The 81280-nt window shown below is 76.1% G+C and carries 7 protein-coding genes (1 of these 7 running past the window's edge); all 7 read right to left on the bottom strand.

The annotated features are described in order from the left end of the window. A protein-coding gene (locus tag ACGFZ2_RS28175; protein WP_393458655.1) for a type I polyketide synthase crosses the window boundary here: on the bottom strand, positions 1-1258 show its beginning. 9941 nt of this gene lie to the left of the window's left edge; 1258 of the gene's 11199 nt are visible here — the first part of the coding sequence; its start codon is at positions 1256-1258; its stop codon lies off the left edge, out of view. A gap of 39 nt (positions 1259-1297) precedes the next feature. Beyond that, complete coding sequence (locus ACGFZ2_RS28180) at positions 1298-16162, bottom strand: type I polyketide synthase (RefSeq protein WP_393458658.1); 14865 nt, start codon at positions 16160-16162, stop codon at positions 1298-1300. Positions 16163-16205: 43 nt separating this feature from the next. Beyond that, positions 16206-26234: a type I polyketide synthase gene (locus tag ACGFZ2_RS28185; RefSeq protein WP_393458661.1), complete on the bottom strand. Its 10029-nt coding sequence runs from the start codon at positions 26232-26234 to the stop codon at positions 16206-16208. Between the two features lie 349 nt (positions 26235-26583). Beyond that, positions 26584-56433, bottom strand: coding sequence for a type I polyketide synthase (locus ACGFZ2_RS28190; RefSeq protein ID WP_393458664.1), 29850 nt, complete (start codon positions 56431-56433; stop codon positions 26584-26586). Positions 56434-56459: 26 nt separating this feature from the next. Then, a complete protein-coding gene (locus tag ACGFZ2_RS28195; RefSeq protein ID WP_393458667.1) occupies positions 56460-79064 on the bottom strand; it encodes a type I polyketide synthase in 22605 nt (7534 codons plus the stop codon). Between the two features lie 323 nt (positions 79065-79387). Continuing rightward, positions 79388-80248 carry a metallophosphoesterase family protein gene (locus ACGFZ2_RS28200; protein WP_393458670.1) on the bottom strand — a complete coding sequence of 287 codons (861 nt, stop codon included), beginning with the start codon at positions 80246-80248 and terminating at the stop codon, positions 79388-79390. Between the two features lie 269 nt (positions 80249-80517). Then, positions 80518-81280: phosphopantetheine-binding protein (locus ACGFZ2_RS28205; protein ID WP_393458673.1), on the bottom strand; the 763-nt coding region annotated here is incomplete at its 5' end.

Consider the following 81280-nt stretch of genomic DNA (forward strand, 5'->3'; position numbering starts at 1 on the left):
CGGCGGCCCAGTCCACGTGCGGGGTGGGCTCGTCGACGTGCAGGGTGGCCGGCACGACGCCGTGCCGCATCGCCATGACCATCTTGATCACCCCGGCGATGCCGGCGGCGGCCTGGGTGTGGCCGATGTTCGACTTGATCGAGCCGAGCAGCAGCGGCGCGGCGTCGCCCCGCTCCTGGCCGTAGGTGGCGAGGAGCGCCTGGGCCTCGATCGGGTCGCCGAGGGTGGTGCCGGTGCCGTGCGCCTCCACCACGTCGACCAGGTCGGGGGTGAGCTTCGCGCCGGCCAGGGCCTGCCGGATCACCCGCTGCTGGGACGGGCCGTTGGGGGCGGTGAGGCCGTTCGACGCGCCGTCCTGGTTGACGGCGGAGCTGCGGATGATCCCGAGCACGGGGTGGCCGTTGCGGCGGGCGTCGCTGAGCCGTTCGAGCAGCAGCATGCCGACGCCCTCGGACCAGCCGGTGCCGTCGGCGGACGCGGCGAACGACTTGCACCGGCCGTCGGCGGCGAGGCCGCGCTGCCGGGAGAACTCCACGAACGGGCCGGGGGTGGCCAGCACGGTCGCGCCGCCGGCCAGGGCGAGGCCGCACTCCCGCTGGCGCAGCGCCTGGCAGGCGAGGTGGATGGCGACCGACGCCGACGAGCAGGCGGTGTCCACCGTGACCGTGGGGCCCTCCAGCCCGAACGTGTACGCCAGCCGGCCGGAGACGACGCTGGCGGCGGTGCCGGTCAGCACGTACCCCTCGACGCCGGGCGCCCGGTGCAGCACGGCGGCGTAGTCCTGACCGGAGGTGCCGACGAAGACGCCGGAGCGGCTGCCGCGCAGCGACAGCGGGGCGATGCCGGCCCGCTCGAACAGCTCCCAGGTGACCTCCAGCAGCAGCCGCTGCTGCGGGTCCATGGCGACGGCCTCGCGCGGCGAGATGCCGAACAGCGCGGCGTCGAACTGCCCCGCGTCGGGCAGGAACCCGCCGGCGGTGGTGTACGAGGTGCCGGGGTTGTCGGGATCGGCGTGGTAGAGCCGCTCCAGGTCCCAGCCCCGGTCGGTGGGGAAGTCGCCGATGGCGTCCCCGCCGGACGAGACGAACTGCCAGAGGTCCTCGGGCGAGTTGATGCCGCCCGGGTAGCGGCAGCCCATCGCCACGATCGCCACCGGCTCGGACTCCTCGGCGGTGACCTCGCGGAGCCGTTGGCGGGTCTGGTGCAGCTCGGCGACGACCCGCGTCAGGTATTCGCGCAGCCGCTCTTCGTCCGCCATGACATCTCGCTTTCTCGTGACACCACAGGTCCTGCGGGCTCAGGAAAGCCCGAGGTCCTGGTCGATGAGGTCGAACAGCTCCTGGTTGCTGGCCACCCGCAGCCGGTCCGCCACCTCGGCGGTCTCCTCTCGGCGTTCCTCGGCGGCGCCGAGTCGTTCGAGCAGGCTGTGCAACCGCATCGTGATCCGCACCCGGCCGATGTCGTCCGGGTCGCGCAGCGCGAGGGCGCTCTCCAACTGGTCCAGCTCCGCCAGGGTCGGCAGCGCCTCCACCGACGCCTCGCTGAGCAGCTCGGCCCGGAGGTGCTCGGCGAGCGCCTGCGGGGTCGGGTAGTCGAAGACCACCGAGCTGGGCAGGCTCAGGCCGGTCGACCGGGCGAGCCGGCCGCGCAGCTCCACCGCGGTCAGCGAGTCGAACCCGAGGTCCCGGAAGGGCCGGCCGGCCTCCACGGCGTACGGGCTGTCGTGCCCGATGACCTCGCCGGCCGCGGTGCGGATCAGGTCCACCAGCACCCGGGCCTGTTCGGCCGGCGTCAGCTCGCCGAGCCGCTTGCGCAGGTCGGCGGCGACCAGGTCGCCGTCCTCGGCGTCCGCCCGCTCCGCGGCGGCCTGGGCGGCCACCTCGGCGATCTCGCTGATCAACGGCCGGGGCCGGGCGGAGGCGAACACCGGGGCGAAGCGGTCCCAGTCGACGTCGGCGACGGTGAGGGCGGTGTCGTCGCCGGCGAGGCCGGCGCGCAGGGCGGCCATCGCGGGTTCCCGGTCGAGCAGGGACACCCCACGCCGGCTCATCGCCGCCGCGTGCGCGTCGGTCACCATGCCGCCGCCGGCCCACGGTCCCCAGTTGACCGAGAGGACCCGGGTCCGACCCGCCGGCCGCGACTGCGCCCAGGCGTCCAGGAAGGCGTTGCCGGCGGCGTACGCCCCGTGGTCGCCGACGCCCCAGACGGCGGCGATGGAGGAGAAGTGGACGACCAGCTCGAGCGGCTCGGGGTCGAGGAACTCGGCCAGGTGCCGGGCGCCGGCGATCTTGCCGGACACCACGTCGGCGAGTTCCGCCTCGGTCACCGCGGCGACCGGGTTGAGCCGCCCCACGCCGGCGGCGTGCACCACGGCGTGCACGGTCTCGCCGTCGGCGCGCAGCCCTTCGACGAGGTCGGCGACCGCGTCCCGGTCGGCCAGGTCGCAGGCCAGCACCCGGGCCTGGGCGCCGAGGGCGGCCAGTTCCGCCACCGCCTCGTCGGCGCCGGGGGCCGCCGCGCCGCGCCGGCTGACCAGCAGCAGCCGCCGCGCGCCGTGCCGGGCGAACCAGGCGGCGGCGTACCGGCCGACGGCGCCGGTGCCGCCGGTGACCAGGACGGTGCCCGGCGGCTGCCAGTCGCCCGGGGCCTCGGCCCGGGGCGCGCGGGCCAGCCGCCGCAGGTACGTCCCGGAGTCCCGCACCGCGAGCTGGTCCTCGTGTCCGGCGGCGGTCAGCGCCGCCAGGACGCGCTCGGCGGCGGCGGTGTCCACGGTGGCGGGCAGGTCCAGCAGGCCGCCCCAGTGCCGGGGGTGCTCCAGCGCGGTCACCAGGCCGAGGCCCCACGTGGTGGCCTGCGCGGGGTGCACGACCGGGTCGTCGGCCGCGGTGCTGACGGCCTGCCGGGTGAGCAGCCACAGCGGCACCGGCGGCAGGGTGTCCGTGACCGCCTGCACCAGGGCCAGGTTCGCGGTCAGGCCCACGGGCACGGCGGGCCGGTCGGGGTGCGCCCGCTCGTCGAGCGCGAGCAGCGACACGATCCGGGTCGGCGGGACGCCGGCCAACTGCTCGGCGAGCGCCGCCCGGTCGGTGGTCGCCGGGTCGACGGTGAGCAGCCGCACGGTGCCGCCGCGCGCGGCGACCAGCTCGGCGAGCCGGTCGACGACCGGCTGGTCCGTCCCGGTGTGGACGATGGTCCACCCGCCGTCGGCGACGCCCGCCGCGGGGGTCTCGGGGCGCCAGGTGATCCGGTACCGCCAGCCGCCGGCGAGGGTGTCCTCCTGCTGCTGGCGTCGCCACTGCGCCAGCTCCGGCAGCAGGTCCCGCAGCGGCCGGTCGGGGTCGACGCCGAGCCGGCCGGCGAGCGCGTCGCCGTCGCCGGCCGTCACGGCCTGCCAGAACGCCGCGTCGACGTCGTCCTGCGGGGCGGCGGGGGTGTCGGCCGCCGCCGCGTCGAGGGTCGGCCAGAAGCGCTGGTGGGCGAACGCGTACGTGGGCAGGTCCACCGGGCCGGCGCCGGGCAGCAGCCGCGACCAGCGGACGGCCACGCCCTGGCAGTGCAGCCGGGCGACCGCGCCGAGCAGGGTGGCCACCTCGTCCTGGCCGGGCCGCTGCACGCCGGTCACGGTGACCGGGGCGTCGGCCGGCAGCGCGTCGGCGGTCAGGGCGGTCAGCACCGTGTCCGGCCCGATCTCCAGGAACCGGGTCACCCCGTTGGCGTGCAGGTGGGTGATGGTGTCGGCGAAGCGGACCGCCTCGCGGACGTGCCGGACCCAGTAGTCGGGGGTGCACAGCGTGTCGGCGTCGACGACCGTGCCGGTCAGGTTCGACACCAGCGGCACCGTCGGCGGGGCGTACGACAGGGTCGCCGCCACGGCGGCGAAGTCGGCGAGCATCGGCTCCATCAGCGGACTGTGGAAGGCGTGGCTGACCCGCAGCCGCTTGGTCCGCACGCCGAGGCCGGCGAAGTGGTCCGCCAGCCCGGTCAGCGCGTCCTCCGCCCCGGCGACGACGACGGCCGCCGGCCCGTTCACCGCGGCGACGTCGACCCGCCCCTCCGTGCCGGTCAGCGCCCGCCGCACGTCGACCTCGGGCGCGGCGACGGCGAGCATCCCGCCGCCGGCGGGCAGGGCCTGCATCAGCCGGCCCCGGTTGCCGACGAGCGTGCACGCGTCGGGCAGGGAGAGCACCCCGGCCACGTGGGCGGCGACGATCTCCCCCACCGAGTGGCCGGCCACGAGGTCGGGCCGGATCCCCCAGTCCGCGAGCAGCCGGAACAGCGCCACCTCGACCGCGAAGAGTCCCGCCTGGGTGAAGAGCGTCTGGTCGAGCAGGTCGGCCTCGGCAGAGCCGGGCTCGGCGAACAGCACCTCGCGCAGCGGTCGCGGCAGGTGCCCGTCGAGGTGCTGGCACGCCTCGTCGAGGGCCTCGGCGAAGACTCCGAACGCCTCGTACAGCTGGCGCCCCATTCCGGCGTGCTGGGCGCCCTGGCCGGAGAAGAGCACCGCCAGCGCGCCGCCGGGCTCGGCGACGCCCCGGGTGAGGCCCGGGTGGTCCTGCCCGGCGGCGAGGGCCCGCAGCCCGGCGAGGGCGGCGTCCGCGTCGGCGGCGAGCAGCACCGCGCGGTGCCGCAGCGGGGACCGACTGGTGGCCAGGCCCCGGGCGACGTCGGCGGCGGGGGTGGCGCTCCGCGGCAGCCAGTCGGCCAGCCGGGCCGCCTGGGCCGGCAGGCTGTCCGCGGTGTCGGCCGAGACGACCCAGGGCAGCACCGGCAGCCGGGCGGGTGACGCGTCGGCCGGGCGGGACGCCCCGGTGTCGGTCGGCGCCTGTTCGAGGATGACGTGCACGTTGGTGCCGCTGACCCCGAACGACGACACGCCGGCCCGGCGCGGCCGGTCCACCTGCGGCCAGGGCCGCGGGTCGGTCAGCAGCGCGACCGCGCCCGCCGACCAGTCGACGTGCGGCGACGGCTCGTCCACGTGCAGGGTGGGCGGCAGCAGGTCGTGCTGGAGCGCCATCACCATCTTGATCACGCCGGACACGCCCGCGGCGGCCTGGGTGTGGCCGATGTTCGACTTGACGGAGCCGAGCAGCAGCGGCCGGTCGGCGGGCCGGTCCTGCCCGTACGTGGCGAGCAGCGCCTGCGCCTCGATGGGGTCGCCGAGGCGGGTGCCGGTGCCGTGCCCGTCGACCGCGTCCACGTCGGCGGCGGACAGCCGCGCGTTGGCCAGCGCCTGGCGGATCACCCGTTCCTGGGCGGGCCCGTTGGGCGCGGTCAGTCCGTTGCTGGCGCCGTCCTGGTTCATCGCCGAGCCGCGCACGACGGCCAGGATCCGCCGGCCCTCGCGCTGGGCGTCGGAGAGCCGCTGCAACAGCACCAGGCCGACGCCCTCGCCCCAGCCGGTGCCGTCGGCGGCCCCGGCGAACGACTTGCACCGGCCGTCGAGGGCGAGCCCCCGCTGCCGGGCGAACTCCAGGAACGGCCCGGGGGTGGCCATCACCGTCACCCCGCCGGCGACCGCGAGGTCGCACTCGCCCTGCCGCAGCGACTGGCACGCCAGGTGCAGCGCCACCAGCGAGGACGAGCAGGCGGTGTCGACGCTGACGGCGGGGCCCTGCAACCCGAAGTGGTACGCCAGCCGCCCGCTGATGACGGCGGCGACGTTGCCGGTGGCCTGGAAGCCCTCGGTCTCGGCGCGCGCCGCCAGCAGCAGCGTCGCGTAGTCCTGGCCGTTGGTGCCGACGAACACCCCGGTGTTGGTCTCCCGCATGTCGGCGGGCGCGGTGCCGGTCCGCTCGAACAGCTCCCAGGCGCTCTCCAGCAGCAGCCGCTGCTGGGGGTCCATCACCAGCGCCTCGCGCGGGGAGATGCCGAACAGGGCGGCGTCGAAGCCGGCGGCGTCGGCGAGGAAGCCGCCCTCCCGGACGTACGAGGTGCCGGGCCGGTCGGGATCCGGGTGGTAGATGGCCTCCAGGTCCCAGCCCCGGTCGGCCGGAAACTCCGCGATCCCGTCGCGCCCCTCGCTGACGAGTCGCCACAGGTCCTCCGGGCCGGCGACGCCGCCCGGGTACCGGCAGCTCATCGAGACGACGGCGATCGGCTCGTCGAGCGCTGCGGCGGCCTGCACGGCCGGGGTCGCCGCGGCCTCGTCGCCGGTGATCCGGGTGACCAGGTGGTCGGCGAGGGCCGTGGGCGTCGGCCGGTCGAACACCAGCGTCGCGGGCAGGGTCAGGCCCACCGCCTCGGCGAGCCGGTTGCGCATCTCGACGGCGCTCAGCGAGTCGAAGCCGATCTCCCGGAACGACCGGTCCGCCGCCAGCGCCTGCGGCGAGGGCAGTCGCAGCACCGCCGCCGCGTGGACGCGCACCAGGTCCAGCAGGAGCCGGCGCCGCTCCGGGGCGGCGAGGCCGGCGAGCCGGCCGCGCAGCGGGGACGCCTCCCGCGTCTCGTCGTCGTCCCCGGAGCGGGCTGCGGCGAGGACGCGGGCCACCTCGGGGATGTCGCCGATCAGGGGCCGGGGCCGGGCCAGCGCGAAGGTCTGGAGGAACCGGTCCCAGGCGATGTCGGCGACGGTGAGGGCGGACTCGTCCCGTTCCAGCGCCCCGGCCAGCACCGAGACCGCCAGGTCCGGGTGCATCGGCCGGACGCCGGAGCGGAACATCTGGTCGGCGGCGCCCTCGGTCTCCACCATGCCGCCGCCGTCCCAGGCGCCCCACGCCAGTGCGGTGCCGGGCAACCCGCGCCGGCGCCGGTCCTCGGCGAGCGCGTCGAGGAAGGCGTTGCCGGCGGCGTACGCGCCCTGGTGGCCGCCGCCCCAGACGCCGGCGCCGGAGGAGAAGAGCACGAACGCGGTCAGGTCCGGGCCGAGGACCTCGTCGAGGTTGACCGCCCCGGCGACCTTGGCGGGCAGGGCGGCGGCCAGCTCGGCGAGGTCGGTGTCGGCCAGCGCGCCGGCGTGCGGCACACCCGCGGCGTGGAACACCGCGTCGATCCGGATGTCGCGCTCGGCCAGCCGGTCCACGAGGGCGCGCAGCGACTCCCGGTCCGCCACGTCGCAGGCCGCCACGGTGACCGTGGCGCCGTGGCCGGTCAGCTCGGCCTCCAGTTCGGCGGCGCCGGGCGCGGCGGGTCCCTGCCGGCTGGTCAGCACGAGGTGCGCGGCGCCCGCACGGGCCAGCCAGCGGGCCACGTGGGCGCCGAGCGAGCCCAGGCCGCCGGTCACCAGGACGGTGCCGGCGGGACGCCAGCCGTCGCCGGCCGGGCGGTCGGCGGCGGCGGCCCGGACCAGCCGCCGGGCGAACAGCCCGGAGGAGCGGACGGCGAGCTGGTCCTCGTGCCCGATGCCGGCGAGCGCGGCGGCCAGCCGGGCGCGGGCCCGCTGGTCCGGGTCGGCGGGCAGGTCGACCAGGCCGCCCCAGCGGTCCGGGTGTTCGAGGGCGGCGACCCGCCCGAGCCCCCAGACCAGGGCCTGGTCGGGCCGGTCCACGGGGTCGGCCCGGCCGGTGCTGACGGCGCCGCCGCTGACGCACCAGAGCGGGGCGGTCATCCCGGCGTCGCCGAGCGCCTGCACCAGGGCGAGCGTGCCGGCGAGCCCGGCCGGCACCACGGGGTGCGCCGGGTGCGGCGCGCCGTCGAGGGCGAGCAGCGAGCACACCCCGGCGACGGACTCCGGGGCGAAGGCGCGCAGCAGGTCGGCCAGCACGGCCCGGTCGGGGTCGGCGACGGTGAGCAGGGTGGGCTCCGCGCCCGCCTCGGCGAGCGCCCGGACGACCGCGCCGGTCAGCGGGCTGTCGGCGTACGCGGCGGGCACCGGCACCAGCCAGGTGCCGGTCAGCGCGGCGGTCGCCGGCGTGGTGACCGGCTTCCAGGCGACCCGGTAGCGCCAGGAGTCCACAGTGGACTCGTCGCGGCGACGCCGCCGCCAGGCGGCGAGCACCGGCAGCGCGTCGTCCAGGCGGCGGGCCTCGGTGTCGTCGAGCCGCATCGCCTCGGCGAGCGCCCCGGCGTCGGCCCGCTCGACGGCGTCCCAGAACCGCCGGTCGGCCGGCTCCTCGGTGCTCGCCGCGGCGCCGGGCAGCGCCGGTGCCTCCGGCCAGTACCGCTGACGGTGGAAGGCGTACGTGGGCAGCGGCACGGCCGGGCCGGTGCGCGGCCCGTGGACGGCGGTCCAGTCCACCTCGACGCCGTGGGCGTGCAGCGTGGCCAGGGCGGTGAGCACCCGCGGCCAGCCTCCGGCGTTGCGTCGCAGGGTGTTGACCACGACCGCCTCGTGTTCGGCGGCGTCGATGGTCTCCTGGATCCCGAAGCTGACCACCGGGTGCGGGCCGACCTCCAGGAAGACCTGGTGGCCCTCGTCGAGCAGGCCGCGCACGACGCGTTCCACGTCCACCGTCTCGCGCAGGTTGCGGTACCAGTAGCCGGCGTCGAGTTCGGTGGTGTCGAGGGGGCGGCCGGTCAGGGCGGACCAGAACGGCGTCTCGGCGGGGCGGCCGGAGATCCCGGCGAGGCTGTCGGTCAGCCGGGCGGCGACGGCCTCGACTTGCGGCGAGTGGGAGGCGTAGTCGACGTCGATGCGCTGGGCGCGCACGTCGTCGGCCTGGCAGGCGGCGAGCAGCTCGGCCAGGGCGTCCTGGTCACCGGCGACCACCACGGAGCCGGGACCGTTGACGACGGCGACCGACAGCCGGCCGGCCCACGGGGTGAGCAGGTCGCGGACCCGGTCGGCGGGCAGCGCGACGGAGGCCATCCCGCCCCGTCCGGCGATGTCGGCCAGCACCTGGCTGCGCAGTGCGACGACCTTCGCGCCGTCGGCCAGGGACAGCGCCCCGGCCACGCAGGCCGCCGCGATCTCGCCCTGGGAGTGGCCGACCACGCCCGCCGGCCGTACGCCGAGCGAGCCCCACAGCCGGGCGAGCGAGACCATGACCGCCCACAGCGCGGGCTGCACCACGCCCGAGGCGACCAGGGGCGGCGCGTCCGGGGCGGCGCGCAGCACGTCGGTGAGCGACCAGTCCACCCAGGGCGCGAGCGCCTCCTCGCACTCGGCGATGGCGGCGGCGAAGACCGGGGACGTGTCGAGCAGGTCGACGGCCATCCCGGGCCACTGCGAGCCGTGCCCGGAGAAGACGAAGATCGGGGCGGCGTTGCGCAGGGCGGCGCCGGTGACCACGTCGGCGGCGGTGTCGCCGGCGGCGAAGGCGTCGAGGCCCCGGGCGAGTTCGTCGCGGTTGCGGCCGAGGACCACCGCCCGGTACGGGAACGACACGCGGCTGGCGGTCAGCGCGTACGCCACGTCGGCCGGCTCCAGCTCGGGGTGCGCGGCCAGGTGGGACCGCAGCCGGCTCGCCTGGCCGCGCAGGGCGACGGGGTCCGCCGCGGAGAGCGCGAACGGCACGGCGACGGGTTCCGACCCGGGGAGCGCGAACGGCACGGCGACGGCGGTGCCGGGCGGGGTCGCGGCGGCGGGCTCCGGCGCGGCGGCCGGTTCGGGGGCCTGTTCGATGACGACGTGCGCGTTGGTGCCGGAGATGCCGAACGAGGAGACCGCCGCCCGGCGGGGGCGGTCCACGGCCGGCCACTGGGTGGGTTCGGTCGCGAGGGCCACCGCCCCGGCGGTCCAGTCGATGTGCGGGGACGGCTCGTCGACGTGCAGGGTCGCCGGCACGAGGCCGTGCCGCATCGCCAGGACCATCTTGATGATCCCGGCGACGCCGGCGGCGGCCTGGGTGTGGCCGAGGTTCGACTTGACGGAACCGAGCAGCAGCGGCCGGTCGGCGGGCCGGTCCTGCCCGTAGGTGGCCAGCAGGGCCTGCGCCTCGATCGGGTCACCGAGGGTGGTGCCCGTACCGTGCGCCTCGACGGCGTCCACGTCGGCCGGCGTCAGGCGGGCGCTGGCGAGGGCCTGCCGGATGACCCGCTGCTGGGACGGGCCGTTGGGCGCGGTGAGTCCGTTGGACGCGCCGTCGGAGTTGACGGCGCTGGCCCGGATGACGGCGAGGATGCGCCGGCCCGCGCGCCGGGCGTCGGAGAGCCGCTGCACGAGCAGCATGCCGACGCCCTCGCTCCAGCCGGTGCCGTCGGCGGCGGCGGCGAACGACTTGCACCGGCCGTCGGGAGACAGGCCGCGCTGCCGGGAGAACTCGATGAACGTGCCGGGGGTGGCCATCACGGTGACGCCGCCGGCCAGGGCGTACTCGCACTCCCCCGCCCGCAGCGCCTGCACCGCCAGGTGCAGCGCGACCAGCGAGGACGAGCAGGCCGTGTCGACGGTGACCGCCGGCCCTTCCAGGCCGAACGTGTACGCCACCCGCCCCGACAGGACGCTGCCGGAGGTGCCGGTGCCGATGTAGCCCTCCACCTCGCCCGGCTGGTCCATGAGCCGCGAGGCGTAGTCGTGGTACATGACCCCGGCGAACACGCCCGTCCGGCTGCCCCGCAGCCGCCGCGCGTCCAGGCCGGCGGACTCGAACGCCTCCCACGACGTCTCCAGCAGCAGCCGCTGCTGCGGGTCCATGGCCAGGGCCTCGCGCGGCGAGATGCCGAAGAACGCGGGGTCGAACTCGGCCGCGCCGTACAGGAAGCCGCCGTGCCGGGTGTACGAGGTGCCGCTGCGGTCCGGGTCCGGGTCGAACAGCGACTCCAGGTCCCAGCCACGGTCGGCGGGGAACTCCGAGATGCCGTCGCCACCGGTGGCCAGCAGCTCCCACAGCTGGTCCGGGTCGTCGACGCCGCCCGGGTAGCGGCAGGCCATGCCGACGATCGCGATCGGCTCGTCGGTGCCGGTGCCGGTGAGGGTGCCGCCGGTCGCGTCCCCGCCGGACCGGCGTACGCCCGCCAGCTCGGACCACACGTGGTCGGCGAGCACGGTCGGGGTCGGGTAGTCGAACACCAGCGTCGACGGCAGCCGCAGCCCGGTGGCCGCGTTCACCCGGTTGCGCAGGTCCACGGCTGTCAGGGAGTCGAAGCCCAGTTCCCGGAACGCCCGGTCCGCCGGCACCGCCTCCGCGCCACCGTGCCCGAGCACCTGCGCGACCAGGCCCCGGACCAGCACGCCGACCTGGGCGCGGGCTTCGTCGGGCGCCAGGCCGGTGATGCGGGTCGCCCAGGTGGCGCCCTGTCCCGCCTGGCGGCGAGTCGTGGTGGTGCCGAGCAGCGCCCGCAGCATCGGCGGCACCAGGCCGGCGCCGGCCGCGGCGCGGAGGGCGGCCAGGTCGATCACGGCCGGCACCAGGGCCGGCCGGTCGGCGCCCAGGGCGGCGTCGAGCAGGCGCAGCCCGGTTTCGGCGCTCATCGCGGTGACGCCGCCCCGGGTCGACCGTGCCCGGTCCGCCTCGTCGAGGGACGCGGCCATGCCGGCGGTGTCCCACATGCCCCACGCCAGGCTCACCGCCGGCAACCCGAGCTGCCGCCGCCACACCGCCAACCCGTCCAGGAACGCGTTACCCGCCGCATACGCCGACTGACCCGGCGAACCCAACACCCCCGCCACCGACGAGAACACCACGAACAAATCCAGACCCAGCGACGCGGTCGCCTCGTGCAGCCACCAACCCGCCGACACCTTCGGCGCCAACACCCCGGCCAGCCGCTCGACGGTCAACCCCTCGACCACACCGTCGTCCAACACACCCGCGGTGTGGACCACACCCGCCAACCGGCCCTCGGCAGTGACCTCACCGACAAGCCCGAACACCTGGTCCCGGTCCGTCACGTCACACGCCACCACCCGCACGGCAGCACCCAACGCGGTCAACCGCGCCGACAACTCCCCAGCGCCCGCAGCCTCCGGGCCCCGCCGCGACACCAGCACCAGCGACCGCACACCCCACGACGACACCAGATGCTCCGCCACCAACGCACCCAACGCACCGGTACCGCCCGTCACCAGCACCGCGCCGTCGCCGAGGTTCGGCGTCTCCGCCGCCGCGCCGACGCCCGCCCGCACCAGACGCGGCACGAACACCGCGTCGGAGCGCACGGCGACCTGGCCGCCCGTCGCCGCCGGGTCGTCCGCCACCCCGGCCAGGACGCCCAGCAGCCCGGCGTGCAGCTCGCCGTCCACGTCCGCGAGGACGATGCGGCCGGGATGTTCCGACTGCGCCGACCGCAGCAGACCCCACACCGCCGCACCCGCCAGGTCCGTGACCCGGTCCTCGGCACCGACCGAGACCGCACCCCGGGTCACCACCACCAGCCGCGAATCCGCCAACACGTCCGCCGCCAGCCACGACTGGACGGTCGCCAGCACGGCCGACGCCGCCGCGCGTACCGCGTCGGGACCGTTGTCGGCGTCCTCGGGGCGTGCCGCGTCCCCGTCCACTCCGCCGGCCGACCCGACCGGCAGCAGCAGGCGGGGCGGCACGCCCGACGGCTCGGCGACGGCCGCGGCCAGCGCCTCGACGTCCGGGAACGCCGGCAGGTCCACGGAGACCGGCGAGCCCACCAGCGCCCACCCGGAGACGTCCCCGGCGGCGGCGACCTCCTCGGCCTGCCAGGCGACCTCGAACATCGAGCGGGCCGCCGAACCCGCCGACGACACCGCGGTCAGCTCCCGCAACGCCAGCGAGTCCACCGACACCACGGCGGCGCCCGACTCGTCAGACGCGACCAGTCGCACCGCCGCGCCCGCGCGCGTCAGGCGTACCCGCAGCACCCGCGCACCCGAGGCGTGCACCTGCACACCCTCGAACGCGAACGGCACCCGCGGCCCACCCGACTCCGCGCCCAGCAGCAGCCCGATCGGGTGCAGGGCCGCGTCCAGCAGCGCCGGGTGCACCCCGAAGCCCGCCGCGTCGCCGGCCACCTCGTCGGGCAACGCGACCTCGGCGAACACCTCACCACCGCTGGTCCAGGCCCGCCGCAGCCCCTGGAACACCGGCCCGTACGCCAGACCGTGTTCCGCCAGCGTCGGATACCAACCCGCCAGGTCCACCTCGACGCCGCCGACGGGGGGCCACTCCCCCACGCCCGGCTCGTCGACGGACGCCGGCTCCAGCACACCCTCCGCGTGCCGGACCCACTCCGGGTCGGCGGCCTCCTCCGGCTGGGAGTGCACGGTCACCGACCGGGTGCCCGTCTCGTCGGCCGCGCCGACGCGCACCTGCACCCGCACGCCGCCGGAATCGGGCAGCACCAGCGGCGCGGCGACGGTCAGCTCCCGCACCCGGGACGCGCCCACCTCGTCGCCGGCCCGCACCGCCAACTCCACCAGCGCCGCGCCCGGCACCACCACGACGCTGGAGACGGCGTGGTCGGCCAGCCAGCCGTGGGTCGCCGTGGACAGCCGGCCGGTCAGCACGACCATGTCCTCGCCGGCCACCGACACCGCCGCGCCGAGCAGCGGGTGCCCGGCCGCCCCGAGCCCGGCCCCGGACACGTCGGTCCACCGGCCCGCCGGCTCCAGCCAGAAACGCTGGTGCTGGAAGGCGTACGTCGGCAGGTCCACGTGCCGGCCGCCGCCGAGGTGGTCGGCCCAGCCGACGGTCAGGCCGTGCGCGTGCAGCCGGGCGAGGGCCTCGAGGAGAGCCTGCGGCTCGGGCCGGTCGTGGCGCGAGGCCGGGACCAGCAGGGGCGCGGGCCCGTCCTCCGCCCGCTCGGCGAGGCAGCCCTGCGCCATGGCGGTCAGCACGCCGTTCGGTCCCACCTCCAGGAAGGTGTCGACCTCCTCGGCGCGCAGGCAGTCGACGGCGTCGGCGAAGCGCACCGTGCCGCGGACGTGCCGCACCCAGTAGCCGGGGTCGCAGAGCTGCTCCGCGTCGGCGATCCGGCCGGTCAGGTTCGACACCACCGGGATCGCCGGCGGCCGGAAGGTCAGCCCGTCGGCGACCGCCGCGAACTCCGCGAGCATCGGGTCCATCCGGCCGCTGTGGAAGGCGTGGCTGACCCGCAGCCGGCGGGTCTGCACGCCCCGCTCGGACCACTCGCGCTGCACGTGGTCGAGCGCCTCGTCGTCGCCGGCGACCACGACGGCGGCGGGGCCGTTCACGGCGGCCACGTCCAGCCGGTCGGTCAGCCCGGCGAGGGACGCGGCCACCGCCGCCTCGTCCGCCGCCACGGCGAGCATTCCGCCGCCGGCGGGCAGGGCCTGCATGAGCCGGCCGCGCGCCGCGACCAGCGCGCACGCGTCCTCGACGGAGAGCACCCCGGCGACGTGCGCCGCCGCGATCTCGCCGATGGAGTGCCCGGCCACCAGGTCCGGCACCACCCCGAACGACTCGACCAACCGGAACAGCGCCACCTCGACCGCGAACAACCCGGCCTGCGTGAACACCGTCTGGTCCAGCAGTTCCGCCTCGGCCGTACCCGCCTCGGCGAACAACACCTCCCGCAACGGACGCGGCAGCAACGGATCAAGATGCCCACACACCTCGCCCAGCGCGGCGGCGAAGACCGGGAACGCGCCGGACAACTCACGACCCATCCCGGCACGCTGTGCGCCCTGACCGGAGAAGAGGAACGCCACCCGGCCGCGCGGGGCGGCCACCCCGGTGGTGACCGTGCCGTGCGGCTCGCCGTCGGCGAGGGCCCGCAGCCCGGCGAGCAGGTCGTCGGCGTCGCCGGCCAGCACCACCGCGCGGTGGTCGAGCCCGGCCCGGCTGACCGAGGAGGCCGCGACGTCCGCCGGCTGGAGGGAGTCGGCGCGGCCGAGGTGGGCGGCCCACCGCTCGGCCTGCCCGGCCAGTGCCTCCGGGGTGCGGGCGGAGAGGAACACCGGGGCGAGCGGCAGCGCCACGGACGGGTCGGCGTCGGGCGCGGCGTCGTCCGCGGGCGGGGCGTCCTCGGCCGGCGCTTCCTCAAGGATGACGTGGGCGTTCGTACCGCTGATGCCGAACGACGACACGGCGGCCCGGCGCGGCCGGTCGGCGGCCGGCCACGCCCGGGCCTCGGTCAGCAGCGACACCTGGCCGGCGGACCAGTCGATGTGCGGGGACGGCGCGTCGACGTGCAGGGTGGCGGGCATGGTGCGGTGCCGGATCGCCTCGATCATCTTGATCAGGCCGGCGGCGCCCGCCGCGGCCTGGGTGTGACCCAGGTTCGACTTGACCGAGCCCAGCCAGAGCGGCCCGCCATCGCCCCGGTCCTGGCCGTAGGTGGCCAGCAGCGCCTGCGCCTCGATCGGGTCGCCGAGGGTGGTGCCGGTGCCGTGCGCCTCGACCACGTCGACGTCGGCCGGGGAGAGCCGGGCGTTCGCGAGGGCCTGCCGGATCACCCGCTCCTGGGACGGGCCGTTCGGCGCGGTCAGCCCGCTGCTCGCGCCGTCCTGGTTGACGGCGCTGCCCCGGACGACGGCGAGGACCCGCCGGCCGTCCCGGCGGGCGTCCGACAGCCGCTGCAACAGCAGCACGCCGACGCCCTCCGACCAGCCGGTGCCGTCGGCGGCGGCGGCGAACGACTTGCAGCGGCCGTCCGAGGCCAGGCCCCGCTGGCGGGAGAAGTCGGCGAAGGTGCCCGGCGTGGACATCACCGTCACGCCGCCGGCGAGCGCGAAGTCGCAGTCCCGCTGGCGCAGCGCCTGCGTCGCGAGGTGCACGGCGACCAGCGACGACGAGCACGCGGTGTCCACCGTGACCGCCGGCCCCTCGAGCCCGAAGGTGTACGCCACCCGCCCGGACACGACGCTGCCGGAGTTGCCGGTGCCGATGTAGCCCTCCACGCCGTCGGGCAGGTCCAGCACCCGGGACGCGTAGTCGTGGTACATCACCCCGGCGAACACGCCGGTCCGGCTGCCACGCAGCCGCTGCGGGTCGAGGCCGGCGTGCTCGAACGCCTCCCACGAGGTCTCCAGGAGCAGCCGCTGGTGGGGGTCCATCGCCAGGGCCTCGCGGGGGCTGATGCCGAAGAAGCCCGGGTCGAACTGCGGCGCGTCGTAGAGGAAGCCGCCCTGGTTGCTGTACGACGTGCCCGGGTTGTCCGGGTCGGCGTGGAACAGCCGCTCCAGGTCCCAGCCCCGGTCGGTCGGGAAGTCGCCCACCCCGTCGCCGCCCCGGTCGACGAGGTCCCACAGCTCCGCCGGGCTGGACACGCCGCCCGGGAACCGGCACGCCATGCCGATGACGGCCATCGGCTCGCGGTCCTTGGCCTCCACCTCGCGCACCCGCCGGCGCGCGTCGCGCAGGTCGGCAGTCGCACGCCGGAGGTAGTCGAGGAACTCTGCCTCAGTGGGCATCGGGCCACTCCGTATCAGAAATCGAGGTGTGCGACATGCCGGATCAGGCCGAGCCGAGCTCTTCGTCCAGCAGGCTGAAGATCTCCTCGGCGGAGGCCGACTCGAGGCTGGCGCCGTCGGCGGCGGCGGAGTCCGCGTCGGACTCGGTGTAGGTCCACAGGGAGAGCAGTTCGCGCAGCCGGGCACCGACCGCGGACCGGTCGGTGTCGCCGGCGGCCACCGCGCGCATGGCGTGCTCCAGCTTGTTCAGCTCGCCGAGCACCGTCAGCGCGGACGTGCTCCGCTCCGCCAGCAGCGCGCCCCGCAGGTACTCGACCAGCGCGGCCGTGGTCGGCCGGTCGTAGATCAGCGTGGACGGCAGCCGCAGCCCGGTGGCCGCGTTGAGCCGGTTGCGGAACTCGACCGCGGTCAGCGAGTCGAAGCCCAGCTCGACGAAGCCGCGTTCGGCGTCGATCGACCGGATCGACGCGTAGCCGAGGACCGCGGCGGCGTGGGTGCGGACCAGGTCGGAGAGGACCTGGTCGCGGTCCGCCTCCGCGGTGGCGGCCAGGGTCTCCCGCAGCGCCTCCGCCGGGTCGCGCTCGGCGGCCCGGGCCGCGCCGGTCGACGCCGGCCGGACCAGCGACCGCAGCACCGGTGGCACCGCCGCCGGCCCGTGCCGGCCGATCAGCGCGAGGTCCAGGTTGACCGGTACGACCACCGGCTCGGCGAAGCGCAGCGCCTCGCTGAACAGGTCCATCCCCTCGTCGGCGCCGAGCGGGACGAAGCCGCCCCGGTTCATCCGGGCCTCGTCGACGTGCCCGGTCTGGCCGTCGCCGGTGTCGTTGACCCACGGCCCCCATGCCAGGGAGAGCGCCGGGAGTCCCCGGTCCCGTCGGTGCTGGGCGAGGGCGTCGAGGAAGCAGTTCGCCGCCGCGTGGTTGGCCTGCCCGGGGCCGCCGAAGAGGCCGGCCGCCGAGGAGAAGAGCACGAACGCGGCCAGGTCGAGCTTCTCGGTCAGCTCGTGCAGGTGCCAGGCCGCGTCGACCTTGGGACGGAGCACGGTGTCGAAGCGGTCGGGGGTGAGCGCGGGCAGGACGCCGTCGTCGAGCACCCCGGCCGCGTGCACCACGCCGGTCAGCGGCCGGTCGGCGGGGATCTGGTCGACCAGCAGGGCCAGCGCGTCGCGGTCGGTGACGTCGCAGGCGACCACCCGGGCGGTGGCGCCCAGGCCGGTGAGCTCGTCGACCAGCCCGGCGACGCCCGGGGCGTCCGCCCCGCTGCGGCTGACCAGCAGCAGGTGGCGTACGTCGTGCCGGGTCACCAGCCGTCGTGCCACCAGTCGCCCGAGCAGGCCGGTCGCCCCGGTCACCAGGACGGTGCCGGCGGCCAGGTCGGGGCCGGGCCCCTCGGCCGGGGGCGGACCGAGCCGGGTCAGCCGGGGCGCCCGGAGCTGGCCGCCGCGTACGGCGAGCTGGGGTTCGCCCGTGGCCAGGGCGGCCGGCAGCAGGGCGGCGGCCGTCGCGTCGTCGTCGACGTCGAGGAGCACGATCCGGTCCGGGTTCTCCGACTGGGCGGAGCGCAGCAGGCCCCAGGCGGTGGCGGCCGGCACGTCGGCGATCCGCTCGTCCGGGTCGACCCGGACCGCGCCGCGGGTGACCACCACCAGCCGGGCGGCCGCGAGGGACTCCTCCGCCAGCCACTGCTGGGCCAGCGCGAGCGTGCGGTGGGCGACGCGGTGCGCCTGGCGGGCCGGGTGCGGCTCGTCGGCGACCGGCCCGACGCAGGTCACCACCACCGCGTCGGGCCCGGGACCGCCCGCGCGCACCTCGGTGACCAGCGCGGACAGGTCCGGACGCCGGTCGGCGCCGGGCCAGTCGTCGCCGAGGACGACGAGCCGGGGCGTGCCGTCGGCGCGGCCGGTGGCGGGGGCGACCCAGTCGAGGCGGTGCAGGGACCGGCTGGCCGACCGGCGGGCGGCGCTGAGCTGCTCGCCGGAGATGGGCCGCAGCACCAGACCGTCGACGGAGGCGACCGGCGTCGCGCCGGTGTCGGTGACCGTCAACGACACGGACCCGGCGTCGGTGGCGCGCAGCCGGATCCGCAGCTCGCGGGCGCGGGTGGGCCGGATGGTCACGCCCGACCAGGTGAACGGCAGTCCCGGGCGGATGTCGGAGCCGCCGTCGGAGGCCGGTGCGCCGCCGGCGGCGGGGTCGCTGGCCGTGGCGCTGGCGCCGATGGCGTGCAGCGCCGCGTCCATCAGGGCCGGGTGCACCGAAAAGGCCGTGGTGTCGGTGGACGCGTCGGCGTCCAGGGCGACCTCGGCGAGGATGTCCGGGCCGGAGCGCCACGCGGCGCGCAGCGCGCGGAAGACCGGGCCGTAGTGGTAGCCCTGGGCGGCGAGCCGGGCGTAGAGCCCGTCGAGGGCGATCGGCTCGGCGTCGGCGGGCGGCCACACGGCTGCCGGCGCGGGGTCCGGGTCGGCGGTGCCGCTGAGCTGGCCCGAGGCGTGCCGCTGCCAGGCCCGGGAACCGTCGGGGTCGGTGTCGTCGTCCCGCCGGGTGTGGATGGCGACCGGACGGTGCCCGGTCTCGTCCGGCGCGCCGACGCGGACCCGCAGGTCGACTCCCCCCTCGGCGGGGATCGCCAGCGGCGCCTCCAGGTTCAGCTCGGCGACGGTCGCGGCGCCGGCATGCCGCCCGGTCCAGGACGCCAGCTCCACCAGCGCCGTCCCGGGCAGCAGCACCGTGCCCAGCACGGCGTGGTCGGCCAGCCAGGGGTGGGTGGCGAGGGTGATCCGGCCGGTGAACAGCAGGCCCTCGTCGCCGGGCAGGTCGGCCACCGCGCTGAGCAGCGGGTGGTCGACGACGTCGAGCCCCACGGCGGGCAGGACGGAGCGGTGGGCGCCGGTGCGCTCCAGCCAGTAGCGGTGCCGGTCGAAGGCGTACGTGGGCAGGTCGACCGGCTCGGCCTCGGGCAGCAGCCGGCGGTGGTCCACCGCCAGGCCGAGGGTGTGCGCGGTGGCGAGGCTGGTCAGCAGCCGGGTGGCGGCGTCGTCCGGCCCGCCGAGGGTGTCCAGGACGTGGCCGGCGGCGCCGGTCCCGTCGAGGACGGCGGCGACCCGGGTGGTCAGCACCGGCTCCGGCGAGACCTCCACGAAGGTCACGTGTCCGGCCGCGACGGCGGCGCGGACGGCGGCGTCGAACTGCTCGGACCGTCCCGCCTCGCCGGCCCAGTGGTCGGCCCCGAGGCCGGCCGGGTCGGCCCAGTCCCCGGTGACGGTGGAGGCCAGCCGGGCGGTACCGGGCTGCGGGATGATCCCCGCCAACCCGGCGCGGACGCCGTCGGCGTCCAGCTCGCCGGCGGCGGCCCGGGCCCGCAGCGCCACCGTCCGGGCGGCGTCGGGCAGGGACAGCAGCCCCGCCACGCAGGCGGCCACGACCTCGCCGTCGCCGTCGCCGACGACCGCGGCCGGGATGACCCCGGCGTGCCGCCAGGCGGCGGCGAGCGCCACCCCGACGGCGAACAGGACGGGCCGGGCCAGCTCCGGCCGCTCGGCCCAGGAGGGGTCCGCGCCGGTCAGCAGGGCGGCCGGGTCGACGTCGAGCCAGGGCGCCAGGGCCTGCCGGCACTCGGCGAGCGTGTCGTCGAAGACCGGGCAGCGGCCCACCAGTCCGGCCGCCGCGCCCGCCGAGGCGGCCCCCGGGAAGACGAACACCGGGCCCGCGCCGTGGTTGGCGACGGCGCCGGTCACCACGTTGTCGGCCGGTGTGCCGGCGGCGAGCGCGTCCAGGCCGGCCAGCAGGTCGGCCGGGGTCGCGCCGACCACCGTGGCCCGCCGGTCGAACGCCGACCGGGTCGCGGCGAGGGACCAGCCGACCGCCGCCGGGGCGAGGCCGGGGTGTTCCCGTACGTGTCGGGCCAGCCGGGCCGCCTGCGCGGCCAGGGCGGCGGCGGAGCGGGCCGAGACCGGCCACACCACCACGTCGGCGGCGACCAGCCCGGGCGCCGGGGCGGCGGCCGGCTCGCCGTCGCCGGTCACGTCGGCGTCGGTGGGCTGCTCGACGACCACGTGGGCATTGGTGCCGGAGATGCCGAAGGAGGAGACCGCCGCCCGGCGGGGCCGGTCGACCGCCGGCCACGGCCGGGACCGGGTCACCAGCTCCACGTCGCCGGAGGACCAGTCGATGTGCGGCGACGGGTTGTCCGCGTGCAGCGAGGCCGGGACGGTGCCCTCCCGCATCGCCAGCACCATCTTGATCACACCGGCGACGCCGGCGGCTGCCTGGGCGTGGCCCATGTTCGACTTCACCGACCCGAGCAGCAGCGGGCCGGCGTCGCCCCGGTCCTGCCCGTACGTCGCCAGCAGGGCCTGCGCCTCGATCGGGTCGCCGAGGGTGGTGCCGGTGCCGTGGGCCTCGACGACGTCCACGTCGCTGGGCGTCAGCCGGGCGCTGGCGAGCGCCTGCCGGATCACCCGCTGCTGGGACGGGCCGTTGGGGGCGGTCAGGCCGTTCGACGCGCCGTCGGAGTTCACCGCGGAGCCGCGCACCACGGCGAGGATGCGGCGGCCCTGCCGCCGGGCGTCCGAGAGCCGCTGCACGAGCAGCATGCCGACGCCCTCCGACCAGCCGGTGCCGTCCGCCGACGCGGCGAAGGACTTGCACCGCCCGTCGGAGGCGAGGCCGCCCTGGCGGGAGAACTCCTGGAACGCCGTCGGGGTGGCCATCACCGCCACGCCGCCGGCCAGCGCCAGGTCGCACTCGCCCCGCCGCAGCGCCGCCCCGGCGAGGTGCAGCGCCACCAGCGAGGAGGAGCAGGCGGTGTCGACCGTGACGGCCGGCCCCTCCAGCCCCAGCGTGTACGCCACCCGCCCGGAGATCACGCTGTGCGCGGCGCCGGTCATCAGGTAGCCCTCGACCCCCTCGGGGACCTCGGTCAGCCCCGTGCCGTAGCCGGAGCTGGAGGCGCCCACGAAGACGCCGGTGCGGGTGCCGCGCAGCGTCGCGGGGTCCACCCCGGCCCGTTCCAGCGCCTCCCAGGACGCCTCGAGGGTGAGCCGCTGCTGCGGGTCCATGGCGAGGGCCTCGCGGGGCGAGATCTCGAAGAAGGCGGGGTCGAAGTCCGCCACGTCGTAGAGGAAGCCGCCCGCCGGGGGGTGGGTCCCCTCCGCCGGTTCGGGGATCTCCCAGCCCCGGTCGGTGGGGAACGGTGAGATGGCGTCCACGCCGTCGGCGACCAGCCGCCAGAACGCCTCCGGCCCGTCGACGCCGCCCGGGTAGCGGCAGGCCATGCCGACGATCGCGACGGGCTCGTCGGCGTCCACGACGACGGTCTGCGGGGCGTCGACCCGGTCGGCGCCGGACACCAGCTCGCGCAGGTGCGCGGCCAGCTCGGCGGGGGTGGGGTAGTCGAAGACCAGCGTGGTGGGCAGCCGCAGGCCGGTGGCCGCGTTCAGCCGCCCCCGGAAGTCCACGGCGGTCAGCGAGTCGAAGCCGAGGTCCTTGAACGGTCGTCCGCGCAGCTCGTCGGGGGTGGCGTGGCCGAGCACCGCCGCGGTCTGCTCGTTGACCAGCCGCAGCAGCTCCCGCTCCTGCTCCGCCGCCGGCAGCGCCGCGAGGTGGCGCAGCGGCGCGGCGGCCCCGCCCGCGGCCGGCGCGGCGGCCTCCTCCGCCGCGACGAGCGCCCGCACCTGCGGCAGGTCGCCGAGCAGCGGGCTGGGCCGGGCCACGGTGAACGCGGGGTGGAACCGGGTCCAGTCGACGTCGGCGACGGTCACGCAGGGCGTCGGGCGGCGCAGCGCCCGGTCCAGCGCGACGAGCGCCTTCTCCGGGTCGATGGGCGGCAGGCCCATCCGGTTGAGCTGCTCGGTGGCCACGTTCTCGGCGGCCATGCCGTGCGCGCCGCCCCAGGCGGTCCACGAGACGGCGGTGGCTGCCAGGCCCCGGTCGCGCCGGTTGACGGCCAGGGCGTCCAGCAGGGAGTTGCCGGCGCCGTAGGCGCACTGGCCGGCGCTGCCCCACACGCCGGAGATGGAGGAGAACATGACGAACGCCCCGAGTTCGCGGTCGGCGAGGCAGGCGTCGAGGTGCAGGGCGCCGAGCACCTTCCCCGCGACGACGTGGGAGAACTCGTCGAGGGTGGTGTCGGTCAGCGGGGTGAGCTGGTCGGTGCCGGCGGCGTGCACGACGGCGGTCAGGCCGGGCAGCGCGTCCACGAGGTCCGCCACGGAACGCCGGTCGGTGACGTCGCAGGTGGCGACGGTGACCCGCCCGTCGGCGCCGTACCGGTCGAGCAGGTCCGCCACGGCCGGGGCGGCGGCGCCCCGGCGGCTGGCCAGGACCACCTGCCCGACGCCGCGGTCGAGCAGCCAGCGGGTGACGTGGCCGCCGAGGGCACCCGTGCCGCCGGTGACCAGGACCGTGCCGGACCACCAGTCGCCGGCCGGGGTCTCGTCCGTCGCCGGCGGGGCCGGGGTGAGCCGCCGGGCCCAGATCCCGCCGGGCCGGACGGCCACCTGGTCCTCGCCGCCCGCGCCGGCCAGCACGGCGGCGAGCCGCCGGGCGGTGTTGTCGTCGAGGGTGGCCGGCAGGTCGACCAGGCCGCCCCAGCGGTGCGGCTGCTCGACCGCCGCAGCCCGGCCCAGGCCCCAGACCTCGGTCTGTAGCGGGTGCGCGACCCGGTCGCCCGGGGCCGCCGCCACCGCGCCGCTGGTGGCGCACCACAGCGGGGCCACCAGGTCCAGGTCGGTCATCGCCTGGACCAGGGCGAGGGCGCCGGCCGCGGCGAGGGTCACGCCGGGGTGCTCGGGCAGCAGCCGGTCCTGCCCGGCGACCACGGCGAGCACGCCGTCGACCGGCCGACCGTCGATCACGTCCCGCAGCCGGGCGGCGAGCGCCGCGCGGTCGAGGTCCGCCGCGCCGACGCGTAGCACCAGCGGTTCGGCGTCGGGGAAGAGGCCGGCCAGGCGGTCGGCCCACGCCGGGGCGTCGTCGGCCGGCAGCACCACCAGCCAGCGGCCCGCCGGGCCGTCCCGGTCCTCGGCCGGAACCGGCTGCCAGGTCACCTGGTACGACCAGCCGTCCACGGTGGAGCGTTCCCGCCGGGACCGGCGCCAGGAGGTGAGCACCGGCAGGGCCGGCAGCAGCGCCCGCACCTGCTCGTCGTCGTCGCCCAGCTCGCTGCGGAGCGTGTCGACGTCCGCCTGCTCCAGGGCGGTCCAGAACTCGTCGTCGCCGCCGTCGGGCGTGGCGGTGTCGGGGGCGGCGGGCGGCGGCTCGGGCCAGAACCGCTGCCGGCGGAAGGCGTACCCGGGCAGCGGCACCCGCGCGGTGTCCGTGCCGGCGAACAGCTCGGCCCAGCCCACCCCGACCCCGCCGACGTGCAGCTCGGCGAGGGCGGTGAGCACGGACGCGGGCTCGGGGCGGTCCCGGCGCACCAGCGCCACCGCGGCCGTGTCGTCGTCCGCGCCGGCCGCCGTGAGGATGTCGCGGGCCAGCGCGGTGAGCACCCCGCTGGGGCCGACCTCCAGGAAGGTACGCACGCCCAGGGCGCGCAGCTGGTCGACGCCGTCGGCGAACCGGACCGCCTCGCGTACGTGCCGGACCCAGTAGTCGGCGGTGCGGATCTCGTCGGGGTCGGCGACCTCGCCGGTCAGGTTCGACACGATCGGCAGCGCCGGCGGGTGCAGTTCCAGCCCGCGCACCACGGCGGCGAACTCGGCGAGCATGGGTTCCATCAGCGGGCTGTGGAAGGCATGGCTCACGCGCAGCGGCCTGGTGCGTACGCCCTGGTCCGCCCAGCGGCGTTCGAGTTCCTCGACGGCGTCGGCCGCGCCGGAGACCACGACGGCGGTGGGCCCGTTGACAGCGGCCACGGCGACCCGGTCCTCGAGGCCGGCCAGGGCGGCGCGGACCGCGTCGGCGGGGAGCTGGACGGCGAGCATCGCGCCGCCGGCCGGCAGGGCCTGCATCAGCCGGCCCCGGGCCGCGACGAGCGTGGCGGCGTCGGGCAGCGACAGCACGCCGGCCGCGTGCGCGGCGGACAGCTCGCCGATCGAGTGGCCGAGCAGGACGTCCGGGACGATCCCCCAGCTCTCCAGGAGCCGGAACAGCGCGACTTCGACGGCGAACAGGCCGGCCTGGGTGTAGAGGGTCTGGTTGAGCAGCGCGGCTGCCTCGTCGCCCTCGGGCGCGAAGAGCACCGGGGCGAGCGGGCGGGGCAGGTGCCGGTCCAGCTCGGCGCAGACCTCTGCCAGCGCCTTGGCGAAGACGGGGAAGGCGGCGGCCAGGTCGCGGCCCATGCCGCTGCGCTGCGCGCCCTGCCCGGAGAAGAGGAACGCGAGCTTGCCGCCGCGCGGCCCGGCGCCGGTGACCAGGCCCGGGGCGTCGCCGCCGGCCGCGAGCGCGCGCAGGCCGTCGCGCAGGTCGGCGCGGTCGGAGGCGAGCAGCACGGCCCGGTGATCGAGGCTGGCCCGGGTGCGCACCGACGACCAGCCGACGTCCGTGAGCCGCAGCTCGGGGCGGCCGTCGAGCCAGTCGGCCCAGCGGGTCGCCTGGGCGGCCAGGGAGTCGGCGTCGCGGGCGGAGACCAGCACCGGCACGAGGCCGGCCCCGGTGACCGGGGCGGTGCCGGTGTCCGCGTCCGTCCCGGTGGCGGCGTCGGTCGCGGCGGGGCCGTCCGGGGCCTCCGCCGGGGCCGGGTCGGCGGCGGGCGCCTCCTCGATGATCACGTGGGCGTTGGTGCCGCTCATGCCGAAGGAGGAGATGCCCGCCCGGCGGGGCTGCTCCCCGGCGGGCCACGGCTGCGGCTCGGTCACCAGCGACACCGCGCCGGCCGTCCAGTCCACGTTGGGGGTGGGCTCGTCGACGTGCAGCGTCGCCGGCACGGTTTCGTGCCGCAGCGCCATCACCATCTTGATCACCCCGGCCACGCCGGCGGCAGCCTGGGTGTGCCCGATGTTCGACTTGACCGAGCCGAGCCAGAGCGGCCGGTCCACGGGCCGCCCCTGCCCGTACGTCGACAGCAGGGCGTGGGCCTCGATCGGGTCGCCGAGGGTGGTGCCGGTGCCGTGCGCCTCCACGACGTCGACCTGCTCGGGCGCGAGCCGGGCGCTGGCCAGCGCCTGGAGCACGACCCGCTGCTGGGACGGGCCGTTGGGGGCGGTCAGCCCGTTGCTCGCGCCGTCCTGGTTGACCGCGCTGCCGCGTACCACGGCCAGGACGGGGTGGCCGTTGCGCCGCGCGTCGGAGAGCCGCTCGACGAGCAGCAGGCCGACGCCCTCGCCCCAGGCGGTGCCGTCGGCGGCGGCGGCGAACGACTTGACCCGGCCGTCCAGAGCCAGGCCGCGCTGGCGGCTGAAGCCGATGAAGGCGGACGGGGTGGACATGACGGTGGCGCCGCCGGCGAGCGCCAGGGTGCACTCCCCCTGCCGCAGCGCCTGGCAGGCCAGGTGCAGCGCGACCAGCGAGGACGAGCAGGCGGTGTCGACGGTGACGGCGGGGCCCTCGATGCCGAGGGCGTACGAGATCCGGCCGGACACGACGCTCGCCGCGGTGCCGGTGAGGATGTAGCCCTCGGTGCCGGGCGGCGGCTGCTGGAGCAGCCCCACGTAGTCCTGGCCGGTGGTGCTGGCGAACACGCCCACCTGGTGGCCGCGCAGCGCCGAGGGGTCGATCCCGGCGTGCTCGAACGCCTCCCAGGACGCCTCCAGCAGCAGCCGCTGCTGGGGGTCCATGGCGATCGCCTCGCGGGGCGAGATGCCGAAGAACGCGGCGTCGAAGTCGGTGGCGGAGTCGACGAAGCCGCCCTCGGCGACGTACGACGTGCCGGGGTGGTCGGGGTCCGGGTGGTACAGCCGCGCCAGGTCCCAGCCGCGGTCGGCGGGGAACGCGGAGACGGCGTCCCGTCCGGAGTCGACGAGCTCCCACAGCTCCTCGGGCGAGCCCACCCCGCCGGGGAACCGGCAGGCCATGCCGACGATGGCGATCGGCTCGCGGCTGGCCGCCTCAAGCTCGCCGAGCTTCCTCCTGGTCTGGTGAAGGTCCGCCGTCACCCATTTCAGGTACTCCCGGAGCGTATCTTCAGTCGCCATTAGCGCCACCTCTTCGGGCCGGAAAGAAACAGGCGACCCAATACCGTCCACAGACGCCACAAGCCGCGAAGATCTAAGCCCATTCAGCCGACCACGAATTGCCAGACAAAAAGCGTTTCAGCCCACACCAGGTCTTACTCGCCGGAGGAAAGGTAATTGTGGCCGGACGGCGGTCACAACCCCTAGCGTGCCCCTACGGGTGCCCCTAGGCGGCACGGGTGCAGGCTGGGCCGACCCGCCCTGCTGAGCGGCCCGGCGCACCGCCCTCGCGGGGTGCGGCCGGGCGGGTGCGGGACCCCGCCCGGCCGAGGGCGTCACGACCGCCGACAACGGTCGCGCGGCCCCATTTCTACAGGCCCGGCAAATTGCCGCCGGGCCCGCCCAGCTCGCGGTGGATGAAATCGAAGATCTCGGCGTCCGTCGCGTCGTCGAGGGCGTGGGCGACGGGTTTCTCCTCGACGGGACCGCGGTCGTCGCCCCACCGGGCGACGAACGCCTGCAACTGCACCAGCAGCTTCTGCCGGGTCAGCCGGTCCGGTGCGCCGGCCGCGAAGACGCCGTCGAGCCGTTCCAGCTCGGCGAGCAGCGGGGCGGCCGCGGCGGCCCCGTCCTCGACGAGTTGGTCGCGCAGGTGCCGGGCGAGCGCGGCCGGCGTGGGGTAGTCGAAGACCACGCTGGCTGGCAGTTGCACGCCGGTGGCGGCGCGGAGCCGGTTGCGCAGCTCCACGGCCGTCATCGAGTCGAAGCCGACCTCGCGGAACGCGCGGTCGGGCTCCAGTCCCCCGCCCCCGGTGTGGCCGAGCACGGTCGCCGCCAGGCCGCCCACGAGTTCGACGAGGACGCCCTCGCGTTCGCCGGGGTTCAGCGGGCGCAGCCGCTCCCGCAGCGCGGTCGCCGCCTCGTCGTCCGCCGGCTGGCGGTCGTCGTCGGCGGGCAGCGCCGCGCGGGCCTCCGGGATGCCGGTCAGCAGCGGACACGGCCGCATCGACGCGAACGTCGGCACGAACCGGTCCCAGCTCACGTCGGCGACGACCAGCGCCGCCTCCTCGCGCAGCGCCTGCCCGAACGCCTCGACGGCCAGGTCCGGGGGCAGGCCCGGCAGGCCCCGCCGGCGCAGTTGCGCCAGCTCGGCCGACTCGGGGTCGTCGCGCCACGGCCCCCACGCCACGGCGGTGGCCACCAGGCCGCCGTGCCGCCGGTTCGCGACGAGCGCGTGCAGCAGCGCGTCGCCGGCGGACTGGCCGGCCCGGCCGCCCGCACCCCACACCCCGGTGGTGGAGGTGCACAGCACGAACGCGTCGAGCGGCCGGTGGGTCAGTTCGTCCGCGTACCTCGGGACGTCGCCGACGGTGGCGGTCAGGTCGGCGGCCAGGCCGGCGAGGGTCAGCTCGGCCAACGGCGCCGAGCCGGTCTCCGCCGGGACGTGCACGAGCGCGGTCACCGGCCGGCTCTCGGCGGCGAGCTGCTCCATCAGGTCGCCGAGCTTGCCCGTCGCCGGTTCCGCCAGTGGGAGCACCTCCGCGCCGTGGCGGCCCAGCCAGTCCGTGGTGTGCCGGGCGAGGGCGCCGGTCCCGCCGGTGAGCAGGACGGTGCCGTGCGGGCGGTACCCGCCGCCCGCCGCCGGCCGTCCGGTGTCCCGGACCAGACGCCGGGCGTGCACGCCGGCTTCCCGGACGGCGAGCTGGTCCTCCCCGTCGCCATTGGTCAGGGCGCCGACCAGGGCCGCGTACGCCGCCTCGCCCGCGACCGCCGGCAGGTCGACGACGCCGCCCACGTGCCGGGGGTGCTCCAGCGCGGCGACGAGACCGAGACCCCACGTGGTGGCCTGCGTCGGGTGGACGACCGGTTCGTCGTCGACGGCGACGGCGCCGGTGGTGGCCAGCCACAGCGGCACGGCCGGGCCGGAGCGGCCGGTGTGCGCCTGCACGAGCAGCAGGTTCGCCGCCAGGCCGGTGGGCAGCGCGGTCTGCTCCGGGTGCGGCGCCTCGTCCAGCGCCAGCAGGGAGAGCAGCGCCGTCGGCTGGTGCGCGGCGGTGAGCCGGTCGAGGTCGGCGGCCAGGCCGTCCCGGGTGACCGTGGCCGGGTCGACGGTCAGCACGTGCGCCGTCGCGGCGCCGGCCGTGAGCGCGGCCAGCACCCGGTCGGTGACCTGGTGCGGCGGGGCCACCACCAGCCAGGTGCCCGGGTCGGCGCCGGTCAGCGCCCGGCGCTCCCAGGTGACCCGGTACCGCCAGCCGGCCAGGGTGCCGTCGAGGTGCTGGCGGCGCCGCCACGACTCCAGCTCCGGCAGCAGATCGCGCAGCGGTCGGTCCGGGTCGATGCCGAGCCGGTCCAGGTCGCCGTCGGTGACCGCCCGCCAGAACGCGTCGTCCACCGGGTCGGCGGCCGGAGTCGGGACCACGTCGAGCGTCGGCCAGTAGCGCTGCGACCGGAACGCGTACGTCGGCAGCTCCGGCAGCCGGCGGGGATCCGGGCGGGGGCCGGCCAGCACGCCGAGCACCGCCGCCCAGTCGACGTCCCGCCCGGTGCCGTGCAGGACGGCCAGCGCGGACAGCAGGGCGGCCGGCTCGTCGGCCCCGGCGCGCAGCGCCGCCACAGCCGTCCCGTCGTCCTCGGTGGGCAGCAGGCCGGCCGTCATCGCGGTCAGCACCGCCTGCGGGCCGAGCTCCAGGAACGTGTCCACCCCCGCGTCGCGCAGCGCGGCGATCCCGTCGGCGTACCGGACGGCCTCGCGGACGTGCCGCACCCAGTAGTCGGGCGTACGGATCTCGTCGGGGTCGGCGACCCTTCCGGTCAGGTTCGACACGATCGGCAGCAGCGGCGCGGCGAACGTCAGCCCGTCGAGTACGGCCCGGAACCCGGCCAGCATCGGTTCCATCAGCGGGCTGTGGAACGCGTGGCTGACCCGCAGCCGGCGGGTGCGCACCCCCCGCTCCCGCCAGACCCGCTCCAGCCCGTCGAGGGCGTCGACCGCCCCGGCGACCACCACGGAGGTGGGACCGTTGACGGCCGCGACGCCGGCCCGGTCGGTCAGCCCGGCCAGCGACTCGACCACCGCCGCCTCGTCGGCGGCGACGGCGAGCATCCCGCCCCCGGCCGGCAGGGCCTGCATCAGCCGGCCCCGGGCGGCCACCAGCGTGCCGGCGTCCGCGAGGGACAGCACCCCGGCGACGTGCGCGGCGGTGATCTCGCCGATCGAGTGCCCGGCGACGTGCCCGGGCACCACCCCGAACGACTCGACCAGCCGGAACAGGGCCACCTCCAGTGCGAACAGCCCGGCCTGGGTGAACACCGTCTCGTCGAGCAGGGCGGCCTCGGCGCTGCCGTCGGCCGCGAACAGCACCGGCTTCAGCGGCTGCGGCAGCTGGTGGTCCAGCACTCCGCAGACCTCGTCGAGGGCCGCCGCGAACACGGGGAACGTGTCGTACAGCTGCCGGCCGGCGCCGGGGCGCTGGGCGCCCTGGCCGGAGAAGAGGACGGCGAGGCCGCCCGAACGCCGCCGGGCGGTGACCAGCGCCGCGTGGTCCTCCCCGACGGCCAGCGCCCGCAGCGCGGCCAGCCGGGTCGCCCGGTCGGCGGCGACCACGGTCGCCCGGTGCCCCAGGTGGGCGCGGCCGTCGGCGAGCGCCCAGGCGACCAGGTCGGCCGGGTCGTCGCCCGTCGCGGCCCGGTCGGCCAGCCGGCCGGCCTGGTCGCGCAGCGCGGCGAGGTCGGCGGCGGAGACCGGCCACGGCAGGGTCGCCCTGGGCCGTTCCCCGACGGGGACGACCGGCTCCGGCCGTTCCGGGGCCTGTTCCAGGATCACGTGGGCGTTGGTGCCGCTGATCCCGAACGAGGAGACGCCGGCCCGGCGCGGCCGGCCCGCGGCGGTCCACGGCCGTGCCTCGGTGAGCAGCGCCAGCGCGCCGGACGTCCAGTCGACGTGCGGGGTCGGCGCGTCGACGTGCAGGGTCGCCGGCAGCACCTCGTGCTGCAGGGCCAGCACCATCTTCATCAGGCTGGCGGCGCCCGCCGCGGCCTGGGTGTGGCCGATGTTCGACTTCACCGACCCGAGCCACAGCGGCCGGTCGGCGGGTCGACCCCGCCCGTACGTCGCCAGCAGCGCCTGCGCCTCGATCGGGTCGCCGAGGGTGGTGCCGGTGCCGTGCGCCTCGACCGCGTCCACGTCGTCGGGGGTCAGGCCCGCGTTGTCCAGCGCCTGCCGGATCACCCGCTGCTGTGCCGGTCCGTTCGGTGCGGTGAGGCCGTTGCTCGCGCCGTCCTGGTTGACCGCGCTGCCCCGTACGACGGCGAGGATCCGGTTGCCGTCCCGCTGGGCGTCGGAGAGCCGCTGGAGCAGCAGGACGCCCACGCCCTCGCCCCAGCCGGTGCCGTCGGCGGCTTCGGCGAACGCCTTGACCCGCCCGTCGGCGGCGAGGCCACGCTGCCGGGAGAACTCCAGGAACGCGCCCGGGGTGGACATGACGGTCACGCCGCCGGCCAGGGCGAGGTCGCACTCGCCGCTGCGCAGCGCCTGGGCGGCCAGGTGCAGCGCCACCAGCGACGACGAGCAGGCCGTGTCGACGGTGACCGCCGGGCCGTGCAGCCCGAACGAGTACGCCAGGCGGCCGGAGACCACCGAGGCGCCGTTGCCGGTGGCCTGGTAGCCCTCCACCTGGGACCGGGCGCCCAGCAGCAGCGTGGCGTAGTCCTGCCCGTTGGTGCCCATGAAGACGCCGGTGGCGGAGCCGCGTACCCGCTGCGGGTCGATGCCGGCGCGTTCGAACACCTCCCAGGTGGTGTGCAGCAGCAGCCGCTGCTGCGGGTCCATCGCCAGGGCCTCGCGCGGGTTGATCCCGAAGAACGCGGCGTCGAAGCCGGCCACGTCGGGCAGGAACCCGCCGCTGCGGGTGTAACTGGTGCCGATCCGCTCCGGGTCGCTGTCGAACAGGGCATCGAGGTCCCAGCCCCGGTCGGTGGGCATCGGCGTGACCGCGTCCACCCCGTCGGCCAGCAGCCGCCACAGCTCCTGCGGCGACGACACCCCGCCGGGGAACCGGCAGGCCATCGAGACGATCGCGATCGGCTCGTCCACCGGCGCCCGGACCACGGTCGCGCCGCCGACGGCCGGGCCGCCGTCCGCGCCGACCACGATTTCGGTACGCAGGAAGCGAGCCAGTTCCGCCGCCGACGGGTGGTCGAAGACCACGGTCGACGGCAGGGTCAGGCCGGTGACCCGACCCAGCCGGTCCCGCAGCTGCACGGCGGCGAGGGAGTCGAAGCCCAGCTCGCGGAACGCCCGGCCGGCCGGCACCTGGTCGGTGGTGGCGTGACCGAGCACGGCCGCCGCCTCCGCGCGGACGAGGTCGACCAGCAGCGCCTCCTGTCCGGTCGCCGGCAGCGCCGCGAGCCGGGCCCGCAGCCCGTCGGTGGCGGCGGCGCTCTCCGGCCGCTCCGGCTCCTCGGCGACGGCCGGGGCGACCCGGTCGAAGAGGTGGCTCGGCCGCACCACGGTGAACGCCGTGACGAACCGGGACCAGTCGACGTCGACGATCACCGGCGCCGCCTCCGGCGCGTTCACCCAGCGGCCCAGCGCCGCGACGGCGGCGTCGGGCGCGAGCGGGCTGAACCCGCGGCGGCGTAGGCCGTCCGCGGTCTCCCCGGCGGCCATGCCGTCCTCCGCCCACGGCCCGTACGCCAGGGCGGTGGCGGGCAGGCCCGCCGCCCGGCGGGCGGCGACGAGGGCGTCGAGCAGGGCGTTGCCGGCCGCATAGCCGGCCTGGCCGCCGCCGCCCCAGACGCCGGCCACCGAGGAGAAGACCACGAACGCGTCGAGGTCCCGGTCCCGGCAGGCGGCGTCGAGGTGCACGGCGCCGAGCACCTTGCCGGCCAGGGTGCCCGACAGCTCGCCGTCGGTCACCTCGTACGCCGGCGCGGTGCCGCCGGACGCGCCGGCGGTGTGCACGACGGCGGTCAGCCCCGGCAGCCCGGCCACGAGGGCGTCGACCGCCTCCCGGTCGGTCACGTCACAGGCCACCACCCGCACCGCACCCAACTCGGCCACCAGCTCCACCGCGCCCGGCGCACCCGGGCCGCGCCGGGAGGCCAGCACCACCTCGCCGGCACCGTTGGCCAGCAACCACCGCGCCACGTGCCGGCCCAGCGCACCCGTACCACCGGTGACCAGCACCGTGCCGGCGGGCCGCCAACCCGAACCGGCGGGCGGCGCGGCCGGCACCAGCCGCCGGCCGAAGAGGCCGTTGCGGCGGACGGCCACCTGGTCCAGGGTGCCGTCGGCCAGGACCGCGACGAGCCCGGCGCGGGTGCTCCGGTCGGCGCGCTCGGGCAGGTCGACCAGGCCGCCCCAGCGGTCCGGCTGTTCGAGGGCGACGACTCGACCGAGGCCCCAGGCCAGGGCGGCCCAGGGGTCGCCGGCCCGCTCGCGCGCCGTGACCGGCAGCGCGGTCCGGCTGAACGCCCACACCCGTCCCGGCAGGCCGGTGTCGGTGAGCACCCGGGTGAGGGTGAGCAGCACCGCTGCGCCGGCGGGAACCGCCGGGGTGTGCGCCAGGGGCTGGTCCTGCCGGGGCAGGACGCAGAGCACCCCGGCCCAGCCGTCCGCGCTGATGCCGCGCAGCCGCTCGCCCAGGTCGGCCCGGGTGAGGGTGGGCAGCACGGTCAGCGTGTCGACCTGGGCGCCCGCCTCGGTGAGCGTCCGCGCGATGCCCGCGTCGGCGCCGCTGTCGACGGTGACGACCAGCCACCGCCCGGACAGCCCGGCCGCCGGGGCCGGCCGCACCGGCTCCCACGCGACCCGGTACGACCACCCGTCCAGCGTGGTGTCCCGGGACCGGGCCCGCCGCCAGCGCGAGAGGACCGGCAGGGCCGGGCTGAGGGCGCCCAGGGCCTCGGCGTCGTCGCCGATTTCGGCGGCGAGGGCGGCCAGGTCGCCACGCTCGACGGCGGCCCAGAAGTCGGCGTCGCCGCTGTCCGGGGCGGCCTGCTTCGCCGTCGTGCCCTCGGGCCAGTAGCGCTGGTGCTGGAAGGCGTACGTGGGCAGGTCCACGCGGCGTGCGCCGGTGTCGGTGAACCACTGCCGCCAGGTCACCGGCACGCCGTGCACATGCAGGTCGGCCAGGGCGTGCAGCAGGGCGTGCGTCTCCGGCCGGTCCTTACGCTGCGCGGCGACGGCCAGCACGGCGTCATCCTCGGGCAGGATGTCCGCCGCCATCGCCGTCAGCACACTCTGCGGACCCACCTCCAGGAACGTGTCCACGCCCGCCTCGCGCAGCGCGGCGACCCCGTCGGCGTACCGCACCGCCTCACGGACGTGCCGCACCCAGTACTCCGGGGTGCGGATCTCCTCGGCATCCGCGACCGCACCGGTCACGTTCGACACGACCGGCAGCAACGGCGCGGCAAAGGTCAACCCGTCCAGGACCGCGCGGAACTCATCGAGGATCGGCTCCATCAGCGGGCTGTGGAACGCGTGGCTCACCGTCAACCGGCGAGTGCGAGCGCCCTGCTCCCGCCACGCCCGCTCGATGTCGTCGAGGGCCTCGACGGCCCCGGACACCACCACCGACGTCGGCCCGTTGACCGCCGCGATCCCGACCCGATCCGTGAGGCCGGCGATCGACTCGGCCACCGCGGCCTCGTCCGCCGCCACTGCGAGCATCCCGCCTCCGGACGGCAGGGCCTGCATCAACCGACCCCGCGCCGCCACCAACGCGGCGGCGTCCGACAGGGACAACACCCCGGCGACGTGCGCGGCCGTGATCTCACCGATCGAGTGGCCGCCCACGAAGTCCGGCACCACGCCGAACGACTCGATCAGCCGGAACAACGCCACCTCGACCGCGAACAGGCCCGCCTGGGTGAACACGGTCTGGTCCAGCAGCTCGGCCTCCGGGGTGCCCGCCTCGGCGAACAGCACCTCCCGCAACGGACGCGGCAACAGCGGATCGAGCTGCGCACACACCCCGCCCAACGCCGCCGCGAACACCGGGAATCCGGCCGACAACTCCCGGCCCATACCCGCACGCTGCGCGCCCTGGCCGGAGAACAGCAGCGCGAGCTGACCGCATGCGGCGGCGGAGCCGGTGACGACAGCGCCGGAGGGCTCGCCCGCGTCGAGGGCCCGGAGCGCGGAGAGCAGGCCGTCCCGGTCGGCCACCACGGCGACGGCGCGCTGTTCCAGCGCCGGTCGAGTGGTGATCGAGGACCAGGCCACGTCCAGCGGACGCGGGGCCTCGTCGGCGGTCAGCCAGCGCGCCCACCGGCCCGCCTGAGCGGCCAGGGCCGCGTCGGACCGGGCGGACAGCAGCACCGGCACCACCGGCGGCAGCTCCCGGGCGACGACCCCGCCCTCCACCACCTCGGCCGGCGGCTGCTCGATGATCACATGCGCGTTCGTACCGGAGATACCGAACGACGACACCGCCGCCCGACGCGGCCGATCCACGACCGGCCACGGCGTCGCCTCCGTCGCAAGAGCCACCGCACCCGACGTCCAGTCGATGTGCGGCGACGGCTCATCCACATGCAACGTCGGCGGCACCAGACCGTGCCGCATCGCCAGCACCATCTTGATCACACCGGCCACCCCGGCCGCCGCCTGCGTGTGCCCGATGTTCGACTTCACCGACCCCAACCACAACGGCCGATCCCGCGGCCGATCCTGCCCATACGTCGCCAGCAACGCCTGCGCCTCGATCGGATCACCCAGGGTGGTGCCCGTGCCGTGCGCCTCCACCGCATCCACGTCGGCGGTCGTGAGTCGCGCGTTCGCGAGGGCCTGCCGGATCACCCGCTGCTGCGACGGACCGTTCGGCGCCGTCAAACCGTTCGACGCGCCGTCCTGGTTCACCGCCGTGCCCCGCACCACCGCCAGGATCCGCCGGCCCTCCCGCTGGGCGTCGGAAAGTCGCTGCACGAGCAGCACGCCGACGCCCTCGGACCAGCCGGTGCCGTCGGCGGAGGCGGCGAACGACTTGCACCGACCGTCCTGTGACAGGCCCCGCTGACGCGAGAACTCGATGAACGTCCCCGGCGTCGCCATCACCGTCACGCCACCGGCCAGCGCCAGGTCACACTCGCCGCTGCGCAACGCCTGCGCGGCCAGATGCAGCGCGACGAGGCTGGAGGAACACGCCGTGTCGACGGTGACCGCCGGGCCTTCCAGCCCGAACGTGTACGCCACCCGCCCCGACAGCACGCTGCCCGAGGTGCCGGTGCCGACGTAGCCCTCCACCTCGCCCGGCTGGTCCATCAGGCGGGAGGCGTAGTCGTGGTACATCACCCCGGCGAACACGCCCGTACGGCTGCCCCGCAGCCGCTGTGGGTCGAGGCCGGCCGACTCGAACGTCTCCCACGACGCCTCCAGCAGCAGCCGCTGCTGCGGATCCATCGCCAGGGCCTCCCGCGGCGAGATCCCGAAGAACCCGGGATCGAACTCCGCCGCCCCGTACAGGAAACCACCGTGCCGCGTGTACGACGTACCACTGCGGTCCGGGTCCGGGTCGAACAACGACTCCAGATCCCAACCCCGATCCGCCGGAAACTCCGAAATCCCGTCACCACCGGCGGCCAGCAACTCCCACAACTGGTCGGGAGACTCCACCCCGCCCGGGTAGCGGCAGGCCATGCCCACGATCGCGATCGGCTCGTCGGTGCCAACGACCGTGCCAGCGACCAGGTCGGCGGTCGACTGACGGACCCCGGCCAACTCCGACCAGAGGTGGTCGGCGAGCACCGCCGGGGTCGGGTAGTCGAACACCAGCGTCGAGGCCAGCCGCAGCCCGGTGGCCGCGTTCAGCCGGTTACGCAGGTCCACGGCGGTCAGGGAGTCGAAGCCCAGCTCGCGGAACGCCCGGTCCGCCGGCACCGCCTCCGCGCCGCCGTGCCCGAGCACCTGCGCGACCAGGCCCCGCACCAGCACGTCGACCTGGGCCCGGCCCTCGTCCTCGGTCAGCCCGGCGAGCCGGTCGGCCCACCCGCCACCGCCCTGCCCCGCCTGGCGGCGGGTGCTGGTCGTTCCGATGAGGGTGCGCAGCACGGCCGGCACGGGACCGCCGGCGGTCGCCGCCCGCAACGCGGGCACGTCGACCGCGGCCGGCACCAGGGCCGCCCGATCCGCCACCAGCGCGGCGTCGAACAGCTCCAACGCGACCTCGGCGCTCATCGGCGTCAGACCCGCCCGCGCCGACCGTGCCCGGTCCGCCTCGTCGAGGGAAGCGGCCATGCCGGCGGTGTCCCACATGCCCCACGCCAGGCTCACCGCCGGCAACCCGAGCTGCCGCCGCCACACCGCCAACCCGTCCAGGAACGCGTTGCCCGCCGCATACGCCGACTGACCCGGCGAACCCAACACCCCCGCCACCGACGAGAACACCACGAACAGATCCAGACCCAGACCCGCCGTCGCCTCATGCAGCAACCAACCCGCCGACACCTTCGGCGCCAGCACGGCCCCGAGCCGCTCCGCGGTCAGCCCCTCGACGACCCCATCGTCCAGCACACCAGCGGTGTGCACCACACCCGCCAACCGGCCCTCGGCAGTGATCTCGGCGACCAGCGCGTCGACCTGGCCCCGGTCCGTCACATCACACGCCACCACCCGCACAGCAGCACCCAACGCGGCCAACCGCGCCGACAACTCGGCCGCACCCGCAGCCTCCGAACCCCGCCGCGACACCAGCACCAGCGACCGCACACCCCACGACGACACCACGTGCTCCGCCACCAACGCACCCAACGCACCCGTGCCACCGGTCACCAGCACCGCGCCGTCACCCAGGTTCGGCGTCTCCGCCGCCACCGTGAGGCCCGCCCGGACGAGGCGGGGCGAGTACACCGCGCCCCTGCGGACGGCCAACTGACCGCCGGTCGTGGCCGGCTCCCGCAGGACCCCGTCGAGCGTGGTCACCAGCGCGGCGTCCAGGTCACCGTCGACATCCGCGAGGACGATGCGCCCCGGGTGTTCCGACTGCGCCGACCGCAGCAGACCCCACACCGCCGCACCCGCCAGATCCGTGACCCGATCCTCGGCACCGACCGAGACCGCGCCCCGGGTCACCACCACCAGCGTCGAGCCCGCCAGCACGTCGGCCGCCAGCCAGGACTGCACCGTCGCCAGCACGCCCGAGGTCACCGCCCGAACCGACTCCAGCGTCTCCGCTGCCGACTCGGACGCGGGGAACACCGGAAGCAGCAGCGCCCGAGGGACGGACTCCTCCCCCGCGACGGCCGCCGCATCGGGGTACGCGACCAGCCCGACCCGTGCCGCCAGCTCGGCCGGCATCTCCCGGCCGTCCGCCAGCAGCGCCCATCCGGACGCCTCCCCGCCGGGGGTGACCTCCACGGCCGGCCACCGCAGCTCGAACAGCGACCGCGATGCCGCGCCCGGCGCGGCCACCCCGGTCAGCTCCCGCAGAACGAGGGAGTCCACCGACACCACCGGCGCGCCCGCCTCGTCGTACGCCGCCAGCCGCACCCCGGAACCGTTGCGGGTCAGGCGCACCCGCAGCACCCCCGCACCCGAGGCGTGCACCTGCACACCCTCGAACGCGAACGGCACCCGCGGCCCACCCGACTCCTGCGAAACTAGCAGCCCGATCGGGTGCAGAGCGGCGTCCAGCAGCGCCGGGTGCACGCCGAACCGCACCGCCTCCGTCGCGGCGTCGTCCGGCAGGACCACCTCGGCGAACACCTCGCCCCCGCTGGTCCAGGCCCGCCGCAGCCCCTGGAACACCGGCCCGTACGCCAGGCCGTGCTCCGCCAGCGCCGGGTACCACTCCGCCAGGTCCACCTCGGACGCCCCCGCAGGGGGCCAGGTGACCATGTCCGGCTCGTCGGCGGTGGACGACTCCAGTACACCCTCCGCGTGCCGGGTCCAGCCCGCCTCGGGGTCGTCGTCCGAACGGGAGTAGACGGCGACGGTGCGGTGCGTGGAGTCGACGGTCCCGTCCACCCGCACCTGGATCCGCACGCCCCCGCTGCCGGGGACGACCAGCGGGGCGGCCACGGTCAGCTCCCGCAGCCGGGAGAGGCCCACCTCGTCGCCGGCCCGCACGGCCAACTCCACCAGGGCGGTGCCCGGGACCAGCGTCAGCCCGGAGACCGTGTGGTCGGCCAGCCACGGGTGCGTGGCCAGGGAGAGCCGGCCCGTCAGCACCATCTCGTCGTCGCCGGCCAGGTCCACCGTCGCGCCGAGCAGCGGGTGCTCGGCGCGGCCGAGTCCCGCTCCGGACACGTCGCCCGTACGCGCCCGGTTGGCGGCGGGCCAGTAGCGCTCGTGCTGGAAGGCGTACGTGGGCAGGTCGACGCGGTGTGCGCCAGTGTCGGCGAACCACGGCTGCCAGGTCACCGGCACCCCGTGCACGTGCAACTCGGCGAGGGCGTGCAGCAGGGCCTGCGTCTCCGGCCGGTCCTTGCGCTGGGCGGCGACGGCCAGCACGGCATCGTCGTCGGGCAGGATGTCCGCCGCCATCGCCGTCAGCACACTCTGCGGGCCGACCTCCAGGAACGTGTCCACACCAGCGTTCCGCAGTGCGGTGATCCCGTCGGCGTAGCGCACCGCCTCACGGACGTGCCGCACCCAGTACTCCGGCGTGCGAATGTCGCCGGCGTCGGCGAGCGCCCCCGTCACGTTCGACACCACCGGCACCAGTGGCGCCGCGAACGTCAACCCGTCCAGGACCGCGCGGAACTCGTCGAGCATCGGCTCCATCAACGGGCTGTGGAACGCGTGACTGACCGTGAGCCGGCGGGTGCGCGCACCCCGGCCCTGCCAGAGCTGCTCCACCTCGTCCAGCGCCTCGACGGCGCCCGACACGACCACCGAGGTGGGCCCGTTGACGGCGGCGATGCCGACGCGGTCGCCCAGCGCGGCGATCGACTCGATCACCGCGGCCTCGTCGGCGGCCACGGCCAACATGCCGCCACCGGCCGGCAGCGCCTGCATCAACCGGCCCCGCGCCGCCACCAACGCGCACGCGTCGGCCAGGGACAGCACCCCGGCCACGTACGCGGCGGTCACCTCACCGATCGAATGACCGCCCACGAAGTCCGGCACCACACCGAACGACTCCACCAGACGGAACAACGCCACCTCGACCGCGAACAACCCGGCCTGCGTGAACACCGTCTGATTCAGCAACCCGGCCTCGGCCGTACCCGCCTCGGCGAACAACACCTCCCGCAACGGACGCGGCAACAGCGGATCAAGCTGCGCACACACCTCGCCCAGCGCGGTCGCGAAGTCCGGGAACAGGGCGGACAACTCCCGGCCCATGCCGGCGCGCTGCGCACCCTGACCGGAGAAGAGCAGCGCGAGATGGCCCCGCTGCCCGGCAGCGCCGGAGACGACCGTACCGACGGGGTCGCCGTCGGCGAGGGCGGTCAACGCCGCGACCAGGTCGCCCCGGTCGGCGGCGGTCACGACCGCCCGGTGCTCCAGCGCGGGCCGGGTGGTGACGGAGGACCAGGCCACGTCCAGCGGACGCGAGGCCTCATCGGCGGCGAGCCAGCGCGCCCACCGGCCCGCCTGCGCCGACAGCGCGGCGGCGTCGCGACCGGACAGCAGCACCGGCACGACCGGTGGCACGTCGCGGCCGACGATCTCGCCCTCGATCACCTCGGCCGGCGGCTGTTCGATGATGACGTGGGCGTTGGTGCCGGAGATGCCGAACGACGACACCGCCGCCCGACGCGGCCGGTCCACCTGCGGCCACGGCGTCGCCTCGGTCGCCAGGGCCACCGCACCGGCCGTCCAGTCGACGTGCGGCGACGCCTCGTCCACGTGCAGGGTCGCCGGCACCATGCCGTGCCGCATCGCCATGACCATCTTGATCACACCCGCCACACCGGCGGCGGCCTGCGTGTGCCCGATGTTCGACTTCACCGACCCCAACCACAGCGGCCGATCCTGCGGACGCTCCTGCCCGTACGTGGCCAACAACGCCTGCGCCTCGATCGGATCACCCAACGTGGTGCCCGTGCCGTGCGCCTCGACAGCGTCCACGTCAGCCGGGGTGAGCCGCGCGTTCGCCAACGCCTGACGGATCACGCGCTGCTGCGAGGGACCGTTCGGGGCGGTCAGGCCGTTCGACGCGCCGTCCTGGTTGATGGCCGTGCCGCGCACCACCGCCAACACGCGGTGCCCGTTGCGCCGCGCGTCCGACAACCGCTCCACGAGCAGCACGCCGACGCCCTCGGACCAGCCGGTGCCGTCGGCGGAGGCGGCGAACGACTTGCACCGACCGTCCTGCGACAGGCCCCGCTGACGCGAGAACTCGATGAACGTCCCCGGCGTCGCCATCACCGTCACGCCACCGGCCAGCGCCAGGTCACACTCGCCGCTGCGCAACGCCTGCGCGGCCAGATGCAGCGCCACCAGCGACGACGAGCAGGCGGTGTCGACGGTGACCGCCGGCCCCTCCAGGCCGAACGTGTACGCCACCCGCCCCGACAGCACGCTGCCCGACGTGCCCGTGCCGACGAAGCCCTCGGCGTCCGGCGGCAGGTCCATCAGGCGGGAGGCGTAGTCGTGGTACATCACCCCGGCGAACACGCCCGTACGGCTGCCCCGCAGCCGCTGTGGGTCGAGGCCGGCCGACTCGAACGTCTCCCACGACGCCTCCAGCAGCAGCCGCTGCTGCGGATCCATCGCCAGGGCCTCCCGCGGCGAGATCCCGAAGAACCCGGGATCGAACTCCGCCGCCCCGTACAGGAAACCACCGTGCCGCGTGTACGACGTACCACTGCGGTCCGGGTCCGGGTCGAACAACGACTCCAGATCCCAACCCCGATCCGCCGGAAACTCCGAAATCCCGTCACCACCGGCGGCCAGCAACTCCCACAACTGGTCGGGAGACTCCACCCCGCCCGGGTAGCGGCAGGCCATGCCCACGATCGCGATCGGCTCGTCGGTGTTGGCGGTGAGCACCGCCGTCCGGCGGGCGGTGATCTGTCCGGAGACCTGCTCGTAGAGGTGGTCGACGAGCACGGTCGGGGTTGGGTAGTCGAACACCAGCGTCGAGGCCAGCCGCAGCCCGGTGGCCGCGTTCAGCCGGTTACGCAACTCGACCGCGGTCAGCGAGTCGAAGCCCAGCTCCCGGAACGCCCGGTCCGCCGGCACCGCCTCCGCGCCGCCGTGCCCGAGCACCTGCGCGACCAGGCCCCGCACCAACACGTCGACCTGGGCCCGCGCCTCGTCGGGCGCCAGGCCCGCCAGCTGGTTGGCCCAGTCGCCGCCCCGCGCGGCCCGTCGCCGGGACGCCGTCGACCCGATCAGGGTACGCAGCACGGCCGGCACCGGGCCGGCGGTGCCGAGGGCCGCCCGCATCGCCGGTACGTCGATCACGGCCGGCACCAGGGCCGCCCGATCCGCCGCCAGGGCGGCGTCGAACAGCTCCAACCCGGTCTCGGCGCTCATCGGCGTCAGGCCCGCCCGCGCCGACCGAGCCCGGTCCGCCTCGTCGATCGAGGCCGCCATGCCCGCCGTGTCCCACATGCCCCACGCCAGGCTCACCGCCGGCAACCCGAGCTGCCGCCGCCACACCGCCAACCCGTCCAGGAACGCGTTACCCGCCGCATACGCCGACTGACCCGGCGAACCCAACACCCCCGCCACCGACGAGAACACCACGAACAAATCCAGACCCAGCGACGCCGTCGCCTCATGCAGCCACCAACCCGCCGACACCTTCGGCGCCAACACCCCAGCCAGCCGCTCGACGGTCAACCCCTCGACCACACCGTCGTCCAACACACCAGCCGTGTGCACCACACCCGCCAACCGGCCCGCCGCGGTCACCTCACCGACCAGCCCGAACACCTGATCCCGGTCCGTCACATCACACGCCACCACCCGCACAGCAGCAGCACCCAACCCGGTCAACCGCGCCGACAACTCGGCCGCACCCGCGGCCTCCGGACCCCGCCGCGACACCAGCACCAGCGACCGCACACCCCACGACGTGACCAGATGCTCCGCCACCAACGCACCCAACGCACCCGTGCCACCGGTCACCAGCACCGTGCCGTCGCCGAGGGTCGGCGTTCCCGCCGCCGCGCCGACGCCCGCCCGCACCAGACGGGGCACGAACACCGCGTCGGAGCGGACGGCGACCTGGCCACCCGTCGCCACCGGCTCGTCCGCCACCCCGGCCAGGACACCCAGCAACCCGGCGTGCAACTCGCCGTCCACGTCGGCCAGGACGATCCGGCCAGGGTGCTCCGACTGCGCCGACCGCAGCAGACCCCACACCGCCGCACCCGCCAGATCCGTGACCCGATCCTCGGCACCGACCGAAACCGCGCCCCGGGTCACCACCACCAGCCGCGAATCCGCCAGCACGTCGGCCGCCAGCCACGACCGCACGGCCGCCAGCACGGCCGACGCCGCCGCGCGCACCGCGTCCGGGACGGCGGCAGCCGGCGCGTGGACCAGCAGCGCCAGCCCCGTCGGCGCGGCCACCTGACCGGCCTCGACCGCCGCGACGAGCGCCTCGACGTCCGGGAACGCCGGCAGGTCGGCGGGGGCCGGCGAGCCCACCAGCGCCCATCCGGAGACGTTCTCGGCGGCGGCGACCTCCTCGGCCTGCCAGGTGACCTCGAACATCGAGCGGGCCGCCGCGTTCGTCGCGGCCACGCCGGTCATTTCGCGCAGAGCCAGCGAGTCCACCGACACCACGGCGGCGCCCGACTCGTCACACGCGACCAGCCGCACCGTCGTACCCACACGCGTCAGGCGGACCCGCAGCACGCGCGCACCCGAGGCGTGCACCTGCACACCCTCGAACGCGAACGGCACCCGCGCCCCACCCGACTGCTCCGTGCTGGGCAGCAGCCCGATCGGGTGCAGGGCCGCGTCCAGCAGCGCCGGGTGCACCCCGAACCGGGCGGCCTCCGTCGCCGCCTCGTCCGGCAGGACCACCTCGGCGTACACATCGTCCTCGGCGGTCCATACCCGGCGCAGCCCCTGGAACACCGGCCCGTACGCCAGACCGTGCTCCGCCAGCGTCGGATACCAACCCGCCAGGTCCACCTCGACGCCGCCGACGGGGGGCCACTCCCCCACGCCCGGCTCGTCGACGGACGCCGGCTCCAGCACACCCTCCGCGTGCTGGACCCACTCGGCCTCGGGGTCGCCCTCGGCCTGGGAGTGCACCGCCACGACCCGGGTGCCCACCTCGTCGGCCGCGCCGACGCGCACCTGCACCCGCACGCCGCCGGAATCGGGCAGCACCAGCGGCGCGGCGATCGTCAGCTCCCGCACCCGCGACGCGCCCACCTCGTCGCCCGCCCGCACCGCCAACTCCACCAACGCCGCGCCCGGCACCACCACGACGCCGGAGACGGCGTGGTCGGCCAGCCAGGCGTGGGTGGCGAGCGACAGCCGGCCGGTCAGCACGGCCATGTCGGCGCCGGCGACGGTGACCGCCGCGCCGAGCAGCGGGTGCCCGGCCACGCCCAGGCCGGCGCCGGACACGTCGGCGGTACGCGCCTGACCCGCGCCGAGCCAGTACCGCTCGTGCTGGAAGGCGTACGTCGGCAGGTCGACGCGGGTGGCGCCGGAGTCGGTGAACCACTGCGGCCAGGTCACCGGCACGCCGTGGACGTGCAGCTCGGCCAGCGCGGCCAGCAGCGCCTGCGGGGCGTCACGGTCCCGGCGCTGGAGGGCCACCGCGAGCGCGTCGTCGGCGAGCAGGTCGGCGTTCATCGCGGTCAGGACGCTCTGCGGGCCGATCTCGAGGAAGGTGTCGACCCCGGCGGCGCGCAGGGCGGCGACGCCGTCGGCGTACCGGACGGCTTCCCGGACGTGGCGGACCCAGTATTCGGCGCGGGTGATCTCCTGCGGGTCGGTGAGCGCCCCGGTCAGGTTCGACACGACCGGCACCAGCGGTGCCCGGAACGTCAGCCCCGCCAGGACCGTGCGGAACTCGTCGAGCATCGGCTCCATCAGCGGGCTGTGGAACGCGTGGCTCACCGTGAGCCGGCGGGTCCGGACGCCCCGGCCCTGCCAGAACTGCTCCAGCTCGTCCAGTGCCTCGACGTCACCGGAGACCACCACGGCCGCCGGCCCGTTGACGGCCGCGATGCCCACCCGGTCGCCCAGCCCGGCGATCGACTCCGCCACGGCCGCCTCGGCAGCGGCCACGGCGAGCATCCCGCCGCCGGCCGGAAGCGCCTGCATCAACCGACCCCGCGCCGCCACCAACGCGCACGCGTCCGCCAGGGACAACACGCCGGCCACGTACGCCGCCACGATCTCACCGATCGAGTGGCCGCCCACGAAGTCCGGCACCACACCGAACGACTCGACCAAACGGAACAGCGCCACCTCGACCGCGAACAACCCGGCCTGCGTGAACACCGTCTGGTCCAGCAGGTCCGCCTCCGGGGTGCCCGCCTCGGCGAACAACACCTCCCGCAACGGACGCGGCAACAGCGGATCCAGCTGCGCACACACCTCGCCCAACGCCGCCGCGAACACCGGGAAGCGGGCCGCCAGTTCTCGGCCCATGCCGGCGCGCTGCGCGCCCTGGCCGGAGAAGAGCACGGCCAGTTGGGTACGCGCCGCGCCGGTGCCGGTGACCACCGCGCCGGACGACTCACCGGCGGCGAGGGCGCGCAGCCCGGCCAGCAGCTCGTCCCGGTGCGTCGCGGTGACCACCGCGCGGTGTTCCAGCATCGCCCGGCTGACCGCCGACGACCAGCCGACGTCGACGGGGCGCAGGTCCTCGTCGGCGGCGATCCAGCGGGCCCATCGGTCCGCCTGCGCCGCGACGGCGGCCTCGGACCGGGCCGACAGCAGCACCGGGGCCGGCACCGGCTCGGCGGCGGGTTCGGCGCCGCTGGCCGGCCCGCCGGCGGCCCGGGTGGGCTCCGCCTCGGCGGGCGGTTGCTCGATGATCACGTGCGCGTTGGTGCCGCTGACGCCGAACGACGAGATCGCCGCGCGCCGGGGCCGGTTCGCCGCCGGCCAGTCGCGCGCCTCGGTGAGCAGGGAGACGGCTCCGGCGCTCCAGTCGATGTGTGGGGACGGCTCGTCCACGTGCAACGTCGAGGGCAGCACGCCGTGCCGCATCGCCATGATCATCTTGATGATGCCGGCCGCCCCGGCCGCGGCCTGGGTGTGGCCGATGTTCGACTTGATCGACCCGAGCCACAGCGGCTCCCGGCCCTGCCGGTCCTGCCCGTACGTGGCCAGCAGCGCCTGCGCCTCGATCGGGTCACCGAGGGTGGTGCCCGTACCGTGCGCCTCGACGGCGTCCACGTCGGCCGGCGTCAGGCGGGCGTTGGCGAGGGCCTGTCGGATCACCCGCTGCTGCGACGGGCCGTTCGGCGCCGTCAGCCCGTTCGACGCGCCGTCCTGGTTCACCGCGCTGCCGCGCACCACCGCCAGGATGCGCCGGCCCTCCCGCTGCGCGTCCGACAGGCGCTGCACCAGGAGCACGCCGACGCCCTCGCTCCAGCCCGTGCCGTCGGCGGCGGCGGCGAACGACTTGCACCGGCCGTCCTGCGACAGCCCGCGCTGGCGGGAGAACTCGATGAACGTGCCGGGGGTGGCCATGACGGTCACGCCGCCGGCCAGGGCCAGGTCACACTCGCCGCTGCGCAGCGCCTGCACCGCCAGGTGCAACGCCACCAGGCTGGACGAGCACGCGGTGTCCACGGTGACCGCAGGGCCTTCCAGGCCGAACGTGTACGCCACCCGACCCGACAGCACGCTGCCGGAGGTGCCGGTGCCGAGGTAGCCGCCCACGCCCTCGGGCAGGTCCTGCACGCCCGAGGCGTAGTCGTGGTACATCAGCCCGGCGAACACGCCGGTCCGGCTGCCGCGCAGCCGCTGCGGGTCCAGGCCCGCCGACTCGAACGTCTCCCACGAGGTCTCCAGCAGCAGCCGCTGCTGCGGATCCATGGCCAGGGCCTCGCGCGGCGAGATGCCGAAGAACCCGGGGTCGAACTCGGCCGCCCCGTACAGGAAGCCGCCGTGCCGCGTGTACGACGTCCCGGGGTTGTCCGGGTCGGGGTGGAAGAGCCGGTCGAGATCCCAGCCCCGGTCGGTCGGGAACTCGCCGATGCCGTCGGACCCGCCGGCGACCAGGTCCCACAGTTGCCGCGGGTTCGTCACGCCGCCCGGGTAGCGGCAGGCCATGCCCACGATGGCGATGGGCTCGTCGACGGTCGTCGCCCGCACGGCCTGCTGCTGGTCGGCGACCTGGCCGGACAGCTGCTCGTACAGGTGGTCGGAGAGAGCGCCGGGGGTCGGGTAGTCGAAGACGAGCGTCGAGGTGAGCCGCAGCCCGGTCGCGCTGTTGATGCGGTTGCGCAGCTCCACCGCGGTGAGCGAGTCGAAGCCCAGCTCCCGGAACGCCCGGTCCGCCGGCACCTGCTCGGCGCCGCTGTGGCCGAGGACCTGCGCGACCAGTCCGCGCACGAGCAGGTCGACCTGCGTCCGCGCCTCCTGCGGGTCGAGCCCGGCCAGCCGGTCGGCCCAGCCTCCGGTGCCGGAGCGGCGGCGCTTCGCGGCCGGTCCCACCAGGGCCCGCAGCATCGGGGGTACGCGGCCCGCGGCGGTCTGCGCCCGCATGGCGGGCAGGTCGACGACCGCCGGGACCAGCGCCGCCCCGCCGTGGGCCAGGGCGGCGTCCCACAGCCCGAGACCGACCTGGGCGGTCATCGGGACCAGGCCGGACCGGCTGACCCGGGCCCGGTCGGTGTCGTTGATCGACGCGGCCATCCCGTCGGTGTCCCACATGCCCCACGCGAGGCTGACCGCGGGCAGCCCGCGCTGCGCCCGCACCTGGGCGAGGGCGTCCAGGAAGGCGTTGCCGGCGGCGTACGCGGCCTGGCCGGGAGAGCCGAGCACCCCGGCGACGGAGGAGAACAGCGCGAACAGGTCGAGGTCGAGGTCGGCGGTCGCCTCGTGCAGCCACCAGCCCGCCGTGACCTTCGGCGCCAGCACGTCCGCCAGCCGGTCGGCGGTGATTCCGCTGACCACGCCGTCGTCCAGGACACCGGCGGTGTGGACGACACCGGCCAGCCGGTCCTCGGCGGTGACCGCCCGGACCAGCTCGCCGACCCGCGCACGGTCGGTGACGTCGGCCGCGACCACGCGGACGGCCGCGCCCAGCGCGGTCAGCCGCGCCACCAGGTCGTCGGCGCCGGCGGCCGCCGGGCCCTGCCGGGAGACCAGCACGAGCGAGCGCACGCCGTACGCGGTGACGAGGTGCTCGGACACCAGGGCGCCCAGCGATCCGGTGCCCCCGGTCACCAGGACGGTCCCCCGGTCGAGGGTCGCCGGGGCCGGTGCGCCGCCGGCGGCGCGGACGAGCCGGGGCAGGTACGGAATGCCGGCCCGCACCGCGAGTTGCCCGCCGACACCCGGGTCGTCGGCGGCGCCGGCGAGCAGGGTCAGCGCGTCGACGTCCAGGTCGGCGCCCGGCTCCAGGTCGGCCAGCACGATCTGGCCGGGGTGCTCCGACTGCGCCGAGCGCAGCAGGCCCCACACCGCCGCCCCGGCCACGTCGGTGACGCGGTCGTCGGGGCCGGTGGCCACCGCACCGCGGGTCGCCACGACCAGCCGCGAGTCTGCCAGGGCGTCGGCGGCCAGCCACGCCTGCACGGCGCCGAGGACGTCCGCCGTCACCGACCGCACCGCGTCGGGCACGTCCGTCTCGGGCCGCGTCGCGGGGACGGGCAGCAGCAGCGCCGCCGGGGTGGCGGCGGTCCCGTCCGTCATGGCCGTGGCCAGCGTCGCCACGTCGGCGTACGCGGGGAGCTGCGGCGCGCCGTCGACCGGGCGGTCGCCGAGGACGACCCAGCCGTACCCGCCGTCGGGCGCGGTGATCTGCTCGGGCTGCCAGGACACCTCGAACAGGGAGCGGTGGGCCTCGTTCGGAGCCGCCACCGACCCGGTCATCTCGCGCAGCGTCAGCGAGTCCACCGACACCACCGGCGCGCCCGTCTCGTCGACGGCGACCAGCCGCACGGAGTTGCCGGACGCGGTCAGGCGCACCCGCAGCGTCCGCGCCCCGACCGCGTGGACCTGCACGCCCTCGAACGCGAACGGCACCCGGGCCCCGCCGCCCGCCTCGTCGGCGGGCAGCAGCCCGACGGGGTGCAGGGCGGCGTCCAGCAACGCCGGGTGCACGCCGAACCCGGCCGGCTCCCCGGCCGCCTCGTCGGGGAGGGCGACCTCGGCGAACACCGTGTCCGCTGCGGTCCACGCCCGGCGCAGCCCCCGGAAGACGGGCCCGTAGGAGAGCCCGTGCTCGGCCACCGTCTCGTACCAACCGGTGACGTCCACCTCGGCCGCTCCTGGCGGCGGCCACGCGCCCACGGTCGGCTCGTCGCCCGTCGGGGCGCCGACGAGGCCGTCGGTGTGCCGGGTCCAGCCCGACTCCGGGTCGTCCTCGGGCTGCGAGTGCACGGTCACCGAGCGGCTGCCGGTCCCGTCGACGGGACCCACCCGGACCTGCACCCGCACTCCGCCGCCGGTGGCGGGCAGCACGAGCGGGGCGAGCACCGTCAGCTCACGGACGCGGGACGCGCCGACCTCGTCGCCCGCCCGGACGACGAGGTCCACCAGGGCGGTGCCGGGCACCACCACGGCACCGGACACGACGTGGTCGGCGAGCCACGGGTGGGTCGTCACCGACAGCCGGCCGGTCAGCACCACCATGTCCTCGCCGGCGACCGAGACGGTCGCGCCGAGCAGCGGGTGCCGCGCGACACCGAGGCCCGCCCCCGAGACGTCGGCCGACTGGCCGGCCGGCGGCAGCCAGTACCGCTCGCGGTGGAAGGCGTACGTGGGCAGGTCGACGCGGCGCGCGCCGCTGTCGGCGAACCACTGCCGCCAGGTCACCGGCACGCCGTGCACGTGCAGCTCGGCGAGGGCGTGCAGCAGGGCGTGCGCCTCGGGCCGGTCCTTGCGCTGGACGGCAACGGCCAGCACGGTGTCGTCGTCGGGCAGGATGTCCGCCGCCATCGCGGTCAGCACACTCTGCGGACCCACCTCCAGGAAGGTGTCCACCCCGGCGGCGCGCAGCGCGGTGACGCCGTCGGCGTACCGGACGGCCTCGCGGACGTGCCGCACCCAGTACTCCGGGGTGCGGATCTCGTCGCCCTCGGCCAGCGCACCGGTCACGTTCGACACGACCGGCAGCAACGGCGCCGCGAACGTCAGCCCGTCCAGGACCGTACGGAACTCGGCCAGCATCGGCTCCATCAGCGGACTGTGGAACGCGTGGCTGACGGTGAGCCGACGGGTCCGGGCGCCCCGGCCCCGCCAGAACTGCTCCACCTCGTCGAGGGCGTCGACGGCCCCGGACACCACGATCGACCTCGGCCCGTTGACCGCCGCGATGCCCACGCGGTCAGTCAGCCCGGCGATCGACTCGACCACGGCCGCCTCGTCGGCGGCAACCGCCAACATCCCGCCGCCGGCCGGCAGGGCCTGCATCAGCCGACCCCGCGCCGCGACCAGCGCGGCGGCGTCCGCCAGGGACAGCACGCCGGCCACGTGCGCGGCGGTGATCTCACCGATCGAGTGACCGGCGAGCATGTCCGGCACGACGCCGAACGACTCGACCAGACGGAACAGGGCCACCTCGACCGCGAACAACCCGGCCTGCGTGAACACCGTCTGGTCCAGCAACGCCGCCTCGGCCGTGCCCGCCTCGGCGAACAGCACCTCCCGCAACGGACGCGGCAGCAACGGATCCAGCTGTGCGCACACCTCGTCCAACGCCGCCGCGAAAACGGGGTACTCGGCCGACAGCTCGCGGCCCATGCCGGCACGCTGCGCACCCTGACCCGAGAACAGCAGCGCGAGCTGGCCCCGCTGCCCGCCCGGGCCGAAGGCCACACCGGCCGAGGGCTCGCCCGCCGCCACGGCTTCGAGGCCCGCCAGCAGTTCGGCCCGGGTCGCACCGGACACGACCGCGCGGTGCTCCAACACCGACCGCGACGTCACCGACGACCACGCCACGTCCAGCGGGCGCAGGGTCGTGTCCCCGCTCAGCCATGCCGCCCAGCGACCGGCCTGCGCCGACAGCCCGGCCGCGTCGCGGGCCGAGAGCAGCACCGGCGCCACCGCCGGCGCCCGGGACGGTTCGCCGCCGGCGTCCCGCTCGTCCCCGACAGGCGGGGCGGGCGGCTGTTCCAGGATGAGGTGGACATTCGTACCGCTGATGCCGAACGACGACACGGCGGCCCGGCGCGGCCGGTCCACGGCCGGCCAGGGACGGGCCTCGGTCAGCAGGGACACCGCGCCGGCGGACCAGTCCACGTGGGGGGTCGGCTCGTCGAGGTGCAGGGTCGACGGGAGCAGGCCGTGCCGCATCGCCTGCACCATCTTGATCATGCCGGCGACGCCGGCGGCGGCCTGGCTGTGGCCGATGTTCGACTTGATCGAGCCGAGCAGCAGCGGCCGGTCGGCGGGACGGTCCTGCCCGTACGTGGCCAGCAGGGCCTGCGCCTCGATCGGGTCGCCGAGGACGGTGCCGGTGCCGTGCGCCTCGACGGCGTCCACGTCGGCGGTGCTCAGGCGGGCGTTGGCGAGGGCCTGCCGGATGACCCGCTGCTGCGCCGGCCCGTTCGGGGCGGTGAGGCCGTTGGACGCGCCGTCCTGGTTCACGGCGCTGCCGGCGATGACGGCGAGCACCTGACGGCCCTCGCGCCGGGCGTCGGAGAGCCGCTGGACCAGCAGCACGCCGACGCCCTCGGACCAGCCGGTGCCGTCGGCGTCGGCGGCGAAGGACTTGCAGCGCCCGTCCGGGGCGAGGCCGCCCTGGCGGGAGAACTCGACGAACGCGCCCGGGGTCACCATGACGGTGACGCCGCCGGCCAGCGCCAGGTCGCACTCGCCGCCGCGCAGCGCCTGGGCGGCCAGGTGCACCGCCACAAGGGACGACGAGCAGGCGGTGTCGACCGTGACCGCCGGGCCTTCCAGGCCGAAGGTGTACGACACCCGGCCGGAGATGACGCTGTGCGCGCCGCCGGTGAGCTGGTATCCCGCCAGTTCGGCGGGCGTGTCGGTGGTGCCGTACCCCGACGGGGAGGCGCCGACGAAGACGCCGGTACGGCTGCCGCGCAGCTCGTCCGGGTCGATTCCGGCCTGCTCCATGGCCTCCCAGGACGCCTCCAGCAGCAGCCGCTGCTGCGGGTCCATGGCGACCGCCTCACGGGGCGAGATGCCGAAGAAGCCGGGGTCGAACGTGGTGGCGCCGTCGACGAAGCCGCCCTCGCGGGTGTGCGACACCGGTCGTCCGTCGGCGTCGACGGCCAGCAGCCGGCCCATGTCCCAGTTGCGGTCCTCGGGGAAGCCGCTGATCCCGTCGCGCCCGGTGGCGACGAGGTCCCAGAGGTCGTCCGGGCTGGCGACGCCACCCGGGTACCGGCAGCTCATGCCGACGATGACGATCGGGTCGTCGTCCACCGGCCCGGCGGGGCCCCAGGTGGCGACGGTGTCGACCTCGTGCAGGCGCAGCGTCGCCGACAGGTGGTCGGCGAGGGCGGCCGGGTTCGGGTAGTCGAAGACCAGCGTGGTGGGCAGGGTGAGCCCGGTGGCGGCGCCGAGCCGGTTGCGCAGCTCCACCGCGGTCAGCGAGTCGAAGCCCAGCTCCTTGAACGCCCGGTTCGCCTTGACCAGCTCGGTGCCGGAGTGGCCGAGCACGGCGGCGGTGTGCGTCCGCACGAGGTCGGTCAGGTACCGGTCCTGCTCGGCGCGGGGCAACGTCAGCAGGTGCTGCCGCAGCCCGCCGCCGGCGGCGTCCTCCGGCGCCCCGTCGACCACGCGCAGGGCGTCCCGAGCCTCGGCGATGTCGTCGAGCAGGGGGCGGGGGCGGGCGGCGGCGAACGCCGGGGTGAACAGGGACCAGTCGACGTCCGCCACGGTCACCGACGGCACGGACCGACCGACCGCGCTGCGCAGCGCGTACACGGCCTGGGCCGGGGACATCGGGCTGAGGCCGCGCCGGGCCAGCAGCTCCTGTCCCTCGCCGCTGGCCATCCCGCCCTCGGCCCAGGGTCCCCAGGCGACGGCGGTGGCGGCCAGTCCGCGGGCCCGGCGCCGCTCGGCGAGGGCGTCGAGGAAGGCGTTGCCGGCGGCGTACGCGGCCTGTCCGCCGCTGCCCCAGATGCCGGCGATGGAGGAGAACAGCACGAACGCGTCGAGCGGCCGGTCGCCCAGCAACTCGTCCAGGTGCACCGCGCCGGCGATCTTTCCGTCCAGCACCTCGGCCAGCCCGGCCAGGTCGGTGTCCGCCAGCATGGTCAGTTGGCCCACCCCGGCGGCGTGCACCACCGCCGTCAGCGGCGCCGGGTCCGCGTCGATGTCGCGCAGCAACGCCTCGACCCGGGCGCGGTCGGCCATGTCGGCGGCGACCAGGGTCACCCGGGCGCCCAGCCCGGTCAGCTCGTCGCGCAGCTCCGCCGCCCCCGGGGCGCGGTCGCCCCGGCGGCTGGTCAGCACGACGTGGTCCGCGCCGTTGGCCGCGACCCAGCGGGCCACGTGGGCGCCGAGCGCCCCGGTGCCACCGGTGATCAGCACCGTGCCCGACGGCTGCCAGCGCTCGACCGCGCCCACCGCCGCCGGCGTGGCCCGGACCAGTCGCCGCACGAACACACCGGAGGGTCGTACGGCGACCTGGTCCTCGTGGCCGCCGCCGGTCAGAACGCCCACCAGGTGGTCCCAGTCGGCCCGGTCGGGCCCGTCGGGCAGGTCGACCAGGCCGCCCCAGAGCTGCGGGTGTTCCAGCCCGGCGACCCGGGCCAGGCCCCACAGGCCACCCTGGGCGACGCTGCGGACCGGGTCCCCGTCGCCGGTGCTGACCGCGCCCCGGGTGACCGTCCACAGCGGCGCCGCGATGTCCGCGCCGTGCAGGGCCTGCACCAGCGCCATCGTGGCGGCCGTGCCGAGCGGCACCGCCGGCTGGCCGGGGTGCGGCGCGTCCAGCAGGCCCAGCAGGGACACGATGCCGGAGAACCGCCGGTCCCCGACAGCCTCGGCCACCCGCGACGTCACGTCGTCGCGCTCCGTGAGCGGGTCCACCGCCAGCCGGGACACCTCGCCGCCCGCGGCGGCCAGCGCGCCCGCGAGCGCCTCGGCCCATTCCGTCACCGGCGTCTCGCCGGCCGGCTCGACCAGCAGCCAGCCGCCCACCGGGGTGGCCGGGGTCGGGGCGGTGGTCCGCTTCCACACCACCCGGTACGACCAGCCGTCGACGACCGCGTCCCGCAGCCGCGCCTTGCGCCAGGACGACAGGACCGGCAGGGCCGGGGCCAGGACGTCCAGGGCGGCGGCGTCGAACTGCGCCGCCAGGGCGGCCACGTCGGACCGCTCCACCGCGGACCAGAACTCGACGTCGACCACGTCGGGGCTGACCGGGCCGGTGGCCGACACCGGCATCTGCTCGGGCCAGTAGCGCTGCCGCTGGAACGCGTACGTGGGCAGGGCGACGGGGCTCGCGTCGGCGTCGGCGTAGACGGCCGGCCAGTCGACGGACGCGCCGTTGACGTGCAGCTCGGCCAGGGCGGCGAGCAGGGCCTTCACCTCGGCACGGTCGGCGCGCAGGACGGGCACCGCGACCGGCGCGGCCTCCCCGTCGGCGTCCGCCGGGGCCTGCCGGCCCAGCACGTCGCGGGTCATCGCGGTCAGCACGCTCTGCGGGCCGACCTCCAGGAACGTGTCGACGCCGGCGGCCCGCAGGGCGGCGACCCCGTCGGCGAAGCGGACGGCCTCGCGGACGTGCCGCACCCAGTAGTCGACAGTGCGGATCTCGTCGGCGTCGGCGAGCGCGCCGGTCACGTTCGACACGATCGGCAGCGTCGGCACGGCGAAGGTGAGCCCGTCGAGGACGGCCCGGAACCCGGCCAGCATCGGCTCCATCAGCGGGCTGTGGAAGGCGTGGCTGACCCGCAACCGACGTGTCCGCGCGCCCCGCTCCCGCCAGAGCCGTTCCACCTCGTCGAGGGCCTCGACGGCGCCGGACACCACGACCGAGGTGGGGCCGTTCACCGCCGCGATCCCGACCCGGTCGGTCAGGCCGGCGATCGACTCGGCGACCGCGGCCTCGTCGGCCGCGACCGCGAGCATGCCGCCGCCCGCCGGCAGCGCCTGCATCAGCCGACCCCGCGCCGCGACCAGCGCGCACGCGTCGCCGAGGGACAGCACGCCGGCCACGTGCGCGGCGGCGATCTCACCGATCGAGTGGCCGCCCACGAAGTCCGGCACCACACCGTACGACTCGACGAGCCGGAACAGGGCCACCTCGACGGCGAACAGCCCGGCCTGGGTGAAGGCGGTCTGGTCCAGCAGCTCCGCCTCGGCGGAGCCCTCGGGGGCGAACAGCACCTCCCGCAGCGGGCGCGGCAGCAGCGGGTCGAGCTGGGCGTACACCTCGTCCAACGTGGCAGCGAACGCCGGGAACCCGTCGTACAGCTCCCTGCCCATGCCGGCGCGCTGCGCGCCCTGGCCGGAGAAGAGCACCGCGAGCGGGCCACGGTCGGCCGCCTGCCCGGCGACCACCGCGCCGGACGGCTGCCCGGCGGCGAGGGCGCGCAGCCCGGCCAGCAGGTCGTCGCGGTCGGCGGCGGTGAGCACCGCGCGGTGCTCCAGCGCGGACCGCGACACCACCGACGACCAGCCGACGTCGACCGGGCGGACGGCCTCGTCGGCGTCCAGCCACCGGGCCCAGCGTCCGGCCTGCGCGGCCAGCGCGGCCTCCGACCGGGCGGACAGCAGGACGGGCACCGCCGGCAGGGCGACGGCGGGCGCCGGGCCGGCGCCGGCGCGGGCCGCACCGTCGGCGTCGGGGGTGGGCGGCTCCTCCAGGATGGTGTGGGCGTTGGTGCCGGAGATGCCGAACGACGACACCGCCGCCCGCCGGGGACGGTCGGTCACCGGCCACGGCCGCGCCTCGGTCACCAGCGACACCTCGCCGGCCGACCAGTCCACCTTGGGCGTCGGCTCGTCCACGTGCAGGGTGGACGGGACGAGCCCGTGCCGCATCGCCATCACCATCTTGATCACGCCGGCCACGCCCGCAGCGGACTGACTGTGACCGATGTTCGACTTGATCGAGCCGAGCAGCAGCGGCCGATCGGCGGGACGATCCTGCCCGTACGTGGCCAGCAGGGCCTGCGCCTCGATCGGGTCGCCGAGGACGGTGCCGGTGCCGTGCGCCTCGACGGCGTCCACGTCGGCGGTGCTCAGGCGGGCGTTGGCGAGGGCCTGCCGGATGACCCGCTGCTGCGCCGGCCCGTTCGGGGCGGTGAGGCCGTTGGACGCGCCGTCCTGGTTGACCGCGCTGCCCCGGATCACGGCGAGGACGGGGTGTCCCTTGCGCTGCGCGTCCGACAACCGCTCCACCAGCAGGATGCCGACGCCTTCGGACCAGCCGGTGCCGTCGGCGGCGGCGGCGAACGACTTGCACCGACCGTCGGGGGCGAGCCCCCGCTGCCGGGAGAAGCCGACGAACGGGCTGGGGGTGGCCATGACGCACACGCCGCCGGCCAGGGCGAGGTCGAAGTCGCCCTGCCGCAGGGCCTGGCACGCCAGGTGCAGCGCGACCAGCGACGACGAGCAGGCGGTGTCGACCGTGACCGCCGGTCCCTCCAGGCCGAGGGCGTACGCGATCCGCCCCGAGACGACGCTGGTGGCGGTGCCCGTCAGCAGGTAGCCCTCGTCGGTGCCCTCGGCCTCGCTCTGCGGGCCCATCCCGTAGCCGTTGGCGGCGGTCCCGACAAAGACGCCGACCTTCTGTCCGCGCATGGACGCCGGCGCGATGCCGGCGTGCTCGAACGCCTCCCACGACGTCTCCAGCAGCAGCCGCTGCTGGGGGTCCATCGCCACGGCCTCCCGGGGCGAGATGCCGAAGAACTCGGCGTCGAAGTCGGCCGCGTCGTAGAGGAAGCCGCCCTCGCGGGTGGTGGACCGGCCGGCCCGGTCGGCGTCCGGGTCGTACAGGTTGTCCAGGTCCCAGCCCCGGTCCGTCGGGAAGCCGCCGATCGCGTCGCCGCCGGCGGCCACCAGGTCCCAGAGCTGCTCCGGGCTGGCGACGCCGCCCGGGTAGCGGCAGGACATCGCGACGATCGCGATCGGCTCCCGGGCGGCAGCGGTCAGCTGCTGGTTGAGCTGACGGAGGCGGCCCGTCTCCTTGAGCGACGCGCGAAGCGCCTCGACGACCTTGTCTGCGGACGTAGACATCATGAGCTCCGTACTGGGGACAACGGTCAGGAATCGGTTCCGTCAAGCGCCAGCCTGACGAGGGTGTCGGCGTCCATCTCGTCGAGGTCCAGGGCCCCGTCGGTGGTGGACTCGTCGCCGCCGCCGTCGGCGTCGGTGAGGTTTAGCAGCAGGTCCAGCAGCCCGGCCTCGCGGATGCGGGCCAGCGGGATGGTCGCCAGCGCCTGCCGCACGGCCGCCTCCGCCGGGTCGCCGTCGTCGGCCTGGCGTGCCTCGGGCACCAGCCCGTCGAGCAGGTGCTCGGCGAGGACGGCCGGGTTCGGGTAGTCGAAGACGAGGGTGGCGGGCAGCGACAGGCCGGTGGCCCCGGTCAGCCGGTTGCGCAGCTCGACCGCCGTCAGCGAGTCGAACCCCAGCTCCTTGAACGCGCGCTGCGGCTTGACCCGGTCCGTGCCCTGGTGGCCGAGCACGGCCGCGGCGTGGTTCCGCACCAGGTCGACCAGGTGCCGGCCCTGCTCGGCGCGGGGCAGGGTGAGCAGGTGCTCCCGCAGGCCGTCGGCGGCGCCGCCCGGCTGCTCGGCGCCGTGACCGTCGAGCGCCTCGCGGGCCTCGGCGATGTCGTCGAGCAGCGGTCGGGGGCGGGCCGAGGCGTACGCCGGGGCGAAGACCGCCCAGTCGACGTCCGCCACGGTCAGCGCCGCCCGGGTCTGGCCGACGGCGTGCCGCATGGCGTACACGGCCTCGGCCGGTGCCATCGCCGTCAGGCCGCGTCGGGCCAGCAGCTCCCGGGCCTCGCCGGTGGCCATGCCGCCGTCGGCCCACGGCCCCCAGGCCACGGAGGTCGCCGTCAGGCCCCGCCCGCGACGGTGCTCGGCGAGCGCGTCGAGGAAGGCGTTGCCCGCCGCGTACGCCGCCTGCCCGCCGCTGCCCCACACGCCGGCGATGGAGGAGAACAGCACGAACGCGCCCAGCGGCCGGTCGCCGAGCAGGGCGTCCAGGTGCCGCGCGCCGGCGACCTTGCCGTCGAGCACGGCGGCGAACGCGGCCAGGTCCGTCTCGGCGATCATGCCGACGTCGCCGGCGCCCGCCGCGTGCACCACGGCCGTCAGCGGCGCGTCGTCCTCGTCCAGGCTCGCCAGCAGGGCCGCCACCTGGTCGCGGTCGGCCACGTCGCAGGCGACGACCGACACCCGGACACCCTGCGCGGTCAGCTCGTCGCGCAGCTCCGCCGCGCCTGCGGCCCGCTCGCCACGGCGGCTGGTCAGGACCACGTGCGCGGCACCACCGGCGGCCACCCAGCGGGCCACGTGGGCGCCCAGCGCGCCGGTGCCCCCGGTGATCAGCACCGTGCCGGACGGCTGCCAGCGCTCCGCCGCGTCGGGGGCGGCGGGTGCCGACCGGACCAGACGCCGGACGAACACCCCGGAGGGCCGTACGGCCACCTGGTCCTCGTCGCCGGCGCCGGTCACCACCCGCGCCAGCCGGTCCCAGCCCGTCGCGTCGACCTGCTCGGGCAGGTCCACCAGGCCACCCCACAGCTGGGGGTGCTCCAGGCCCGCCACGCGGCCCAGCCCCCAGAGCGCGCTCTGGGCGGCGTCGCCAAGGATGTCGTCGTCCCCGGTGCTGACCGCGCCCTGGGTCAGGCACCACAGCCGGGTCGTCGCGCCGGTGTCGTGCAGGGCCTGGAGCAGCAGCAGCGTGGCGGCCGTCCCGACGGGCACGGCCGGGTGGGACGGGTGCGGCTGGTCACGGAGGCCGAGCAGGGAGAGCACGCCGGCGACCGGCCCGTCGGCCAGCGCGTCGGCCAGCCGCCGGGCGAGGTCCGCCCGGTCGGTGCCGACCGGGTCGACGGTCAGCCGGACCACGTCGGCGCCGACGGCGGCGAGGGCCTTGGTGACCGCTTCCGCCCGCGTGCCGTCCGTGAGGTCGTCCTCGGCCGTCACGAGCAGCCACGCGCCGGGCTTCCCGGCGGCGGCGGCGAGGTCGGTCCGCTTCCATCCGACGCGGTACGACCATCCGTCCACGACCGCGCGCCGCGTCCGGGCCCGGTGCCAGGTCGACAGGACCGGCAGGGCCGGGGTAAGGGCGTCCAGGGCCGCGCCGTCGTCGCCGAACTGGGCGGCGAGGGCGGTCAGGTCGGCCCGTTCCACCGCGTCCCAGAAGTCGGCGTCGCCGCCGTGGGTCGCCGCCGTCCGTGGCCGGGCCGCCGGCTCGGGCCAGTACCGCTCGCGGTGGAAGGCGTACGTGGGCAGGTCCACCCGCCGCGCGCCGCTGTCGGCGAACCACTGCCGCCAGGTCACCGGCACGCCGTGCACGTGCAGGTCGGCCAAGGCGTGCAGCAGGGCGAATGCCTCGGGCCGGTCCTTGCGCTGGGTGGCAACGGCCAGCACGGCGTCATCCTCGGGCAGGATGTCCGCCGCCATCGCCGTCAGCACACTCTGCGGACCCACCTCCAGGAAGGTGTCCACCCCGGCGGCGCGCAGCGCGGTGACGCCATCGGCGTACCGCACCGCCTCGCGGACGTGCCGCACCCAGTAGTCGACCGTGCGGATCTCCTCGCCGTCCGCGAGCGCACCGGTCACGTTCGACACCACCGGCAGCAACGGCGCGGCAAAGGTCAACCCGTCCAGGACCGCGCGGAACTCGTCGAGCATCGGCTCCATCAGCGGGCTGTGGAACGCGTGGCTGACGGTGAGGCGGCGGGTCCGCGCGCCCCGGCCCTGCCAGGACCGCTCCACCTCGTCGAGCGCCTCGACGGCCCCGGACACCACGACGGAGGTAGGCCCGTTCACGGCCGCGATCCCGACCCGGTCGCCCAGACCCGCGATCGACTCGACCACCGCGTCTTCGGCGGCGGCGACCGCCAACATCCCGCCTCCGGACGGCAGGGCCTGCATCAGCCGACCCCGCGCCGCCACCAACGCGGCGGCGTCCGCCAGGGACAGCACCCCGGCGACGTGCGCGGCCGTGATCTCACCGATCGAGTGACCGCCCACGAAGTCCGGCACCACACCGAACGACTCCACCAGCCGGAACAACGCCACCTCGACCGCGAACAACCCGGCCTGCGTGAACACCGTCTGGTCCAGCAACGCCGCCTCGGCCGTGCCCGGCTCCGCGAACAGCACCTCCCGCAACGGACGCGGCAACAGCGGATCGAGCTGCGCACACACCCCGCCCAACGCCGCCGCGAAGACCGGGAACGCCTCGGACAACTCCCGGCCCATACCCGCACGCTGCGCACCCTGACCCGAGAACAGCAGCGCGAGCTGACCGCGTACGGCGGCGGAACTGGCGACCACTCCGCCCGACGGCTCGCCCGACGCCAACGCGGCAAGGCCCGCGAGCACCTCGTCCCGGGTCGCACCGGACACGACGGCCCGGTGCTCCAGCACCGACCGCGACGTCACCGACGACCACGCGACATCCACGGGGCGCCGTTGTTCGTCCGCCGCCAGCCAGCTCGCCCACCGGCCGGCCTGCGCCGACAGTCCGGCCGCGTCGCGGGCGGACAGCAGCACCGGCACCACCGGCGGCAGCTCCCGGGCGACGACCCCGCCCTCCACCACCTCGGCCGGCGGCTGCTCGATGATCACATGCGCGTTCGTACCGGAGATACCGAACGACGACACCGCCGCCCGACGCGGCCGATCCACGACCGGCCACGGCGTCGCCTCCGTCGCAAGAGCCACCGCACCCGACGTCCAGTCGATGTGCGGCGACGGCTCATCCACATGCAACGTCGGCGGCACCAGACCGTGCCGCATCGCCAGCACCATCTTGATCACACCGGCCACCCCGGCCGCCGCCTGGGCGTGGCCGATGTTCGACTTGATCGACCCGAGCCACAGCGGCTCCCGGCCCTGCCGGTCCTGCCCGTACGTGGCCAGCACGGCCTGCGCCTCGATGGGGTCGCCCAGCGTCGTGCCCGTGCCGTGCGCCTCGACCACGTCGACGTCGGCCGTGGACAGCCGCGCCGACGCGAGGGCCTGGCGGATAACCCGCTGCTGCGACGGGCCGTTCGGCGCCGTCAGCCCGTTCGACGCGCCGTCCTGGTTCACCGCGCTGCCGCGCACCACCGCCAGGATCCGCCGGCCCTCCCGCTGCGCGTCCGACAGGCGCTGCACCAGCAGCACGCCGACGCCCTCGGACCAGCCCGTGCCGTCGGCCGACGCCGCGAACGACCGGCACCGACCGTCGGGCGACAGACCCCGCTGGCGCGAGAACTCCACGAACGTGCCCGGCGTGGCCATCACCGTCACACCGCCGGCCAGGGCCAGGTCGCACTCGCCGCTGCGCAGCGCCTGCACCGCCAGGTGCAACGCCACCAGGCTGGACGAGCACGCCGTGTCCACGGTGACCGCCGGGCCCTCCAGGCCGAACGTGTACGCCACCCGACCCGACAGCACGCTGCCGGAGTTACCGGTCCCCACGTAGCCCTCGACGTCGGGCATCTCCATCAGCCGCGTCGCGTAGTCGTGGTAGATCACGCCCGCGAACACGCCGGTCCGGCTGCCCCGCAGGCCCGCCGGGTCCAGGCCCGCCGACTCGAACGTCTCCCACGACGCCTCCAGCAGCAGCCGGTGCTGCGGGTCCATCGCGAGGGCCTCGCGCGGCGAGATGCCGAAGAAGCCGGGGTCGAACTCGGCGGCCCCGTACAGGAAGCCACCGTGCCGGGTGTACGAGGTGCCGGCGTGGTCGGGGTCCGGGTCGAACAGCGACTCCAGGTTCCAGCCACGGTCGGCCGGGAACTCCCCGATGCCCTCCCCACCGGCGCTGACCAGCTTCCACAGCTCGTCGGGGGATTCCACCCCGCCCGGGTAGCGGCAGGCCATGCCGACGATCGCGATCGGTTCGTCGGCGTCGCCGACCGTCGGCTCGTCGGAGGCGACGGCGCCGAGCCGGTCACCGACGAGTTCCGCGTACACGTGGGCCGCCAGGACCTGCGGGGACGGGTAGTCGAACACCAGGGTCGAGGTGAGCCGCAGGCCCGTCGCGCCGTTGACCCGGTTGCGCAGCTCGACGGCGGTCAGCGAGTCGAAGCCGAGGTCCCGGAACGCCCGGTCCGCCGGCACCGCCTCCGCGCCGCCGTGCCCGAGCACCTGGGCGACCAGGCCCCGGACCAGCTGGTCGACCTGTGCGAGGCCGTCCTCCGCGCTGAGGCCGGCGAGCCGGTCGGCCCAGCCGCCGGCGCCCTGCCCGGCCCGGCGGCGGGTCGCCGCCACGTCGACCAGGCTGCGCAGCATCGGCGGTACGACCGCGCCGGAGGCCGCCGACCGCAGCGCGGGTACGTCGATCACGGCCGGCACCAGCACCGACCGCTCCGCCCCCACCGCGGTGTCGAACAGCTCCAGTCCGGTGTGGGCGTTCATCGCCCGGAGTCCGGCGCGCGCCGTGCGGGCCCGGTCGGTGCCGCCGATGGACGCGGCCATGCCGGCGGTGTCCCACATGCCCCACGCCAGGCTCACCGCCGGCAACCCGAGCTGCCGCCGCCACACCGCCAACCCGTCCAGGAACGCGTTACCCGCCGCGTACGCCGACTGACCCGGCGAACCCAACACCCCCGCCACCGACGAGAACACCACGAACAAGTCCAGATCCAGGGACGCCGTCGCCTCGTGCAGGAACCAACCCGCCGACACCTTCGGCGCCAACACCCCAGCCAGCCGCTCATCGGTGACCCGCTCGATCACCCCGTCGTCCAGCACACCGGCGGTGTGCACCACACCCGCCAACCGGCCCTCGGCGGCGACCTCGGCGACCAGGCCGAACACCTGATCCCGGTCCGTCACGTCACAGGTCACCACCCGCACGGCAGCACCGAGCGCGGTCAACCGCTCCGACAACTCCCCAGCACCCGCAGCCTCCGGACCCCGCCGCGACACCAGCACCAGCGACCGCACACCCCACGAGGTGACCAGATGCTCAGCCACCAACGCGCCCAACGCACCCGTACCACCGGTCACCAGCACCGTGCCGTCGCCCACCACGTGGCCGTCGGCCGGCGCCGGGGTGACCGCACGCACCAGACGAGGCACGAACACCGCGCCGGAGCGGACGACCAGCTGGCCGCCGGCCGGGTCGGCGGCGAACCGGGCCAGGATGCCCAGCACGCCCGGGTTGAGCGCGTCGTCGACGTCGGCCAGGACGATCCGGCCAGGGTGCTCCGACTGCGCCGACCGCAGCAGACCCCACACCGCCGCACCCGCCAGATCCGTGACCCGGTCCTCGGCACCGACCGAGACCGCGCCCCGGGTCACCACCACCAGCGTCGAGCCCGCCAGCACGTCGGCCGCCAGCCACGCCTGCACGAGGCCTAGCACGTCGGCGGTCACCGTGCGTACGGTCTCCGCCGGGTCGGCGTCGTCGGCGTTCGATCCGGACGGCGTGAACAGCAGCAGGCGCGGCGGCGTGATGCCGGCCTCGATGGCGGCCCGTAGCTGCCGGATAGTCTCGGCGGAGGGGCCGCCGGGGACACCCGGCAGGGCCGGCCCGCCCAGCACTGCCCAGCCCGACGCGTCGTCGACCGGTTCGGCCTCCTCGGCCTGCCAGACCACCTCGAACAGCGAGCGGGACGCCGCGCTGGCGGCGGCCACGCCGGTCAGCTCCCGCAGGACGAGCGAGTCGACCGACACCACCGGCGCGCCCGCCTCGTCGCAGGCGGTCAACCGGACCCCGGAGCCGTTGCGGCTCAACCGCACCCGCAGCGCCCCGGCACCCGAGGCGTGCACCTGCACGCCCTCGAACGCGAACGGCACGCGCGGCCCACCCGACTCCTCCGTGCCGGGCAGCAGCCCGATCGGGTGCAGGGCGGCGTCCAGCAGCGCCGGGTGCACCCCGAACCGGGCGGCCTCGGCCGTCGCGTCGTCCGGCAGGACCACCTCGGCGTACACGTCGTCACCACCGGTCCAGACGCGCCGGAGCCCCTGGAAGACCGGCCCGTACCGCAGGCCGTGCTCGACCAGCGCCGGGTACCAGCCCGCCAGGTCCACCTCGGCGGCGCCGGCCGGCGGCCAGGCGGCCAGCCGGGGCTCGTCCGCCGTCGCCGGCTCCAGCACGCCCTCCGCGTGCTGCGTCCAACCCGCCTCCGGGTCGTCGTCGGGACGCGAGTAGACGGCGACGGGACGCTGCGGCGTCTCCGACGCGGACACCCGCACCTGGATCCGTACGCCGCCGGACTCGGGGAGCACCAGCGGCACCAGGACCGTCAGGTCGCGCAGCCGGGGCAGGTCCACCTCGTCGCCGGCGCGTACGGCCAGCTCCACCAGCGCCGTGCCCGGGACCAGCGTCACGCCGGAGACGACGTGGTCGGCCAGCCAGGGGTGCGTGGCCAGGGAGATCCGGCCGGTCAGCACGACCTCGTCGTCGCCGGCCAGGTCCACGGCCGCGCCGAGCAGCCCGTGTCCGGCCACACCGAGGCCGGCGCCGGTGACGTCGCCGGCGCGCAGCCGACCCACGGCCGGCCAGAAGCGCTGCCGCTGGAACGGGTACGTCGGCAGGTCGACCGGGCGGGTCGCGGCCGGGAGGAGGGCGGTCCAGGTGACCGGCACTCCGTGCACGTGCAGCTCCGCCAGCGCGTTGACCAGCGACACCGGCTCGGACCGGCCGGGGCGGAGGGTCGCCACGACCGCCGCCGACGGCGTGGCCTCGTCGTCCGGCAGGCAGGCGCCCACCATGCCGCCGAGCACCGCGTCGGGGCCCAGTTCGAGGAACGTTCGCACGTTGCGCTCGCGGAGGGCCGCGACCCCGTCGGCGAACCGGACCGTCTCCCGGACGTGCCGGACCCAGTAGTCGGGGGTGCCGATCTCGTCGGGGTCCGCGACCTGCCCGGTCAGGTTCGACACGATCGGCAGGACGGGCCAGTGGAACGTCAGTGCGTCGAGCACCTGCCGGAACTCGCCCAGCATCGGCTCCATCAGCGGGCTGTGGAACGCGTGGCTGACGGTCAGCCGGCGGGTGCGGACGCCCCGCTCCCGCCAGGTCCGCTCCAGTCCGTCGAGCGCCTCGACGTCCCCGGAGACCACCACGGCGGTCGGGGCGTTCACCGCCGCGACGCCGACCCGGTCGGTGAGCGCGGCGATCGACTCGGCCACCGCGTCCTCGGGGGCGGCCACGGCCAGCATGCCGCCGCCGGCGGGCAGGGCCTGCATGAGCCGGCCGCGCGCCGCGACCAGCGCGCACGCGTCGGCCAGGCCGAACAGGCCGGCGACGTGCGCCGCCGCGATCTCGCCGATGGAGTGCCCGGCCACCAGGTCCGGCACCACCCCGAACGACTCGACCAACCGGAACAGCGCCACCTCGACCGCGAACAACCCGGCCTGCGTGAACACCGTCTGGTCCAACAACTCCGCCTCGGCCGTACCCGCCTCGGCGAACAACACCTCCCGCAACGGACGCGGCAGCAACGGATCAAGATGCCCACACACCTCGCCCAACGCGGCGGCGAAGACCGGGAACGCCTCGGACAACTCACGACCCATCCCGGCACGCTGCGCGCCCTGACCGGAGAAGAGGACGGCAATCCGCCCGCTCCGGGCGACTCCCCGTACGACGGTGGCCGCAGGTTCGTCGGCGGCCAGCGCGTCGAGGGCGGCGAGCAGGCCGTCGCGGTCGCGGGGCAGCAGCACCGCGCGGTGCTCGAAGGCGGTCCGGCCGGTGGCGAGGGCCCGGCCGATGTCGGCGACGGTGAGCTCCGGCTCGTCGTCGGCCAGGGTCCGCAGCCGGCGCGCCTGCTCGCGCAGGGCGGCGTCGTCGCGGGCGGAGAGGACGCAGGCGACGAGGTCGCCCGGCACCGTCGTGGCGGGCGGCGCGGCAGGCGCCGGGGCGGGTTCCGGCGCCTGCTCGATGATGGTGTGCGCGTTGGTGCCGCTGATGCCGAACGACGACACCGCCGCGCGGCGGGGCCGGTCGGCGGCCGGCCACGGCCGCGCCTCGGTGAGCAGGGCGACCGCCCCGGCGCTCCAGTCGATGTGCGGGGACGGCTTCTCGACGTGCAGGGTGGGCGGCAGCATGCCGTGCCGCATCGCCAGCACCATCTTGATCACGCCGGCGACGCCGGCCGCCGCCTGGGCGTGGCCGATGTTCGACTTGACCGACCCCAGCCACAGCGGCCGGTCCTGCGGCCGGCCCTGCCCGTACGTGGCCAGCAACGCCTGTGCCTCGATCGGGTCGCCGAGGGTGGTGCCGGTGCCGTGCGCCTCGACGGCGTCCACGTCGGTCGTGGCGAGCCGGGCGTTGGCGAGGGCCTGCCGGATCACCCGTTGCTGGGCGGGGCCGTTCGGCGCGGTCAGGCCGCTGCTGGCGCCGTCCTGGTTGACCGCGCTGCCGCGGACGACGGCGAGGACGCGGTGGCCGTTGCGCTGCGCGTCGGAGAGGCGCTCCAGCAGGAGCATGCCGACGCCCTCGGCGAAGCCGGTGCCGTCGGCGCCCGCGCCGAAGGCCTTGCACCGCCCGTCGGCGGACAGGCCGCGCTGCCGGGAGAACTCGGTGAGCATGCCGGGGGTGGACATGACGCTCACCCCGCCGGCGAGCGCGAGGCGGCACTCGTCCTGCCGCAGCGCCTGGGTCGCCAGGTGCAGCGCCACCAGCGACGACGAGCAGGCGGTGTCGACGGTGACGGCCGGGCCCTCCAGGCCGAACAGGTACGAGATCCGGCCCGAGGCGACGCTGCCGGCGCTGCCGTTGCCGACGTGGCCGCCCAGTTCGTCGGTGGTGCCGGCGGCCTGGGATGCGTAGTCGTGGTAGATGAGCCCGACGTAGACGCCGGTGCTGCTGCCCCGCGCCGAGTGGGGGTCGATCCCGGCCCGTTCGAAGGCTTCCCAGGACGTCTCCAGCAGCAGCCGCTGCTGCGGGTCCATCGCGAGGGCCTCCCGGGGCGAGATCCCGAAGAAGGCGGCGTCGAACTGGGCGGCGTCGTGGAGGAAGCCGCCCTGGCGCGGTACGGAGGTGACGTCCTCGCCGTCGGCGCGCAGGTCGTCCAGGTTCCAGCCCCGGTCGGTGGGGAACGGCGAGATGACGTCGGCGCCGGCGGTGACCACGTCCCAGAGCTGCTCGGGGGTCTGCACGTCGCCGGGGAACCGGCAGGCCATGCCGATGATGGCGATCGGCTCGTCGAGGGCGGCGGTCGTGGCGACCGCGGCGGGCCGGGCCTCCGCCGCCGCGCCGCCGAGTTCCTGGTCGAGGAACTCGGCGAGCACCACCGGGGCGGGGTAGTCGAACGCCACGGTCGCGGGCAGCCGCAGCCCGGTCGCGGCGGACAGCCGGTTGCGCAGTTCCACCGAGGTGAGCGAGTCGAAGCCCAGTTCCTTGAAGGCGCGTTGGGTGTCGACGCTCTCCGCCGAGCGGTGCCCGAGCACGGCGGCCACGCTGGCGGCCACCAGGTCGATCAGGTGGCCGCGCCGCTCCGCGGGGCTGAGCATCGCCAGCCGGTCCCGCACGGACGCGGTGTCCGCCGGGCCCCGGCCCACCGCGCGCCGGGCCGGGGCGGTGGGTCGGATCAGGTCTCGCAGCAGGCTGGGCACGGCCCGGCCGGCCGGCCGCGACGCCGCCGGCGGCAGGTTCATGAGTACGAGGTGCGCGTCGCCGCGCCGGCGCGCCAGCTCGTAGAGCGCCACGCCCTGCTGGTCGGTCAGCGGGGCACTGGTGGCGCGAATGGCCTTGCGGTGGTCGGTGCCGCCCAGGTGGGCGGTCATGGCGCTGCTGGTGGCCCACAGTCCCCAGGCGAGGCTGCTGGCGGGCAGGCCCTGCTGGTGGCGGTGCCGGGCAAGGGCGTCGAGGAAGGCGTTGGCCGCCGCGTAGTTGCCCTGCCCGGGCGAGCCGAGGGTGGCCGCCACCGACGAGAACACCACGAACGCGGCCAGGTCCAGGTGCCGGGTCGCCTCGTGCAGCGCCCAGCCGGCGTCCACCTTCGGCGCCAGCACGGCGTGCAGGGCCCGCTCGTCGAGCGAGCCGATGGTCGCGTCGGCGATCACCCCGGCGGTGTGGACCACCGCGGTCAGCGGGTGCGCCGGCTCCACCAGCTCCAGCAGCCGGGTCACCTGCGCGGGGTCGGCCACGTCGGCGGTGCCGACGGTGACCCGGGCGCCCGCACGGGTCAGCTCCTCGACCAGGTCCCCGTACTGCTCCGGGCCGCGGCGGGAGGCCAGCAGCAGGTGGCGGGCCTGGCCGGTGGCGACGAGGTGCCGGGCGAACACGCCGGCGAGGGCACCGCCGGCGCCGGTGATCAGCACGGTGCCGTCCGGGTCGGCCGGCGCGGGCACCCGCAGGACGACCTTGCCGATGTGCCGGGCCTGGCTGATGTGCCGCAGGGCCTGCCGGGCCTGGCGTACGTCCCACGCCCGCACGGGAAGCGGCCGCAGCGCGCCCTGTTCGAAGAGGGCGAGGACCTCGGTGAGCATCTCGCCGATGCGCCGATGTCCGGCCTCGTTCAGGTCGAACGCGCGGTACGTCACGCCCGGGTGCTCGGCGGCGACCACGTCCGGGTCCCGCAGATCGGCCTTGCCCATCTCCACGAACCGACCACCACGCGGCAGCAACCGCAACGACGCGTCGACGAACTCCCCCGCCAGCGCGTCCAGCACCACGTCCACCCCGGCACCACCGGTAACCGACGTGAAGGACCGCTCGAACTCCGTCGTCCGCGACGACGCGATCCGCTCCTCGGCCACGCCCAACCCACGCAGCACACCCCACTTGCCGGGACTGGCGGTGGCGAACACCGTCGCGCCCCAGTGCCGAGCGAGCTGGATCGCGGCCATGCCGACCCCACCCGCGCCGTTGTGGATCAGCACCGACTCGCCGGCCCGCAGACCGGCCAGGTCACGCAGCGCGTAGTACGCCGTCAGGAAGACCACCGGCACGGACGCGGCCTGCGCGAAGGACCAGCCGGCGGGGATCTTCGCGACGAGGTCGCGGGCGGCGATCACCTCGGGGGCGAAGGCGGGCTCGAACATGCCGAGCACCCGGTCGCCGGGCACCAGGTCGGTCACACCGGGACCGACCTCGACCACCACGCCCGCACCCTCGCTGCCCATCACCGCAGCCGGATCCGGATACATCCCCAGACCGATCAGCACGTCCCGGAAGTTCACCCCCGCCGCGCGGACGGCGATGCGCACCTGCCCCGCGTCCAGCGCGACGGCAGTGGCGGGCACCATGCCGATCCCGTCCAGGGTGCCGGGGCTGACCGCACCGACCCGCCACAGTCCGGCCGGCGGGACGAGTTCGTCGGCGGCCGGGCCGGCGGGCCGGCCCAGGCGCGGGGTGCGCACGTCGTCGCCGCGTACGGCCACCTGGCCGCCGGTGGCCGACGGGTCCTCGGCCACGCCGGCCAGCACGGCGAGGGTGGCCGGGGTGAGTTCGCCGTCGACGTCGGCGAGGACGATCCGCCCCGGGTGCTCGGACTGCGCGGAGCGCAGCAGGCCCCAGACCGCCGCGCCGGCCAGGTCCCGCAGCGCGTCGGCCGGGGTGGCGACCACGGCGCCGCGGGTCAGCACCACCAGCGTCGTGTCCGCCAGGGCCGCGCTGTCCAACCAGGAGCGCACCGCGTCCAGCACCCCGGCGGTGACCGTACGAACGAGGTCGGGCAGGTCGCCGTCCGGCGTGCCGGCGTCGACCGGGAGGACCAGCGCGCGGGGCGCCTCGACCGACCCGGCCGAGACCGCCGCGGTCACGTCGTCGACGGTCGGGAACACCGGCGTGGCCAGGCCCGCCGGCGCCTCGCCGGCGCCGAGCAGCACCCAGCCGGAGACGTCCCGCGCCGGGGTGACCGCCTCGGGCTGCCACGTCACCTCGAACAGCGACCGCTCCGCGCTCTCCGCACCGGCGGCGTCGCTCATCTCGCGCAGCGCGAGCGACTCCACGGAGACCACCGGTGCGCCGGACTCGTCGCCGGCCACCAGCCGGACCCGGGAGCCGGCCCGGGTCAAGCGCACCCGCAGCGTCGTGGCGCCGGAGGCGTGCACCTGCACGCCCTCGAACGCGAACGGCACGCGCGGTCCGCCGGTCCGCTCGGTCAGCAGCAGCCCGACGGGGTGCAGCGCGGCGTCCAGCAGGGCCGGGTGCACGGCGAAGCCGGCGGCGTCGGTGGCCGCCTCGGCGGGCAGGGCCACCTCGGCGTACGCCTCGTCGTCGGCGGTCCACAGCCGGCGCAGGCCCCGGAACGCCGGCCCGTAGGCCAGGCCGCGCTCCGCCAGCGCCGGGTACCAGCCGGCGAGGTCCACCTCGGCTGCCCCGGTCGGCGGCCAGGGGCCAACGGCCGGCTCGTCGGCGGCCGACTCCAGCAGGCCGTCGGCGTGCCGCACCCAGGCGGCCTCCGGGTCGCCGTCGGGCTGCGAGTGCACCGCCACGGGCCGGGCGTCGGAGCCGTCGGCCGCGCCGACACGCACCTGCACGCGGGTCGCGCCGGTGTCCGGCAGCACCAGCGGCGCGGCGACGGTCAGCTCGCGCACCCGTGACGCGCCCACCTCGTCGCCGGCCCGCACCGCGAGTTCGACCAGGGCGGTGCCCGGCAGCACCACCGCGCCACCGACCACGTGGTCCGCCAGCCAGGGGTGCGTCGACACCGACAGCCGGCCGGTCAGCACGACCTCGTCGTCACCGGCGAGGCGCACCGCCGCGCCGAGCAGTCCGTGCCCCGCCGCGCCCAGGCCCGCGCCCGACACGTCACCGGCCGCCGACCGGTCGACCGCCGGCCAGAACCGGTCCCGCTGGAAGGCGTACGTGGGCAGGTCGACGGGGGTGGCGCCGCAGCCGGCGAACACCCTCGTCCAGTCCACGGGCACGCCGGCGACGTGCAGGTCGCCGAGGTTGGCCAGCAGTTGGCGCGGCCCGTTCTCGTCGCGGCGCAGCGAACCCGCCACCACGCCCGCGTCGCCGGCGCCGGTGGCCCGGTCGAGCGCGTCCTGGACGGCCACCTTGAGCACAGGGTGCGGGCTGACCTCGACGAAGACCCGGAAGCCCTCGTCGACCAGCCGGTCCACCACGGGCCCGAGCCGGACCGGTTCCCGCAGGTTGCGGTACCAGTACTCCGCGTCGAGCTCGGTGGTGTCGATCAGCTCCCCGGTGACGGTGGAGTGGAAGGCGACCGTGGTGGACCGGGGCTCGACCGTGCCGAGCCCGGCCATCACCTCGTCGCGGACCGCGTCGACGTGGCCGCAGTGCGACGCGTAGTCGACGGCGATCTGCCGGGCCCGGATGTCCCGCTCGGCGCAGTGCGCGAGCAGCGCGGTGACCGCCGCCGAGTCGCCGGAGACCACGGTCACGGCGGCGCCGTTGACGGCGGCGACGGAGAGGCTCCCCTGCCACGGCGCGATCAGCTGCTCGGTGTCGGCGGCCGGGAGCGGGACGGAGACCATGCCGCCCCGGCCCACGATCGCCAGCAGGCCGCGGCTGCGCGCCACGACGAGCCGCACCGCGTCGGCGAGGGTCAGCGCGCCGGCGACGCAGGCCGCGGCGATCTCGCCCTGCGAGTGCCCGACGACGGCGGCCGGCTCCACGCCGCACGAGCGCCAGAGCTGCGCGAGGGACACCATGACGGAGAAGAGCACGGGCTGGACGACGTCCACCCGGTCCAGCGGCGGCGCGCCGGGCGCCTCCCGGAGCACGTCCTCCAGGGACCAGTCCACGTGGCGGGACAGCTCGTCCGCGCACTCCCGCATCCGCTGCCGGAAGACCGGGGAGGAGTCCAGCAGGTCCAGCGCCATGCCGGCCCACTGCGAGCCCTGGCCGGGGAAGACGAAGAGGACCTTCGGCGTCGCGTCCGTGGCGGTCGGCGCGCCGTCGGCGGCGGCGAGCGCGGCCAGGCGGGCGACGGCGTCGTCCCGGTCGCCGGCCAGGGCGACCGCGCGGTACGGGTGGTGGGCCCGCCGGGTGGCCAGGGAGAACCCGAGATCGCGCAGGTCCAGGTCGGCGTCGGCGGCGAGGCGCTCGCCGAGGCGGGCGGCCTGCTCGCGCAGGGCGCGGGGGCTGCGGCCGGACACGAGCAGCGGCACGGCGGCGGGCCCGACCAGGCCGGGCAGGTCATCGGCCGGCGGGAGCGTCGCCGGGGCGGCCTCGGCCGGCGCCTGTTCGATGATGGTGTGCGCGTTGGTGCCGCTGATGCCGAACGACGACACCGCCGCGCGGCGGGGCCGGTCGGCGGCCGGCCACGGCCGCGCCTCGGTGAGCAGGGCGACCGCCCCGGCGCTCCAGTCGACGTGCGGCGACGGCTCGTCCACGTGCAGGGTGGGCGGCAGCATGCCGTGCCGCATCGCCAGCACCATCTTGATCACGCCGGCGACGCCGGCCGCCGCCTGGGCGTGGCCGATGTTCGACTTGATCGACCCCAGCCAGAGCGGCTCCCCGCCGTTCCGGTCCTGCCCGTAGGTGGCCAGCAGGGCCTGGGCCTCGATCGGGTCGCCGAGGGTGGTGCCGGTGCCGTGCGCCTCGACGGCGTCCACGTCGGTCGTGGCGAGCCGGGCGTTGGCGAGGGCCTGCCGGATCACCCGCTGCTGGGAGGGGCCGTTCGGGGCGGTCAGCCCGTTGGACGCGCCGTCCTGGTTGATCGCGGAGCCACGCACGACGGCGAGGACGCGGTGCCCGTTGCGCCGGGCGTCGGAGAGCCGCTCCACCAGCAGCATGCCCACACCCTCGGACCAGCCGGTGCCGTCGGCGCCGGCGGCGAACGCCTTGCAGCGCCCGTCCGGGGCCAGCCCGCCCTGCCGGGAGAACTCGGAGAACATGCCGGGCTGCGCCATCAGCGCCACCCCGCCGGCCAGGGCGAGGTCGCACTCCCCGCCGCGCAGCGCCTGGGCGGCGAGGTGCAGCGCGACCAGGGACGAGGAGCAGGCGGTGTCGACGGTGACGGCCGGGCCTTCGAGGCCGAAGGTGTAGGCGACCCGCCCGGAGGCGACGCTGCCCGCCGTGCCGGTGAGCAGGTGCCCCTCGAGGCCGTCCAGGTCGTCGCGGCCGCTGCTGGCGTAGCCGGAGGAGGCGGCGCCGACGAAGACGCCGGTGGCGGTGCCGGTGACCCCGGTGGGGTCGATGCCGGCGTACTCGAAGCTCTCCCAGGCGGTCTCCAGCAGCAGCCGCTGCTGCGGGTCCATGGCGAGGGCCTCGCGGGGGCTGATGTTGAAGAAGCCGGCGTCGAAGTCGGCTGCGTCGTAGAGGAAGCCGCCCTGGTCGGTGACGGTGCCGCCGGCCTGGTCGCCGTCCGCGCCGTACAGCCGGTCGAGGTCCCAGCCGCGGTCGGTGGGGAATCCGCCGATCGCGTCGGACCCGGAGGTGACGAGCTGCCACAGCTGCTCGGGGGTGGCGACGCCGCCGGGGTAGCGGCAGGCCATGCCGATGATGGCGATCGGCTCGTCGGCGTCACCGGTGCCGACCGTACGCACCGTCGGGCCGGCGCCGGTGGCGTGGCCGAGCTGCTGGAACAGGTGGTCGGCCAGCCGGGCCGGGGTGGGGTGGTCGAAGGCCAGCGTGGCGGACAGCCGCAGCCCGGTCGCGGCGCCCAGGCGGTTGCGCAGCTCCACCGAGGTCAGCGAGTCGAAGCCCAGGTCCTTGAAGGCCCGGGCGGCGGAGACCGCCTGTGCCGAGGCGTGACCCAGCACGGTCGCGGCCTGCCCGCAGACCATGTCGACCAGCGTCTGCCGGGCGTCCGCCTCGGGCAGGCCGGCCAGCCGGTCCCGCCAGGACGCCCCGGCGGTCGGTCGGTCGGTGGCCGTGCGCCGCCGGCCGGCGGCGCGGACGAGCTGCCGCATCAGCGGCGGCACCTGGCTGGTCTCGCCGGTGAGCTGGAGTCGGGCCGCGACGACGACCGGCGCGGCCGACGGCAGGGCCGCGTCGAGGAGTTCGGCGCCCTCGGCCGGGGAGAGGCCGCTCATGCCGACGCGCCGCAGCCGCTGCTGGTCGTCCCCGTCGAGGTGCGCGGTCATCGCGCTGGCGGTGGCCCACATGCCCCACGCAAGGCTGGTGGCGGGCAGGCCCTGCTGGTGGCGGTGCCGGGCAAGGGCGTCGAGGAAGGCGTTGGCCGCCGCGTAGTTGCCCTGCCCGGGCGAGCCGAGGGTGGCCGCCACCGACGAGAACACCACGAACGCGGCCAGGTCCAGGTGCCGGGTCGCCTCGTGCAGCGCCCAGCCGGCGTCCACCTTCGGCGCCAGCACGGCGTGCAGGGCCCGCTCGTCGAGCGAGCCGATGGTCGCGTCGGCGAGGATTCCGGCGGTGTGGATCACCGCGGTCAGCGGGTGCGCCGGGTCGACCCCGGCGATCAGCCCGGTGACCTGCGCGGGGTCGCTGACGTCGACCGCCACGGCGGTGACCTCGGCTCCCGCCTCCGTCAGGTCCCGGACGAGGGTGGCGTAGTCGTCCCCGCCGGCCTGGTCGGGGTGGCGGCGGGAGGCCAGCAGCAGGTGTCGGGCCTGGCCGGTGGCGACGAGGTGCCGGGCGACCACGCCGGCCAGCGTCCCGGCGGCGCCGGTGACCAGCACGGTGCCCTCGGGGTCCACCGGGGCGGGGATGCGGAGCACCACCTTGCCGACGTGCCGGGCCTGGCTGACGTGCCGCAGGGCCTGCCGGGCCTGGCGCACGTCCCACGCCCGCACGGGAAGCGGCCGCAGCGCGCCCTGCTCGAACATCGCCAGGAGTTCGGCCAGCATCTCGCCGATCCGGGTGCTGCCGGCCTCGTTCAGGTCGAACGCGCGATAGGTCACGCCCGGGTGCTCGGCGGCGACCACGTCCGGGTCCCGCAGATCGGCCTTGCCCATCTCCACGAACCGACCACCACGCGGCAGCAACCGCAACGACGCGTCGACGAACTCCCCCGCCAGCGCGTCCAGCACCACGTCCACCCCGGCGCCACCGGTAACCGACGTGAAGGACGACTCGAACTCCGTCGTCCGCGACGACGCGATCCGCTCCTCGGCCACGCCCAACCCCCGCAGCACACCCCACTTGCCCGGGCTGGCGGTGGCGTGGACGGTGGCGCCGAGGTGGTTGGCGAGCTGGATCGCGGCCATACCGACGCCGCCCGCACCGTTGTGGATCAGCACCGACTCGCCGGCCCGCAGACCGGCCAGGTCACGCAGCGCGTAGTACGCCGTCAGGAAGACCAGGGGCATCGACGCCGCCTGGGTGAACGACCAGCCGGCGGGCATCTTCGCGATCCGCTCCCGCGCGGCGACCGCCTGCGGGCCGAATCCGAACTCGAACATGCCGAGCACCCGGTCGCCGGGCACCAGGTCGGTCACACCGGGACCGACCTCGACCACCACGCCCGCACCCTCGCTGCCCATCACCGCAGCCGGATCCGGATACATCCCCAGACCGATCAGCACGTCCCGGAAGTTCACCCCCGCCGCGCGGACGGCGATGCGCACCTGCCCCGCGTCCAGCGCGACGGCAGTGGCGGGCACCAGGTCCACCCCGTCCAGCGTGCCCGGGGCGACGGCGGCCAGGTGCCACGGCCCGGACGACGGGGGGGTCAGGTCGTCGCCCGCCGGCCGCACCAGCCTCGGCACGAGCGTCCGGTCGGCGCGCAGCGCGAGCTGGCCGCCGGAGACCGACGGGTCGACCGCCGCGCCGGCCAGCACGGCCAGGACGGTCCGGTCCAGCTCGCCGTCGACGTCGGCGAGGACGATCCGCCCCGGGTGCTCGGACTGCGCGGAGCGCAGCAGGCCCCAGACCGCCGCGCCGGCCAGGTCGGTGACCTGGTCGTCGTCCCCGGCGGCCACCGCCCCCCGGGTCACCACGACCAGCTTCGCGTCCGCCACCTCGTCGGCGGCGAGCCAGGAGCGCAGCACGCCCAGGACGCCGGTGGTGACCGCCCGCACGGCGTCCGGCACGGCGACGCCGGGGTCGCCGGCCGGCACCGCTAGCAGCACCTGCCGGGCCGGCTGCCCGCTCGCGGCCAGCGCGGCCACGTCGGCGTGGACCGGCAGCTCCGGCAGTGCGGCCGGCACCGACCGGCCCAGCACCGCCCACCCCGCGACGTCGTCGACGGGGAGGACGCGCTCGGCCTGCCACGCCACGTCGAACAGCGACCGGGCGGCGGCGCCGTGGGGCGTCACCCCGGTCATCTCCCGGAGCACCAGGGAGTCCACCGACACCACCGGCGTGCCCGCCCCGTCGCAGGCGACCAGCCGCACCCCGGACCCGTCCCGGGTCAGCCGCACCCGCAGCGTCCGGGCGCCCGAGGCGTGCACCTGCACGCCCTCGAACGCGAACGGCACCCGCGGCCCGCTCGCCGACTCCCCGGCGAGCAGCAGCGCCACCGGGTGCAGCGCGGCGTCCAGCAGCGCCGGGTGCACCCCGAACGCGGTGGCCTCGCCGGCCGCCTCGTCAGGCAGCGCGACCTCGGCGTACACCTCGCCGTCGGTCGACCAGACCCGCCGCACGCCCCGGAACACGGGCCCGTACGACAGGCCGTGCTCGGCCAGCCTCGCGTACCACCCGGCGAGGTCCACCTCGGTCGCGTCCGCCGGCGGCCACGCGCCGACGGTCGGCTCGTCGGCCGACGTCGGCTCCAGCACACCGTCGGCGTGCCGCACCCACTCGGTGTCGCCGTCCTCCTCGGGCTGGGAGTGGACGGCGACCGACCGGGTGCCGGAGTCGTCGGCCGCGCCGACGCGCACCTGCACGCGTACCGCGCCGGACGCCGGCAGCACCAGCGGCGCGGCGACGGTCAGCTCGCCCACCCGGGACGCGCCCACCTCGTCACCGGCGCGTACGGCCAGCTCCACCAGGGCAGTGCCCGGCACCACCACGGCGCCGGACACGACGTGGTCCGTCAGCCACGGGTGGGTCGACGCCGACAACCGGCCGGTCAGCACCACCTCGTCGTCACCGGCGAGCCGCACCGCCGCGCCGAGCAGCGGGTGCCCCGCCACGCCCAGGCCGGCGCCCGTCACGTCGCCGACGCGCCACGGCACCACCTCGGGCCAGAACCGCTCCCGCTGGAAGGCGTACGTGGGCAGGTCGACCCGGCGTGCGCCGGTGTCGGCGAACCACTCCTGCCAGGCCACCGGCACGCCGTGCACGTGCAGCTCGGCGAGCGCGGCCAGCAGCGCGTGCGCCTCCGGCCGGTCCCGGCGCTGGGCGGCGACGGCCAGCACGTCGTCGTCGGGCAGGATGTCGGCCGCCATCGCGGTCAGCACGCTCTGCGGGCCGATCTCCAGGAACGTGTCGGCGCCGGCGGCCCGCAGCGCGGTCAGCCCGTCGGCGTAGCGGACGGCCTCGCGGACGTGCCGCACCCAGTAGTCGACAGTGCGGATCTCGTCGGGGTCGGCGAGCGCCCCGGTCAGGTTCGACACCAGCGGCAGCGTGGGCGCGGCGAAGGTCAGCCGCGCGACGATGCCCCGGAACCGCTCCAGCACCGGCTCCATGAGCGGGCTGTGGAACGCGTGGCTCACCGTCAACCGGCGGACCCGCACGCCGCGGTCCCGCCAGGCGCGCTCCACCTCGTCGAGGGCCTCGACCGCGCCGGACACGACGACGGAGGTCGGCCCGTTCACGGCGGCGATCCCGACCCGGTCGGTCAGGGCGGCGATGGACTCCGCCACCGCCGCCTCGTCCGCCGCGACGGCCAGCATCCCGCCGCCGGCGGGCAGGGCCTGCATCAGCCGGCCCCGGGCGGCAACGAGCAGGCAGGCGTCCTCCAGGGACAGCACCCCGGCCACGTGCGCGGCGGCGATCTCACCGATCGAGTGGCCGCCCACGAAGTCCGGCACCACACCGAACGACTCGACGAGCCGGAACAGCGCCACCTCGACCGCGAACAGCCCGGCCTGGGTGAAGGCCGTCTGGTCCAGCAGCTCCGCCGCCGGGGTGCCCGGCTCGGCGAACAGCACCTCGCGCAGCGGCTGCGGCAGCACCCGGTCCAGGTGCCGGCACGCCTCGTCGAGCGCGGCGGCGAAGGCGGGGAACTCGGCGTACAGCTCCCGGCCCATGCCGGCGCGCTGCGCGCCCTGACCGGAGAAGAGCACCGCCAGCGGACCCCGGTCCCCGGCCCGGCCCGCGACCACCGCGCCCGAGGGCTCTCCCGCCGCCAGGGCGGCCAGGCCGCCGAGCAGGCCCGCACGGTCCTCGGCGAGCACCACGGCGCGCTGGTCGAGCGTCGACCGGGACACCACCGACGACCAGCCCACGTCGACCGGGCGCGGCTCGGCGTCGTCGCCCAGCCAGCGGGCCCACCGATACGCCTGCGCGGCCAACGCGGCCGGCTGCGCGGCCGACAGCAGCACCGGCGCGACGGCGGGCCGGCGGGGCGCGGCGGCCGGGTCGTCCACCGGTTCGGGGGTCGGGGCCTGCTCCAGGATCAGGTGGGCGTTCGTGCCGCTCATGCCGAAGGACGACACGGCGGCCCGCCGGACGTGGTCGTCGCCCGGCCACGGCCGCGCGCCGTCCAGCAGCGACACCGCCCCCGTCGACCAGTCGACGTGCGGGGACGGCTTCTCGACGTGCAGGGTCGGCGGCAGCACGCCGTGCCGCATCGCCATCACCATCTTGATGACGCCGCCGGCGCCGGCGGCGGCCTGCGGGTGGCCGATGTTCGACTTCAGCGACCCCAGCCACAGCGGCCGGTCGGCGGTCCGGCCCTGGCCGTACGTGGCCAGCAGCGCCTGTGCCTCGATCGGGTCGCCGAGGCGGGTGCCCGTGCCGTGCGCCTCGACGACGTCCACGTCGGACGGCGTGAGCCGGGCGTTCTCCAGCGCCTGCCGGATGACCCGCTGCTGAGAGGGGCCGTTGGGGGCGGTCAGGCCGCTGCTGGCGCCGTCCTGGTTCACGGCGCTGCCGCGGATCACCGCCAGGACGGGGTGCCCGTTGCGCCGGGCGTCGGAGAGCTTCTCGACCAGCAGCATGGCGACGCCCTCGGACCAGCCGGTGCCGTCGGCGTCGGCGGAGAACGCCTTGCACCGGCCGTCGGAGGCGAGCCCCCGCTGGCGGGAGAACTCGACGAAGGCGCCGGGCGTGGCCAGTACGGTGACGCCGCCGGCCACCGCGAGGGAGCACTCGCCGTCCCGCAGGGCCTGGCCGGCGAGGTGCAGCGCGACCAGCGAGGAGGAGCAGGCGGTGTCGATCGTGACGGCGGGCCCCTCCAGCCCGAAGGAGTACGCCAGCCGGCCGGACATGACGCTCGCCGCCGTGCCGGTGAGGACGTAGCCCTCGGCGCCCTCGGGCAGCTGCCGCAGCACCGACGTGTAGTCCTGCCCCGCCGTGCCGACGAACACCCCGGTACGGCTGCCCCGCACCGACGTGGCGTCGATGCCGGCCCGTTCGAAGACCTCCCAGGTCACCTCCAGCAGAAGCCGCTGCTGCGGGTCCATGGCCAGCGCCTCGCGCGGCGAGATCCCGAACAGGGTCGGGTCGAACAGGCCGGCGTCCCGCAGGAACCCGCCCCGGTTGCTGTAGGTGGTGCCGGGGTGGTCGGGGTCCGGGTCGTAGAGCCGCTCCAGGTCCCAGCCCCGGTCCTCGGGGAACGTGCCGGTGGCGTCGACGCCGCCCGCGACCAGGTCCCAGAGGTCCTCTGGCGAGGCGACCCCGCCGGGGAAACGGCAGGCCATGCCGACGATCGCGATCGGCTCCGCGTCCTCGTTCTCCAGCTCGCTCAGGCGCCGGCGCGCCAGGCGGAGCTCGGAGGTCACCCACTTGAGGTGTTCGAGGAGCTTGTCTTCGTCCGCCATGACCCACCCGCCCAGAGCTTGCTATCGATCGGAATCTGCCGATTCGCTGACCACACCACCGCCGGCGGCCCGGCTTCGTGCACAGGTGAGTTGGGGCGTGGCCGTCCGACCCATGCGCCCGATCCCTGTTTCCGAATCCGTTCCGTGCCTGCTCAGGCGTCCGTCGCGCCGGAGCCCCTCGCCGGCACATGCCCGCCACCGTGAGTGGACGGTACTGAGCGCCAATGGCGTCCCCAACCCCTAGAGAACCCCTCATCGGCAGGGCCGGAAGGGCCGCCGTGGCGCGCGGGAAAGAGACCGTCGATCCGCATCGTGCGGGCCGGTCAGGCGGGGTGGCCGGCGGCTGCCGGCAGGATGCGGCGCAGCCGCCCCGGGGGCGTGGAGCGGCGCCGCCACTCCCGCGGGTAGCCCACCGAGACCTCCTCGAACCGCACCCCGTCGTACCACGTGGTGCGCGGGATGTGCAGGTGGCCGTAGACGGCGACGCGGGCGTCGAAGCGGGTGTGCCAGTCCGCGGTGGCCTCGGTGCCGCACCACTGCGCGAACTCCGGGTACCGGAGGATCCGGGTGGGCTCGCGGACGAGCGGGAAGTGGTTGACCAGGACGGTGGGCAGGCCGCCGCGTTCCGCGGTGAGCCGGCGCTCGGTCAGGGCCAGCCGCGCCCGGCACCAGGCGTCCCTCGTCGGGTACGGGTCCGGGTGCAGCAGGATCTCGTCGGTGCAGACCACGCCGACCTCGTGGGCCCGCGCCAGGGCCTGCTCCTTGGTGTACGTCCCGGGGGGCCGGAAGCTGTAGTCGTAAAGCAGGAACAGCGGGGCGATCAGCACCGGGTCGTCGCCCTGCGGGTCCCAGACGGGGTACGGGTCCTCCGGGGTGACCACCCCGAGGCCTCGGCACAGCTCCACCAGGTGCCGGTAGCGCTCGTCCCCCCGCAACTGGACCGGGTCTTCCCGGGGAGTCCAGAGCTCGTGGTTGCCGGGGGCCCAGATCACCTTCGCGAAGCGCCGGCTGAGCAGCCCCAGCGCCCATTCGATGTCGCTGGCGAACTCCCCGACGTCGCCGGCGACGACGAGCCAGTCGCCGTCCCGCTCCGGCCGCAGCCGCTCGACGATGGCCTTGTTCTCGGCGTGCACGACGTGCAGGTCGCTGATGGCGAGCAACTGAGGCAGGCCGGATCCGGCCATGCGGACCTCCCGTCCATCCGGGGTACCGCACGCACCCTCATCCGTACCGTCCGGCTGCCGGCGGGCAGCACGGGACGGCCTGAGGGTTCCGACCCTACGGAGCCGGACCCGCGCAGGCACACCCCTAGACAGCCGCCGCGCACCCCTAGGCGGCGGTGACCTGCCGATGTCGGCATCGGCAGGTCACGGGTCACGCCCGGCGTACCGCCGCACCCGAGCCGTGCCCGTTGCGGCGCCGGCCGCGCTCCGCCCGCCTCGGGCGGGCCCGGTCAGGACTTGCCGAACTCCCGCTGGATGATGTCGAACAGCTCCTCCCGGCTCGCCGACTCCAACTCGTCGCCGGCGGCCGGCGTGGGGGTGGGGGTGGGACGCCCTCGCCACCGGGCCACCAGGTCCTCCAGCCGGCCGATGACCGCGTCGTCGAGGTGGCCGTCCGGCAGCCCGCCGAGGAGTTGGTCGAGGCGCTCGATCTCCGCCACGATCGGCAGCGCCGGCTGCCCGGGTGCCAGCTCGGCCCGCAGGTGACCGGCCAGCGCGTTCGGCGTGGGGTGGTCGAAGACGAGGGTGGCGGGCAGCCCGATCCCCGTCTCGGCGGTCAGCCGGTTGCGCAGCTCGACCGCGGTGAGGGAGTCGAAGCCCAGTTCGAGGAAGCCGCGGCCGGGTCGGATCCCGCTCGGCGTGGCGTGCCCCAGCACCGCCGCCGCGGTGCCGCGGACCAGGTCGAGCAGGATGCGGTCGCGCTCCGGCTCGGAGGCGGCGGCCAGCCGCTCCCGCAGCGCCGACGCCGCGCCCCCGTCAGCGCCGTGCGGCCTCTCCTCGACCTGCGCGAACTGTGCCTCGGGGATCTCGGTGAACAACCGGCTCGGCCGCAACGCCGTGAACGACGACACAAACCGATCCCACCGCACATCCGCCACCACCACCTCACCATCACCAACATCCAACACCCGCTGCAACGCCACCACCGCCAACTCCGGAGACATCCCCGGCAACCCCCGCCGACTCAACTCCTCCCCAGCCGCACCCACCGCC

This window comes from Micromonospora sp. NPDC048063 (assembly GCF_043202855.1).
Classification (GTDB): domain Bacteria; phylum Actinomycetota; class Actinomycetes; order Mycobacteriales; family Micromonosporaceae; genus Micromonospora.

What these genes read in the sequence shown, in the direction of transcription:
- ACGFZ2_RS28195 (WP_393458667.1), bottom strand. Translation starts at nt 79,064, where the DNA reads ATGGCGGACGAAGACAAGCTCCTCGAACACCTCAAGTGGGTGACCTCC.
- ACGFZ2_RS28190 (WP_393458664.1), bottom strand. Translation starts at nt 56,433, where the DNA reads ATGTCTACGTCCGCAGACAAGGTCGTCGAGGCGCTTCGCGCGTCGCTC.
- ACGFZ2_RS28180 (WP_393458658.1), bottom strand. Translation starts at nt 16,162, where the DNA reads ATGCCCACTGAGGCAGAGTTCCTCGACTACCTCCGGCGTGCGACTGCC.
- ACGFZ2_RS28185 (WP_393458661.1), bottom strand. Translation starts at nt 26,234, where the DNA reads ATGGCGACTGAAGATACGCTCCGGGAGTACCTGAAATGGGTGACGGCG.
- ACGFZ2_RS28200 (WP_393458670.1), bottom strand. Translation starts at nt 80,248, where the DNA reads ATGGCCGGATCCGGCCTGCCTCAGTTGCTCGCCATCAGCGACCTGCAC.